101 protein-coding genes, 5 tRNA genes and 1 pseudogene (1 of these 107 running past the window's edge) are annotated in these 113261 nt (G+C 59.3%); 62 read left to right on the top strand and 45 right to left on the bottom strand.

The genetic code is table 11. From position 1 onward, the window contains the following. Positions 1-104 precede the first annotated feature (104 nt). Entirely contained in the window at positions 105-1958 is a 1854-nt protein-coding gene (locus BFQ03_RS25350) for an Lnb N-terminal periplasmic domain-containing protein (RefSeq protein WP_065944250.1), read from the bottom strand. Positions 1959-2049: 91 nt separating this feature from the next. Next, positions 2050-2538, bottom strand: coding sequence for a DUF3015 domain-containing protein (locus BFQ03_RS25345; RefSeq protein WP_032861865.1), 489 nt, complete (start codon positions 2536-2538; stop codon positions 2050-2052). A gap of 265 nt (positions 2539-2803) precedes the next feature. Between BFQ03_RS25345 and BFQ03_RS25340 the strand changes: the two genes are divergently transcribed. Together BFQ03_RS25340 and BFQ03_RS25335 are read left to right on the top strand one after the other, a co-directional pair. Beyond that, a complete protein-coding gene (locus BFQ03_RS25340) occupies positions 2804-5242 on the top strand; it encodes a Lon protease family protein (RefSeq protein ID WP_032861867.1) in 2439 nt (812 codons plus the stop codon). Positions 5243-5530: 288 nt separating this feature from the next. Then, positions 5531-5851 carry a PA4575 family protein gene (locus BFQ03_RS25335; protein WP_032861868.1) on the top strand — a complete coding sequence of 107 codons (321 nt, stop codon included), beginning with the start codon at positions 5531-5533 and terminating at the stop codon, positions 5849-5851. Between the two features lie 9 nt (positions 5852-5860). Here the strand turns inward: BFQ03_RS25335 and BFQ03_RS25330 are convergent, their stop codons facing one another. Continuing rightward, positions 5861-7681, bottom strand: coding sequence for a hypothetical protein (locus tag BFQ03_RS25330; RefSeq protein ID WP_065944249.1), 1821 nt, complete (start codon positions 7679-7681; stop codon positions 5861-5863). Between the two features lie 165 nt (positions 7682-7846). On the opposite strand from BFQ03_RS25330, the gene BFQ03_RS25325 reads away from it, so the two are divergent. Together BFQ03_RS25325 and BFQ03_RS25320 are read left to right on the top strand one after the other, a co-directional pair. Beyond that, positions 7847-8335 carry a TIGR00645 family protein gene (locus BFQ03_RS25325; RefSeq protein WP_029292073.1) on the top strand — a complete coding sequence of 163 codons (489 nt, stop codon included), beginning with the start codon at positions 7847-7849 and terminating at the stop codon, positions 8333-8335. Positions 8336-8481: 146 nt separating this feature from the next. Next, entirely contained in the window at positions 8482-9099 is a 618-nt protein-coding gene (locus tag BFQ03_RS25320; protein WP_032861870.1) for a BamJ family beta-barrel-assembly machinery protein, read from the top strand. 136 nt (positions 9100-9235) lie between these two features. On the opposite strand, the gene BFQ03_RS25315 is transcribed toward BFQ03_RS25320, so the two are convergent. The 3 genes from BFQ03_RS25315 to BFQ03_RS25305 form a co-directional block, all read right to left on the bottom strand. Then, complete coding sequence (locus tag BFQ03_RS25315; RefSeq protein WP_032861871.1) at positions 9236-9493, bottom strand: PA4570 family protein; 258 nt, start codon at positions 9491-9493, stop codon at positions 9236-9238. A 196-nt stretch (positions 9494-9689) separates the two neighbouring features. Further along, positions 9690-10031 carry a zinc ribbon domain-containing protein YjdM gene (locus BFQ03_RS25310; protein WP_032861873.1) on the bottom strand — a complete coding sequence of 114 codons (342 nt, stop codon included), beginning with the start codon at positions 10029-10031 and terminating at the stop codon, positions 9690-9692. A 182-nt stretch (positions 10032-10213) separates the two neighbouring features. Then, positions 10214-11182 carry a polyprenyl synthetase family protein gene (locus BFQ03_RS25305; protein WP_032861875.1) on the bottom strand — a complete coding sequence of 323 codons (969 nt, stop codon included), beginning with the start codon at positions 11180-11182 and terminating at the stop codon, positions 10214-10216. Positions 11183-11559: 377 nt separating this feature from the next. Between BFQ03_RS25305 and rplU the strand changes: the two genes are divergently transcribed. From rplU to BFQ03_RS25280, 5 genes are all read left to right on the top strand, one after another. Continuing rightward, complete coding sequence (gene rplU, locus BFQ03_RS25300; RefSeq protein WP_003176051.1) at positions 11560-11874, top strand: 50S ribosomal protein L21; 315 nt, start codon at positions 11560-11562, stop codon at positions 11872-11874. Positions 11875-11908: 34 nt separating this feature from the next. Beyond that, a complete protein-coding gene (rpmA, locus tag BFQ03_RS25295) occupies positions 11909-12166 on the top strand; it encodes a 50S ribosomal protein L27 (protein ID WP_029292052.1) in 258 nt (85 codons plus the stop codon). A 194-nt stretch (positions 12167-12360) separates the two neighbouring features. Beyond that, the gene (gene cgtA / locus BFQ03_RS25290) at positions 12361-13584 is read left to right on the top strand and encodes an Obg family GTPase CgtA (protein WP_032861876.1); all 1224 of its coding nucleotides are present in this window, start codon (positions 12361-12363) and stop codon (positions 13582-13584) included. 123 nt (positions 13585-13707) lie between these two features. Next, the gene (proB, locus tag BFQ03_RS25285; RefSeq protein ID WP_032861877.1) at positions 13708-14826 is read left to right on the top strand and encodes a glutamate 5-kinase; all 1119 of its coding nucleotides are present in this window, start codon (positions 13708-13710) and stop codon (positions 14824-14826) included. A 13-nt stretch (positions 14827-14839) separates the two neighbouring features. Then, positions 14840-15304 (top strand): CreA family protein, encoded by a 465-nt coding sequence (locus tag BFQ03_RS25280; protein WP_032861878.1) that lies wholly within the window; start codon positions 14840-14842, stop codon positions 15302-15304. Between the two features lie 126 nt (positions 15305-15430). On the opposite strand, the gene rpsT is transcribed toward BFQ03_RS25280, so the two are convergent. After that, positions 15431-15709 (bottom strand): 30S ribosomal protein S20, encoded by a 279-nt coding sequence (gene rpsT / locus BFQ03_RS25275; RefSeq protein WP_032861879.1) that lies wholly within the window; start codon positions 15707-15709, stop codon positions 15431-15433. A gap of 253 nt (positions 15710-15962) precedes the next feature. Here rpsT and murJ point away from each other — a divergent pair, with 253 nt between their 5' ends. The 6 genes from murJ to ispH all read left to right on the top strand — a co-directional run bounded on the left by murJ (position 15963) and on the right by ispH (position 23437). Continuing rightward, a complete protein-coding gene (murJ, locus tag BFQ03_RS25270) occupies positions 15963-17501 on the top strand; it encodes a murein biosynthesis integral membrane protein MurJ (protein WP_065944248.1) in 1539 nt (512 codons plus the stop codon). A gap of 118 nt (positions 17502-17619) precedes the next feature. Continuing rightward, on the top strand, positions 17620-18558 hold the full coding sequence (gene ribF, locus BFQ03_RS25265; protein ID WP_029292040.1) for a bifunctional riboflavin kinase/FAD synthetase: 939 nt from the start codon (positions 17620-17622) through the stop codon (positions 18556-18558). Between the two features lie 13 nt (positions 18559-18571). Continuing rightward, on the top strand, positions 18572-21403 hold the full coding sequence (gene ileS, locus BFQ03_RS25260) for an isoleucine--tRNA ligase (protein ID WP_065944247.1): 2832 nt from the start codon (positions 18572-18574) through the stop codon (positions 21401-21403). Further along, the gene (lspA, locus tag BFQ03_RS25255) at positions 21396-21905 is read left to right on the top strand and encodes a signal peptidase II (protein ID WP_065944246.1); all 510 of its coding nucleotides are present in this window, start codon (positions 21396-21398) and stop codon (positions 21903-21905) included. Before ileS ends, lspA begins: the two co-directional genes overlap by 8 nt. A gap of 7 nt (positions 21906-21912) precedes the next feature. Next, positions 21913-22350: an FKBP-type peptidyl-prolyl cis-trans isomerase gene (gene fkpB, locus BFQ03_RS25250; protein WP_174553312.1), complete on the top strand. Its 438-nt coding sequence runs from the start codon at positions 21913-21915 to the stop codon at positions 22348-22350. A 139-nt stretch (positions 22351-22489) separates the two neighbouring features. Further along, positions 22490-23437 carry a 4-hydroxy-3-methylbut-2-enyl diphosphate reductase gene (gene ispH / locus BFQ03_RS25245; protein WP_065944245.1) on the top strand — a complete coding sequence of 316 codons (948 nt, stop codon included), beginning with the start codon at positions 22490-22492 and terminating at the stop codon, positions 23435-23437. Here the strand turns inward: ispH and BFQ03_RS25240 are convergent. Then, positions 23391-23969, bottom strand: a complete 579-nt coding sequence (locus BFQ03_RS25240) for a GspH/FimT family pseudopilin (RefSeq protein WP_065944244.1) — start codon at positions 23967-23969, stop codon at positions 23391-23393. The genes ispH and BFQ03_RS25240 overlap by 47 nt on opposite strands. Before the next feature lie 203 nt (positions 23970-24172). Between BFQ03_RS25240 and pilV the strand changes: the two genes are divergently transcribed. Genes pilV through thiO form a run of 5 tightly spaced genes read left to right on the top strand, consistent with a single transcriptional unit; the run spans position 24173 to position 27448 of the window. Beyond that, positions 24173-24658 carry a type IV pilus modification protein PilV gene (pilV, locus tag BFQ03_RS25235; RefSeq protein ID WP_032861887.1) on the top strand — a complete coding sequence of 162 codons (486 nt, stop codon included), beginning with the start codon at positions 24173-24175 and terminating at the stop codon, positions 24656-24658. Then, positions 24655-25362: a PilW family protein gene (locus BFQ03_RS25230; protein WP_065944243.1), complete on the top strand. Its 708-nt coding sequence runs from the start codon at positions 24655-24657 to the stop codon at positions 25360-25362. Before pilV ends, BFQ03_RS25230 begins: the two co-directional genes overlap by 4 nt. Before the next feature lie 34 nt (positions 25363-25396). Beyond that, positions 25397-25894 (top strand): pilus assembly PilX family protein, encoded by a 498-nt coding sequence (locus tag BFQ03_RS25225; protein ID WP_050593418.1) that lies wholly within the window; start codon positions 25397-25399, stop codon positions 25892-25894. 12 nt (positions 25895-25906) lie between these two features. Beyond that, positions 25907-26305 carry a type IV pilin protein gene (locus tag BFQ03_RS25220; protein WP_032861892.1) on the top strand — a complete coding sequence of 133 codons (399 nt, stop codon included), beginning with the start codon at positions 25907-25909 and terminating at the stop codon, positions 26303-26305. 42 nt (positions 26306-26347) lie between these two features. Further along, the gene (gene thiO, locus BFQ03_RS25215) at positions 26348-27448 is read left to right on the top strand and encodes a glycine oxidase ThiO (RefSeq protein ID WP_065944242.1); all 1101 of its coding nucleotides are present in this window, start codon (positions 26348-26350) and stop codon (positions 27446-27448) included. 27 nt (positions 27449-27475) lie between these two features. Here the strand turns inward: thiO and BFQ03_RS25210 are convergent, their stop codons facing one another. Beyond that, positions 27476-27709 carry a PP0621 family protein gene (locus tag BFQ03_RS25210; RefSeq protein WP_065944241.1) on the bottom strand — a complete coding sequence of 78 codons (234 nt, stop codon included), beginning with the start codon at positions 27707-27709 and terminating at the stop codon, positions 27476-27478. 126 nt (positions 27710-27835) lie between these two features. Beyond that, on the bottom strand, positions 27836-28861 hold the full coding sequence (locus BFQ03_RS25205; RefSeq protein ID WP_032861895.1) for an outer membrane protein assembly factor BamD: 1026 nt from the start codon (positions 28859-28861) through the stop codon (positions 27836-27838). Positions 28862-29010: 149 nt separating this feature from the next. Here BFQ03_RS25205 and rluD point away from each other — a divergent pair, with 149 nt between their 5' ends. The 7 genes from rluD (at position 29011) to BFQ03_RS25170 (ending at position 34133) form a co-directional block, all read left to right on the top strand. Further along, on the top strand, positions 29011-29973 hold the full coding sequence (rluD, locus tag BFQ03_RS25200; protein WP_032861896.1) for a 23S rRNA pseudouridine(1911/1915/1917) synthase RluD: 963 nt from the start codon (positions 29011-29013) through the stop codon (positions 29971-29973). Continuing rightward, positions 29970-30695 (top strand): peptidoglycan editing factor PgeF, encoded by a 726-nt coding sequence (gene pgeF, locus BFQ03_RS25195; protein WP_065944240.1) that lies wholly within the window; start codon positions 29970-29972, stop codon positions 30693-30695. Before rluD ends, pgeF begins: the two co-directional genes overlap by 4 nt. 154 nt (positions 30696-30849) lie before the next feature. Then, positions 30850-33414 carry an ATP-dependent chaperone ClpB gene (clpB, locus tag BFQ03_RS25190; protein WP_032861899.1) on the top strand — a complete coding sequence of 855 codons (2565 nt, stop codon included), beginning with the start codon at positions 30850-30852 and terminating at the stop codon, positions 33412-33414. A 303-nt stretch (positions 33415-33717) separates the two neighbouring features. Further along, positions 33718-33793, top strand: a tRNA-Asn gene (locus BFQ03_RS25185). 9 nt (positions 33794-33802) lie between these two features. Further along, positions 33803-33879, top strand: a tRNA-Pro gene (locus tag BFQ03_RS25180). 5 nt (positions 33880-33884) lie between these two features. After that, a tRNA-Lys gene (locus BFQ03_RS25175) sits at positions 33885-33960 on the top strand. A 96-nt stretch (positions 33961-34056) separates the two neighbouring features. Beyond that, a tRNA-Pro gene (locus BFQ03_RS25170) sits at positions 34057-34133 on the top strand. Between the two features lie 159 nt (positions 34134-34292). Here BFQ03_RS25170 and BFQ03_RS25165 read toward each other — a convergent pair. From BFQ03_RS25165 to BFQ03_RS25155, 3 genes are read right to left on the bottom strand one after another with little or no spacing between them, the layout of a single operon-like run. Further along, positions 34293-35591: an NAD(P)/FAD-dependent oxidoreductase gene (locus tag BFQ03_RS25165; RefSeq protein ID WP_065944239.1), complete on the bottom strand. Its 1299-nt coding sequence runs from the start codon at positions 35589-35591 to the stop codon at positions 34293-34295. Between the two features lie 60 nt (positions 35592-35651). Then, positions 35652-35825, bottom strand: coding sequence for a DUF3094 family protein (locus tag BFQ03_RS25160; protein ID WP_032861901.1), 174 nt, complete (start codon positions 35823-35825; stop codon positions 35652-35654). A 39-nt stretch (positions 35826-35864) separates the two neighbouring features. After that, a complete protein-coding gene (locus tag BFQ03_RS25155; RefSeq protein ID WP_029292005.1) occupies positions 35865-36494 on the bottom strand; it encodes a DUF1780 domain-containing protein in 630 nt (209 codons plus the stop codon). Between the two features lie 182 nt (positions 36495-36676). Here BFQ03_RS25155 and BFQ03_RS25150 point away from each other — a divergent pair, with 182 nt between their 5' ends. Beyond that, positions 36677-37366 carry an energy-coupling factor ABC transporter permease gene (locus tag BFQ03_RS25150; protein WP_065944238.1) on the top strand — a complete coding sequence of 230 codons (690 nt, stop codon included), beginning with the start codon at positions 36677-36679 and terminating at the stop codon, positions 37364-37366. A gap of 63 nt (positions 37367-37429) precedes the next feature. Continuing rightward, positions 37430-37645, top strand: coding sequence for a hypothetical protein (locus BFQ03_RS25145; protein ID WP_032861905.1), 216 nt, complete (start codon positions 37430-37432; stop codon positions 37643-37645). On the opposite strand, the gene yacG is transcribed toward BFQ03_RS25145, so the two are convergent. The 4 genes from yacG to BFQ03_RS25125 are packed head-to-tail and all read right to left on the bottom strand — an operon-like array spanning position 37642 to position 40557. Then, positions 37642-37845 (bottom strand): DNA gyrase inhibitor YacG, encoded by a 204-nt coding sequence (gene yacG / locus BFQ03_RS25140; RefSeq protein WP_032861907.1) that lies wholly within the window; start codon positions 37843-37845, stop codon positions 37642-37644. The genes BFQ03_RS25145 and yacG overlap by 4 nt on opposite strands. After that, positions 37842-38465, bottom strand: coding sequence for a dephospho-CoA kinase (coaE, locus tag BFQ03_RS25135; RefSeq protein WP_065944237.1), 624 nt, complete (start codon positions 38463-38465; stop codon positions 37842-37844). Before coaE ends, yacG begins: the two co-directional genes overlap by 4 nt. Further along, positions 38462-39328, bottom strand: a complete 867-nt coding sequence (locus tag BFQ03_RS25130) for a prepilin peptidase (protein WP_275656704.1) — start codon at positions 39326-39328, stop codon at positions 38462-38464. The genes coaE and BFQ03_RS25130 overlap by 4 nt, the downstream gene beginning before the upstream one ends. An 8-nt stretch (positions 39329-39336) precedes the next feature. After that, on the bottom strand, positions 39337-40557 hold the full coding sequence (locus BFQ03_RS25125) for a type II secretion system F family protein (protein ID WP_065944236.1): 1221 nt from the start codon (positions 40555-40557) through the stop codon (positions 39337-39339). A gap of 203 nt (positions 40558-40760) precedes the next feature. On the opposite strand from BFQ03_RS25125, the gene BFQ03_RS25120 reads away from it, so the two are divergent. From BFQ03_RS25120 to BFQ03_RS25105, 4 genes are all read left to right on the top strand, one after another. After that, complete coding sequence (locus tag BFQ03_RS25120; RefSeq protein WP_032861913.1) at positions 40761-41171, top strand: pilin; 411 nt, start codon at positions 40761-40763, stop codon at positions 41169-41171. A gap of 82 nt (positions 41172-41253) precedes the next feature. Then, positions 41254-42660, top strand: a complete 1407-nt coding sequence (locus BFQ03_RS25115; protein WP_065944235.1) for an O-antigen ligase family protein — start codon at positions 41254-41256, stop codon at positions 42658-42660. Between the two features lie 39 nt (positions 42661-42699). Next, positions 42700-42772 (top strand) — tRNA-Thr (locus BFQ03_RS25110). Positions 42773-42908: 136 nt separating this feature from the next. Then, positions 42909-43214, top strand: coding sequence for a DUF6388 family protein (locus BFQ03_RS25105; RefSeq protein ID WP_032861916.1), 306 nt, complete (start codon positions 42909-42911; stop codon positions 43212-43214). A gap of 73 nt (positions 43215-43287) precedes the next feature. On the opposite strand, the gene nadC is transcribed toward BFQ03_RS25105, so the two are convergent. After that, positions 43288-44136 carry a carboxylating nicotinate-nucleotide diphosphorylase gene (gene nadC / locus BFQ03_RS25100; protein WP_032861918.1) on the bottom strand — a complete coding sequence of 283 codons (849 nt, stop codon included), beginning with the start codon at positions 44134-44136 and terminating at the stop codon, positions 43288-43290. Positions 44137-44404: 268 nt separating this feature from the next. On the opposite strand from nadC, the gene BFQ03_RS25095 reads away from it, so the two are divergent. The 5 genes from BFQ03_RS25095 (at position 44405) to BFQ03_RS25075 (ending at position 50947) form a co-directional block, all read left to right on the top strand. Beyond that, positions 44405-46555, top strand: a complete 2151-nt coding sequence (locus tag BFQ03_RS25095) for a DUF1631 domain-containing protein (protein ID WP_065944234.1) — start codon at positions 44405-44407, stop codon at positions 46553-46555. Positions 46556-46617: 62 nt separating this feature from the next. Further along, positions 46618-47181, top strand: a complete 564-nt coding sequence (gene ampD, locus BFQ03_RS25090; RefSeq protein WP_065944233.1) for a 1,6-anhydro-N-acetylmuramyl-L-alanine amidase AmpD — start codon at positions 46618-46620, stop codon at positions 47179-47181. Then, positions 47178-48014, top strand: a complete 837-nt coding sequence (ampE, locus tag BFQ03_RS25085; RefSeq protein ID WP_065944232.1) for a regulatory signaling modulator protein AmpE — start codon at positions 47178-47180, stop codon at positions 48012-48014. Before ampD ends, ampE begins: the two co-directional genes overlap by 4 nt. A gap of 332 nt (positions 48015-48346) precedes the next feature. After that, positions 48347-50377: a methyl-accepting chemotaxis protein gene (locus tag BFQ03_RS25080; RefSeq protein WP_065944231.1), complete on the top strand. Its 2031-nt coding sequence runs from the start codon at positions 48347-48349 to the stop codon at positions 50375-50377. A 129-nt stretch (positions 50378-50506) separates the two neighbouring features. Beyond that, positions 50507-50947, top strand: coding sequence for a hypothetical protein (locus BFQ03_RS25075; protein ID WP_032861925.1), 441 nt, complete (start codon positions 50507-50509; stop codon positions 50945-50947). Here BFQ03_RS25075 and BFQ03_RS25070 read toward each other — a convergent pair. Next, positions 50867-51670 (bottom strand): TatD family hydrolase, encoded by an 804-nt coding sequence (locus tag BFQ03_RS25070; RefSeq protein WP_032861927.1) that lies wholly within the window; start codon positions 51668-51670, stop codon positions 50867-50869. The two genes, BFQ03_RS25075 and BFQ03_RS25070, sit on opposite strands and share 81 nt — an antisense overlap. A gap of 2 nt (positions 51671-51672) precedes the next feature. Next, positions 51673-52668, bottom strand: coding sequence for a catabolite repressor/activator (gene cra / locus BFQ03_RS25065; protein WP_065944230.1), 996 nt, complete (start codon positions 52666-52668; stop codon positions 51673-51675). Between the two features lie 283 nt (positions 52669-52951). Between cra and ptsP the strand changes: the two genes are divergently transcribed. From ptsP to BFQ03_RS25045, 4 genes are all read left to right on the top strand, one after another. After that, positions 52952-55810 (top strand): phosphoenolpyruvate--protein phosphotransferase, encoded by a 2859-nt coding sequence (gene ptsP, locus BFQ03_RS25060; RefSeq protein WP_065944229.1) that lies wholly within the window; start codon positions 52952-52954, stop codon positions 55808-55810. Beyond that, positions 55811-56752, top strand: coding sequence for a 1-phosphofructokinase (gene pfkB / locus BFQ03_RS25055; RefSeq protein WP_065944228.1), 942 nt, complete (start codon positions 55811-55813; stop codon positions 56750-56752). An 11-nt stretch (positions 56753-56763) separates the two neighbouring features. Then, a complete protein-coding gene (locus BFQ03_RS25050; RefSeq protein ID WP_065944227.1) occupies positions 56764-58470 on the top strand; it encodes a PTS fructose-like transporter subunit IIB in 1707 nt (568 codons plus the stop codon). Positions 58471-58547: 77 nt separating this feature from the next. Further along, the gene (locus BFQ03_RS25045) at positions 58548-60089 is read left to right on the top strand and encodes an alkaline phosphatase D family protein (protein ID WP_032861935.1); all 1542 of its coding nucleotides are present in this window, start codon (positions 58548-58550) and stop codon (positions 60087-60089) included. 51 nt (positions 60090-60140) lie between these two features. Here BFQ03_RS25045 and BFQ03_RS25040 read toward each other — a convergent pair whose 3' ends face one another. Both BFQ03_RS25040 and BFQ03_RS25035 read right to left on the bottom strand, forming a co-directional pair. Further along, entirely contained in the window at positions 60141-62666 is a 2526-nt protein-coding gene (locus BFQ03_RS25040) for a PepSY domain-containing protein (RefSeq protein WP_083204912.1), read from the bottom strand. Between the two features lie 136 nt (positions 62667-62802). Further along, positions 62803-65091 carry a TonB-dependent receptor gene (locus tag BFQ03_RS25035; protein ID WP_065944225.1) on the bottom strand — a complete coding sequence of 763 codons (2289 nt, stop codon included), beginning with the start codon at positions 65089-65091 and terminating at the stop codon, positions 62803-62805. Positions 65092-65308: 217 nt separating this feature from the next. Between BFQ03_RS25035 and BFQ03_RS25030 the strand changes: the two genes are divergently transcribed. From BFQ03_RS25030 to BFQ03_RS25020, 3 genes are all read left to right on the top strand, one after another. Continuing rightward, positions 65309-65989 carry a Fe2+-dependent dioxygenase gene (locus BFQ03_RS25030; RefSeq protein WP_032861939.1) on the top strand — a complete coding sequence of 227 codons (681 nt, stop codon included), beginning with the start codon at positions 65309-65311 and terminating at the stop codon, positions 65987-65989. Positions 65990-65991: 2 nt separating this feature from the next. Next, positions 65992-66747, top strand: a complete 756-nt coding sequence (locus BFQ03_RS25025; protein ID WP_065944224.1) for a tetratricopeptide repeat protein — start codon at positions 65992-65994, stop codon at positions 66745-66747. Positions 66748-66951: 204 nt separating this feature from the next. After that, positions 66952-68430, top strand: coding sequence for a M10 family metallopeptidase C-terminal domain-containing protein (locus BFQ03_RS25020; RefSeq protein WP_065944223.1), 1479 nt, complete (start codon positions 66952-66954; stop codon positions 68428-68430). 48 nt (positions 68431-68478) lie between these two features. Here the strand turns inward: BFQ03_RS25020 and BFQ03_RS25015 are convergent, their stop codons facing one another. The 5 genes from BFQ03_RS25015 to BFQ03_RS24995 form a co-directional block, all read right to left on the bottom strand. Further along, positions 68479-69642: a type III PLP-dependent enzyme gene (locus BFQ03_RS25015; protein WP_032861941.1), complete on the bottom strand. Its 1164-nt coding sequence runs from the start codon at positions 69640-69642 to the stop codon at positions 68479-68481. Between the two features lie 473 nt (positions 69643-70115). Beyond that, positions 70116-71273: an osmoprotectant ABC transporter ATP-binding protein OsmV gene (locus tag BFQ03_RS25010; protein ID WP_032860144.1), complete on the bottom strand. Its 1158-nt coding sequence runs from the start codon at positions 71271-71273 to the stop codon at positions 70116-70118. Then, positions 71270-71923, bottom strand: coding sequence for an ABC transporter permease (locus tag BFQ03_RS25005; protein WP_027604864.1), 654 nt, complete (start codon positions 71921-71923; stop codon positions 71270-71272). Before BFQ03_RS25005 ends, BFQ03_RS25010 begins: the two co-directional genes overlap by 4 nt. A 12-nt stretch (positions 71924-71935) precedes the next feature. After that, positions 71936-72829, bottom strand: coding sequence for a glycine betaine ABC transporter substrate-binding protein (locus tag BFQ03_RS25000; protein WP_032860143.1), 894 nt, complete (start codon positions 72827-72829; stop codon positions 71936-71938). Positions 72830-72849: 20 nt separating this feature from the next. Continuing rightward, complete coding sequence (locus tag BFQ03_RS24995; protein ID WP_065944222.1) at positions 72850-73566, bottom strand: ABC transporter permease; 717 nt, start codon at positions 73564-73566, stop codon at positions 72850-72852. A 329-nt stretch (positions 73567-73895) separates the two neighbouring features. On the opposite strand from BFQ03_RS24995, the gene BFQ03_RS24990 reads away from it, so the two are divergent. Next, positions 73896-75479 (top strand): peptide chain release factor 3, encoded by a 1584-nt coding sequence (locus tag BFQ03_RS24990; protein WP_032860140.1) that lies wholly within the window; start codon positions 73896-73898, stop codon positions 75477-75479. Positions 75480-75773: 294 nt separating this feature from the next. Beyond that, the gene (locus BFQ03_RS24985; protein WP_065944221.1) at positions 75774-76193 is read left to right on the top strand and encodes a hypothetical protein; all 420 of its coding nucleotides are present in this window, start codon (positions 75774-75776) and stop codon (positions 76191-76193) included. Between the two features lie 245 nt (positions 76194-76438). Here the strand turns inward: BFQ03_RS24985 and BFQ03_RS24980 are convergent, their stop codons facing one another. From BFQ03_RS24980 to BFQ03_RS24920, 13 genes and pseudogenes are all read right to left on the bottom strand, one after another. After that, a complete protein-coding gene (locus BFQ03_RS24980; protein WP_065944220.1) occupies positions 76439-76786 on the bottom strand; it encodes a hypothetical protein in 348 nt (115 codons plus the stop codon). 279 nt (positions 76787-77065) lie between these two features. Beyond that, entirely contained in the window at positions 77066-79324 is a 2259-nt protein-coding gene (locus BFQ03_RS24975; RefSeq protein WP_032860138.1) for a TonB-dependent siderophore receptor, read from the bottom strand. A 354-nt stretch (positions 79325-79678) separates the two neighbouring features. After that, complete coding sequence (locus BFQ03_RS24970; protein ID WP_029291946.1) at positions 79679-80650, bottom strand: peptide ABC transporter ATP-binding protein; 972 nt, start codon at positions 80648-80650, stop codon at positions 79679-79681. Further along, positions 80650-81618: an ABC transporter ATP-binding protein gene (locus tag BFQ03_RS24965; RefSeq protein WP_032860136.1), complete on the bottom strand. Its 969-nt coding sequence runs from the start codon at positions 81616-81618 to the stop codon at positions 80650-80652. The genes BFQ03_RS24970 and BFQ03_RS24965 overlap by 1 nt, the downstream gene beginning before the upstream one ends. A gap of 10 nt (positions 81619-81628) precedes the next feature. Beyond that, the gene (locus BFQ03_RS24960) at positions 81629-82540 is read right to left on the bottom strand and encodes an ABC transporter permease subunit (protein ID WP_029291943.1); all 912 of its coding nucleotides are present in this window, start codon (positions 82538-82540) and stop codon (positions 81629-81631) included. A gap of 10 nt (positions 82541-82550) precedes the next feature. Then, complete coding sequence (locus BFQ03_RS24955) at positions 82551-83561, bottom strand: ABC transporter permease subunit (protein WP_032860135.1); 1011 nt, start codon at positions 83559-83561, stop codon at positions 82551-82553. 73 nt (positions 83562-83634) lie between these two features. Continuing rightward, the gene (locus BFQ03_RS24950) at positions 83635-85230 is read right to left on the bottom strand and encodes an ABC transporter substrate-binding protein (protein WP_065944219.1); all 1596 of its coding nucleotides are present in this window, start codon (positions 85228-85230) and stop codon (positions 83635-83637) included. An 81-nt stretch (positions 85231-85311) separates the two neighbouring features. Next, the gene (locus tag BFQ03_RS24945) at positions 85312-86706 is read right to left on the bottom strand and encodes an OprD family outer membrane porin (protein ID WP_032860133.1); all 1395 of its coding nucleotides are present in this window, start codon (positions 86704-86706) and stop codon (positions 85312-85314) included. 170 nt (positions 86707-86876) lie between these two features. Then, on the bottom strand, positions 86877-88481 hold the full coding sequence (locus BFQ03_RS24940) for an ABC transporter substrate-binding protein (protein ID WP_065944218.1): 1605 nt from the start codon (positions 88479-88481) through the stop codon (positions 86877-86879). 305 nt (positions 88482-88786) lie between these two features. Then, on the bottom strand, positions 88787-90412 hold the full coding sequence (locus tag BFQ03_RS24935) for an ABC transporter substrate-binding protein (RefSeq protein WP_032860131.1): 1626 nt from the start codon (positions 90410-90412) through the stop codon (positions 88787-88789). 258 nt (positions 90413-90670) lie between these two features. Beyond that, positions 90671-91360, bottom strand: a pseudogene (locus BFQ03_RS24930) (ABC transporter substrate-binding protein); the annotation flags it as partial. A 23-nt stretch (positions 91361-91383) separates the two neighbouring features. Then, a complete protein-coding gene (locus BFQ03_RS24925) occupies positions 91384-94320 on the bottom strand; it encodes a hypothetical protein (protein ID WP_032860130.1) in 2937 nt (978 codons plus the stop codon). A 249-nt stretch (positions 94321-94569) separates the two neighbouring features. Next, entirely contained in the window at positions 94570-95283 is a 714-nt protein-coding gene (locus tag BFQ03_RS24920; protein WP_032860129.1) for an SIMPL domain-containing protein, read from the bottom strand. 225 nt (positions 95284-95508) lie between these two features. Here BFQ03_RS24920 and BFQ03_RS24915 point away from each other — a divergent pair, with 225 nt between their 5' ends. Together BFQ03_RS24915 and BFQ03_RS24910 are read left to right on the top strand one after the other, a co-directional pair. Next, a complete protein-coding gene (locus tag BFQ03_RS24915; RefSeq protein ID WP_032860128.1) occupies positions 95509-96771 on the top strand; it encodes an ATP-binding protein in 1263 nt (420 codons plus the stop codon). Further along, a complete protein-coding gene (locus BFQ03_RS24910; RefSeq protein ID WP_029291924.1) occupies positions 96764-97324 on the top strand; it encodes a response regulator transcription factor in 561 nt (186 codons plus the stop codon). The genes BFQ03_RS24915 and BFQ03_RS24910 overlap by 8 nt, the downstream gene beginning before the upstream one ends. 122 nt (positions 97325-97446) lie before the next feature. Here BFQ03_RS24910 and BFQ03_RS24905 read toward each other — a convergent pair whose 3' ends face one another. Next, on the bottom strand, positions 97447-97884 hold the full coding sequence (locus tag BFQ03_RS24905; protein WP_032860127.1) for a Z-ring associated ZapG family protein: 438 nt from the start codon (positions 97882-97884) through the stop codon (positions 97447-97449). Positions 97885-98031: 147 nt separating this feature from the next. Here BFQ03_RS24905 and BFQ03_RS24900 point away from each other — a divergent pair, with 147 nt between their 5' ends. From BFQ03_RS24900 to zapE, 3 genes are all read left to right on the top strand, one after another. Then, positions 98032-98661, top strand: coding sequence for an alpha/beta hydrolase (locus BFQ03_RS24900; RefSeq protein ID WP_032860126.1), 630 nt, complete (start codon positions 98032-98034; stop codon positions 98659-98661). 24 nt (positions 98662-98685) lie between these two features. Further along, positions 98686-100041: a tryptophan--tRNA ligase gene (locus BFQ03_RS24895; protein WP_065944217.1), complete on the top strand. Its 1356-nt coding sequence runs from the start codon at positions 98686-98688 to the stop codon at positions 100039-100041. 79 nt (positions 100042-100120) lie between these two features. Beyond that, positions 100121-101215 (top strand): cell division protein ZapE, encoded by a 1095-nt coding sequence (zapE, locus tag BFQ03_RS24890; protein ID WP_032860124.1) that lies wholly within the window; start codon positions 100121-100123, stop codon positions 101213-101215. Positions 101216-101278: 63 nt separating this feature from the next. Here the strand turns inward: zapE and BFQ03_RS24885 are convergent, their stop codons facing one another. Beyond that, entirely contained in the window at positions 101279-102199 is a 921-nt protein-coding gene (locus tag BFQ03_RS24885; RefSeq protein WP_175403919.1) for a GlxA family transcriptional regulator, read from the bottom strand. 220 nt (positions 102200-102419) lie between these two features. Between BFQ03_RS24885 and BFQ03_RS24880 the strand changes: the two genes are divergently transcribed. Beyond that, positions 102420-103556, top strand: a complete 1137-nt coding sequence (locus tag BFQ03_RS24880) for an acyl-CoA dehydrogenase family protein (RefSeq protein WP_032860122.1) — start codon at positions 102420-102422, stop codon at positions 103554-103556. A 123-nt stretch (positions 103557-103679) separates the two neighbouring features. Here BFQ03_RS24880 and BFQ03_RS24875 read toward each other — a convergent pair whose 3' ends face one another. Beyond that, positions 103680-104720, bottom strand: a complete 1041-nt coding sequence (locus BFQ03_RS24875) for an NADP(H)-dependent aldo-keto reductase (protein ID WP_065944215.1) — start codon at positions 104718-104720, stop codon at positions 103680-103682. A 247-nt stretch (positions 104721-104967) separates the two neighbouring features. Between BFQ03_RS24875 and rplM the strand changes: the two genes are divergently transcribed. From rplM to BFQ03_RS24835, 8 genes are all read left to right on the top strand, one after another. After that, positions 104968-105396 (top strand): 50S ribosomal protein L13, encoded by a 429-nt coding sequence (gene rplM / locus BFQ03_RS24870; protein ID WP_029291908.1) that lies wholly within the window; start codon positions 104968-104970, stop codon positions 105394-105396. A 14-nt stretch (positions 105397-105410) separates the two neighbouring features. After that, positions 105411-105803 (top strand): 30S ribosomal protein S9, encoded by a 393-nt coding sequence (rpsI, locus tag BFQ03_RS24865; protein ID WP_003216038.1) that lies wholly within the window; start codon positions 105411-105413, stop codon positions 105801-105803. A 267-nt stretch (positions 105804-106070) separates the two neighbouring features. Then, positions 106071-106664 carry a ubiquinol-cytochrome c reductase iron-sulfur subunit gene (gene petA, locus BFQ03_RS24860; RefSeq protein WP_032860120.1) on the top strand — a complete coding sequence of 198 codons (594 nt, stop codon included), beginning with the start codon at positions 106071-106073 and terminating at the stop codon, positions 106662-106664. Further along, positions 106664-107875 (top strand): cytochrome b, encoded by a 1212-nt coding sequence (locus BFQ03_RS24855; RefSeq protein ID WP_003188526.1) that lies wholly within the window; start codon positions 106664-106666, stop codon positions 107873-107875. The genes petA and BFQ03_RS24855 overlap by 1 nt, the downstream gene beginning before the upstream one ends. After that, positions 107875-108654, top strand: a complete 780-nt coding sequence (locus tag BFQ03_RS24850) for a cytochrome c1 (RefSeq protein WP_032860119.1) — start codon at positions 107875-107877, stop codon at positions 108652-108654. Before BFQ03_RS24855 ends, BFQ03_RS24850 begins: the two co-directional genes overlap by 1 nt. Positions 108655-108804: 150 nt before the next feature. Beyond that, positions 108805-109422: a glutathione S-transferase N-terminal domain-containing protein gene (locus tag BFQ03_RS24845; RefSeq protein ID WP_027604841.1), complete on the top strand. Its 618-nt coding sequence runs from the start codon at positions 108805-108807 to the stop codon at positions 109420-109422. A 17-nt stretch (positions 109423-109439) separates the two neighbouring features. Continuing rightward, the gene (locus BFQ03_RS24840) at positions 109440-109856 is read left to right on the top strand and encodes a ClpXP protease specificity-enhancing factor (RefSeq protein WP_032860118.1); all 417 of its coding nucleotides are present in this window, start codon (positions 109440-109442) and stop codon (positions 109854-109856) included. 151 nt (positions 109857-110007) lie between these two features. Beyond that, entirely contained in the window at positions 110008-110757 is a 750-nt protein-coding gene (locus BFQ03_RS24835; RefSeq protein ID WP_032860117.1) for a FadR/GntR family transcriptional regulator, read from the top strand. Positions 110758-110782: 25 nt separating this feature from the next. On the opposite strand, the gene BFQ03_RS24830 is transcribed toward BFQ03_RS24835, so the two are convergent. Continuing rightward, positions 110783-110980, bottom strand: coding sequence for a hypothetical protein (locus BFQ03_RS24830; protein WP_065944214.1), 198 nt, complete (start codon positions 110978-110980; stop codon positions 110783-110785). A 188-nt stretch (positions 110981-111168) separates the two neighbouring features. Further along, a complete protein-coding gene (locus tag BFQ03_RS24825; protein WP_065944213.1) occupies positions 111169-112326 on the bottom strand; it encodes a phospholipase in 1158 nt (385 codons plus the stop codon). Positions 112327-112552: 226 nt separating this feature from the next. On the opposite strand from BFQ03_RS24825, the gene kdgD reads away from it, so the two are divergent. After that, positions 112553-113261, top strand: partial view of a 5-dehydro-4-deoxyglucarate dehydratase gene (gene kdgD / locus BFQ03_RS24820; protein ID WP_032860114.1) — the 5' portion only. It continues 203 nt past the right edge of the window; the window shows 709 of its 912 coding nt (coding positions 1-709); its start codon is at positions 112553-112555; its stop codon lies off the right edge, out of view.

Below are 113261 nucleotides of genomic sequence, written 5' to 3'. Positions count from 1 at the left end.
CTCGCGAAGGCGGTATATCAGTCAATATAGGTGCCGACTGACACACCGCCTTCGCGAGCAAGCCCGCTCCCACATTTAGATCTGTGTTGGGCTTTGGAGGCGGGTCAGTAGTGATACCACTTCACTTCCAGCATTACCTCGTTCACCGGCGTCGCCAAGTGGCTGAACTCTCGCTGCGCGCTCAGGCGTACGCCGAGGTTGCGCGATACTTCCCACTGTTGATTGAGGCTGATACTGCGCCGTACTTCGCCATTGGTGAAGAAATCGCCCTTGGCTTCCAGGCTCAGGTTACCCAGTGGGTTTCTCCACAGCAGGCCGGTGTTGAAACCGGCCGCGGGGGAGATGAATTCGCTGAAGTCATTGTTATGTTCCACGCGTACGGTACCGAGGGCGAAGCCAAGCATGTCGTCGCGTAGTTGCCAGGTGCCGCCGGCGCCGCCGTTGACGTGGCTGACCAGGGTTTCGTCGTTGTGTTTGCCCGATACCCGTTCCAGGCCGCCGGTGACTTGCCAGGACAACGGTTGCAGCAAGTCATTGCGTGGTGTCAGTGAACGGATGGTCGCCAGGTCCAGTTGTTGCAACTGCCAGTTATTGCCCTCGTACTGGCGCAGTTTCATCTGCAGGATTTCGATCTGTGCCCCCAGGGGGAACCCTTCGGCGTTGTCGTTGAGGTCGTGGTAAGCCATGCGCAGGCCGTATTCGCCGAAGGCCTTGTCGCCCCGGGTGCCGATGCCGGCCTGCCAGGTGCGTGATTCGTGGCCGTTCTCGGGCAGGCCCGGGCGTTCGATCTGCAGGTCAGGCGCGGGGTTCTGGTTGATTGCCCGCAGCAATTCGAAACTGCGCTGGGAGCGTTCGGCGTCGCGCTCCAGGCCATTGGCGCGGTAGCGGCCAAGGCGGTAGGCCGCGTCGATGATCAGGGCCTGGCGATCTTTGCCGATGGCTTTGAATGCCGGGTCTTGCAGTTGTTTCTGGTCATCGCTGATCTTCAATACCCATTGCTGCTCGTCGCTGTCCAGCGGCTTGGCGCGCTCCAGCAACTCGCGTTCGCGGGACGGGCGATAATCGATTTTCTCCACCAGGCCTGCGTCTTTCACCGCTTTTACGGTGTCGGTGGGAATGGCGGTGAGCGGGAACTGTTCGGTCAGGCGCAGGCCCGGGCGGGCCACTTGCAGCAGTTCCAGCAGGCGGTACGAGCAGTTTTCATCGAAGAAGAAATAGTCGAACTGGATCTGCTTGAGCTCCCACACGTGCTCGACCATGCGCTCGGTCTCGACCTGGGTCAGGTTCAGGCGGTATTCCCACAGGTCGCGGTTTTCCAGGCTACGGTATTCGGAGAGTTTTTCCTGGTAGGGCACCAGGGCGAACAGGCCAGGATAACCGCCCATCAGGCCTTTCCAGGCATAGAGGAGGCTGTTGTCCGAGCCTTCGATATAGGCGCCGAAGTTGATCGCGTAGCTGAGCAGCGCGGTCTTGTTGCTCTGTACGTCAGCCTGGTCGATACGCAGCAAGGTGTGGCCGAACATCGAGGACGGGCTGTTGAGGTAGGCTGCCGGGAAGATCATCACCGCACTGTGGGGCGCGACGTCCTTGAACCATTGCTTGAACTCGACACAGTCCACGGCCGGCAGGTCAGTCAGTTGCAACTGGTCCTTGAGCCAGCGGGTACGGGCCGGGTACACGCATTGGGTGTGTTTTTCACCGAGGCTGGCCGGGGCATACAGCGCCTCTACGGTGGCCTTGAGTTCGGCGTCAGGGTGGTGCGCGCCGTCTTTGGCGAGAAAGAATTTCTGGTCGCTGACATAGCTGCGCCAGCCGCTGATCTTGCCGGCTTCGTAGTGCCCCAGCGAGAGCCAGAACGGATCATTGGCCAGTTGCTGCAAACGTTGATCATCAAGGTGCGGCGCCGCAGATAGCGGGGCGCAGGCGAAGAGTGCCAGGTAGGCAAGGCGTTTGAGCATAGGGGCAACTTAAGTCGGAATAAATAAAGACCCAAAGCGGGCAGGTCCAAAAAATAAAACCCGCGCCGGGTAGGGCGCGGGCAGGTCGAGCTTAAGCCTGGGTGGCGTATTTCGCCAGGCGGGCATCGCCCTTGAGGATGGCGAGGGTGTTGGTGTGCACGTCTTCGGCGGTCACGTCAGCCTTGCTGAAGATCTGCTGGAAGTGTTCGTGGGTCACTGCTGCGAAGTGATCACGATCCTCTGGAGCAACGCCCAGGACCACGGCATAGGTGGTCAGCGCTTCGCCATTGCCTTTGGCCATGTCTTCGGACAGCTCGTTCATCATGCCATTCATGGCAATCCACGATTTGCCGCCGTAAGTCAGCGCGCTGTTGGTGCTGCAACCGTTGGTGCCCGAGGTCATGCCGAAGGTGGCGTTACCGGAGGTGCCGTTGGTGGTGGAAGCCAGGAAGTGAGCGGGAGTACCGCGCTGGCCTTCGAACAGCATGTTGCCCCAACCGCAGTTCGGGCCACCTGGTGCTTCAGCCATTGCATTGAGGGAGACGACGGTGAAGAGAGTACCGAGAAGGATCCGTTTCATAGCTTTGTTCTCTTTGTGTGCAAACCAATGGACAAGGGTTCAGGCGCCTCATGGCGCCCTAGGGGCCAGTTATTAGTCCAACCCGCGCAGTTTGGAGTTTAGGCATGTTCCAAGGGTTCCGTGGGTTTTTGTAAAACAATCAATGCAGACTGGTTTTTTTACGGGCGGCATCCCGTGTCTATGCTTTACCTCAGTCGTGCCTTGCCAGCCGGCTACGCACGGCGCCAGAATGCCGCCATTGCCCCGCCTGATGTAAGGAAGCCCGATGCCTGATCCTGTTGCTGCCAGCTTGCGTCTAGCGCCCGAAGCGCTGACTCGTCCTTTCTCCGCTGAACAGTTCAGCTTCTCGACCACCAATGATCTGGAGCCCTTTCGCGGTGTGCTTGGCCAGGAACGCGCGGTTGAAGCATTGCAGTTCGGTGTGGCGATGCCACGCCCCGGTTACAACGTGTTTGTCATGGGCGAGCCCGGTACCGGTCGCTTTTCGTTCGTCAAACGCTACCTCAAGGCTGAAGGCAAGCGCCTGCAGACCCCGGCAGACTGGGTTTACGTCAATAACTTCGACGAACCCCGCGAGCCCCGCGCCCTGGAATTGCCTGCGGGCGGTGCGGCCCCGTTCATCGCCGATATCAGTGGTTTGGTCGACAATTTGGTCGCCACGTTCCCGGCGGTATTCGAGCACCCGACGTATCAACAGCGCAAAAGTGCCATCGACCGTGCCTTCAACCAGCGCTACGACCGTGCCCTGGACGTGATCGAGCGCCTGGCCTTGGAAAAGGACGTGGCGCTGTACCGTGACAGCAGCAACATCGCCTTTACCCCGATGCTCGATGGCAAGGCCCTGGATGAGGCCGAGTTTTCGCAACTGCCGGAAGTCGACCGCGAGCGTTTCCACACCGATATTTCCGAGCTCGAAGAGCGCCTCAACGAAGAACTCGCCAGCTTGCCGCAGTGGAAGCGCGAGTCCAACAACCAGATGCGCCAGTTCAACGAAGAGACCATCACCCTGGCCTTGCAGCCGTTGCTGGCACCGTTGTCCGAGAAGTACGCCGAGAACGCCGGTGTCTGCGGTTACCTGCAGGCGATGCAGGTCTATCTGCTCAAGACCGTGGTCGAGTTGCTGGTGGACGACGCGAAAACCGACGCCCAGGCGCGCAAGCTGCTCGAAGAGCAGTACTGCCCGAGCCTGGTGGTGGGCCATCCGCTCAATGGTGGCGCGCCGGTGGTGTTCGAACCACACCCGACTTACGACAACCTGTTCGGCCGGATCGAATACAGCACCGACCAGGGCGCGCTCTACACCACCTATCGGCAACTGCGCCCCGGTGCGTTGCATCGCGCCAACGGCGGTTTCCTGATCCTGGAAGCCGAGAAAATGCTCAGCGAGCCGTTTGTCTGGGACGCCCTCAAGCGGGCCCTGCAATCGCGCAAGCTGAAGATGGAATCGCCACTGGGCGAACTGGGCCGCCTGGCCACCGTGACCCTCAATCCGCAAGTGATCCCGTTGCAGGTCAAGGTCATCATCATCGGCGCCCGTTCGTTGTACTACACCTTGCAAGACCTGGATCCGGACTTCCAGGAGATGTTCCGGGTGCTGGTGGATTTCGATGAAGACATCCCGATGGTCGATGAAAGCCTGGAGCAGTTCGCCCAGTTGCTGAAAACCCGGACCTCGGAAGAAGGCATGGCGCCGCTGACATCGGATGCGGTGGCGCGGCTGGCAACCTACAGCGCACGGCTGGCGGAGCATCAGGGGCGTTTGTCGGCGCGTATCGGGGATCTGTTCCAACTGGTCAGCGAGGCGGACTTCATTCGTCACCTGGCGGGCGACGAGCGTACCGACGCCGGGCATATCGAGCGTGCGTTGAAGGCCAAGGCCACGCGTACCGGGCGAGTATCGGCGCGGATTCTTGACGACATGCTCGCCGGGGTCATCCTGATCGACACCGCCGGCGCAGCCGTGGGCAAGTGCAACGGGCTGACGGTGCTGGAGGTCGGTGATTCGGCGTTTGGTGTACCTGCGCGGATTTCCGCCACGGTGTACCCGGGTGGCAGCGGCATCGTCGATATCGAGCGTGAGGTCAACCTAGGGCAGCCGATCCACTCCAAGGGCGTGATGATCCTCACCGGTTACCTGGGTAGCCGTTATGCCCAGGAATTCCCCCTGGCGATCTCCGCGAGCATCGCCCTGGAGCAGTCCTACGGTTATGTCGACGGCGACAGCGCCTCGTTGGGCGAGGCTTGCACGTTGATTTCGGCGCTGTCGAAGACGCCGCTCAAGCAGTGCTTTGCCATCACCGGCTCGATCAACCAGTTTGGCGAAGTGCAGGCAGTGGGCGGGGTCAACGAGAAGATCGAAGGCTTCTTCCGTCTGTGCGAAGCTCGTGGCTTGACCGGCGAGCAGGGCGCGATCATTCCCCAGGCCAACGTCGCGACGTTGATGCTCGATGAGAAGGTCTTGCAGGCGGTGCGGGCAGGGCAGTTCCATGTGTATGCCGTGCGCCAGGCCGACGAGGCGCTGAGCCTGCTGGTGGGCGAGCCGGCCGGTGAGCCGGATGCCGAAGGGCAATTCCCCGAGGGCAGCGTCAACGCCCGTGTGGTTGAGCGTCTGCGAGCCATTGCCGAGATGATCAGCGAAGAAGACCTCAAGGAAGCGGAAAAGGAACTGGCGCAGCAGGCGTTGGCTGAGGCCAAGCCCACCTGATGCGTTCACTCATGTAGGCGCGAGCTTGCTCGCGAAGATCGACAACGATAACGCGTGTCTTCTGGATTAACGCGTTGTGCTTGAGACCTTCGCGAGCAAGCTCGCTCCTACAGAAAGCGTGTCATGATTTTGACTGGATTTTTCGGGGCCAACCGCCGTTGGTCCCTACAACCTTGGTTTGTACCGGTTTTCTTCTATTCTCAGCTCAAGGGACATCTACAGGAGTCATGGGATAGAGACAGCCTTGTATCTGGAGGCTGAACACCGGATCTACCGAGGGTCGCCGCCATGCCGCGCAGCCTTTGCCTCACCCGCCAGTGCCTGGGCCTGGTCACCCGAATTGAATGTTCCATTCGCCCTCTAGCGGGGGATACCGGGATGTGGACTTTGTTGTTTGCCGCTGGAATGACGGGCGAACAGCCCTCGACCATCAAGTCCCAAGGGCCCTTCCATGGGCCGTTCGTCGCGGAAAATATTCTTGAGTCCATCGTGCAAAGCCTGACCCTGCACGGCTACGAGCTGGCCGATGACCCGCAGATCTGGTGCATTCACCTGCAAGCCCACCTGCGACAGCTTAATGGTGGGCGGCCCCAGGCCCTGCACCTGTAGACCTGCGGGCTATTTGGTCTCGGGCTTGTCCAGCTTGATTTCAAAGCCGTACTGCACCGTGTTCAATGCCGTACGCTGGTAGGTTTCAAACTCGGTCGGCTGGCCATAAAAGTAATGCACATCAAACAGTGCGGTGCCGTATTCCTGGGCGCGATGGCTGACGCCGAGGATTTCCTTCAAGTAGTTGCCACTGGCGTCCTTGGCAAAGAACCGCCAGCTATCGGATGGGAAAAGCGCCTGGTCGACAATCAGCGCGTTGTCCTGGACCGACAGGCCCTTGGGCAATTGTGCAGTGCTGACGGTGCTTTTTTCGATGCTGGCCAGGAACAGCGGGATTGATCCCACGGCAAACCCTGGGTTTTCCGGGAATAAATTCAGGTCGTAGGTGATCGTGCCGCGCCATGGGTCGACTTCAAAGGCCTCGGTGGGCAACTCGATGGGCTCGCCGCGCTTGCCTTCATCGTTTGCCGTAAAGAACGTCAGTGGTGCATCGCTGCTGGTGCGGGTCGAGCCGATCAGGTCGTCATTGAACGTGAAAGGATGGTCAAAGGCGATGTGGGCGGCGCTGGCGTCCTCCACTGACTGGCTGATGCTGATGCTGCTTTTCAACTGGTCTTCGGAGAGGCTGGCGCTTTGGAGCCAGTCTGCGGCCTGGTCGTCATACACCGTGACCGGCATGGGCAGGGCCTGCACGGTTTTTTCCAGGCTGTTTTTGTCGAAGCGCCGTATCGGCAGCTCAAGGTCCTTGCGGGTGACGGTCGCTTCGGAAAAGTCCAGCACGTTGACCTGCAGGTTATCGATCTGCCCATTGAAGTAGACCTTGGCGTAGTGGCTGGCCTGCTTTTGTTCAAAGGCTTTCTGCTCGTCTCCCAGCTGCTTCTCAAAGTCGTCGGACCAGGTTTTCTGCTTGCGCATCTGCGAAAGTTGCTGCTCGTAGAACGCCACCTGGGCGGCGCTTTCGTTGATTGAGCCGGAGCGGGAAAGAAACTGCCCCGTAGTGTCCCGGGCCTGGACCAGCAGTGGGTTGGGCGATTCATCCGCCACTTGCGGCGCCAGGGGCGCGGTGTTGGTCAGTTCGATCTCGGCGTAGTTGTTTTCCAGGGCCAGGAGGGTCAGGGTGATGTTTTCCTCGCTGCGTTTCTGGCCCACGTCTTTGCGAGTCAGGTCGAAGGTCAGGACTTTACGCGGTGCGATGACCTCGACCTGGCCCTTGAGCGTGACGGGTTGGGGTTGGCTCTTGTTGTCCGTCTCGATGCCTTCGATGAACGGATAGGTGACGGTCAGGTCGTCCGGGTTGGTCAGGTTGGAACTGCTGGGGCTCAACTGGATACCGGGGTCGGTTTCCGACCATTCCGGCTGGAACGGGATGATCTTGTTGTTGCTCAAGGTTACCGATTGCCATTCCAGGCCGTGGGGGAAAGGGAATTGGTCCGGCATATTGAAACTGAACGGGAACACCGGTTGCAGGTCGGTCAGGTAGTCCGAGTGCGAGTTCTTGCGCAGGACGAATAGCCCGTTGATGTAGGTATCCACCAGTGCTTGTGGCGTCGGGTAGTGCGCAAGCGCGCCCAGGGTGTTTTCACCGTACTCGGTCTCGACAGGCTTGGTGTCGAGCTTGATGCGCGCACGCTCCAGCAACAGCAACGAGCCGCCCAGTTCGGCTACGGCTTCCTTGAGGCGGGGATCCTGGATCGTGTCCAGGGATTGCTCGAACTGGGCGGTTTTTTCTTCGAGACTGGCTTGCTTGTGCTCGTCGCTGGGGGAGCAGCCGCCGGCCGCCAGCAACGCCACACACAGGCCAAGACTGGCCAAGGGAGATCGCACATCCATTATTTGAGATTCCTGTCCGGCAGCATCGAGCCACGTTGATGAGGCCGACACTAGCAGAAAAATTGTCTTACAGAAGCGCTACAGGTCAGTTTTCCGGGTGGTTATGGCGCAATGTGCGTGGCTGATATACTCGCCGCCATTTCTAGCCAAGCTGTGTGAGATTCCATGGAACGCTTTATCGAAAATGCAATGTACGCCTCCCGCTGGCTACTGGCGCCGATCTATTTCGGCTTGTCCCTCGGGCTGCTGGCGTTGGCGCTGAAATTCTTCCAGGAAGTGATCCACCTGCTGCCCAACGTCTTTGCGATGGCCGAGTCGGAGCTGATCCTGGTGCTGCTGTCGTTGATCGACATGGCCCTGGTGGGGGGGCTGCTGGTGATGGTGATGATTTCCGGCTACGAGAACTTCGTCTCGCAACTGGATATTGATGACAACAAGGAAAAGCTCAACTGGCTGGGCACCATGGACTCTTCGTCGCTGAAGATGAAAGTGGCGGCGTCCATCGTGGCGATTTCCTCGATCCACCTGCTGCGCATCTTCATGGATGCCAAGAACGTCGATCCCCAGCACCTGATGTGGTACGTGATCATTCACATGACCTTCGTGATCTCGGCGTTTGCCATGGGTTACCTGGATAAAGTCACCAAGCATTGATCCGTGCCTGGTGCCTTCGGGCCTGGGATTTTGGGCTCATCAAGCGTAGGGCGAGTGTGCTAGTCTGCTCGCCCTTTTAGTTTGGATGACACGCAGAAACTGCGCTTTTGCAGGCCTTTGCGGTTGTCCTACAGCGGAGCCTTTCCATGTCCGAAGTCAATCTGTCCACCGACGAAACCCGCGTCAGCTACGGCATTGGCCGCCAGCTGGGCGACCAACTGCGCGACAACCCGCCACCGGGCGTGAACCTGGACGCGATCCTGACCGGCCTGACCGACGCGTTCGGCGGCAAGCCAAGCCGTGTTGACCAGGAACAAATGGCTGCCAGCTTCAAAGTGATCCGCGACATCATGCAAGCCGAAGCAGCAGCCAAGGCTGAAGCAGCAGCTGGCGCTGGCCTGGCGTTCCTGGCTGAAAACGCCAAGCGTGATGGCATCACCACTCTGGCTTCCGGCCTGCAGTTTGAAGTGCTGACAGCCGGTGACGGCGCCAAGCCGACCCGTGAAGACCAGGTGCGTACCCACTACCATGGCACCCTGATCGACGGCACTGTGTTCGACAGCTCCTACGAGCGTGGCCAGCCGGCAGAATTCCCGGTCGGCGGCGTGATCGCTGGCTGGACCGAAGCCCTGCAACTGATGAATGCCGGCAGCAAATGGCGCCTGTACGTGCCGAGCGAACTGGCCTACGGCGCACAAGGCGTTGGCAGCATTCCGCCGCACAGCGTTCTGGTTTTTGACGTCGAGCTGCTCGACGTTCTGTAAGACCTTCTGCTGAATTACCTGTAGGAGCGAGCTTGCTCGCGAAGGGCGTCAACGATAACGCGTAGTTCCTGGATTAACGCGGTGCCTTTGATACCTTCGCGAGCAAGCTCGCTCCTACAGTGTTTTGCAGGGTGGCTCATGGGTGAAATTTGCCATGCAGCTCCGTCACCGGGCGCAATGCTCGGGCATAGCAGAACAGAAACAGGTTCCTTACCACCTCTTTCAACACCCCAGGCTCACTGGAGCTCAGGCCGTTGACGTCCAGGTCGCCCTGGTCCTGTAGTTCACTCAGCGCTTCTTCTTCCAGCACGGCACACACTTCCCCGGTTTCCCGATGAAGGATCCGCAGGTAAGGGTGCGGACGGTCCAGCCAGGCATCAATCAAATAAGTCATGGGTCGCATCTCCTTGAAAAGGTTTCAATGAGAATAATTCTTATTCAAGGAATAGCAAGTCCCTATTGGTAATTTCCTGGTTTTTCTGTGTGGGCATTGTGCAGGGTCAAAAGGGCTGGCCTTTTGCTATTGGGGAGGGCGATGCGGGGAGGGTGAGGCACCATCCCGCGCGAGGCACGGGATGGAGGCAGGCCGGTCAGACCTTGCGGACGAACTCAGACTTGAGTTTCATCGGGCCGATACCGTCGATCTTGCAGTCGATATCGTGGTCGCCATCGCACAGGCGGATGTTCTTGACCTTGGTACCGACCTTGACCACCAGCGAGGTGCCCTTGACCTTGAGGTCCTTGATCACGGTGATGGTGTCGCCGTCTTGCAGGACGTTACCGACGGAGTCTTTCTTCACGGTTTCATCGCTGGCTGCCTCGGCTTCACCACCGACGGACCACTCATGGGCGCATTCCGGGCAGATCAGCTGGGCGCCGTCTTCGTAGGTGTATTCGGAATTGCATTTTGGGCAGGGTGGCAACGTGCTCACTAAGGCTCCTTGAAAGTCAGGATGGCTAAAAGTCGCACATTATATAGGGTTTTAGCGCAAAGGGATCAACGCTGTAGGAGCGAGCTTGCTCGCGAAGCACTCAAGAACACCGCGTAAAGCCAGAATCAGCGCGTTATCGTTGACGTTTTTCGCGAGCAAGCTCGCTCCTACAGTTGGCGCAATCAGTGAGTACGGGCTACCGCAAACTCACTCAGCTCCACCAGGGCATCCCGGTATTCGCTGGCTGGAAGGGCTTCCAGGCATTTGATGGCGCGAGCGACGTAGTCGCGGGCCAGTTGTGCGGTGTAGTCGAGCGAGCCAGAGGCCTCCACGGCTGCGCGGATGCTTTCCAGGTCTTCGATGCCACCTTTCTGGATCGCCTTGCGCACTAGGGCTGCCTGTTCCGGCGTGCCTTCGCGCATGGTGTAGATCAGCGGCAGGGTCGGCTTGCCTTCGGCCAGGTCGTCACCGACGTTCTTGCCCAGGGTTTCGGCGTCGCCGCGATAATCGAGCAGGTCATCCACCAGTTGGAAGGCCACGCCCAGGTGATCGCCAAAGGTGCGCAAGGCTTCGGCCTGCTCGGCGGTCGCCTCGCACAGAGCGGCTGCGCTGTGGGTCGAGGCTTCGAAGAGCATTGCGGTCTTGCCGCGAATCACTTCCATGTAGGTTTCTTCGGTGGTGCTCGCGTCCCGCACCTTGGACAGCTGCAGCACTTCGCCTTCAGCGATGATGCGCGTGGCCTGGGACAGGATCTTCATCACGGGCATCGAGCCCAGCTCGACCATCATTTCGAACGAGCGCGAATACAGGAAGTCGCCCACCAGCACGCTGGGTGCGTTGCCCCACATGGCGTTGGCGGTCTCGCGACCACGGCGCATACCGGACATGTCGACCACGTCGTCGTGCAGCAGGGTGGCGGTGTGCAGGAACTCGATAGTGGCGGCCAGCAGGCGCAGGTCATCGCCTTCACGACCCAGGGCCTTGCCACACAGCAACACTAATAAAGGACGCAGGCGTTTGCCGCCGGCCGAAGTAATATAGTCGCCAATTTTGGAGACCAGCGGCACTTTAGAAGTCAGCTGCTTCTTGATGATGCCGTCGACGGCGCTAAAATCGTCCGCCACCGCGCGGTAGAAAGCTTGGGGTTGCATCAGCGACAGTCGCTCCAGAAGGGTTGCGCGGCATGCTAGGACCCGCGCCTTCGGGTGTCAAGGCGCGTCCAGTCACCGTGAAAGCTACTGCGCTCGGTAATCCTGCGTCAAAAACAGGCTCGGAATGCTCATTTACAACCAGTAAACTCCGCTTCCTCGCCTGTTTTTTCCTTGTCTTCCCTTCGCTCGCTACGCTTTCACGGCGACTGGCGGCTACTTGCAAGCCTTCCACAGCTTGCGTACAATCGCGCACCCTGAACTTCCTGGGCAGCACCTGCCTTACGCAATTGCATTCGGGACGTCCATCCCATGCAGCCATGCCAGCCAATACCTCTTCTTATAAAGCGCTGGGTGAGCAGGATTATCGGAGAAATACCATGTCGTACGCAGTAATTGTTACTGGTGGCAAGCAATACAAGGTCGCCCCAGGTGAATACCTGAAGATCGAAAAACTGGAAATCGCTACCGGCGAATCCGTTACTTTTGATCGCGTTCTGTTGGTCGCCAATGGCGATGACGTGAACATCGGCGCTCCAGTTGTTGCTGGCGCTACCGTTGTGGCTGAAGTGATCTCCCAAGGTCGTCACGATAAAGTCCGCATCATCAAGTTCCGTCGTCGTAAGCACCACATGAAGCGTATGGGCCACCGCCAGTGGTACACCGAGATCAAAATCACCGGTATTCAGGCTTAATTTCAGCCTAATTCCTCACTAGGAGAATTGACTCATGGCACACAAAAAAGCTGGTGGTAGTACCCGTAACGGTCGCGACTCAGAAGCCAAACGCCTTGGCGTTAAGATGTATGGCGGCCAGAAAATCATTCCGGGCAACATCATCGTGCGTCAGCGCGGCACCCAATTCCACGCCGGTTACGGTGTAGGCATGGGTAAAGATCACACCCTCTTCGCGAAAATCGAAGGCGTGATCAAGTTTGAAGTAAAAGGCGCGTTCAACCGCCGTTACGTGAGCGTTGTCTCGGCTTAATTGCGAGCTCGCTGGAAAAGCCCTGTCTTGCGACGGGGCTTTTTCGTTTGTGGGGTGAGTCTCTTGCAAAGCTGTTTGTGGTGGGCGAAGGCGGCGGGATTTGCAGTCGTCGATTGAGGTCGCTGCGCTCATTTTTGCAAGAGTCTTATGTCTTGGTTTCTTAAGCTCGTCCGTGCGGCGAGAGGCGTTTTGTTATGAAGTTCGTTGATGAAGTTTCTATCCGAGTAAAAGCAGGCGACGGCGGTAACGGTTGCATGAGTTTCCGTCGCGAAAAGTTCATTGAAAACGGTGGCCCGAACGGCGGCGACGGTGGTGATGGCGGTTCCATCTATATGATGGCCGACGAAAACCTCAATACCCTGGTGGACTACCGTTACACCCGGCACTTCGATGCCGAGCGTGGCTCCAACGGCGGCAGCACCGACTGCACCGGTAAAAAAGGTGAGGACATGGTGCTGCGCGTACCGGTCGGCACCACGATCATCGACTCCGCGACCCAGGAAGTGATCGGCGACCTGACCAAGGCCGGCCAGAAGCTGATGGTTGTGCAGGGTGGCTGGCACGGTCTGGGTAACACCCGATTCAAGTCCAGTACCAACCGTGCGCCGCGCCAGACTACGCCGGGCAAACCGGGTGAGCAGCGTGACCTGAAGCTGGAAATGAAAGTGCTGGCGGACGTTGGCCTGCTGGGCCTGCCAAACGCCGGCAAAAGTACCTTCATTCGCTCGGTGTCTGCGGCCAAGCCGAAAGTGGCTGATTATCCGTTCACCACCCTGGTGCCGAACCTGGGTGTGGTCAGTGTCGACCGCTGGAAGAGTTTCGTGGTCGCGGATATTCCGGGCCTGATCGAAGGTGCTTCCGATGGCGCTGGCCTGGGGATTCGCTTCCTCAAGCACTTGTCCCGTACCCGTCTGTTGCTGCACCTCGTCGATATGGCGCCGCTGGATGAAACCAGTGCCCCGGACGCTGCCGAAGTGATCGTCAACGAGCTGGCCAAGTTCAGCCCGTCCCTGGCTGAGCGTGATCGTTGGCTGGTGCTGAACAAGTGCGACCAGATCCTCGAAGAGGAGCACGAAGAGCGGGTCAAGGAAATCGTTGACCGCCTGCAGTGGGAAGGTCCGGTCTACGTGATCTCGGCCATTGCCAAAGAAGGCACGGAGCGTCTGACCCGTGACATCATGCGCTACCTGGAAGATCGTGCAGATCGCCTGGCTGCCGACCCGGTCTACAAGGCCGAACTGGCGGATCTTGACCAGCGCATCGAAGACGAGGCACGCGCGCAATTGCAGGCGCTGGATGACCAGCGTGCCCTGCGTCGCAGTGGCGTCAAGTCGGTCCATGACATCGGTGACGATGATTGGGACGAGGAAGACGTGGATGATGAAGATGGTCCGGAAATCATTTACGTGCGTGACTGATCCGTTGCGATAAACTTAAGCGCCGCTCAATCGAGCGGCGTTTTAGTATCTGGAAATCGGTAGTCACGAATAACGTTATGGGCGGCGCTGGGTCGCGCGGCCCTCAATCTAAGGTTGAAGATGATGCGGAGCAAAGTGACGGGTGCGCAACGCTGGGTCGTGAAGATCGGTAGTGCGTTGCTGACGGCGGATGGCAAGGGGCTGGATCGTGCGGCCATGAGCGTCTGGGTTGAGCAGATGGTGGCCTTGCATGAGGCAGGTGTCGAGTTGGTGCTGGTGTCGTCCGGGGCGGTTGCCGCCGGGATGAGCCGCCTCGGCTGGACCGCGCGACCCAGCGCGATGCATGAATTGCAGGCTGCAGCGGCGATTGGCCAGATGGGGTTGGTGCAGGCTTGGGAATCCAGCTTCGCCGAGCATGGTCGCCATACTGCGCAGATTCTGCTGACCCATGATGACCTGTCTGACCGCAAGCGCTACCTCAACGCCCGCAGCACCTTGCGTGCCCTGGTCGAGCTCAAGGTGATCCCGGTGATCAATGAGAACGACACTGTGGTGACCGACGAAATCCGTTTTGGCGACAACGACACCCTGGCCGCGCTGGTGGCCAACCTGGTGGAAGCGGACCTGCTGGTGATTCTCACGGATCGCGATGGCATGTTCGATGCCGATCCGCGCAACAACCCAGATGCCCAGCTGATTTACGAGGCGCGGGCCGATGATCCGGCGCTCGATGCGGTGGCGGGCAGTGTCGGCGGTGCGCTGGGGCGTGGTGGCATGCAGACCAAGCTGCGCGCGGCGCGCCTGGCGGCCCGTTCCGGTGCGCATACGATCATTGTCGGTGGGCGCATTGAGCGCGTGCTGGATCGCCTCAAGGCGGGCGAGCGCATCGGTACGCTGCTGTCGCCTGAGCGCGGCATGTTGGCGGCGCGCAAACAGTGGCTGGCTGGCCATTTGCAGACGCGCGGCACCTTGGTGCTGGATGCGGGGGCTGTTTCGGCGTTGTCCCAGGGCAACAAGAGCTTACTGCCGGTGGGGGTCAAGCTGGTCCAGGGCAGTTTCCGTCGGGGTGAAATGGTGGTGTGCGTGGCGCCGGATGGGCGTGAGATTGCCCGTGGCCTGGCCAACTACAGCGCCCTGGAGGCGCAGAAAATCATTGGGCAGTCGTCTGAGTCGATTGTCGGTCTGTTGGGATACATGGCTGAGCCAGAACTGGTTCACCGCGATAACCTGATTCTGGTCTAAAGGGAGCATATCGATGCGTGTAATGAAGGGGTTGCTCGGCCTGCTGATGGCGGTGCCGTTGCTGGCTTCGGCTGAAGAGATTGGTCAGGTGTCGACCGTGTTCAAGTTTGTCGGCCCGAATGATCGGATCGTGGTCGAAGCCTTTGATGATCCCAAGGTGGATGGCGTGACCTGCTACCTGTCCCGGGCCAAGACGGGCGGGGTGAAAGGTGGCCTGGGTCTGGCCGAAGACCGCGCCGAGGCATCGATTGCCTGTCGCCAGGTGGGGCCAATCCGCTTCAAGGGTGAGCTCAAGGATGGCGACGAAGTGTTCAAGGAGCGCACATCGCTGGTGTTCAAGACCATGCAAGTGGTGCGTTTCCTCGACAAGAAGCGCAATACCCTGGTGTACCTGGTCTACAGCGACCGCCTGATCGAAGGCAGCCCGCAGAATGCGGTGACGGCAATTCCGATCCTGCCGTGGCCTGGCGCGCAGTAAGCCTGGTGGTGCGGTGTTGCTTTATGTGGGAGCTGGCAAGCCAGCTCCCATATTTTTTGGGGCGTGGCATAAATCGTAGGCAATAAAAAACCGACCCTGGGGTCGGTTTTTTAACAAGCTTATCGCTTAGGCTGCAACAGCAAGGTTCAGAGCCTTGATGTGGCCATTCAGACGACCTTTATGGCGAGCAGCTTTGTTCTTGTGGATGATGCCTTTATCGGCCATGCGGTCGATAACTGGCACGGCCAGAACGTAAGCAGCTTGAGCTTTAGCAGCGTCTTTTGCGTCGATGGCCTTAACTACATTCTTGATGTAGGTACGAACCATGGAACGCAGGCTGGCGTTGTGGCTGCGACGCTTCTCAGCCTGTTTTGCACGTTTTTTGGCGGAAGGTGTGTTGGCCACCGTCGAGCTCCTCGAAAGACTTTTTAGGAAATAGCAAACAAAATAGGCCGCGAATCATGCCGATGAGTTGAAGTCTTGTCAAGGGCGGCTGATGCGAACTGCTGAGTGGTCGATCTGAAGAGGCGGGTGATTTATTTCCGGCGCTTGACCTGTAAACTCGCGAGCTTTGGCTCTGTGCTGTTGCAGGCGCGTAGTATCGCATAAGTAGGCGCTTTGTTCGCCTGCTCTTTATCTATAGGCAAAAACTCTTTCAATGAATCTGCTCAAGTCGTTGGCCGCTGTCAGCTCTATCACGATGATTTCCCGGGTTCTGGGGTTTGTGCGTGACACCCTCATCGCGCGTATTTTTGGTGCGAGCATGGCCACGGATGCCTTCTTTATCGCGTTCAAGCTGCCCAACCTGCTACGGCGGATCTTCGCCGAGGGTGCGTTTTCCCAGGCATTTGTGCCGATTCTGGCGGAGTACAAGACCCAGCAAGGCGAAGAGGCCACCCGCACATTCATTGCCTATGTCTCGGGTCTTTTGACGCTGGTGCTGATGTTGGTGACCATCGCCGGGATGCTCGCCGCGCCCTGGATTATCTGGGCCACGGCACCCGGGTTTGCCAACACCCCGGAAAAGTTCGCCCTGACCAGTGATCTGCTGCGGGTGACCTTTCCTTATATATTGCTGATTTCCCTGTCGTCCCTGGCCGGCGCGATCCTCAATACCTGGAACCGTTTCTCGGTGCCGGCGTTTGTGCCGACCCTGCTTAACGTCAGCATGATCATCTTTGCCCTGTTCCTCACGCCGTATTTCGATCCGCCGGTCATGGCGCTCGGCTGGGCAGTGCTGGCCGGTGGCCTGGCGCAACTGTTGTACCAACTGCCGCACCTGAAAAAGATCGGTATGCTCGTGTTGCCGCGCCTCAATCTCAAGGATACCGGCGTGTGGCGCGTGATGAAAAACATGCTGCCGGCGATTCTCGGGGTGTCGGTCAGCCAGATCTCCCTGATCATCAACACCGCGTTTGCTTCGCTGCTGGTCTCTGGCTCCGTGTCGTGGATGTATTACGCCGACCGCCTGATGGAATTGCCCTCCGGCGTGCTGGGCGTGGCGTTGGGCACCATTTTGCTGCCGACCCTGGCGCGTACCTATGCCAGCAAGGATCGCCATGAATACTCGCGCATTCTCGACTGGGGCCTGCGCCTGTGCTTTGTGTTGGTGCTGCCATGCGCCCTGGCCCTGGGGATCCTGGCCGAGCCGCTGACCGTTTCGTTGTTCCAGTACGGCCAGTTCAGCGCCTTCGACGCCTTGATGACCCAACGTGCGCTGATCGCTTATTCGGTGGGCCTGCTGGGGATTATTGTGATCAAGGTGTTGGCGCCGGGTTTTTACGCCCAGCAAAACATCCGGACTCCAGTGAAAATCGCGATTTTCACCCTGGTGGTCACCCAACTGTTCAACCTGATATTTATCGGGCCGCTGGCTCACGCGGGCCTGGCCTTGGCGATCAGCGCCGGCGCCTGCATCAACGCCGGCCTGCTGTTTTATCAACTGCGCAAACAAAAAATGTACCAGCCGCAACCGGGCTGGGGCGTGTTTGCCCTCAAGTTGCTGTTGGCCGTGGCCGTGATGTCGGCGGTATTGCTGGGGCTGATGCACTGGATGCCCGCGTGGGACGAAGGGCAGATGCTGGAGCGATTCCTGCGCCTGGGCCTGCTGGTCGTGGCCGGGGTGATCGCCTACTTTGGCATGTTATTGCTGCTGGGCTTCCGTCTGCGGGATTTCAATCGCAAGGCGCTGAATTGATCGCAATCAACAATAAGCTGGCTGTTTTTTCGATTCGAATCACTTGGCCTGTGCTGTTGCCTGTCGTCCGGGGCCGGGTGTGGTTATAATCGACCACTTTATGAGCAAGAAGCGCGTTATGCAGCTGGTTCGAGGTCTCCACAACCTGCGCCCCGAGCATCGGGGCTGCGTCGCCACTATTGGCAACTTTGACGGTGTTCACCGTGGCCACCAGGCTATCCTGGCGCGGCTGCGCGAGCGTGCAGTCGAGTTGGGCGTGCCCAGCTGCGTGGTGATTTTCGAGCCGCAGCCCCGTGAGTTCTTCACTCCCGAGACGGCCCCGGCCCGTTTGGCCCGCCTGCGGGACAAACTGCAGTTGCTGGCCGAAGAAGGCGTGGACCGGGTTCTGTGCCTGGCCTTCAACCAGCGTTTGCGCAGTCTCAGCGCCACCGAGTTCGTCGACCGTATCCTTGTCGATGGCTTGGGTGTGCAGCATTTGGAGGTCGGTGACGACTTCCGCTTCGGTTGCGACCGGGTAGGGGATTTCGATTTCCTGCAACAAGCCGGCGTAACCCAGGGTTTTACCGTCGAAGCCGCGCAAACCGTTGAACTGGACGGTCTGCGCGTGAGCAGCACCCAGGTGCGAAATGCCCTGGCTGCTGCCGACTTCGCTTTGGCCGAGCGTTTGCTCGGTCGCCCGTTCCGGATTGCCGGGCGGGTCTTGCACGGCCAGAAGCTGGCGCGCCAACTGGGCACGCCAACCGCCAACGTGCAACTCAAGCGCCGTCGCGTGCCACTGACCGGGGTCTACCTGGTGAGTGTCGAGATCGACGGCCAGCCGTGGCCCGGAGTCGCCAATATAGGTGTCAGGCCTACGGTTGCAGGTGATGGCAAGGCCCACCTGGAAGTTCACCTTTTGGATTTTGCCGGGGATTTGTATGACCGGCGTTTGACGGTGGTTTTCCACCAAAAGCTGCGTGAAGAGCAGCGATTCGCCTCCCTTGAGGCGTTGAAAACGGCGATCAATGCGGATGTCGCCGCCGCCCGTGCACTAGCCGCACCTAGCGCCCATCGCTAATGAAGAGCCTTAAATGACCGACTATAAAGCCACGCTAAACCTTCCGGACACCGCCTTCCCAATGAAGGCCGGCCTGCCACAGCGCGAACCGCAGATCCTGCAGCGCTGGGACAGTATTGGCCTGTACGGAAAGTTGCGCGAGATTGGCAAGGATCGTCCGAAATTCGTCCTGCACGACGGCCCTCCTTATGCCAACGGCACGATTCACATCGGTCATGCGCTGAACAAGATTCTCAAGGACATGATCATCCGCTCGAAAACCCTTTCGGGCTTCGACGCGCCTTATGTCCCGGGTTGGGACTGCCACGGCCTGCCGATCGAACACAAGGTCGAAGTGACCCACGGCAAGAACCTGGGTGCCGACAAGACCCGCGAGCTGTGCCGTGCCTACGCCACCGAGCAGATCGAAGGGCAGAAGTCCGAATTCATCCGCCTGGGTGTGTTGGGCGACTGGGACAACCCGTACAAGACCATGAATTTCAAGAACGAGGCCGGTGAAATCCGTGCCTTGGCCGAAATCGTCAAGGGCGGCTTCGTGTTCAAGGGCCTCAAGCCCGTGAACTGGTGCTTTGACTGCGGCTCGGCCCTGGCCGAAGCGGAAGTCGAGTACGAAGACAAGAAGTCCTCGACCATCGACGTCGCGTTCCCGATCGCCGACGACGCCAAGCTGGCCCAGGCGTTCGGCCTGGCGAGCCTGGCCAAGCCAGCTGCCATCGTGATCTGGACCACCACCCCGTGGACCATTCCGGCCAACCAGGCGCTGAACGTGCACCCGGAATTCACCTACGCCCTGGTGGACGTTGGTGATCGCCTGCTGGTGCTGGCCGAGGAAATGGTCGAGGCCTGTCTGGCCCGTTACGAGCTGCAGGGTTCGGTGATCGCTACCGCCACCGGCTCCGCGCTGGAACTGATCAACTTCCGTCACCCGTTCTATGACCGCCTGTCGCCGGTGTACCTGGCCGACTATGTCGAGCTGGGTTCGGGTACCGGTGTGGTTCACTCCGCGCCGGCCTACGGTGTGGACGACTTCGTGACCTGCAAAGCCTATGGCATGGTCAACGATGACATCCTCAACCCGGTGCAGAGCAATGGCGTGTACGCGCCTTCGCTGGAGTTCTTCGGCGGCCAGTTCATCTTCAAGGCCAACCAGCCGATCATCGACAAATTGACGGAAGTCGGTGCGCTGCTGCACACCGAAGCCATCAAGCACAGCTACATGCACTGCTGGCGCCACAAGACCCCGCTGATCTACCGCGCCACCGCGCAGTGGTTCATCGGCATGGACAAAGAGCCGGTTGCCGGCGAAACCCTGCGCAAGCGTGCGATCAAGGCCATCGAAGACACCCAGTTCGTCCCGGCCTGGGGCCAGGCGCGCCTGCACTCGATGATCGCCAACCGTCCGGACTGGTGCATCTCCCGCCAGCGCAACTGGGGCGTGCCGATCCCGTTCTTCCTGAACAAGGAAAGCGGCGAACTGCACCCACGTACCGTCGAGTTGATGGAAGTGGTGGCCCAGCGTGTTGAACAGGAAGGCATCGAAGCCTGGTTCAAGCTGGATGCCGCTGAGCTGCTGGGCGACGAAGCGCCGCTGTACGACAAGATCAGCGACACCCTCGATGTGTGGTTCGACTCCGGTACCACCCACTGGCACGTACTGCGCGGCTCGCACCCGATGGGTCACGAGACCGGCCCGCGTGCCGACCTGTACCTGGAAGGTTCGGACCAGCACCGTGGCTGGTTCCACTCGTCCCTGCTGACCGGCTGCGCCATCGACGATCACGCCCCGTACCGCGAACTGCTGACCCACGGCTTCACCGTCGACGAGAACGGCCGCAAGATGTCCAAGTCCCTGGGCAACGTGATCGCGCCGCAGAAGGTCAATGACACCCTGGGCGCCGATATCATGCGCCTGTGGGTGGCTTCGACCGACTACTCGGGCGAGATGGCCGTTTCGGAGCAGATCCTGCAGCGTAGCGCCGATGCCTACCGTCGTATCCGCAATACCGCGCGCTTCATGCTGTCGAACCTGACCGGCTTCAACCCGGCCACCGACATCCTGCCGGCCGAGGAAATGCTCGCCCTGGACCGTTGGGCCGTGGACCGTACCCTGTTGCTGCAGCGCGAGTTGCAGGAACACTACGGCGAATACCGTTTCTGGAACGTCTACTCGAAGATCCACAACTTCTGCGTGCAGGAGTTGGGTGGCTTCTACCTCGACATCATCAAGGATCGCCAGTACACCACCGGCGCCGACAGCAAGGCACGCCGTTCGGCGCAGACCGCGCTGTACCACATCACCGAAGCGCTGGTGCGCTGGATCGCCCCGATCCTGGCCTTCACCGCCGACGAACTATGGGAATACCTGCCGGGCGAGCGGAACGAGTCCGTGATGCTCAATACCTGGTACGAAGGCCTGACCGAATTGCCGGCTGACTTCGAACTAGGCCGTGAGTACTGGGAAGGCGTGATGGCCGTCAAGGTCGCGGTGAACAAGGAGCTGGAAGTCCAGCGTGCGGCCAAGGCCGTGGGTGGCAACCTGCAAGCCGAAGTCACCCTGTTTGCCGAGGAAGGCCTGAGCGCCGACCTGGGCAAGTTGAGCAACGAACTGCGCTTCGTGCTGATTACCTCCACAGCCAGCCTGGCGCCATTCGCCCAGGCCCCGGCTGATGCGGTCGCTACCGAAGTACCGGGCCTCAAACTCAAGGTGGTCAAGTCGGCCTTCGCCAAGTGCGCCCGTTGCTGGCACTGCCGTGAAGACGTCGGCGTGAACCCTGAGCATCCGGAAATCTGCGGTCGTTGCGTCGACAACATTTCGGGCGCTGGTGAGGTTCGCCACTATGCCTAACGCCAGCCGTTTCGGACGTCTGGGCTGGCTCGTCCTGAGCTTGCTGGTCCTGGTCATCGACCAGGTCAGCAAAGCTCACTTCGAGGGCACCCTGGAAATGTTCCAGCAGATCGTGGTGATTCCTGACTACTTCAGCTGGACCCTGGCCTACAACACCGGCGCTGCATTCAGCTTCCTGGCTGACAGCGGTGGTTGGCAGCGTTGGCTGTTCGCCCTGATCGCGGTGGTGGTCAGTGCGGTGCTGGTGGTCTGGCTCAAGCGCCTGGGCCGCAATGACACCTGGCTGGCTATCGCCCTGGCGTTGGTGCTGGGCGGTGCCTTGGGCAACCTGTACGACCGCATCGCCCTGGGCCATGTGATCGACTTCATTCTGGTGCATTGGCAGAACCGCTATTATTTCCCTGCGTTCAACTTTGCCGATAGCGCCATCTGTGTTGGCGCTGTCATGCTGGCGCTGGATATGTTCAAGGGCAACAAACCCGGAGAGACCGTAAATGACTGAACAAGTATTGGCCGAACAACGCATTGGCCAGAACACGGAAGTCACCTTGCATTTTGCATTGCGCCTGGAGAACGGCGACACGGTCGACAGCACGTTCGACAAGGCCCCGGCGACCTTCAAGGTCGGCGACGGTAACCTGTTGCCGGGCTTCGAGGCTGCGTTGTTCGGTTTCAAGGCCGGCGACAAGCGCACCCTGCAGATCCTCCCGGAAAACGCCTTTGGCCAGCCCAACCCGCAAAACGTACAGATCATCCCGCGTTCGCAGTTCCAGGATATGGAACTGTCGGAAGGCTTGCTGGTGATCTTCAATGATGCGGCGAATACCGAGCTGCCCGGCGTGGTAAAAACCTTCGATGACACTCAAGTGACCATCGATTTCAACCACCCGCTGGCCGGCAAGACCTTGACCTTTGATGTTGAAATCTTCGACGTTAAAGCGCTCTAACTGACGATTCCGGCCTACTGTAGGAGCGAGCTTGCTCGCGAAGGTCTTCACCGATAATGCTGACATCCTGAATGATCGCGGTGTCTGTGAAATTTTCGCGAGCAAGCTCGCTCCTACATGGCAAGACACGAGGCACAGCATGCAAATCAAACTCGCCAACCCCCGTGGCTTCTGCGCTGGTGTGGACCGGGCGATCGAAATCGTCAATCGCGCCCTGGAAGTCTTCGGGCCGCCGATCTATGTGCGTCATGAAGTGGTCCACAACAAGTTCGTGGTCGAAGACCTGCGAGCTCGCGGCGCGATTTTTGTCGAAGAGCTGGATCAGGTACCAGATGACGTTATCGTCATTTTCAGCGCCCATGGTGTTTCCCAGGCTGTACGCACAGAAGCAGCAGGCCGGGGCCTGAAAGTGTTCGACGCGACTTGCCCGCTGGTGACCAAGGTGCATATCGAGGTGGCGCGCTACAGCCGCGACGGCCGTGAGTGCATCCTGATCGGCCACGCCGGCCACCCGGAAGTCGAAGGCACCATGGGCCAGTACGACGCCAGCAATGGCGGCGCGATCTACTTGGTGGAAGACGAAAAAGACGTCGCCGAGTTGCAAGTGCATAACCCTGAAAAGTTGGCATTCGTGACCCAGACCACCTTGTCTATGGATGACACCAGCCGTGTCATCGACGCCCTGCGTACCCGTTTCCCCGCCATTGGTGGGCCACGCAAGGACGACATCTGCTACGCCACGCAAAACCGCCAGGATGCCGTCAAGCAACTGGCCGACGAATGTGACGTGGTGCTGGTTGTGGGGAGCCCCAACAGCTCCAACTCCAATCGTCTGCGTGAACTGGCTGAACGCATGGCCACCCCGGCGTACCTGATCGATGGTGCCGAAGACTTGCAGCGCAGCTGGTTCGACGGTATCGAGCGTATCGGTATCACGGCAGGCGCCTCGGCGCCGGAAGTCCTGGTGCGGGGCGTGATCCAGCAGTTGCAGGCGTGGGGCGCCACAGGTGCCGACGAGTTGGCAGGGCGTGAAGAAAACATCACTTTTTCCATGCCCAAGGAGCTGCGGGTTCGTTCGCTGCTCTGAGCCCCAGTTCATCGTACCCCCGGCACAAGGCCTGCTCGGTCTTGTCGCTGCGCAGGCTGATACGACCGGTGGGCGCCAGCACCACCTGATGCAGGCTCAACGGCTGGTCCGTTGAGCACACATGCACAGTGCCGGCGCGAAACCCTCCCGCAGCCAGCAGGGGTTCGCCCAACCCGCTGAAGCGAATCTGCGTGCGCACCGGGGTATTGCCGATGATGGGGATCCGTCCATTGTCCTGGCGCTCCAGCAATACCGGGTTGTCGTCGTCCAGATGGCCGCGCCCATTCATGTCCACCACCACCTTCCAGCCTCGGCTCCAGTCATCATCCCGTGCATGGATGATCACCGTTCGATTGCGTGCAATGGCCTGGGTGCGGGCGTAGCGCAGGCCGGACGCCAGGGTCTGCGCCGTGCTCAGTCGTGTTTGTGAGTCCAGCAGGCTCTTGAAACTGGGTACTGCCAGTTGTGCCAGGATGCCGCTGAAGATCAATCCGAACAGCAACTCGATCAATGTGAAACCGCGTTGTTTCATACCTCGTCCCTCCATGGACAGTTCATTGGGCTGTGGCTGTACTAGTTATAGCGGTGGTCTACGTCCGTGCAGTGATGGCCTTCCTGTCCAAAGTATTTCCCTTTATTCCTAGGGGCGGCGCGGCTGCGAGTGTGGCGCTAGTCTTGGGCAACACACGGCTATTTCGGCCGTTTCGATGACCCTCGACAAGGATGACGATGGCTATGCGCGCTTGCCCGGCAACGTCTTGTGCCCCCTCTGGTGCCACCCGGCAGGTCGGCATGAGCCTGATCGAAGTGCTGGTCTCGCTGCTGATTCTCGGCGTTGGCCTGCTTGGGGTCGGGCTGATCCAGTTGAATGTGCTCAAGTACACCGACAGCTCCAGGATGATCAGCCAGGCGAGTTTCATTGCCTATGACATGCTCGACCGGATCCGCGCCAATGCCGGTGCCGACTACGCCTGGGAGAGCGGCGATGTTGCGCTCACCACCACCGTGGCCGCGAGTGTCCGGGATCTGGATTTGCACGACTTCGAGGCCAATATCAGTCACTTTGCCGGCGATACCGCCAAAGGATCGATTGCGATCAATCAGCGTGAAGTCACCATCAGTATCAGTTGGGATGATTCGCGCGCAGCCAATGCTGGTAATACCCGTGAAACATTCACCCTGACCAGTCGTGTCGCGGTTGACCCGAGGCCTGCGCGATGAGGCGCTCCAGTACGGGGTTTGGGCTGGTCGAAGTATTGCTGGCGGCGAGCTTGGGGCTGATCGTGGTCCTGGCGGCCGTCCAGATAACATTGGCGGCGCAAAGCACCGCTGCCAGCCAGCACGCGTCGGCGTTATTGCAGGATGAGGGTCGATTTGTCCTGGGCAAGATGATCCAGGAGATTCGTCTGGCGGGGATGTTCGGTTGCCTGTCCCTGCCTTTGATTGCTCAGGCGCCTGCTGATTTTTCCAGGCCGGTCAGCGTGGTGGTCAATGGTGCCTCAACCAGCTTGACACTGGTTACCAGCGATGTCGGTAGCCCGGGCAGTCGGCCAGACTGGACGGTGCTCAGCAATTGTGTCGACAGCGCCAAGGCCTATTCGGGGCTGCCATCCAAGCCAGGGGCCGGGCAGATCGCTTTTCCCGTACGCAAACTGACCTACAGCTTTGAGTCGGGGCAACTGAAACTAAGCACTCCGGCATCCCCCGCCAAGGCAGTGCTGGTGGATAACGTGGGGGCGTTCGAGTTGAGCTTCGGGGTGGCTAGCCAGCCTGGCTCCAGTGTCGTGACCCGGTATGACAGCGATCCCGATGATGACTCGCTGATCCGCAGTGTGCGTGTGGTGTTGACGCTCCGCGATCCGGCAGGCCGCGTGCGGGACCAGGTCTATAGCGCTGTCGCTGCCGTGCGTAATCGTCTTGAATAGCGCGCTCCGGATATCGGCCCCCAGACAGCGTGGCATGGTGCTGTTGATCAGCCTGGTGTTGCTGCTGTTGTTGATGGTTCTCGGGCTGTCATCGATGCAGGGCGCAACGTCGCAGGAACAGCTCGCTGGCAGCCTCCGGCATCGCAACCAATCGTTTCAGGCTGCCGAAAGCGGACTCAGGCGCGGTGAGTCGGCTGTGCAGGCGCAAGGATTCGGTTTGCCGCCCTGTCAGTCACTTGTCACCTGCGCACCGCCGAAAGAGGCGTATGTCATCAGCCGGCCGGGCGTCGATCCGGTCTCGGCCGTTACCTGGGTCGGCATGAAGGCGGGTATTTATGGCATTCAAAACCTGGGCGTCGGTATCGGATTGGCGCATTTGCCGCCCGACACCCCGGCGACTTTGTATCGGGTCACGGCAGTGGGAATCAGCGGCCAGTCGCGCAGCGTTCTGGAGAGCGTCTATGCACGGGTAGCCTCGGCTGATGACGCCGGTGAGCGATTTCGACGAATTCTATGGCGACAACTTCAGTAGGTGGACATCGCGATGAGCGGCAACTGCAAAGGATTCACCTTGATCGAATTACTGATCGCACTGGCGGTTATTGCCACATTGGCCGCGGTGATTTATCCGGGGTACACCGCCCATGTGAAAAAAGCCTATCGCACGGAAATTGTCGGGCTGCTCACGGAGCAAGCCCAGCATCTGGAGCGCTATTACGTGAGAAATGGCACTTTTATTGATGCAAGCGGCGTCAGCACCGGCAATGATCGCTATAGAATCACGGTGATTCTGAATCCCCAGGATTTCACGCTAACCGCGACGCCCTTTGCCGTCGCGATGCTGGGTGATCCTTGTGGTGAGTTCAGTTTGACCAGCACTGGCGCACGGGCTAATCCCGGCGCTGTGCCCGGCACGACGCGTCAGGAATGCTGGGGGCGCTGAGGCTGGTGGGCACTCCTTTCTTTTTATGGGCTGAATGGAACAATGACCAAGCAACAGCAAGTCGTGGTTGTGGGTGGTGGTGTTATCGGGCTGTTGACGGCGTTCAACCTGGCAACTCAAGGGCGGGCGGTGGTCGTTCTGGACCGTTCGTCGTTTGGGCAGGAGTCCTCCTGGGCCGGTGGCGGGATTGTTTCGCCGTTATATCCATGGCGCTACAGCCCGGCAGTCACGGCGCTGGCGCACTGGTCCCAGGATTTCTACCCACAGTTGGCCCAGCGTCTGTTTGCGGCCACGGGTGTGGACCCTGAGGTTCATACCACGGGCCTGTATTGGCTGGATCTGGACGATGAAGCCGATGCCCTGGCCTGGGCCGTTCAGGAAGGCCGGCCATTGAGCAAGGTGGATGTTTCGGCCGCCCGTGACGCGGTGCCGGTGCTGGGTGCTGGGTTTGCACAGGCTATCTATATGGCGGACGTGGCCAACGTGCGCAATCCGCGCCTGGTCAAATCCCTCAAGGCTGCGTTGTTGGCGTTGCCCGGCGTAACCCTGCATGAGCATTGCGCGGTACAGGGCTTTATCCAGGAGGGCGGCAGCATCGTCGGGGTCAATACGGCGCAGGGTGAGGTGCGGGGCGACGAGGTCGTTCTCGCGGCCGGTGCCTGGAGTGGCGAGTTGCTTGGCAGCCTGGGTCTGACGTTGCCGGTGGAGCCGGTCAAGGGCCAGATGATTTTGTACAAGTGTGCTGCGGACTTTCTGTCCTGCATGGTTCTGGCGAAGGGGCGCTATGCGATCCCGCGTCGGGATGGGCATATCCTGGTTGGCAGTACGCTGGAGCATGAGGGTTTCGACAAGGCGCCGACCGAGCCGGCCCTGGAAAGCCTCAAGGCCTCGGCGGTGGAATTGATTCCAGCGCTGGCGGATGCCGAAGTGGTGGGGCATTGGGCCGGTTTACGGCCTGGGTCGCCAGAGGGCATCCCGTACATTGGCAAGGTGCCAGGGTTTGAAGGTCTGTGGCTCAACTGTGGGCACTACCGCAACGGGCTGGTATTGGCGCCTGCGTCTTGTCAGTTGTTTGCTGACTTGCTGTTGGGGCACGAGCCGGTGATTGACCCCGCCCCCTATGCACCCGCTGGTCGGATATAAGCTTGGGTGCCTGCAGGTCCAGGGTTTTCAGCGTTCGATAGATTTCGGTCCCTGCTCCAGGTGCGCCTGGGTGCAGTACCACTCCTGCTGCTGGTTCAACGCCCGGTCCTGAGGTAAATGTACGCCACAGTGGGCACAGCGAACCATGGGCGCAGCGCCTTGTTCGCGGGGCTGTTGCTGCGTTGAAGCGGGGCGCTTGAACTTGCGCCAGAACCATACCGCAGCAGCAATCAGGGCAATCCAGAACAGTAAACGAACCATGGCAGGCAGCTTCTCGACAGGGAATCCGGCAGTTTAGCCAAGGATGTTAACGGCGCACAGGGTAATAAAGTCGCGCCATGAAAAAAGGAGCCCCGAGGGACTCCTTCTTGTGTGGCCAGACTGGTATCAGTCAAAGACACCGAACGTCATGTAGCTGAACCACGAGCGGTCCTGGTTGTTGCCCAGGGCTTCGGGGGCTTCTTCCTCGATCACGTCGCCGTTCTCGTCATGCGGCTTGAGGTCCGACGGAATGGAGTCCTTGGCGTCCTGGTACTGCTTGAGAATGTCCTGGTTGGCTCGGGTTTCGCCCGGCGGCAACGGCGGACGGGACTCGATCAGACCCAGGGTGTACTTGCTCAACCACGAGCGGTTGTCCGCTTCGGCAACCTGCGGCACAAACTGGCCGTCTTTCAGGCTAGGGTGGTCCGGGTAGTTGAGTTTCAAGGTCTGCAGGCTGGTGTCTGCCAGGGTATCCAGATGCAGGCGCATGTAGGCTTCGGTCATCACAGCCAGGCCATCACCCACCGAAGGGGTTTCCTGGAAGTTTTCCACTACATAGCGACCACGGTTGGCGGCAGCGACATAAGCCTGGCGCGTCAGGTAGTAGTGGGCTACGTGGATCTCGTAGGAAGCCAGCAGGTTGCGCAGGTAGATCATGCGCTGCTTGGCGTCCGGCGCGTAGCGGCTGTTAGGGAAGCGGCTGGTCAGTTGGGCGAACTCGTTATACGAGTCGCGCGCGGCACCTGGGTCACGCTTGGTCATGTCCAGCGGCAGGAAGCGCGCCAGCAGGCCGACATCCTGGTCAAACGAGGTCAGGCCCTTGAGGTAGTAGGCGTAGTCCACGTTCGGGTGCTGCGGGTGCAGGCGGATAAAACGCTCGGCGGCGGACTTGGCAGCTTCCGGCTCGGCGTTCTTGTAGTTCGCATAGATCAGTTCGAGCTGGGCCTGGTCGGCATAGCGGCCAAACGGATAACGCGACTCCAGGGCCTTGAGCTTGGCCGTGGCGCTTGTGTAGCTATTATTGTCCAGGTCGGCCTGAGCCTGCTGGTACAGCTCGACTTCACTGAGGTTTTCGTCGACGACGTCCTTTGTTGACGAGCAAGCAGCAGTCATGGCGAGGATGGCGATCAGCAGCAGGTGTTTCACTTGCATGGCGGCTTGCGTCCCTATGACGGCCGCTGTCTTGGGCGGGGCCGTCCTGTTATGATGAGCGCCCCGATGAAAGCCTCGGGGCAAAAGACGCCGTATTTAACCACAAGCGCGCAGCCGAAACCAAAGGCTGTGCCACGCCTAGTCTGAGCATGTCCGATAAAATTGAACTTCGCGCAGAGGTGCCGTCCGAATTGGGCGGCCAACGCCTCGATCAAGTCGCCGCACAACTATTCGCTGAGCACTCGCGCTCGCGCCTTTCCGCCTGGATCAAAGACGGCCGCCTGACTGTGGATGGAGCGGTTATCCGCCCGCGAGACATAGTCCATGGCGGTTCGATTCTGGAGCTGACTGCCGAGCAGGAAGCCCAGGGAGAATGGATCGCCCAGGACATCGAGCTGGATATCGTCTATGAAGACGACGACATCCTGGTGATCAACAAACCCGCAGGCCTGGTGGTTCACCCGGCAGCCGGGCACGCTGATGGCACCTTGCTCAATGCCTTGTTGCACCATGTGCCGGACATCATCAATGTCCCGCGCTGCGGCATTGTCCACCGCCTGGACAAGGACACCACCGGTCTGATGGTGGTGGCCAAGACCATCCAGGCGCAGACGCAGTTGGTCACACAATTGCAGAGCCGCAGCGTCAGCCGCATCTATGAGTGCATCGTGATTGGTGTAGTCGTGGCGGGTGGCAAGATCAATGCGCCTATCGGTCGCCATGGCCAGCAGCGCCAGCGCATGGCGGTGATGGAGGGCGGCAAGCAGGCCGTCAGCCACTACCGCGTGCTGGAGCGGTTCCGCTCTCATACCCATGTGCGGGTCAAGCTGGAAACCGGCCGTACCCACCAGATCCGGGTGCATATGGCGCATATCAATTTCCCGTTGGTCGGCGATCCGGCCTACGGTGGTCGCTTCCGTATTCCGCCGGCGGCCAGTGTGACCATGGTCGAATCGTTGAAATCGTTCCCGCGCCAGGCGCTGCATGCACGCTTCCTGGAACTGGACCATCCGACGAGCGGTGAGCGGATGAGCTGGGAATCGCCACTGCCTGACGATTTTGTCTGGTTGTTGTCGCTGCTCAAGCAAGACCGCGAGGCCTTTGTCGGATGAGTGACTGGCTGATTCCTGACTGGCCTGCGCCGGCCGGGGTGAAAGCCTGCGTCACTACCCGCGCGGGCGGCGTCAGTCTGGCGCCGTTCGACAGCCTGAATCTTGGCGATCATGTCGAGGACAGCCCTGGGGCTGTGCTTGAGAATCGCCGTCGTCTCACTGCCGCGTTCGATATCCAGCCGGCCTGGCTACGCCAGGTTCATGGCGTCGTCGTGGTCGAGGCCGATCCTGGGCAGATTGCCGAGGCAGACGGCAGTTGGACCGATACGCCCGGCATCGCCTGCACCGCGATGACCGCCGATTGTCTGCCGGCCTTGTTTTGCAACAAGGCCGGGACCCGGGTCGCCGCGGCCCATGCCGGTTGGCGTGGACTGGCCGCGGGTGTGCTGGAAGCTGCTGCGCAAAGCCTGGAAACAGCGCCTGCCGAGGTAATGGTCTGGTTAGGTCCGGCGATTGGCCCAAAGGCCTTTGAAGTCGGCCCTGAAGTACGTGAAGCCTTCATGCAGCAACTTGCGCAAACGGCCGAAGCCTTTGTGCCGAGCCACAACCCTGGCAAGTTCCTGGCCGACATCTACCAACTGGCGCGCCTGCGCCTGGCTGCACGCGGTATCACGGCGGTCTACGGCGGGGGCTTGTGTACGGTGACCGACCCACGCTTCTTTTCTTACCGGCGCAACCCGCGCACCGGTCGATTCGCCTCCCTTATCTGGCTCGAACGCTAGACTCCCCTGATCCATATCAAGCATCGCCGGCTTGAATCTTCCAGAATCCACCCCATCTATAAGGGTATCTGGCAGGTTTCTTCATTCAGGATGCGTTAATCGCGAGCAAGCTCGCTCGCACATAGCTCCGGCCTGCTCAAAAGGAAGGTGACTAATGCGTATTGATCGTTTAACCAGCAAATTACAATTGGCGTTATCGGATTCTCAATCCCTGGCGGTTGGCCTCGACCATCCGGCCATCGAGCCTGCGCACTTGATGCAGGCGCTCCTTGAGCAGCAGGGTGGTTCGATCAAGCCCCTGCTGATGCAGGTGGGCTTTGACGTCAACAGCCTGCGCAAGGAATTGAGCAAAGAGCTCGATCAACTGCCAAAAATCCAGAACCCTACTGGCGACGTGAATATGTCCCAGGATTTGGCGCGCCTGCTCAATCAGGCCGACCGCCTGGCCCAGCAGAAGGGTGACCAGTTCATCTCCAGCGAGCTGGTGCTACTCGCCGCCATGGACGACAACAGCAAGCTCGGCAAGTTGTTGCTGGGCCAGGGCGTGAGCAAAAAGGCCCTGGAAAATGCCATCAACAACCTGCGCGGCGGCGAGGCGGTGAATGACCCCAATCACGAGGAGTCGCGCCAGGCCCTGGACAAATACACCGTCGACCTGACCAAGCGCGCCGAAGACGGCAAGCTGGACCCGGTGATCGGGCGTGATGATGAAATTCGTCGCACCATCCAGGTCTTGCAGCGCCGCACCAAGAACAACCCGGTGCTGATCGGTGAGCCTGGCGTGGGTAAAACCGCCATTGCCGAAGGTCTGGCCCAGCGCATCATTAATGGTGAAGTGCCTGACGGCCTCAAGGGCAAGCGCTTGCTGTCCCTGGACATGGGCGCGTTGATCGCCGGTGCCAAGTTCCGTGGCGAGTTCGAAGAGCGCCTCAAATCCCTGCTTAACGAACTGTCGAAGCAGGAAGGGCAGATCATTCTGTTTATCGACGAACTGCACACCATGGTCGGCGCCGGTAAAGGCGAAGGTTCGATGGACGCGGGCAACATGCTCAAGCCAGCACTGGCTCGGGGCGAGTTGCATTGCGTCGGTGCGACCACGCTCAACGAATACCGCCAGTACATTGAAAAGGACGCGGCCCTTGAGCGTCGTTTCCAGAAAGTACTGGTGGAAGAACCGAGCGAAGAAGACACCATCGCGATCCTGCGTGGCCTGAAAGAGCGTTATGAGGTCCACCACCGGGTAGCCATCACTGACGGCGCGATCATTGCGGCGGCCAAGTTGAGCCATCGCTACATCACTGACCGTCAGTTGCCGGACAAGGCTATCGACCTGATCGACGAAGCGGCTAGCCGTATCCGCATGGAAATCGACTCCAAGCCTGAAGTGCTCGATCGTTTGGAGCGGCGCCTGATTCAGCTGAAAGTCGAATCCCAGGCGCTGAAGAAAGAAGACGATGACGCGGCGAAGAAACGCCTGGAAAAACTCCAGGAAGAAATTGTCCGTCTGGAGCGTGAGTATTCGGACCTGGAAGAAATCTGGACCTCGGAAAAAGCCGAAGTACAGGGTTCTGCGCAGATCCAGCAAAAGATCGAGCAATCGCGCCAGGAGCTGGAAGCTGCACGCCGTAAAGGCGACCTGAACCGCATGGCTGAGTTGCAGTACGGGGTGATCCCGGATCTGGAACGCAGCCTGCAAATGGTCGACCAGCACGGTCACAGTGAAAACCAGCTGCTGCGCAGCAAGGTGACCGAGGAAGAAATTGCCGAGGTGGTCTCCAAGTGGACTGGCATTCCGGTGTCGAAGATGCTGGAAGGCGAGCGTGACAAGCTGTTGCGCATGGAAAGCCTGTTGCACCAGCGCGTCATCGGCCAGGAAGAGGCGGTGGTGGCAGTGTCCAACGCGGTACGGCGTTCGCGCGCCGGGTTGTCCGACCCGAACCGCCCGAGTGGCTCGTTCATGTTCCTCGGCCCGACCGGTGTAGGTAAGACCGAGCTGTGCAAGGCCCTGGCCGAGTTCCTCTTTGATACCGAAGAGGCGATGGTACGTATCGACATGTCCGAGTTCATGGAGAAACATTCCGTGGCGCGCTTGATCGGGGCACCACCAGGCTATGTGGGTTACGAGGAAGGTGGCTACCTGACTGAAGCGGTACGGCGTAAGCCTTACTCGGTGATCCTCCTGGATGAGGTCGAGAAGGCTCACCCGGATGTGTTCAACGTATTGCTGCAAGTGCTGGAAGATGGCCGGCTGACGGACAGTCACGGGCGTACCGTGGATTTCCGTAATACGGTGATCGTGATGACCTCCAACCTGGGCTCGGTACAGATCCAGGAACTGGTAGGGGATCGCGAAGCCCAGCGCGCAGCGGTGATGGATGCACTGACGAGCCACTTCCGCCCGGAATTTATCAACCGGGTCGATGAAGTGGTGATCTTCGAGCCCCTGGCACGGGATCAGATTGCAGGCATCACCGAGATCCAGCTGGGCCGCCTGCGCAGTCGTCTGGCAGAGCGCGAGCTGATGCTGGAGCTGAGCAGCGAGGCCTTGGACAAGTTGATCGCCGTGGGTTACGACCCAGTGTATGGCGCACGGCCATTAAAGCGTGCGATCCAGCGCTGGATCGAGAACCCGTTGGCCCAACTGATCCTGTCGGGCAGCTTTGTGCCGGGGACCAGCGTCAAGGCCACCGTGGAAAACGACGAAATCGTCTTCCACTAAGCGCCGATTGGGTGGTTATAAGCAAAGGCCCCGCATTGCGGGGCCTTTTTTTTCGATAGGGCGTTGAACTGTAAGGCAAAGGCTTGTAAAGTGCGCCCCGCAGCAACGTCAGCCCACGGGTTTCTTCTCCCCAAGAAGAAATCAGAAAGAAGCGCAAATCATTGTCTTAAAAGCAATTTAAAGGGTTGACAGGGGTTTTTAAGATTGTAGAATAGCGCGCCTCAGACACGCTAACGTAGCGATACGGACAGCGTCGAAGAGAAGGTTACATCGCAGTAAAAGTTGTAATTTGAAATATGTAGTTCCGTGATAGCTCAGTCGGTAGAGCAAATGACTGTTAATCATTGGGTCCCAGGTTCGAGTCCTGGTCACGGAGCCAATTTCAAGCCGGGGTATAGCGCAGTCCGGTAGCGCGCCTGCTTTGGGAGCAGGATGTCAGGAGTTCGAATCCCCTTACCCCGACCATTTTTGGGTCGTTAGCTCAGTTGGTAGAGCAGTTGGCTTTTAACCAATTGGTCGTAGGTTCGAATCCCACACGACCCACCATTTTTGAGACCAGTTAACACTGGAATCGAATCTTAAGATCAGAGGCCAAAAGCCCTGATCGAAGAAGGCGACTTGAAAAGGTCGCCTTTTTTTTACCGGGGTATAGCGCAGTCCGGTAGCGCGCCTGCTTTGGGAGCAGGATGTCAGGAGTTCGAATCCCCTTACCCCGACCATATTAAAAATCCTCGTATCGAAAGATACGGGGATTTTTTTTGCCTGTGAAAAACCTGAAAATACCGCCGATCCAATGTGGGAGGGGCTTGCTCCCGATGACGGTGTGTCTGAACCACCGCTATCGGGAGCAAGCCCCCCGCATTGACCTAGTCGTGCTGTTAGTGAAGCTTGAGACGCGGTTCGGTGCCCCGGCCGATCTTGCTGCCCAGCATCAACATCATCGTGCGGAAGAACCCGTACAGCGCCATCTGGTGCATGCGGTACAGCGACACATAGAACATCCGCGCCAGCCAGCCTTCGAGCATCACGCTGCCGGTCAGGTTACCCATCAAGTTACCCACAGCCGAAAAACGCGAGAGCGAGATCAGTGAGCCGTAGTCGGTGTACTTGTAGCTGGGCAGTGTCTTGCCTTCGATGCGCAATTTCAGCGATTTGGCCAGCAGCGACGCTTGTTGGTGCGCCGCTTGTGCCCGTGGTGGAACGTTGCGATCCGTGCCCGGTTGCGGGCAGGCCGCGCAGTCGCCAAAGGCGAAGATGTTCTCGTCACGTGTGGTCTGCAGCGTTGGCAGGACCTGCAATTGGTTGATGCGGTTGGTCTCCAGGCCATCGATGTCCTTGAGGAAGCCTGGCGCACGAATCCCGGCGGCCCACACCTTGAGGCTGGCGGGAATCACCTGGCCATTGCTGGTAATCAGGCTGTCGGCGGTGACTTCGCTCACGGCGGAGTTGGTCATGACCGTCACCCCGAGTTTTTCCAGGGTTTTATGCACAGGCCCGCTGATCCGCTCTGGCAGGGCCGGCAATACCCGTGGCCCGGCTTCGATCAGGGTGATGTGCATGTTTTCCGGCTTGATCCGGTCCAGGCCGTAGGCCGCCAGTTCATGGGCGGCGTTGTGCAGCTCGGCCGCCAGTTCGACGCCGGTAGCGCCAGCACCAACGATCGCCACGCTGATTTGCTCGACCACATCGGTTTGCCCAGCATGGGCGCGCAGATAGTGATTGAGCAGTTGCTGGTGGAAACGTTCGGCCTGCTTGCGGGTATCAAGGAACAGGCAGTGCTGTGCCGCGCCTTCGGTGCCGAAATCATTGGTGGTACTGCCAACGGCGATGACCAGGGTGTCATAGCTCAGCACGCGTGCGGGCACCAGTTCCCGGCCTTCTTCATCAAGGGTCGCGGCCAGCTGGATTTTCTTCTGATCCCGATCGAGCCCGCTCATGCGCCCCAGCTGGAACTCGAAGTGGTTCCATTTGGCCTGGGCAACATAATTGAGTTCGTCTTCAGAGGAGTTCAGCGAGCCGGCGGCAACCTCGTGCAGCAGGGGTTTCCAGATATGGGTGAGGTTGGTGTCCACCAGCGTGATGCTGGCGGTACCGCGCTTGCCCAGAGTCTTACCCAGGCGGGTAGCCAACTCCAGGCCGCCGGCGCCGCCGCCGACGATAATAATACGATGGGTCATGGGGATATCTCGCAAGGCTAAAAGAAATCGGTGCGGTTACCCGAGCGAGCGCCAGGCAGCTCATAGCGTCAGGTAACTCAAAAGGCGGCTCAGCAGGCCCAGGCCAATCACCACAATCAGTACCACCCCAAGGAGCAGCCACGGCCGGAAAGGCTTGCGCTCAACCTGGTGCTGGGACAGTTGCAGGTACTCTTCGACATGTTGCTGGTCGTCAGGGTTCAGGCGGCTGGTCATAAAGGCCTCGTCAGGTAGACGTTGCTAAAGGGCACCACGTTACAGGCTGATACCCACATCGAACACTATGCTGCGCCCCAGGTTGTTGCGCAAGAAATCCGGTGCGTCCGGGTGGGCGAACAACACGCGCGCAAAGGTCGGGCCGACCAATGACAGCGAGCGCCAGCCCTGGCGCAGGTATTCGGTGGGCGGCGGGAAATGGCTGTTGAGGTCCAGCACTTCGCGCTTGAGGCTGGCGAAGGCGATGATATCCAGCTCGCCCAGGTCCATGCCGCGTTCTTTGTAGTTATGGGCTTTCTTGCGCAGGGTCGGCGCCAGGCGCAGCAGGAATTCATGGGCGGGAATACGCCTGGGCTTGGCTTCACGCCGCACCAACTGACTCAGGGAAAAAGCACTGCGCCGACGCAGTAGTTCGTCGCGCCATTCGTCATTCAGGCGCCGGCCTTCGTCGAGGACAAAAAACACTTCGAAACTGGCGTCGCGAAACAGCACATCCGGCGGTTCTTGACCGGCGGCATGAAACTCTTCGGCGCGGTAGGGCACATTCAGGCCTTGCAGCAGGCGCTGGCAGACCCAACGCTCACGCTCCCATTTGCGGGCATTGGACAGGAACGCGTTGGCTTGTTCGGCCGCTATGGTGAGCAGGCGCAAATAATCTGAGTCATCCATGGTTGCAGCTTAGCGTTCAAATGATGAGCGCAGGAAGTCCCGTGTGAAAAGGCTCGGTGTAGACTGGCGGTTCGGTTGACGGTTTTCTACAAGGAGTTCGCGGTGAAGTTTCTGGTTGTGGTGTTACTGAGTCTTTTGCCTCTGTGGGCCCAGGCCGTTGAGCTTGGGGAGCCGTTGCAGCCGTGATCAGCGCCGCTGTGTTGGCGCCACTGACCCTGTGGCTGGGCTGGCTGTTGTATGCGCCCGTGATCCTATGGGCGATCCTGCGCTCGCCCTGGGTCGAGCTGTTTGCCGACCGACGGCGCCAGCATCTGTTGTTTGGCACCGTGTTCGCGCTGTTCATGCTGTGGTTGGTGCGTCGTGACTTCGATACCGGCGTGTCCTACCACTTTATCGGCATGACCGCTGTGACCCTGCTGCTCGACTGGCCGCTGGCAATTGTCGGCGGGCTGGCGGCGCAACTGGGTCTGGTGCTGCTCGGACGCCAGGACTTGGCGGCGCTCGGGATCAACGGCGCGTTGCTGGTCCTCTTGCCGGTATTGGTAACCGAGACATGCGCGTTGCTGGTGGAGCGGGCGCAGCCGCGCAATCCCTTCGTCTATATCTTCTGTTCGGGTTTTTTTGCCGCTGCATTGTCGGCGTTGCTGTGCCTGTTGGCCGGCCTGGGCCTGCTGTGGCTGGACGGCCGCTTCGCCATGCCTGAGTGGATCGAGGATTTTATCGGTTACCTGTGGCTGATCATCTTTCCCGAAGCATTTATCAACGGCGTAGTGATCAGTGCTCTGGTGGTGTTTTGCCCGGAATGGCTTGAGACATTCAACCGTACGCGCTACCTCTCGGCGCCCTGGAAGGACGACAATTCGCAGCCTTGATCCAAATCAAAGGCGAGACGCGCAAGTGGTCGCATGCTCTGCGAAACTTTCTGGAGCACGATCATGAGTGTGTACGAGTGGGCGCGGCAAGAGGTACGCAGGAGTCAGGAAGCGGCACTGGAAATTGGCTTTGACCCTGGTTTGAGCCTGCGTGCCCTGCTGAGTGCCGTGGTGCAGCAGAGCAAGGGCGTGCGCAGTTTTGAAGACCTGGCCGACGAGTTGCAATACCTTGCAGAAAACCTCGACGACCAGCAGGAGTACGCTTTTATGCGGCCTTAGTGGGCGCGCGGTGGCAGATCTTCCGAGAACAGTTCGTCTTCGGCATCCGGGCTGACTGGAATTTTGTGTTCTTCTGCGGCCCAGGCGCCCAGGTCGATCAATTTGCAGCGATCCGAGCAGAATGGCCGGTTGAGGTTGGTCGCTTTCCATTCCACGGGGGCACCGCAGGTTGGGCATTCGACGGTCAAGGGTTGGCTCATGTTCGGCCTCCACGCAAAGTAAGGTAAAAGTGGTGCAGTCGCTCGACCTCAGCCTGCAGCCAGGCCAGGTCCTGGTCATTGACCAGTACATCGTCGGCATGGCGCAGGCGATCTTCCCGTGAGGCCTGGGCCTTGAGAATTGCCTGCACCTGTTCTTCGCTGATGCCATCGCGCAGCAGGGTACGCTGAATCTGTGTTGATTGCGGCACATCGATCACCAGGATGCGCTGGGTCATGGTGTGCTGGCCCGACTCGATCAACAGCGGCGATACCAGGATCGCATAGGGCGAGCGAGCACGGGCCAGATGGCTGCGGATCTCGTCGGCAATCAACGGGTGCAGCAGGGCCTCCAGCCACAGGCGTTCTTGCGGCGCCTCGAAAATGCGCTTGCGCAAGGCGGCGCGATCCAACTGGCCATCAGGCAGCAGGATCGCGTCGCCGAAGTGCTCGGCAATCTTGGCCAGTGCCGGCCGGCCGGGCTCCACCACCCAGCGCGAGGCGTGGTCGGCGTCGATAAGGTCTACGCCAAGGTCGATAAAGTGCTGGGCCGCAGCGCTTTTGCCACTGCCGATGCCGCCCGTCAGGCCAAGAATCCAGGGTGTTGCGACAGAAGTGGTCATCTGAAACCGACAGACTGCAAATAGAAGTCGGTTATTTGACCACCCCAGAGCAATGCAATCCAGCCGGCAATCGCCAGATAGGGACCAAAAGGCAGGGGCACCGATGTCTGCGCGTTACGCATGCGCAACAGAATCACCCCCGATATCGCGCCCACCAGCGATGCCAGCAACAGCGTCAGCGGCAGGATCTGCCAGCCGCCCCAGGCGCCGAGCATGGCCAGTAGTTTGAAATCGCCATAGCCCATGCCGTCCTTGCCGGTGCATAGCTTGAATAGCCAGAACACTGCCCACAGGCTCAGATAGCCAGCAACTGCGCCCAGTAATGCGTCGGGCAGGCTGACGTACAGTTCGAAGTAATTGAGGATCAGCCCCAGCCACAACAGTGGCAACACCAGCGCATCCGGCAGTAGTTGGTGATCGGCATCAATCAGGCTCATGGCCAGCAAGCCCCAGCTCAAAAACAGGACTCCTGCGGCCGGCCAGCCGAAGCCGTAGTGCCAGGCGATAAATGCCGAGAGCAGCCCGCAGGCCAGCTCGGTCAGCGGGTAGCGCGGGCTGATGGAGCCGTGGCACCGCGCACAACGCCCTCTGAGCAGCAGATAGCTGAATACCGGGATATTTTCCCACGGGCGAATCGGCGCCGAGCAATGCGGGCAGCAGGAGTTGGGATGCAACAGGTTGTAGGTCGGGCCGCGGGGCTCCGGAGGCAGGCCAAGTATTTCATGGGCCTGGGCGCGCCAGTCCCGTTCGAGCATTTTTGGCAGGCGCCAGACCAGTACGTTGAGGAAGCTGCCGACGATCAGCCCCAGCACCAGCGAACACCAGACAAACAGCCAGGGGTGGAGGATCAGGAGTTGGTCCAGGGTCATGTTCAAAACGCCGTGCCGAGCTGGAAGATCGGCAGGTACATGGCGATTACCAGCGCCCCGACAATACTGCCGAGAACCACCATGATCAGCGGCTCCATCAGGCTGGTCAGGTTGTCCACCAGGTTGTCGACGTCCGTCTCATAATGATCGGCGACCTTCTCCAGCATGCTGTCCAGTGCGCCCGACTCTTCGCCGATGGCTGTCATCTGTATCGCCATGCCAGGGAACAGGCCGCTGGCGGTCATGGTTCGATTCAATTGCATTCCTATTGCCACGTCCTGGCGCATACGCATGATTGCTCGTTTGAACCGCTCGTTGCCGGTGGCTGCGGCCACTGAATCCAACGCCTGTGCCAGCGGTACGCCGGCGGCAAAGGTGGTGGCGAGTGTACGGGCGTAACGGGCGACCGCAGTTTTTTTCAGCAGTGTGCCTGCCAGCGGCACTTTCAACAAACCAGCGTCCAGCCAGAGGCGAAAACCAAGGTGTCGACGGTAGCTGTGGCGTAACCCCCAGGCAGTCGTGCTCATGGCCAGCAACAGCATCCACCACGCGCCTTGCATGAATTCTGATAGCACGATAACCAGCAGTGTAAAGCGCGGCAGAGGCGTGTCGCTGCCGGCGAACAGGCTCTCGAACTGGGGCACGACGTGGATCAGCAGGATGCTGCTGACCAGCATAGCCACAAGCAGGACCGCCAGCGGGTAGGTCATGGCTTTTTTGATCCGGGTCTTGAGGCGCTGGCTCTTTTCCAGGTGGGTGGCGACCCGTTCCAGCAGGGTTTCCAGGGTGCCGGCCTGTTCGCCTGCCGCAATCAGGCTGCAATACAGGGGGCTGAAACACTGCGGGTGTTTCAATAACGCATCGCTCAAGCTGTTGCCGGCGGCAACCTCTTGCTTCAATCCTTGGGTCAGCGTGCGCATGGCCCGGCTGTCGAGGCCTTCGCCAATCATATCGAAGGCTTGCAGCAGGGGGATTCCCGCTTTCAGCAGGGTCGCCAGTTGGCGAGTGAACAGGGCAATATCGGCAGGCGTGATGGGGTTGCGCAGGCCCGAAAGAAGGCTGGAGCGGAGTTGCACCCGAACCGGGTTGATACCTTGCCGGCGCAATTGGGCCTTGATCACAGCCGGGCTATGGCCACGGGTTTCACCGGACACCTTGCGGCCATTGCGCAGTGTGCCTTCCCAGGCGAAGGTGGCGGTGGAGTTCACGGTGACATCATTCATTGGGAGCGACAGCTCATCGACAGGTGACGATTTACAGCTTAGTCAGGCCTGTGTGTCCGTCAGGCGATTGGGCAGGGGAAAAATGTCAGATTGTGCGTCTTGTGAGCGCCTGGCCCGACGCGGATGAGTACACTGGCGCGGTTGTTGAGGGCAGGGCGCAGGATGTGCCTTGCGATGGGGTTTTATTCTGGAGAGTGAGTGTGATGCGTCAGAACGGCTTTACTTTGATCGAGTTGTTGATCGTCGTGGCGATCATCGGCATCTTGGCCACGATTGGCCTGCCCATGTATACCAAGCACCAGGCCAAGGCCAAGTTCACGGCGGGGTTGGCGGAAATCTCGGCGTTGAAGGCAGGTTTTGAGGACACCTTCAATCAGGGCACCACGCCCACGCTGGCGCTGATCGGCGGTACCAGCCCGACCGCGAACTGCGTGATCAGCGTTGCGGGTGATGTGGCCTCGGGAGCGGGCTCGATTGCCTGTGAAATCCTTGATGCCCCTGCACCCGTCCAGGGCAAGATCATTACCCTGGTACGCAGTGCCACTGACGGTTGGAAGTGCACCACCACTGCTCAAGAGCAGTACGCTGCAAAGGGTTGCACGGCTGGCAACTGAGGCCGGGCAGCGAAAATCAGTGACCGGAGCCTGTTGGATATGACGGGCTCCCAGGCACGCCACAGGGAAGTAAAGGTTGCCCATGACGTTATCCGTGCAACAGCGAGGAAGCGTGTTCTTGGTGGTGACACTGAGCCTTTTGCTGCTGGGCATCACCCTGTCCTTCAGTGGTCATGACTGGCAGCGTGTGATGCAGGTCGGCGTGGGTGTGTGTGCGCTGGTCTATGGGCTGTCGATTCCCGCCGGTCGCCTGGTCGACAAACCCACCGCTATCGGCCTGGTGCTGGTGTTCGGCCTCGGCCTGGTTTCTTCGTTGTTGGCCCACCAGCCCCTCTGGGCGTTGACCGAATGGGCGCTGATGATTATCTGCGGGGTGATTGTCGCGGCTTTTGCCCGGTTGCGGCGCAATGGCGACCAAACCCTGGATCAGGTGCTGATCCTGTTTGTGTTGCTGCTATGCCTGATCAAGACCCTTCAATATGGATATGCGGGCGTGCTGGCGTTTACCAGTGGCGAACCAATATTGGACACCGATCTCCTGCTTTCCGGGTTCTCCAACAAGCGCTTCTACGGCCAGTTCCAGACCTTTACCTTACCCTTGCTGGCGTTGCCGCTGCTGCTCGCGAGCACCTCACGGTTGGCGCGTGGGCTGGTGTTTACCCTGTTGTGTGCCTGGTGGTTGATTGCAATCAGTGGCGGTACCCGTGGCACCTGGCTGGGTATCGGAGTTGTCGCAGTCGTCCTGGCTTTTTTGGGGGCCGCAGGGCGTCGCTGGTTGGTCTGGCAACTGGCTGCGCTGTGTGGCGGGCTGTTTTTGTACTGGCTGTTGTTCTCGGTCCTGGCGCGTTATCTGGGGCTCGAAATCGCCAGTCTTTCCAATGATCGACTCACCACCAGCCTTTCAGGTCGAGAAGTGATCTGGTGGCAAGCCTGGGGCATGCTCAGTGAACGGCCGTGGCTAGGCTTCGGGCCGATGCACTTTGCCGATATCCCGAACCCGATTGCCGCCCATCCGCACCAGGCAATCTTGCAGTGGGCCAGTGAGTGGGGCGTGCCCTCGGCCTTGTGTGTGTCGTTGCTGGCACTGCGCGGCGGCTGGGCCACGTTGATGGTGATTCGCCGGCAAGGGCCTGCTGGATCATCGCAAGACCTGTTGCGCCTGTGTCTATTCGCCGCTTTGATGGGCGCGACGGTGCAGGCCATGGTCGATGGGGTGATTGTGATGCCTTATTCACAACTATGGCTGGCGCTGGTGGTGGGCTGGCTGTTGGCATTGCATCCGTGGCGCACATCCGTTGCCGAGCCGATGCCGCTGTTGCGTCGGGCCTGGCAGGTGTCGGCGGTGCTTTCGGTGGCGTTGCTGGTATTTGTCGTGTACCGCGACCTGCCAGGCGCCACTGAGCGCAGCCAACACTACATCGACGTTACCAAACGCCATCTGCAGCCACGGTTCTGGGTCCAGGGAGTCATTGCGCCGCATGTCCGGTAAGTTGCCGGGCGCCCAATGCAGTGCTAGCTTTAGCCCACCGCCCGTGTAGCTCAGTTGGTAGAGCAGCGCACTCGTAACGCGAAGGTCGCAGGTTCGACTCCTGTCTCGGGCAAAAAGGCACCACAGTTTTCAGATGATCCCAGAATGGTTCTGAAGGCCAGATGAACCGGTATTCGTGCCCGTTCTTTTGTATCTGCGCAACCTTGATGACCCAGATGCATCCCCATTCCTCGATCTAAGAGAACACCATGACCACGACAGCAATGACCCAGGAAGTGCGGCACGCAGAAGCCCTCAAGAAATACCTTGAGGAGTCGCCGCAGCTTAAGGAAGAGATCAAGGACCTGAGTGCTGATGACCAGCGCGACCAGATCCAGTGGGCATTCGAAGACGAGGCCGAGAGCCAGGGCTTCCAGCCTTGGGAACTGACCCTCAAGTACACGTCCACGCCGCAAGAGTTCGAGGCGGCACGCCTGGCCCTGCACAAGGAGGCGGCCGAAGTGTTGGGAGTCGAGTGGGAAGAGTACTGCGAGATGAACAATCTGGTGGTCTAGAAGCAGCGGCAAATTTCAAGCCTTAAGCTGCAAGTGGCGCCAGGCGCTCTTGCAGCTTAAAGTTTGTAGCCACTCAAATACTGAGTCGCATCGATAAATCCACCGCCTTCACATCCTTGGTCATCGCCCCGATGGAGATGTAGTCCACGCCGGTTTCGGCAATGGGCAACAAGGTGCTTTCATTGATCCCGCCGCTGGCTTCGAGCTTGGCCTTGCCGCCGTTCAAGCGTACGGCTTCGCGCATGTCGTCCAGGCTCAGCTCATCGAGCATGATGATATCGGCACCCGCCGCCAGGGCTTCGCGCAACTCTTGCAGGCTTTCCACTTCGACTTCCACCGGCTTGCCCGGGGCAATCTTGTGGGCGGCCGTAATGGCCTGGGCAATGCCACCACAGGCGGCGATATGGTTTTCCTTGATCAGGAACGCGTCATACAGGCCAATACGGTGATTGTGGCAACCGCCGCAAGTTACGGCGTACTTTTGCGCCAGGCGCAGGCCGGGCAGGGTCTTGCGGGTGTCCAGCAGTTTGACCTGGGTGCTGGCGACAAAGTCCGCCAGGTATTGCGCACGCGTGGCCACGCCGGACAACAACTGCAGGAAGTTCAGCGCACTGCGCTCACCGGTCAACAGCGAGCGGGCGGGGCCTTCGAGGTGGAACAGCGCCTGGTTGGGGCTCACGCGTTCACCGTCGCGCACCTGCCAATGCACGGCAACCCGCGGGTCCAACTGGCGGAACACGGCATCGACCCAGGCAGTGCCACTGATGACGGCAGCATCACGGGTGATGATCGTGGCCTTGGCCAGCCGTTCGGCGGGGATCAATTGCGCGGTGATATCGCCGCTGCCGACATCTTCCAGCAGTGCGCGGCGCACGTTGGCTTCGATTTCGGCGGTGAGGTCGGCGAGGCGTAGATTCGGCATAGCGGGCTCCACATACAAAGTGCCTCGATTATAGGGGCATGGCAGCGCCGAACCCAAGGTATGCCGCCATAACCTGCCTGATTACAAAGCGCCTACAGAGTTTGCTGGCGCTACAGGGGCTATTTGCAAGATAATCTCGCGCCTTGCAATTGGCGTCATAGCTTTGACGTCTCGGTGATCTACAGATAATCGCGGTAACTGCCGGTATTCCATCGGCGGTTGCAGTGATCGTTCACTCAACCGAACCCCGTCGTTCCAGGAGGCCAGCATGCACAATGACGCAAAGGTGGTGCCGATCAACAAGATCGCTGCACACGCGATGCCGTCGCCGCTTGCCCGCCTGCCCGTGATCGTGCTCCAGGTTCGTGACAAGGCCACGCAGCAACTCGACCGGGGTTTGCAGGAGTTGTTCGATAACGCCGACGACACCCTGTTCGAAATGGCCGACAAGGCCCGCAACAGCGCCGACCACAATATTTTCTTTGAGGCGATGCGCGACCTGCGCCTCAAGCGCAAGAACTTCGAACGTATGTTCATGGAGCAGCTCTTCGCGGCGTTCGCCAACCTGGGGCAGGCTGGGCAAGGCGAGTTGCTGTTACCGACGGTTTCCTACGACGAGACGCCTGGCGTGTGCGCCGACGACCTGGAAAAAGCCGTGGCCCTGGAGGCCATGCTCGACAAGGTCATGCACCGTGACGGCCTGGCGCTGGGGCAACTGAGCGCCCGCCTGGGTGTATTGTTGGGCAAGCGCCTGGATGATCGGGAAAACCCCCTTGGCCCGGCGATGCTCTGCGAGTACTTCCTGCGGGCCGGGCGCAGCCTGGGGGTGGAGATCCGGGTCAAGCTGATCATTTTGAAGCTGTTTGAAAAGTACGTACTCAGCGATGCCGACCTGCTGTACGGCGAAGCCAATCAGTTGCTGGCCGCCACGGGCGTGCTGCCTGAACTCAAGGCCGTGCCTTCACGGCGTCCTGGCGAGCGTGCCAGCAGGGCCCGCCCGCCCATCGAGGCCGCCCCGGCTGTCGACCCACAAGCCGACGAAGCCGAGCAACAAGTCTTCGCCGCCCTGCAAGAACTGCTACTGACAGTGCGTGGCAGCGTCGCCCCGACCCTGGAGGCCAGTGCCCAGGCCCAGCCTATCTCTACCCGCGACCTGCTGCGCCTGCTGTCCCATTTGCAACAATATGTACCGGAGCCTGCGGTCGAGGACGATTTTGACCTGCGCCGCCAATTGGAAGAACTGCTCACCCGGGTCAGCGTCAAGAGTGGAAAGTCGCGGGTAGTCGAAGATGCCGATGAGGATGTGATCAACCTGATCGCCATGTTGTTCGAGTTCATCCTCGACGACCGCACCCTGCCTGACTCCCTCAAGGCCTTGATTGCGCGCCTGCAGATTCCCATGTTGAAAGTGGCCGTGCTGGACAAGAGCTTTTTCAGCCGCGCCAACCACCCCGCACGACGCCTGCTCAATGAAATCGGGACCGCCGCCATGGGCTGGGGCAAGCGTGATGATTATCAGCGTGACAGCCTGTACCTGCGCATCGAGCAGGTGGTGCAGCGGTTGTTGAACGATTTTGTCGATGACCCGGCAATTTTCTCGGTACTCCTGCACGAGTTCACCGCGTTTACCCAGGACGAGCGCCGTCGCAGTGAGCTGCTCGAACAGCGTACCCGCGATGCCGAGGAAGGGCGCGCGCGCACCGAACAGGCCCGACAGCGGGTTGCGGATGCGCTCAATCAGCGCTTGCTGGGTAAGGTCTTGCCACATTTCGTGGTGCAGTTCCTGCAGCAGGCCTGGAGCCAGGTCTTGTTGCTTGAATGCCTAAAACATGGGCAACACTCGCCACAATGGCAGGCGCGGTTGCGGACCATGGATGAGCTGATCTGGAGTGTCGGCCTGAGTGAGGACACCGAGGCCGGCCGTCGCTTGCTGGAGCAATTACCCGCGTTGCTCAAGGCCCTGCGCGAGGGGTTGAGCGAGGCGGCGTTTGACTCTTTTGTTACCCGGGAGTTTTTTATCCAGTTGCAAGCCCTGCATACCCAGGCGTTCCAGGGGGCAACGCTTGCCAGCGTGACGCTGGTTGAAGTGCGCGAAGACTTGGGGGCAGTGGAGACGGTCAGCCTGGCAGAGGATGATCCCGATTTGCTCAAGGTCCTCCAATTGCGTATCGGCAGTTGGGTCGAGTTCCGCGAAGATGAAGACAATGCCCTGCGCTGTAAGCTGACGGCGATTATCGAGCCGGCCAACAGCTATATCTTTGTCAATCGCACAGGCCTCAAAGTGCTGGAAAAAACCTGCACCGAACTGGCCCTGGAGTTCAAGCGTGGCGGGGTGCGCACCCTGGATGATGCGCTGTTGTTCGACCGCGCACTGGCGTCGGTGATTGGCAATCTGCGGCAACTCAATCGCGCCAAGTGATCGCAACCGCCAGGCGGATCACGGCATACTGAGTGCTCCCAAGTCTTGCGCAAGGAACCTGTATGCAGTTGGACCCCACCAGCGGTTGGTGCCAGGGCGTTGCCCATTGCCCATCGCCCAACTTCAATGAGCGCCCGGGCGGCGAGATTTCCTTGTTGGTGGTGCACAACATCAGCTTGCCACCGGCCCAGTTCGCCACGGGCAAAGTGCAGGAGTTTTTCCAGAATCGCCTGGATGTCACGGAACATCCCTACTTTGCAGGTATTGCTGACTTACGGGTTTCAGCGCACTTTCTGATTGAGCGTGATGGCGCGGTGACGCAATTTGTCTCCTGCCAGGACCGCGCCTGGCATGCCGGTGTTTCCTGTTTCGAGGGGCGTGAGACCTGCAATGATTTTTCCCTGGGGATCGAGCTTGAAGGGACCGACGACCAACCCTTTACCGATGCCCAGTACCAATCCTTGATCGAACTGAGTCGCCAATTGCTGGCCGCCTACCCGGGCATCACGCTCCAGCGCATTTGCGGTCATAGTGACATCGCCCCAGGACGCAAGACCGATCCTGGACCGGCTTTTGATTGGGCGCGTTTTCGCGGCGCCTTGCAGGAAGGAGGACATGCACAATGAGTTTTCTGGTGTTGGTGCTGGCGGTGTGGATCGAGAAGTTCTCGGCCTTGCGTCAGCGGGTACAGCGCGATGGCCGCTGGCTGCGCGAGCTGGCCCGGCTTGAGTCGAGCACGCGGCTGGGCAAGCAACCCTGGCTGATCCTGGCGCTGCTGGTACTGCTGCCGGTGGCGCTGCTGGGGCTGTTGCTGCTGGTCCTGGAACCGGTGGCCTATGGTTTGCTGGCACTGCCGGTGCACCTGCTGGTGGTGATCTACAGCCTGGGGCGCGGTGATCTGTTGGGCCAGCTCGGGCCGTTTCGTGATGCCTGGCGCCGGGGGGACCTGCAAGCGGCTGAGCATGTTGCCGAACGCGACCTGGCCATTGGCGCCGACAGTGGCGAGCAACTGCTGGAGCGGGTCCAGAGCCATTTGCTGTGGCAGGCCTACCAGAGTTTTTTCGCGGTGATTTTCTGGTATTTCCTCCTCGGCCCTGTGGTGGCCCTGGCCTACCGCTTGCTGGCGCTGGCCAGTGAGCGCAGTCAGAACCCATTGGTGGCCGAGCGCGCCGGGCAATTGCGCCATGCTTTCGACTGGTTACCGGTGCGGTTGCTGGCAGCGAGCTTTGCCTTGGTGGGCAATTTTGTCGCGGTCAGCCGGGTCATGCTGCATGAGCTGCTGAACTGGGATATCAGTGCGGCGCAGTTGGTGGAAAAGGTTGGCCTGGTGGCCGGGGAAATTCCGCCGCCGGTAGTGGGTGCAGATGGCATCAACAGCCTGGATCGCTTGTGGGAACTGCTGCTGCGCGCGGCGGTGTTGTGGTACGCCGGGTTTGCGATCTGGACTGTTTTACCCTGAGAAACGCCCTTTGTAGGAGCGAGCTTGCTCGCGAAGAACTTACAGGCGCCGCGTTCATTCAGTAAGTACGCCTTATCGTTGACGTTTTTCGCGAGCAAGCTCGCTCCTACAGAAGGCGATGACCGCTTAACTGACTGGCATTAGAGCAATTTCCCACAGGGAAGATGTGTTGGTATCAAGAAATCGGTCGGCCTATTAAGCGCCGCCGATCGCGTTAACCTTAAGTTACAAAACTCCCCGCCGATTTAAGCTATACAGACAGCGCGCCCAATAGTGGCTTTCTGCCGCTGCCCTGCGCCTTCAATAAAAATAAAAGAAAAGGGAGTTCATCTGTGAAGAGCTTGCTCTATCCCGCCATCGCGCTGATGAATCGCCTGAGCTTCGGCATGAAGTTCAGCCTGATCAGCGTGTTGTTTTTCCTGCCGATGCTGGTGACCAACTATTACCTGGTGCGCGACTCCTGGCGTGAGTTCCAGGGCACGCAGGTTGAGTTACAGAGCCTGGACCTTCTGGGCAGCAGCCTGATCCTGCGCCGCGACCTGGAAACCCTGAACAATCAGGTACAAATCAACGCCACCCTCGGCCAGGCGGGCAAGGCGGGCGATATCGAAAGTCAGATCAGCGCATTGGAACTGCGCGTCCTTGAACGCCTGCAAGGCTTCCAGGCGATGACGGCCGATCCCGAGCAAGTTGCGGTGTTTGAGGGTAAGCGCGACGAGATGATCGCGGCCTTCAAAGTCCAGCAAAGCGAATCTTCGTTGTTGAGCAAAAGTGCGCTGATTGGCAAGTTGCTCAACAAGGCGCAGATGTTCAGCCAGATCATTGCCAGCCAGTCGGGGTTGAGCCGTGATGTGCAGGGTGATGTGCGCCAACTCAGCGAACTGGTGACCAGCGTCACCCCGCAAGTCACCCAGACCTTGGGCGAGGGCCGGGCCATGGGTGCGTACTCCCTGGGCCAGGGCTTTCTCAACTCATCGTCCAGCACGCGTTTTGACGAACTGTTGCAACAGTTGGAAAAGCTCCAGGCTGAATACGGCTTGAAAGTGCAAGACGCCCTGAACTCCAGCAAGGCCGCCCATGACGCGTTGGATACCTTGGCCCAAGCCAGCCAGGCCAGCCTCAAGCAGGGCAGCGAACTGTTCGAGGAACAGGTGGTGATGGCCGAGACCCTGGAGGCGCCGTGGCAGGGTTTTTATGATCAAGTGACAGCCTTGATGGCCAAGACCTATCAACTGGACGATGCGACCCTGTCCTTCCTCGACCAGCAGCTGCAACAGCGCCTGGCCCAGAACCGTACGCATATGGTGGTGCTGGTTGCGGCGCTGGCGGCGGTGTTCCTGTTGATCTTCTATCTGTACGGCGGCTTCTACGCCTCGACCCGCACCACCCTGCGCCGCCTGGGCGCGATGATGGATAAGGTCGCCGCCGGGGACATGACGGTCAGCTTCAAGTCCCAGAGCCGCGATGAGTTGGGTGAGTTGGGTGAGGTGTTCAATGGCACCGTAGCGAAAATCCACGACCTGATTGAACGGGTAGGGCACACCGTCCAGGAAGTCGAGCATCAGGCCGGGCAAGTGGAGTCGGTATCGGCGCGCAGCAATCAGGCGGTGTCGGGCCAGCGCAGCCAGATCGAACAGGTGGCAACGGCCATGAACCAGATGTCGGCGACCGCCCACGAAGTCGCGCGCAGTGCGGCGGCGGCTGTCAGCAGTGCTCACAGCGTCAACGATGAAACCCTCAGCGGGCGTGGCCTGGTGCAATCCCAGCAGGGCAGCATCGCGCAACTGGCGTCCGAGATCGACCAATCAGTGCTGGTGATCAATCAACTGGCTATCGACAGTCAATCGATCAGCAGCGTGCTGGAAGTGATCAAAAGCATTGCCGAACAAACCAACCTGCTGGCCTTGAACGCGGCCATCGAGGCGGCGCGGGCGGGCGAGCAGGGACGTGGGTTTGCCGTGGTGGCCGATGAGGTGCGCACCCTGGCCCGGCGCACCCAGCACTCCACTGAAGAGATCGAGCAGATGATCGCCAAATTGCACCAGGGCGTGGGTGCGGCGGTGAAGGCCATGGGCAGCAGCCATAAAATGGCCAGCGGTACGGTCGGGCAGTCGGAAAAAGTCCAACTTGCCCTGGAAAATATCCTGGGCGCCGTGGGGATGATCGTCGATCAGAACCAGCAAATCGCCGCGGCGGTGGAGCAACAGACGGCGGTGGCCCATGACATCGACCAGAACATCGTCGAGATCAATCGGGCTGGCGAGCACGCGGCCCAAGGTGCGCATCAGACCGAAGAGGCCAGTCGGCAATTGTCTTTGCAGGTGATTGAACTGAAAAAGCTGATCGGTGCATTTCGCGTGTAAGACTTTGATGTAGGTTTTATCTGTTAGCTGTGTGGTGCATGTCCTGTTTTCCCGGGTGAGCTTTTTTCGCAACGAGATTGGGTGAGAATTTGTTTCACACCCCATCCAGCGCTTCCGGGAGGCAGGGCCATGACCGCGACAACCCCAGGCGTGAAAGGGCATTGCGCCCATTGCGATATCACCTTCGTACTCAAGCCCTGGCAGCTCAATGCCATTGCCCTCAACGAGCCTTTTGACTGTCCGTATTGCCACAAAGTCCTGCTGCTCAATTGTCCCAGGCAACTGCGCCAGTTGAAGTCCCTGGACAACCTGGCCTTGCTGCGCCCAAGCATGCTCGTGTTGACCTGCGTGGCCTTGTTGGTGGCCCTGGTGGTGGAGTGGGTCGGCTTGATCAGCAAGGTCGGGCAATTGAACGTATCGCTGGTGGCGATCCTGATTCACTTCCTCACCCTGCGCTACGCCCGCCACCGGCATCGCATGACCCTCACGCTACAGGCGGTCAACCCCATCATCGAGCGGCCAGTTGAACAGTTCGCAGGCGTTGCGGGTGCTCGCCTCGGCCAGCGCTGAAGGGCTGATCCCCATCCGTTCAGCCAGGGCGCTGCAGATTGCCGGCAAGTGCTCTGGGCTGTTGCGTTGACCGGGGTACATGGCGGGCGCCATGTCTGGCGAGTCGGTTTCCAGTACCACCGATTCCAACGGCAGTTGGGCGATGACCTTGTGCATGCGTAATGCCTGGGGCCAGGTCGGCGCGCCGCCCAGGCCGAGCTTGAACCCCAGCTTGATGTATTCACGGGCTTCTTCGCGGCTGCCGGCGAAAGCATGGATGATCCCACCCCGGGGCAGGCGGATGCGTTTTAGGGTAGAGATAACGGCTGCGTGGCTGCGTCGCACATGCAGCAGCGCCGGCAGTTGGAAGTCTGCAGCCAACTGCAACTGGGCTTCAAACAGGGTTTGCTGGCGCTCGCGGTCCAGGTGCTCAAGAAAGTAATCCAGGCCGATTTCACCCACGGCACAGAGCTGGCGGTGGCCCTTGAGGCGCGTCAGCCAGTCACCTAGTTCGATCAGGTCTGCGCAGCGATGTTCATCCAGATACACCGGGTGCAGGCCGAAGGCCACATGCAGGTCCGGGTCTTGTTGCGCCAGGTCCCACAACCGCTGCCAATTGCGCTGGTACACCCCCAGCACCACCATGCGCCGCACGCCGAGCTGGCGGCTATGCTTGAGCACCTCGTCGCGATCAGCGTCGAAATCCTCGAAGTCGAGGTGGGTGTGGCTGTCGATCAGCTCCACGCCTATGCCTCGTGAATCCGCTGCTTGAAGGTCCGGCCAATCGCATGCACGCCCGGCTGGTAGTGCTGCTCTTCAATCGCCGCCAGTGCCAGGCGCAGGGCCGTATCGGCGATCAGCGCGTGTTGCTGGGCCATGGCGTTGACCGGCAGCGGCAGGAAGTCCAGCAACTGGGTGTCACCGAAAGTGCCGAGGCGCAGCGGTCGGGACTTGAGCGGGAAGTCATGCAGCGCGTCAAACACCCCTTGCAGCAGGACGTAGGAAGTGGTCACCAACGCGTCGGGCAAATGCCCCAGGCGTTGCAGGAGTTCTTCCATCAACTGGCGGCCACAGTCGCGACTGAAGGCTTCTCCATGCTCGATCAGAATGTCACCCTTGAAGTCGTGCAGTGCTTGCTGGAAACCTGCTGCGCGCTCCTGGCTGATGCTCAATTCGGGGTGGGCGCCGATCAAGACGATCTGCCGGGGCAGCGGTTGCAGCAGGCTGCTGGTCAATTGCTGGCAGGCCTGGCGGTCATCGCTGACCACCGAGCAGAACTGCTCGGGCGCCATCACCCGGTCGATGGCGATCACCGGCAGGCCCTTGGCTTGCAGCTCGCGATAACAGTCATCGCTGGCGGGCAGGCAACTGGCAACGAACAATGCGTCGCAACGCCGCGCGCGGAACAGTTTCAGCAACTGGCGTTCGCTGTTGGCATCGTCGTCGGAACTGGCGATCAGCAACTGATAGCCACGGGCTCGTGCGCCTTGTTCCAACAGCTTGGCGATCCGTGCGTAACTGGGGTTTTCCAGGTCCGGCAGGATAAACCCCAAGGTGCGGGTATGCCGGCTGCGCAACCCGGCGGCCTGGGGGTTGGGGGTAAAGCCATGCTCCTCGACCACCGCGCGCACCCGTTCGACGGTGGCGCTGCTGATCCGTTGCTGTTCGGCCTTGCCATTGATGACGTAGCTGGCGGTGGTCACGGACACACCGGCTATGCGTGCAATATCACTGAGTTTCAAACCGGGATTTCCTTGTTTTTTAGAGCTTGCCCCGACATTTTGTCCAATCGTAACCGATTCCTGCACACGACCATTGTCGCAACTCAAGTGCCGAGTGGTGCTTCAAGGATGCAGAATTACTCAGTAATCTGCCATAAATTCTAGATTAAACGTTTCAGCAGGCGTATTTTTACGATGATCGCTGCTGAGTGCCTACTGCCAATTGACCACTCAGTCAGTTATTTTTGCACGGTTTAATCAAAACAATACCTAGTGCGCACACCGCACTAACTAGGAGAAAGGCATGCTTGAGCTCACCGTAGAGCAGATATCCATGGGCCAGGTGGCTGTGGATAAGTCTGCTGCCTTGCAACTACTCGCCGAAAAACTGGTGGCCGATGGCTTGGTTGCCGAAGGTTACCTGAGCGGCCTGCAAGCCCGTGAAGCGCAAGGCTCGACCTTCCTCGGCCAAGGTATTGCGATCCCCCATGGCACCCCCGAAACCCGCGATCAGGTGTTCGCCACCGGCGTGCGCCTGTTGCAGTTTCCCCAAGGTGTGGATTGGGGCGATGGCCAGATCGTCTACCTGGCGATTGGCATTGCCGCCAAATCCGACGAGCACCTGCGCCTGCTGCAACTGCTGACCCGTGCCCTTGGCGAAACCGACCTGGGCCAGGCGCTGTGCCGCGCCACCTCGGCCGAGGCCTTGCTCAAGCTGTTGCAAGGTGCGCCGCAGGAACTGGCGCTGGATGCCCAGATGATTGGCCTGGGCGTATCCGCCGACGATTTTGAAGAACTGGTGTGGCGCGGCGCTCGCCTGCTGCGCCAGGCCGACTGTGTGAGCAATGGCTTCGCCGCCGTGCTACAGCAAGTCGATGCCCTGCCCCTGGGCGATGGCCTGTGGTGGTTGCACAGCGAACAAACGGTCAAGCGTCCGGGCCTGGCCTTTGTCACCCCGGACAAACCCATGCGCTACCTGGGCCAACCGTTGAGCGGCCTGTTTTGCCTGGCCAGCCTCGGCGAAGCTCATCAGGCATTGCTTGAGCGCTTGTGCGCCTTGCTGATTGAAGGGCGCGGCCAGGAACTGGGGCGGGCCACCAGCAGCCGAGCGGTCCTCGAAGTGCTGGGTGGCGAACTGCCTGTCGACTGGCCCAGCGCGCGCATCGCCCTGGCCAACGCCCACGGCCTGCATGCGCGGCCGGCCAAGGTCCTGGCGCAACTGGCCAAGCAGTTCGACGGTGAAATCCGCGTGCGGATCGTGGACGGGCAGGGCGGCGCGGTGTCGGTCAAGAGCCTGAGCAAGTTGCTCAGCCTTGGCGCCCGACGCGGTCAGGTGCTGGAATTTGTCGCCGAACCCGGTAGTGCCGACGACGCATTACCCGCGCTATTGGCGGCGGTGCAAGCCGGCCTGGGCGAAGAGGTCGAGCCGCTGCCAGCCGTCAGTGCCCGGCTGGACGTGGTCGAGAGCGAGCCGCCACTGCGCGCGCCAGCTTCCGGCAGCCTGATCCAGGCCATCGCCGCCGCGCCTGGGATCGCCATCGGCCCGGCCCATATCCAAGTGTTGCAGCCGTTTGACTATCCACTGCGCGGCGAGTCGACCAGCGCCGAGCGCGAGCGTTTGTCCGCGGCATTGCGCGATGTGCGCGGCGATATCCAGGGTTTGATCGAACGTAGCAAATCCAAGGCGATCCGCGAGATTTTCATCACCCATCAGGAAATGCTCGACGACCCGGAACTGACCGACGAAGTCGACACCCGGCTCAAGCAAGGCGAAAGCGCGCAAGCGGCGTGGATGAGTGTGATCGAAGCCGCCGCCAGGCAACAGGAGTCCTTGCAGGACGCATTACTCGCCGAACGCGCTGCCGACCTGCGCGACATTGGCCGTCGGGTGCTGGCACAACTGTGTGGTGTGCAAACCCCACAAGAGCCGGACGAACCCTACATTCTGGTCATGGATGAAGTCGGCCCTTCGGACGTTGCCCGGCTGGATCCGGCGCGGGTCGCCGGGATCCTCACCGCACGCGGCGGCGCTACCGCCCACAGCGCTATCGTTGCCCGTGCCTTGGGGATCCCGGCGCTGGTCGGCGCGGGTCCCGCGGTGCTGCTGCTGGCCTCGGGCACGCCGCTGTTGCTCGACGGCCAACGCGGGCGCCTGCATGTGGATGCCGATGCTGCGACCTTGCAGCGCGCCACCCAAGAGCGTGATACCCGCGAACAGCGCCTGCAGGCTGCCGCCGCGCAACGCCATGAACCGGCCTTGACCCGCGACGGGCATGGGGTCGAAGTATTCGCCAATATCGGCGAAAGCGCAGGGGTGGCGGCCGCTGTCGAGCAGGGTGCCGAAGGCATTGGCCTGCTGCGTACCGAACTGATTTTCATGGCCCATTCGCAAGCGCCGGATGAAGCCACCCAGGAAGCCGAATACCGCCATGTGCTCGATGGCCTGGGCGGCCGGCCGCTGGTGGTGCGCACCCTGGATGTCGGCGGGGACAAACCGCTGCCTTACTGGCCGATTGCCAAGGAAGAAAACCCATTCCTCGGCGTGCGCGGCATTCGCCTGACCCTGCAACGCCCGCAGATCATGGAGGCGCAACTGCGCGCGCTGCTGCGCTCGGCGGACAGCCGGCCGTTGCGCATCATGTTCCCCATGGTCGGCAGCGTTGATGAATGGCGTGCGGCCCGCGACATGACCGAGCGCCTGCGCCTGGAAATCCCGGTGGCGGACTTGCAATTGGGCATCATGATCGAGGTGCCCTCCGCCGCGTTGCTGGCGCCGGTGCTGGCCAAGGAAGTGGACTTCTTCAGCATCGGTACCAACGACCTGACCCAGTACACCCTGGCTATCGACCGTGGCCACCCAACCTTGTCGGCCCAGGCTGACGGCCTGCACCCGGCGGTGCTGCAACTGATCGACATCACGGTGCGTGCGGCCCATGCCCATGGCAAATGGGTCGGTGTGTGCGGCGAGTTGGCGGCGGATCCGCTGGCGGTGCCGGTGCTGGTGGGCCTGGGTGTGGATGAGTTGAGTGTGTCGGCCCGCAGTATTCCTGAAGTGAAGGCGCGGGTGCGTGAATTCAGTCTGAGCGAGGCCCGGAGCCTGGCGCAACAAGCACTGGCGCTGGGTTCCCCGGCCCAAGTGCGTGCCCTTGTGGAGGCCGTGTAAATGGCGAAGATTCTGACCCTGACGCTGAACCCGGCGTTGGACCTGACGGTCCGTTTGGCGTGCCTGGAACCGGGCGCGGTCAACCGCAGCGAAACCCTGCTCACCCATGCCGCGGGCAAGGGCGTGAATGTGGCGCAGGTGTTGGCTGATTTGGGCCATAACGTGAGCGTGGGTGGATTTCTCGGCGCGCAAAACCCCCAGGCTTTCGAGGCCCTGATCGCCAGCCGAGGGTTTGGCGATGCATTTATTCGTGTGCCGGGCGAAACCCGCAGCAATATCAAGATTGCCGAGCAGGATGGCCGGGTCACCGACATCAACGCACCGGGGCCGCAGGTGAGTGAGCAGGCACAAGAACAATTGCTCAAGCTGATCGCGGTGATCGGTCCTGAGTTCGATGCAGTGGTGGTCGCCGGCAGTTTGCCGCGGGGCGTCAGCCCGCAGTGGTTTCAGGGTTTGCTGGAGACGCTCAAGGACCTTGGTTTGAAAGTCGCCCTGGACACCAGTGGCCAAGCGTTGCGCGCTGGCTTGAAGGCCGCGCCGTGGTTGATCAAGCCCAACACTGAAGAACTCGCCGATGCGCTCGACTGCCCCACGCAGACCGTCGCCCAACAAGCCCTGGCGGCTGAGCGTTTGCACGCCCAAGGCGTGGAGCATGTGGTGGTGTCCCACGGGGCCGACGGCGTGAACTGGTTCAGCCGGAGCGCAGCGTTGCACGCCACACCACCCAAGGTCAGCGTCGCCAGTACCGTGGGCGCCGGCGACTCCTTGCTGGCGGGCATGCTGCACGGCCTGCTCAGCGGCGAAGCGCCCGAGCAGACCCTGCGCCGCGCCACCGCGATAGCCGCCATGGCGGTCACGCAGATCGGTTTCGGCATCAGCGACGACGCGCAACTGGCGCGCCTTGAAAGCGGCGTCGCTGTGCGCCCGCTGACAGAACAATAAGAGGGTTTGTGATGAAGTTAGCCATTGTTACCGCCTGCCCCAACGGCATGGTCACCAGTGTGCTGTGCGCCCGTTTGCTGGACGCCGCCGCGCAGCGCCAGGGCTGGAGCACCAGTGTCGAAGTGGTGGATGTAAACCACCCCGAACGCGCACTGTCCCAGGCCACTCTCGACGCGGCCGAATGGGTGTTGCTGGTCGCCAGCACGCCGGTGGACATGCAGCGCTTTGTCGGCAAACGCGTGTACCAGAGCACCCCGGCCCAGGCGTTGCAGGACGTTGAAGCGGTGCTGCAACGGGGCGCGCAAGAGGCCCAGTTGTACGTTGCCAGCGCTGCAGTGCCGACGGCAAAAAACGCACCGCGCATCGTTGCTATCACGGCCTGTCCAACGGGCGTGGCCCACACCTTTATGGCCGCCGAAGCGTTGCAGCAGGCCGCCAAGGCCAAGGGTTTTGACTTGCAGGTGGAAACCCAGGGCTCGGTGGGCGCGCGTACGCCTTTGAGCGAACAAGCCATTCGCGACGCCGACGTGGTGCTGCTGGCGGCCGATATCGAAGTCGCCACCGAGCGCTTTGCCGGCAAGAAAATCTATCGTTGTGGCACCGGCATTGCGCTCAAGCAGTCTGCCGCGATCCTCGATAAAGCCCTGGCCGAGGCCCGGCAGGAAAGCGCCGCCAGTGGCGCGACAGCCAAGCCGGAGAAAACCGGGGTCTACAAACACCTGCTGACCGGGGTGTCGTTCATGTTGCCGATGGTGGTGGCGGGCGGGCTGCTAATCGCCCTGTCGTTTGTCTTCGGCATCCACGCTTTCGAAGAGCCAGGCACTCTGGCGGCGGCCCTGAAGACCGTCGGCGACCATGCCTTCACCCTGATGGTGCCGCTACTTGCGGGTTACATCGCCTACTCGATTGCCGACCGTCCGGGGCTCGCGCCGGGGATGATCGGCGGTCTGTTGGCCAGTACCCTGGGCGCAGGTTTTATTGGTGGGATCTTCGCCGGTTTCCTCGCCGGCTACAGCGTCAAGCTGATCACCCGTGCGGTGCCGTTGCCGCAGAGCCTGGAGTCGCTCAAGCCGATCCTGATCATCCCGTTGCTGGCGAGCCTGGTCACTGGCCTGGCGATGATCTACCTGATCGGCCCGCCCGTGGCGCAGATGCTGGTGGGCCTGACGGATTTTCTCAGCACCATGGGCACCACCAATGCGGTGCTGTTGGGCATCCTGTTGGGCGGGATGATGTGCGCCGACCTTGGCGGGCCGATCAACAAGGCGGCCTACGCCTTTTCTGTTGGCCTGCTGGCCTCCCAGAGCGGCGCGCCGATGGCCGCCACCATGGCGGCAGGCATGGTGCCGCCGATTGGCATGGCCATCGCCACGTTCCTGGCCCGGCGCAAGTTTGCCCAGACCGAGCGCGAAGCCGGCAAGGCCGCGCTGATCCTGGGCATGTGCTTTATCTCCGAAGGCGCCATCCCGTTTGCGGCCAAGGACCCGCTGCGCGTGATCCCGGCCAGCATCGCCGGTGGCGCATTGACCGGCGCCTTGTCGATGTACTTCGGCTGCAAGTTGATGGCGCCTCACGGCGGGCTGTTTGTGATGCTGATCCCGAACACGATCAATCATGCGCTGCTGTATCTGTTGGCGATCGTCGCGGGTAGCCTACTCACCGGGTTGGTGTATGCCGTGATCAAGCGTCCGGAGGCGGCAGAACTGGCACTCGCCTGACCCTGTAGGCGCGGCATGTCATCTGCGCTTCATCCGCCCATGCTTTAGTTTCCCTTTTGATGCTTGGAGGGAAGCCCATGAGCCACTTTAACCTCGGCCGTCGCCGTGTGATCCAGGGTGTCGGCGCCGGCCTGTTGCTGCCGGGGCTGGCACCGGCAGTGATAGCTTCGGTCAAGGACCGGCCGCTGTTGACCGATGGCGTGCAGTCCGGCGACTTGCTGGGTGACCGCGCAATGATCTGGAGCCGCTGCGACCGACCGGCGCGCATGGTGGTCGAGTGGGACACCCGCAGTGTATTCAGCAACCCACGCAGGTTCGTCTCGCCCTTGGCCGACAGCCGCAGCGATTTCACCGCCCGCGTCGAGTTGACCGGTTTGCCAGCCGACCAGGCGATCTTCTATCGCGTACAGTTCGAGGACGCCCAGACGGGCGTCGCCAGCGAGCCCTGGTTCGGTCACCTGCGCAGCGTGCCGCAACAACGGCGCGATATCCGCTTTGTGTGGAGCGGCGATACCGTCGGCCAAGGCTTCGGGATCAACCCGGATATTGGCGGGATGCGCATCTACGAAGCCATGCGCCTGCGCCTGCCGGATTTTTTTATCCACAGTGGCGATACCATCTACGCTGACGGCCCGGTGCCGGCCCAAGTGACCACCGAAGGCGGGCGCATCTGGCGCAATCTCACCACCGAGGCCAAGAGCAAAGTGGCCGAAACCCTGGATGAATACCGTGGCAACTATCGCTACAACCTGATGGATGAGAACGTGCGTCGCTTCAATGCGCAGGTGCCGCAGATCTGGCAATGGGACGATCACGAAGTGGTCAACAACTGGTCGCCCGGCAAGCAACTGGACGAGCGTTACCAGACCAAGGACATCACCGCCCTGGTGGGCCGTGCACGCCAGGCCTGGCTGGAATACGCACCGATGCGTTTGCAGAGTGCCGACCAGGGCGGACGTATCTACCGCAAGCTCAGCTACGGGCCGTTGCTGGATGTGTTCGTGCTGGATATGCGCAGCTATCGCGGGGCCAACGATGACAACCTGGGCGGGGCAAAACCGTTTCTTGGGCGAGCGCAACTGGACTGGCTCAAGGGTGAACTCAAGGCGTCGAAGGCGCAGTGGAAGGTGATCGCCGCCGACATGCCCATCGGCCTTGGCGTGCCCGACGGTGAGGTCAGCCCCGGTGTGCCACGCTGGGAAGCGGTGGCCAACGGCGACCCGGGCCCGGCCCAGGGACGCGAGTTGGAAATTGCCGAACTGCTGGGCTTTTTACGTGCGCAACAGGTGCGCAACTATGTGTGGCTGACTGCCGATGTGCATTACTGCGCGGCGCATCACTACCACCCGGATCGGGCGGCGTTCCAGGATTTCGAGCCGTTCTGGGAGTTCGTCGCGGGGCCGTTGAATGCGGGGAGCTTTGGGCCCAACCCGCTGGATAAAACCTTCGGCCCGCAGGTGGTGTTTGAAAAGGCCCCGCCGGCGCAAAACACTTCGCCGTTTGCCGGGTTTCAGTTTTTTGGGGAGGTGCAGATCGATGGGCAGACGACAGAGTTGACGGTCACGTTGCGCGACCTGGATGGCGTCTCGGTATTCGAACAAAAACTCCAACCGAGCTGATAAAACCTGTGGGAGCGGGCTTGCTCGCTCCCACAGGTTGATGGGTGTAGGTCAGTAGACATCCCGGCGATAGCGGCCCTGTTCGATCAGCCGTTCTACGGCCTCACTTCCCAGGATATCAACCAAGGCCTGATCGACCCCAGTCGCCATGCCCTGCAAACTCCCGCAGACATAAATCACCGCGCCATCGGCCAGCCATTTGCGCAGCACATCGGCGGATTCGCGCAGGCGATCCTGGACGTAGATCTTCTCTGCCTGATCCCGCGAAAACGCCAGGTCCAGCAACGCCAGGTCGCCACTGGCCAGCCAGCCTTGCAGCTCGTCCTGGCAGTGGTAGTCATGGGCGATGTTGCGTTCGCCAAACAACAACCAGTTACGCTGTTGGCCGTCGGTAATCCTGGCTTTGAGCAAGCTGCGCAAACCAGCCAGGCCGGTGCCGTTGCCCAGCAAAATCATCGGCACCGGGTCAGTTGGCAGGTGGAAGCCGCTGTTACGCCGTACGCGCAGGCTGATCGCCGAGCCCAGTGGTGCGTGCTCGGTCAGCCAGCCCGATGCCAGGCCCAGGCTGCCGTCGGTATGACGCTCCTGGCGCACGATCAACTGCAGCACACCATCGCTGGCAATCGAGGCGATGGAGTATTCGCGCATGGCCAACGGCACCAGTGCATCCACCAGGGAACGCGCATGCAGGCCGACCAGATGTACGCGATTGTCCGGCAGCTGACGGCCGGCAAGCACCTGCTCCAGGGGGTGCGCCAAGCCATCGATCAGTACTTCGTCGGTGCCGACAATGCCCAGGCCATCGAGGAAATGTTCGACGGCCCACGGGCAATTGCGCGGCATGACTTCCACCAGGTCGCCGGCCAGCCAGTCACGCGGGGCGGGCGGGTTGAGCCCCAGCAGGTAGACACCCGAGCCGCTGCTGTCCGGGTTGAGCAGGGTGCGCTGGCTCAAGGTCCAGTTTTCGTAACTGGCGCTGGCCCAGGCGGCTGCCGGTGCGTGGCCGGTGATCTGGCCCAGTTGTTGTTGCCAGTGCCGCAAGGCGTCCTCGTCGCCGCTGTCGACTTCAACCGGGGCAAACAAGGCGTTGCCGCCCTGGTTGGTCAGCCAGAAGTGCAGGCGCCGGGCAAAGCCGCAGAAGTGTTCATATTGACGATCGCCCAGGGCCAGCACCGAGTAGTTCAGGCCCTTGAGACTGAGGTCGCTGCCCAGCACGCTGCGTTCGAAGCCGCGCGCGCTGTCGGGTGCTTCGCCATCGCCGAAGGTGCTGACTACAAACAGTGCATGGTCTGATTGGCGCAAATCATCTTCGTTGACGCTACCCAGGGATTGCACCTTCACCGGCAACCCGGCGGCCTGCAATTGGCCGGCGGTCTGCCAGGCCAGTTGTTCGGCAAAGCCGCTCTGGCTGGCGAAACCGATCAGCCACGCGGGTGCATCACTGCGGTTGCTGCCCAGGCTTTTGCGGGCATCGCGCACCTGGCGCTTTTTGCGGCGGCGGTCGAGGTACAGCAGCCAGCCGGTAATAAAGAACAACGGCATGCACAGCGAAGTGACGGTGAGGATGATCCGCCCCACCAGGCCGAAATAACTGCCGACATGCAGCGCGTAGATGCTGGTCAGCAATTGCGCCTTGAGGCTTTTGTCGCCATAGCGCTCAACGCTTTTGACTACGCCGGTGGCCGGGTCCAGGTTGATCTGGTTCAGCGCACGGTCATGGGGAGAGCTCTGCAACAGGTAGTAGACCGTGGCCGGTTGCCCAGCCACGGGCGGCATACGAATGTTGTAGGCGCTCAAGTCCGGGCCGGCGGTGCTGTAGATGCTGCTCCAGATGGCGTCGTAGTTGGCGACGGGGGCTGGCCCCGCAGGCGCTGGGCCACGGTTGCGCACCCGCTCGTTTTGCGGGGCATCGGACAATAACCGGGTCAGGCCCTTGCTGTACCACTCATAGGACCAGTACAGGCCGGTGAGCGCGGCCAACAGATAAAACAGCAAGCACCAGGTGCCGAACACCGAGTGCAGGTCCCAGTTGAAACTGCGGCCTTTCTTGCGCCAGTCCAGGGTCAGCCAGGCACGCCAGCTCGCCACCTGGCGCGGCCAGCGCAGGTACAGGCCGGAGAGGCAGAAAAAAATCAGGATCAGCGTACAGGCACCGGTGATTTGCCGGCCGGTGTCACCGATGGCCAGGAAGCGGTGCAGTTGCAGCATCAGGCCGAAAAAATCCTGGCCGACGGCATCGCCCAGGTAGTCACCGGTGTACGGGTCGAAGTAGCGCATCTGGCCCCGGCGCTCGCCCGGTGGCGGGGTGAAGAAGACCCGTGCGGCGTTGCCGCTTTCGCTTTCCACCCACAGCATGGACACGGCCTTGCCTTCGGTGGCTTCGAGCTTGCGCACCAGTTCCGCCGGTGGGAGCACGCCGGCCGGTTGCTTTTGCACGGTCAGCACCGTCGGGTTGAGTGCCCGCAGGATCTCATCCTGGAACGAGTACGCAGCCCCGGTGATCCCCATCAAGGCCAACACCAGCCCGGCGGTAATGCCGAAAAACCAGTGCAACTGAAATAGGGTTTTCTTCAACACGTCGGACGGCCTCGCTGAGCTGGATATGAATTTTACGGCGCGCATTATGCCGTGAGTTGTCGAGAAAGATTCTTTTTTACATACGAAAGCCCCGGGCATCCGATGCACGGGGCTTTTGCATGAAACGTCCAGCCGCTTAGAAGTGGAAGCTGGTGGTCAACAGCGCCGTACGACCGGCTGCCTGGTTGGCGAAGTGCGCGCCGTAGGCCTTGTCGTAGTAGGTTTTGTCGGTCAGGTTCTGCACGTTCAACTGCAGGTCGACGTTCTTGGTCAGCTTGTAACTGGCCATGGCGTCGTAGCGGGTGTAGGACGGCACGTAGACGGTGTTGCCCGCGTCGCCGTAGACGTCGTCGACATAGAACGCGCCGCCGCCGACAGTCAGCTTCGAGGTGATGTCATACGTTGTCCACAGGCTGAAGGCGTTCTTCGGCGTGTTGGGCATTTCGTTGCCTTTGTTGGAACCGGCAGTGACGACGCCCTGACGGTTGCCGTTTTTGCCCGGGTCTACCAGCTCGCTTTTCAGGTAGCTGTAGCCGGCGAACACTTGCCACTGCTCGGTGAGCTTGCCGCTGGCCGACAACTCCAGGCCATCGACGCGGGACTCGCCAGCGTTCTCATAGGTGTTGGAGTTCACCAGGATGCGCGCGTTTTTCTTCTCGGTACGGAACACCGCAGCGGTCAGGGACAGGCGGTCGTGGAACAGGTCCCACTTGGTGCCTAGCTCGTAGTTGACGGTTTCTTCTGGTTTCAGGTCGCTGGTGTTGATGCCGGTTGGGATTGCGTTGGAGTCGACGCCTTCACCCACCAGGCCGCCAGCAGGCGAGGCCGACGTGGCATAGGAGGTGTAGATGCTACCGTTTTCCATTGGCTTCCAGACCAGGCCGGCCTGCCAGTTGAAGAACTGGCTGTCGTCCTTGAGCTTGGTGCGGCCGGTGGCTGCGTTGCTATTGGCCTCGGTGTCGAAGGTGTCGTAGCGCAGGCCGACGTTTAGCAGCCATTGCGGGTCGAGTTCGATGGTGTCGAATACATAGGCGGCGCGGCTGGTGGCCTTGGTGTTGGTACCCAGGTAGTTGCGGGCGACGCTGCCGGTCCAGGCATCGTCCGGGTTCGGGTTGCTCAACGAGGTGCATTGGCCGCCCTTGCCGCCACCGGCCACGGTGCAAACCGGGTTGCTATTGGGGCTGACGGTATAACCGCTGACGCGGGTTTCTTCTCCGGTAAATTCCAGGCCGGTGGAGTAGCTGTGCTTGAAGCCCAGGGCCTGGAAATTGCCAAACAGATCGGTCTGGTTGGTGGTGGTCGTGGTGGTGGACACGCGGCTGTTGGCCCGACGCCACACGGTACCGAACTGGTTGACGTTGTGCTGGCTGTCATCCGGCTGAGTGAGCACGTAGTCCTGGCCGGTGCTGCCGTGGCGCAGGGTGTTCTTGATCGTCATGTTGTCGTTCAGGTCGTGCTCGATGGAGAACGTACTGATGTCGGCGCGGGTCTTGCGGAAGTCACGATCCTTGAGGCCGTAGAAGTTGCTGCTGTCGCCGCCGTCGGTGGGTTTGTCATGCACGTGGGCAGCGTTTGCAGCGCTGCTGCTGTAGCTGTAGGGAATCCCCGAATCCGGCAGGTCGTTGCTTTCCATGTGGTAGTAGCTGAGGTTGACGCGGGTCGGGGTGCCCAGGCCAAAGGTCAGCGACGGTGCCACGCCCCAGCGGTCGTAATTGACCGCGTCGCGACCGGCCACGTTCTGTTCGTGGCTCATCAGGTTCAGGCGGAATGCGGCGGTGTCGAGGAACTGGCGGTTGACGTCGAGGGCATAGCGGCGGGTCTGGTCCGAACCGTAGGTAAAGCCGCCGTTGAGGAAGTCCCGCGCTTGTGGGGTCTTGCTCACCAGGTTGAGGCTGCCACCGGCCGAGCCACGGCCACCGAACGAAGAGTTCGGGCCCTTGCTGACTTCAATGGACTCGATATCGAAAATTTCCCGGCTCTGGCCACCGGTGTCGCGCACGCCGTCCAGGTAGGTGTCGCCCTGGGCATCGAAACCGCGGATAAATGGACGGTCGCCCTGGGGGTTGCCGCCTTCACCGGCACCAAAGGTAATGCCTGGCACTGTGCGTAAGGCGTCTTGCAGCGAGGTCGCGGCGGTGTCCTTGAGTACCTGCGCCGGCACCACGGTGACGGAGCGCGGGGTGTCGACCAGTGGTGCAGTGTATTTCTGCGAAGAGGCTTTTTCGGTCTGGTACGACGTTGCGTCCTGTTCCTGGCCGGTGATGCTGGTGGCACCGAGGGAAATGCTGTTGCGCTCGCCTTTTTGTTCGGTCTCTTCGGCCGCTTGAGCCATATGGGCTACGGAGCTGGCGCTGATGGCCACGCCAATGGCCGAAGCCAGCAGGCGCGGTGAACTGATCGGTGCTTTTGTAATTGTGCGCGACATGAAATTCCTTACCCCAAGGATGTGAAGGTCGCGAAATATATTGTAATCAATTATGTATAGCAATTGAGATGCGTTGCTATTTGCACTGCATTTACAAAATTTACACTTGGGAAATTACGGTTTTTATTGGCTCATGCGTCTGCTCGTCCGATCAGGGTTTTACACAGTCAATAAGAATCAATACCATTGACGTCCCTCTGCTCTCAGGTAACGCCTCATGCTGCTGCATATTCCCGGCCTGTTCTCTCGCGAAGAGGTCCTGCGCATTCGTGAAGCCCTGGAACAGGCGGACTGGGCTGACGGCAAGATCACCGCCGGGCATCAGTCGGCCAAGGCCAAGCACAATCTGCAATTGCCCGAAGGCCATCCACTGGCCAAGGAAATCGGCGCAGCCATGCTCGATCGCCTGTGGCAAAACCCGCAATTCATGTCGGCAGCACTGCCGCACAAAGTTTTCCCGCCGCTGCTCAATTGCTACACCGCCGGTGGCAGCTTCGACTTTCATATCGACAACGCCGTGCGCCAGCCCAAGGGCAGCCCGGAGCGGGTGCGCACCGATCTGTCCTCCACGCTGTTTTTCAGCGATCCGGACGAGTACGACGGCGGTGAACTGGAGATCCAGGACACCTTCGGCCTGCAGCGGGTCAAGTTGCCAGCCGGTGACATGGTGCTGTATCCAGGCTCCAGCCTGCACAAAGTCAACGCCGTGACCCGTGGCACACGCTATGCCTCGTTTTTCTGGACCCAGAGCCTGGTGCGTGAAGACAGCCAGCGCACCTTGCTGTTTGAAATGGACGGTGCGATCCAGCAATTGACCCGTGACGTACCGGATCACCCGGCGCTGATCCAGCTCACCGGCACTTATCACAACCTGTTGCGTCGCTGGGTCGAGGTCTGAGCATGGTTTTTCACCTGCGCCGCGAAGAAACCCTCGACGGTGAACAACTGCGGGCCATGCTCGAAGAGTCCCCGGCCCGTGCGGCTCAGGCGATCCTGATGGCGGCGAAGGAGGGCGTGCTCGACGCCCAGGCGCTGCTGGGGCAAATCCTTTTGGACGGGCGTGGTATCGCGCGCGATGAGGCGCTGGCGTTGCGCTTGTTCCGGATCGCTGCACGGGGCGGCCACCGGATGGCACGCAATATGGTGGGGCGCTGCCTGGAGCATGGCTGGGGTTGCCCCGCCGATGCGGTGGCCGCCGCCGGGGAATACCGCCTGGCCGCAGAAGCCGGGTTGGATTGGGGCTTGTACAACTACGCCAACCTGCTGGCCACTGGGCGCGGCGTGACGTTAGACCAACAGCAGGCATTGGCCTGTTATCGCCAGGCTGCCGAACTGGGGCATGCCAAGTCGATGAACCTGCTGGGGCGTTACCTGGAGCAAGGGCAGTTCTGCGCCCAGGACGTGTCCGCAGCGCTTGATTGGTATCGCCGCTCGGCGGAGGGTGGGGACTTTCGCGGGCAGTTTAGTTATGCGGCGGTGCTGGCAGATCAAGGCCAGGTCGAGGTTGCGCTGGAGTGGTTGCGCAAGGCGCTGGAGGGCGGGAACCTGAAGTTTTTGCGGCTGGCAACCAAGGTGCTAGCGCAAGTGGAACACCCACAGATTCGAGCGTTGTCTGAGGCCTATCGTTTGCGAGCCCTTGAGTTGGTTTGCGAGTAAAGCGTCACGGGTGCTTGTGATGCGTCTTAAGGGAATGGGGTTGTAAAGACTACAGATGGAGCCGATGGTTCTGATGTTTCATGCAGATGCAGCTTATAAGTTCCTGGGTAGATGCGTGGCAAAGTTGTGCCTCTTTTCCACAAATCGTGGGGACGGTGCTTTCTAGAAAAACACGGTTTCTACTGAGCCTCAGGAGTTTTCATTATGCTAATCAATCAGGCACCTGATCGTACGGGATATGAGGAAGTTCAACGGATTCTTGAAAACGATAAGCGTGGAGTTACAAAAAAGTCTGCAGATGATGAGCCGTCACTGACCAGCGCGCAGGTTGCAGACCGGCTTAACCGAAGCGATAAGCGCTGGGTTGATAGCAATCATAATGGCAGGATTGAGCTCACCTATGAGTTTTCCACAGCCGAGCCAAACGAGTTCGAAAAACTTAAGAGTGACACAGCTGCAGCCAAGCTCGAAAAAATCGTACCGATGAGTCTCAGGCAGAAGGAATATGTCAGGGCGGCGCAACAAGAGTATGCCGATGTTGCCAATGTAACGTTCACCGAAAAAACGGGGGGCGGTGGTGAGGGGCATCTGACCCACAGAGGGTATAGCGCTGGCGACCAAGCCACCTCTGTTCGCGGGTTTGCTTACTATCCGGACCCGAAGGATCCAGTGCACCAAGGAAGTCTCTGGATGCGCAATCTGGACCAGACGAGCAAATTCGGGAACTGGGCCGATGATGATAAAAGCACACATGGGGACAATTATTGGCGTTCTACCCTGATTCATGAACTGGGACATAGCCTTGGTCTGGAGCATTCGGGGAGTGATGAGAATGAAAAAACGCAAATTCCAGATTATGCGGAAAATTGGGATAATTACACGGTAATGAGCTACAACACGCCATTGCTGAGTGATGCCGAAGATACTGTGATGCCAGTCAGTCTGATGATGGATGATATGCAGGCAGTTCAATCAAAATATGGTGCCAATTACTCCACACGCAAAGGCGATACAACCTACGGTTTCAACTCCAATACTGACCGTGATCACTACAGCCTGAAAACTGCCGAAGATAAACCGTTGTTCGCCGTGTGGGATGGCGACGGCTGGGATACCCTCGATTTCTCTGGGTTCAGTCAAGCGCAGACGATAAACCTCAACGCGGGTTCTTTTTCTTCGGTCGGTGGATTGAGGAATAACGTCGGAATTGCCAATGGTGTGACGATCGAAGAAGCCAGGGGCGGCAAAGGCAAGAACACGCTGATTGGCAATGATGCCTTCAATGTTCTTCGAGGCGGCCCCGATAGCGATATCCTGTATGGCGGCAGTGGTGGAGCGCAGATGTGGGGGGGGAAGGGCGGGAATACCTTTGTTTTTGATACTACGTCCAGTGGTAAGCCGAACTGGGTAATGGATTTTACCAGCGGCAAGGACAAACTCGACTTTTCAGGATTGCGCCAGCAATTAGGCCCGCTGAAATTTTGCTCCAAGTTGCCTCTTGATCACAGTAAACCGCAAGACCCGCTTAATCCGACGTATATTTCCAAGCCTGGTGATGTGCTCGTGAGCTACGACCGTGAGTTTCAGCGAACGCTTTTTAGGGTCGATACCAAGGGGGATGGCAGGATGGACATGTACATTGATGTCCAGGGGAAAGTTGCTCGCAAAGATATCGTCGTATAAAGATGTAAAAGCCCATGACATGTCATGGGCTTTTTATTTGCAATGCGCTTACACGTAGAAGGATTTCAGCGGTGGGAAGCCGTTGAATTCAACTGCGCTGTAGCTGGTGGTGTACGCACCGGTCGATAGCCAGTACAGGCGATCACCAATGGCCAGGTTCAGCGGCAGGCCATACTTGTAGTTTTCGTACATGATATCGGCGCTGTCGCAGGTAGGACCGGCGATGACCACTTCTTCCATCTCGCCTTTTTTCTCGGTCCAGATCGGGAACTTGATGGCTTCGTCCATGGTTTCGATCAGGCCGGAGAACTTGCCCACATCCGTGTACACCCAACGCTCGACGGCGGTGCGCGATTTACGTGCAACCAGCACCACTTCACTGACCAGGATCCCGGCGTTGGCGATCAACGAACGGCCTGGCTCCAGGATGATTTCCGGCAGTTCATCACCGAAGTCTTCCTTGAGGAAGCGGATGATTTCCTCGGCATAGGTTTCCAGGCTGTTGGTGCGGGTGATGTAGTTGGCCGGGAAGCCGCCGCCCATGTTGATCAGCTTGAGGTGGATGCCGTCTTCTTCTTTCAAACGCTCGAAAATCACCTTGACCTTGGCAATAGCCGCGTCCCACACGCTGATATCACGCTGCTGGGAACCGACGTGGAACGAGATGCCGTAGGGCACCAGGCCCAGGTCGCGCGCGAGGATCAGCAGGTCCATGGCCATGTCGGTCTGGCAGCCGAATTTGCGCGACAAAGGCCAGTCAGCCGTGGTCGAGCCTTCGGTGAGGATGCGCACATAGACTTTCGAACCCGGCGCGGCCTTGGCGATATTGCGCAGGTCGGCTTCGGAGTCAGTGGAGAACAGGCGCACACCCTTCTCGTAGAAGTAGCGGATGTCCTTGGACTTTTTGATGGTGTTGCCGTAGCTGATACGGTCGGCGCTGACACCACGGTCCATGACCTTGTCCAGCTCGTAGATCGAGGCGATGTCGAAGCTCGAACCCTTGTCTTTCAACAGGTCGATGATCTCGACGGCAGGGTTGGCCTTGACGGCGTAGTACACCTTGGCGAATTCGAAACCGGCGCGCAGGTCATCGTAGGCCTGGCTGATCATCGCGGTGTCGATCACCACGAACGGGGTTTCTTGCTTGTCGGCGAACGCCTTCATTTTGTCAAACGTGGCGCGCGCGAAATAGTCTTCGACGTTGATCGACATGCTGGGAACTCCTAAGGGCAAACTAAATTGATCAATGGGTGCAAATGAACGTCCTCCGTATCCCCACTTTGGTTCGCCTACTTCCCAAGGCATGTCGCCGAAAGCAAAAAGGCCATGGGATAAGCTTCCCTTGGCCTTGCTGTCTCGTCGTCAGTACTTGAGCCGGATGGATCGTTTCCAGCATGGACGTTCGGCGCGAACTTTAGGGCGTGAGGAGCTTGAGATCAACTAAAAATGTCGCGTTTGTGCACGCGTTCGTCGCGAGGCGCAGTGCAGCTACTTATGTAACCGACCGGTGTGACGGATTGATGTTCCCCAAAGAAGAGGAATCAGGCTATTTCCTGACACCCAGCAGAACTAAATGTGGGAGCGGGCTTGCTCGCGAAGGCGGTGGTTCAGCACCCTATTCAGTGGCTGACACGCCGTCTTCGCGAGCAAGCCCGCTCCCACAGTTTTGACCGAGTGGTGTCAGGTCAGGCCTGGGCGGTTTCTGCGGGCGACACAATACTGGTCTTGCCCCCACGGGACTTGCCGGAGCTCAGGTACTCGGCAATAGACTCCTGGGTCACTTCCCCCAAAAACACCCGCTCGGCATCCATCACCGGCAGCCACGAACGGTTGAACTCGTACATCCGTGACAGCAGGATGCGCAAGTGCTCGTCAAACGCCGCCGTGGCGTTGAATTCGCGCAGGTACTGGGCGCAGGTGCCGGTCTGACGATGCAGGTCGCGACGTCGCACATACCCCAGCGCCTTGTTCTCGGCGCAAGTGACCACCACATAGCGCCGGTCATGCTCGTCCATCAACTCCAGGGCATCGGCTACCGGGGTTTCCGGGCTGACCGACGGGGCGTTGTCCGCCGCGTCTTCGGCCTTGACCAGCAGCAGGCGCTTGAGGGTGCTGTCCTGGCCGACAAAGTTGCTGACAAATTCGTCGGCAGGATGGGCCAGCAGAGTGTCCGGGTGGTCGATCTGCAACAGCTTGCCGGCGCGGAAGATTGCGATCTTGTCGCCGAGCTTGATCGCCTCGTCGATGTCATGGCTGACCATGATCACGGTCTTGTTCAGCGCACGCTGCATCTCGAAGAACTCGTTCTGGATCATCTCGCGGTTGATCGGGTCGACCGCGCCGAACGGTTCGTCCATCAACAGCAGCGGCGCATCGGCCGCCAGGGCGCGGATCACGCCGATCCGTTGCTGCTGGCCGCCGGACAACTCGCGCGGGTAGCGGTGCAGATACTGCTTGGGTTCGAGCTTGATCATGCTCATCAATTCGCGGGCGCGGTCATGGCATTTCTGCTTGTCCCAGCCCAGCAGCTTGGGCACCACCACGATGTTTTCCTCGATGGTCATGTTGGGGAACAGGCCGATCTGCTGGATCACATAGCCGATGTTGCGGCGCAGGGTCACTTCATCGAGGTCGGTGGTGTCTTCGCCGTTGATCAGGATCTTGCCCGAGGTCGGGCGGATCAGGCGGTTGATCATCTTCAGCGTGGTGCTCTTGCCGCAACCCGATGGGCCGAGGAACACACAAATTTCGCCTTCGTTGACGGTCAGGCTCACATCGTTAACGGCAGTAATGGTCTTGCCGTTGCTTTGGAAGGTCTTGGACAGGTTTTGAAGTTCGATCATTTGAGCAATCCTTTTGGAGTCAGCGAGCGTTGCAGCCATTGCAGAAGCAGGTCGGCGAAGATGGCCAGGAGACTGACCAGCACGGCGCCAACGATCAGCATCGACATGTCGCTGCGGCTGATGGAAGCCAGAATAAGTACACCCAGGCCACCGGCGCCGATGGTGGCGGCAATGGTCATCACACCGATATTCATCACCACGGCAGTGCGCACGCCGGCGAGGATCACCGGCACCGCGATGGGCAACTCGACCATGCGCAGGCGCTGGCCGAAGGTCATGCCGATGCCTTTGGCGGCTTCGCGAATCCCAGGCTCCACGCCGGTCAGGGCCAGGTAGGTGTTACGCATGATCGGCAACAGCGAGTAGAGGAACACAGCGGTGATCGCCGGCATCGGCCCCAGGCCCTGGCCGAACTTGGAGTAGAACGGCAGCAGCAGGCCGAACAGGGCGATGGACGGCACGGTCAGCAACACCGTGGCACTGGCCTGCAACGGGCCAGCGAGGGTCGGGAAACGGGTCATCAGCACGCCCAGGGGCACGCCGACGACAATTGCGAGGATCACGGCGATACCGACCAGGGTGATGTGCTGCCAGGTCAGGTGCAGGACTTGGGCCCAATCAAGATGGGAAAAGGCGTTCAAAAATTCCATGTCTTCTCCTCTTTAGTTGAGTGGGTGCTGGCGCAGGAAATCAGCGGCAACTGCGGACGGGCTTTCATGGTCGACGTCGACCCGCGCGTTCAACTGGCGCATGGTTTCATCGTCGAACAGCGCCGCCAGTGGCTTGAGCTCGGCGGCCAGTTGCGGGTGGGCATCCAGATAAACCTGACGCACCACGGGCGCGGCGGTGTAGTCCGGGAAGTAATGCAGGTCATCTTCCAGCAGCTTCAACTTGAAGGCGTTGAGGCGCCCGTCAGTGGTGTACACCAACCCTGCAAACACCTGGCCGTTACGCAGCGCGGTGTAGACCAGGCCGGCGTCCATCTGGCGCGTGTTTTCGCGGGTCAGGTTCATCTCATACAGCTTGACCATGCCGGCCATGCCGTCGGAACGGTTGGCGAACTCGGTGTCCAGAGCCACCAGGCGGTGCTCCTTGGTGTCCTCTCGCATGGCGTTGTTCAGGTCGCTGATCGTATTGATCTGCGGGTGCTCGGCGGCCACTTTTTCTGGCAGTGCCAGGGCGTAGGTGTTGCTGAACTTCGATGGCGAGAGCCAGACCAGGCCTTTTTTCGCGTCGAGTTCTTTGACCCGTGCGTAGGACTGTTCGCTGTCGAGTTTTTCGTCCACATGGTTGTAGGCCACCAGGGACACGCCGGTGTATTCCCAGATCAGGTCCAGTTGCCCGCTTTCCTGGGCACTGCGCGCCAGGTTGCTGCCCAGGCCACCGGTCACGCGGGTGTCGTAACCCTTGGTGCGCAGATACTGGGAGGTGATTTCCGCGAGCAGGGTCTGCTCGGTGAACACTCGGGCGCCGATGCGGATCACCGGTTTTTCAGCGGCTTGCGCAATGCCTGCAAACAGCAGGACGCAGCCTAATATCAAGCTTATTTTTTTCATGTCGATTCCTTTACCCAGCCTTAAGACGCACGCACTCCGCGTTCCAGCCAGAGGCGGCTGGCCATGGTCACCAGGCCGTCAAGCAGCAAGGCCAGCAGCGCGGTACACGCGGCGCCGAGCAGTAATTGCGGCTGATTGTTCAGGGTGATGCCGGGGAAGATCAGGCTGCCCAGGCTGTTGGCACCAATCAGGAACGCCAGCGGTGCGGTGCCGACGTTGATCGCCAGGGCCACACGCACGCCACCGATGATGATCGGCACGGCGTTGGGCAGTTCGACGCGAAACAACACCTGGCGCGGGGTCATGCCGATGCCGACGGCCGCTTCCTTCAGGGAGCCCTGCACGTTTTTCAGGCCTTCATAGGTGTTGCGCACGATTGGCAGCAAGGAGGCGAGGAACAGGGCGAAGATCGCAGGGCCCATGCCGATGCCGAGGACGCCGAGGGCGATGGCCAGTACGGCCAGGGGAGGGACGGTGTTGCCGATGTTGAAGATCTGCATGAAACGTTCTGCGCGCCCGACCATATTCGGTCGGCTGAGCAGGATACCGGCGGGAATCCCTACAACGAGGGCGGCCAGCATGGAGACTAGAACGAGGATCAGGTGTGCTTGCAGGTAAAACAACAAATCGTCGCGGTACATCTCGATCGTGTTGATGCCGATCCAGTGGATCAGCAGGGCCAGGAGAGCGACGACAACCGCTCCTCCTATCAGCCCTTTGCCATAGCGAATAGCCACAGGCGGACTCCTTTATTTCAGTCGGCGAGCACATTCCCGTGTGGCATTGCCATTCCTGGCTGCCGGTCAATGTGGTCGCGAAAAGCAGCTCGCCAATGCCGGCAATACGGCGTTTGGTCGAACCATGAGCGCAGCCCCGTCAGGCTAACTTGCTGATATTTCAGCCTCTGTTACCAATGCGATAACAGGGGAGTGGACGTCTCCGCCTTTTAAAAGGTTCCATAATTGGCAGCATTTAGCCACCCCCAATCGGGTGAGCGGTGGTCTGGGTGCCTTGATTTACGCTATACTCGCCGCCCTTTTTTGACTCACCTGCCAGGCGATTTCCCATGACCCACCAGGCCGCCGAAGTCGCGAAACGCCGCACTTTCGCCATTATTTCCCACCCCGATGCCGGTAAAACCACCATCACCGAAAAGCTCCTGCTGATGGGCAAGGCGATCGCTGTGGCCGGCACGGTGAAATCCCGCAAGTCTGATCGCCATGCCACTTCCGACTGGATGGAGATGGAGAAGCAACGGGGTATTTCCATTACCACGTCGGTCATGCAGTTCCCTTACCGCGAACACATGATCAACCTGCTCGACACCCCGGGCCACGAAGACTTCTCCGAAGATACCTATCGCACCCTGACCGCAGTGGACTCGGCCTTGATGGTCCTCGACGGTGGTAAGGGCGTTGAGCCACGTACCATCGCGCTGATGGATGTCTGCCGCCTGCGTGACACGCCGATCGTCAGCTTTATCAACAAACTCGACCGTGATATCCGTGATCCGATCGAACTGCTCGATGAAATCGAAGCCGTCCTGAAAATCAAGGCTGCGCCGATTACCTGGCCGATTGGTTGCTACCGCGACTTCAAGGGCGTGTACCACCTGGCCGACGACTACATCATTGTCTACACCGCCGGCCACGGTCATGAACGCACCGACGTGAAAATCATCGAGAAACTCGATTCCGACGAAGCCCGCGCCCACCTGGGTGACGAGTACGACCGGTTTGTCGACCAACTTGAGCTGGTGCAGGGCGCCTGCCACGAATTCAACCAGCAGGAATTCCTCGACGGCCAGTTGACCCCGGTGTTCTTCGGTACGGCATTGGGCAACTTCGGTGTCGATCACGTGCTTGATGCGGTCGTGAACTGGGCGCCCAAGCCTCTGGCGCGGGTTGCCAACGAGCGCACGGTTGAGCCAGTCGAAGAAAAATTCACCGGTTTCGTGTTCAAGATCCAGGCGAACATGGACCCCAAGCACCGCGACCGTATCGCCTTTATGCGTATCTGCTCCGGCAAATACGAAAAGGGCATGAAGATGCGTCACGTGCGTACCGGCAAGGACGTGCGCATCGGCGACGCCCTGACGTTCTTCTCCTCCGAGCGTGAACAACTGGAAGAAGCGTTTGCCGGCGACATCATCGGCCTGCACAACCACGGCACCATCCAGATCGGCGACACCTTCACCGAAGGCGAGGCACTGGGCTTCACCGGTATCCCGCACTTCGCCCCGGAACTGTTCCGCCGCGTACGCCTGCGCGACCCGCTCAAGTCCAAGCAACTGCGCCAGGGTTTGCAGCAATTGGCCGAAGAGGGCGCGACCCAGGTGTTCTTCCCCGAGCGCAGCAACGACATCATCCTCGGCGCCGTCGGTGTGCTGCAGTTCGATGTGGTGGCCAGCCGCTTGAAAGAGGAATACAAGGTCGAGTGCTCCTACGAGCCAATCACCGTGTACTCCGCGCGCTGGATCGATTGCAGTGACAAGAAGAAACTGGAGGAGTTTTCCAACAAGGCGGTGGAAAACCTCGCCATCGACGGCGGCGGTCACCTGACCTACCTGGCCCCGACCCGGGTCAACCTGGCGCTGATGGAAGAGCGCTGGCCGGATGTGAAGTTCCGCGCGACGCGTGAGCATCATTAATTTAGTCATTTCATAGTACGAAACTAAAAAACCCTAAAGATTTTATCTTTAGGGTTTTTTATCGCCTTGAGAATAGCTGGAAAGTCAACTGTGAAGCTTGACAGTAGGTTTTATAGGGCGCGGCTGTTAAATAGACATGAAGACCAATGTAAAAGGTGTTTTGCTTTTTGGGCAAAAAACGAGGTCGTGAGGCCTACTATCAATGTTGACAGTAGACGCTCAACAGCATGTTTTTGGTTTGGAGCTTGAAAGCACAGGTCTTTCTATCAAATTACATAGCATGGAGAGTGAGTCATGGTCAGTCATGAAGAAAGTATGGTAGCGGATGCCATCGGGCACTTTGAATATCGTTTTGAAGACGGAGGGCTTGTAACCCCTCGTTATAAGTACGTATATCTTGAGACGGGGCAGTTTCCTGTCCTGCCGATTTTTCAAGGTCGGGATACAGATAACCCTATACATGAAACGGGCTTTATTTTTAGATTCGATACGTTTGATTTTTGGGGGGTCAATGTTCCTGTTAATCAGGGATATCGTGTGGAACATTTTCTGTCAGGGGGGGTGACTAGACTTACGTCCGGTTTTATTACCGGAATGATTAACCCTTCAGAAAAATCTGGATTTTTTACGTTTAATCTCGATGTGCCTATTGGGGATACGGTTAGACGTGTCGAAGGGTACTTCATATTGAAGCAGGCCGGTGCTGTATTGTAGGTGTTGAGAGGTTCTGGGTTGCCAACTGTTAATGTTAGCAGTTGGCGCTGAACTTTGTGCCTTCTACGTTAGAAGTGGGAGGCATGTGACTTTGATGGGTGAATGTGGAGATCGATATCATGTTAGATAGTCAAGGTGTCGGGCGAAAGATGGCGTGGTATGAAAGTGTTGTGCTTTCATGACGTGAATTGATGAAAGGGCGAAGCCACCATGCCGTCGCCCTTTTCATTGGAGGGTCGTAAAAATTACAGCGTATTCGATCCAACTCTCAGCTGTTTCAAGGAAAGCTCCGCCCCCACCCGCACCGCTTCAACCTGTGCAATCACCGCATCTTTTACAAGCGCTTCGCCAAAGTCGGTCAACTCCTGGTTTTTTATGTGCTCGACACTGAGGTAGAGCAAGTGCAGGGCAACATCCATGGCGCTTTGGAAAGAGATTAGCGTGTTGTTCTTGCCAAGCTCTTCCATGACCGCCTCCCAACGGCGATCCGATTCTTTCTGGAGGGTTTTGAATTCTTCAAAGGTGACGTCGCCATCTTTATAGATGGTGTTTAGTAAGTTTTCGAGTGAACGGGATATGTCGCGATACTTCATAAAGGTCTACCTGTTGATGAGGGTTTGGACGGCAGACTTTAATCGTGGATTTTCTGTGGGGCAATATTAATGGAGGAGATGTTACATGTTTCAGATTTTGCGAGGTAAGGTCGGGGGTTAACGAGTGTTGGTTGTAGTTATTTTCTTTATTAGTTGCCTTTTCTGGGCGGGGATTACAGATAAGTTCGAATCAAACTTGATCAACGATATTTCAACATCGTCGGAAAAAGCACCGCCCGGCAGGCCGGGCGGTGCAGGTGTTTTCGTTGAGGTGTAGCGTCAGAAGGAAGCAGTCACCGACGCAAAGTAAGCACGCCCCGGCTCGTTATAGGTCTGCGCGCCCGCGTCATCCGCATTGCCTTTGCGATACAGGCGCTTGTCCAGCAGGTTTTCGATACCCACGCGTACGCTCAGGTTCTTGGTGAACTCGTAGCCACTGCTCAGGCCCATCAGGCCGTACGGGTCGACATCCTGCTGCGCGCTGCTGTCGTAATTATTGGCACTGCGTGAATTGAGGGTCGGCGCTTCCTGTTTGCCGTAGTAGGTGCCGCTGACCTGGAACGACAGTTTGTCGGTGGCCTGCCAGTCCAGCGTGGTGTTGACCGTGTACTTGGGAATGATGCTCAGTGGCTCGCCAGTGTCCTTGTCCTTGGAGTCGATCATGTAGGTCAGGTTGGTGTTCCAGGCCAGGTCGTCGCGCAGGTCCATGAACAGGTTGCCCTCGATCCCCTGGACCAGTGCCGCGCCGCTGTTTTCCCACTGCAGTACACGGCGGCCGCCGTCCAGGCGGAAAGCGGCCTGGTTGCTGGCATTGATTTTGTTCTTGTAGTCATTACGGAAGTAGGTCGCGCTGGTGCGCCAGGTGCCTTTGTCGAAGGCCAGGCCAATTTCCTTGTTGACGCTGATTTCCGGTTTCAGGTTCGGGTTGCCGATCAGGTAGCAACCGCCCGAGTTGGCTTCGCTGGCGTTGCAACCATTGCCGCGGCTGTACAGCAGGTAGTTGGGATTGGATTGATACAGGTTCGGCGTCTTGTAGGCCCGGGCGATACCACCCTTGAGGCTCAGTTCATCGGTCAACTGGTGCGAGGCGTTAAGGCTCGGGCTCCAGTTGCCGCCGTACTCTTCATGATTGTCGTAGCGCAGGCCGGGGGTGATGATGGTCTTGCTGCCGACTTCGATGTTGTCCTCGGCGAACAACGCATAGCTCGACGCGGTGGTCTTGGTGCTGCTGCGGCTGACGCCTGGGATGCCTGGGACAGCACCGGTGCCTGGGTCGTAGCTTTGTGGGCGCAGCGAGCCTGGATCGTTCATCGATTCGTAGAGGTATTCGCTGCCCAGGGTCAGTACCTGCTCAGTGCCGAAGCTCAGGGGCAGGTTGACTTCGGCAGTCGCTCGGGTATTGCGCAGGCGCGACTCAAAAGCACCCGCAGTGGCAGAAGGTGCACCTTCGCCGGAGCCCGCCAGGCCTTCGTTGAGACGCGCGTTGCGGGTCAGGTCGTGGCTCAGCGACGCCAGGGTCGAACCCCAGTCAAACTCGCCGCGATGGGTGGCGGAGAAACTGCTGCGCTGGATCACGCTGGTTTCCTTGCCCACCAGGCTGTTAACGAAGGTGCCGCCGCCGTTGAGCATGGTGTCGCCGGCAAAGATATTGCCCTGGCGGCTGTAGCTGGCTTCCAGGTCCAGGGTTTGCTCGGGGGTGAACTGCCAGCTGAGCAAGCCGTTGACGTCCTTGTTGCGCACACCTTCGCGGCCGGCTACCAACGAGTCGGCGCTGGCCTGCTCGGCCTGGTTGATGTTGGAGTCATCGGCGTCGGTCTTGTTCAGGCCGCCGTAGACGCGGAACGCCAAGGTATCGCTCAACGGGCCGCTGAGGTTGAAGTTGGTGCGCTTGCTCATGCCTTCGGCATCGTCTTCGGGCAGCGACACGTAGGTGGTCAGCGAGCCGTGCAACTGGTCGGTCGGGCGCTTGGTGATGATGTTGATCACCCCGCCCATGGCGCCGGAGCCATAACGCGCGGCCGCCGGGCCACGGAGGATTTCGATGCGTTCGACTTCCTCGGCCGGTACCCAGTTGGTTTCGCCACGGGTATCACGGTCGCCGCTCCAGCCGTAGCGCACGGCGTTGCGCGAGGTCGACGGCTTGCCATCGATCAGGATCAGGGTATTTTCCGGGCCCATGCCGCGCAGGTCGATCTGGCGATTGTTGCCACGGCTGCCGCTGGAGCTGTTGCCGGTCAGGTTGACGCCTGGCTCACGGCGGATGATGTCCGACAGATCGTTGGTCGGTGGGCGCTTCTTGATGTCTTCGGCGGTGATGATCGACACGCCGGGGGCTTGTTTGAGCTCTTCGGCGGCGGTGCCCAGGATTCGTGTTTCGCTCAGTTCCAAGGCTTGGGAGGTGCCGTCGACGGGCAGGTCGGTCGTCTCTATCGGGACTTTGCCGTGTTCTTTCTCCTGGGTATCTGCCAGCAGTGTGGGAGACGAAAGGGCGGCGATAAGCGCCAGGGAAAAACGGCTGAGCCTGAATCGAGGGGACATGTGAGTAAAATCCTTTAAGGAAGGTGGTAACTGGGCGAGATGCACCAGAACTGCCTTCCAGCAGGATTCGGCGCTCTCTATGCGCCGGAATGCTATTCATTATCAAATGTAAGTAAATGTCATTTACAGCTTTTACACTTTGACCGGGCCTCGATGCGGCCCCAAAAAACAAAAAAGCCCCTCCTGCCAGACTGATGCGCAATCTGGCGGGAGAGGCTGTACAACTCGGTATCACCACGATCCCCTGTGGGAGCGGGCTTGCTCGCGAAGGCGGCGTATCAGTCACTGAATGGGGGGCTGACCCACCGCTTTCGCGAGCAAGCCCGCTCCCACACAAGCCCGTTCCCACAGGCTTTAGGCCACGAACTGCTCCGCGTGATGGCAAGCCACCTGGCGGTTGTCCAGTTCGCGCAACAGCGGCTCTTCACTGCTGCAGCGCTCGGTCGCGTACGGGCAGCGCTTGTGGAAGGCGCAGCCAGGTGGCGGGTTCAACGGGTTGGGCAGTTCGCCGACGATCTTGATTTTCGGTTTGTTCGGGTCCGGGTGAATGGTCGGGGTGGCCGACAACAGCGCCTGGGTGTACGGGTGCAGGGGGCGTGCGTAGATGTCTTCCTTGGGACCCACTTCCACCGGGCGGCCGAGATACATCACCATCACGTCATCCGCCACGTGCTGGACGACCGCCAGGTTGTGGGAGATGAACACATAGGCCGTGTTGTACTGCTGCTGCAAATCCATGAACAGGTTGAGCACCTGGGCCTGGATCGACACGTCCAGCGCCGAGGTCGGTTCGTCCGCCACCAGCACTTTGGGTTGCAGCATCATCGCCCGGGCCAGGGCGATCCGCTGGCGCTGGCCACCGGAGAACATATGCGGGTAGCGCTGGTAATGCTCAGGGCGCAGGCCCACTTGCTTCATCATCGCCTGGACTTTTTCCCGGCGCTCGGCGGCGGACAGGTTGGTGTTGATCAGCAGCGGCTCGCCCAGTTGATCACCGACTTTCTGCCGTGGGTTCAACGACGCGTAAGGGCTCTGGAACACCATCTGCACGTCTTTGCGCAGTTGCTTGCGCTGGGCCTTGTCGGCGCCGGCGACTTCCTGGCCGGCGATTTTCAAGGAGCCGGACGATGGCTCTTCAATCAGCGTCAGCGCGCGGGCCAGGGTGGATTTGCCGCAACCGGACTCACCCACGACAGCCAGGGTCTTGCCGGCTTCCAGTTCGAACGACACGCCATTGAGGGCGCGCACGGTGGCGTGGCCCTTGAACAGGCCACGGGACACTTCGTAGTGACGGGTCAGGTCGCGGGCGGTAAGAACGACGGCCATTACGCCACCTCCTGATTCAAGGGGTAGAAGCAGCGCACAAGGCTGTGGGCTTGCGGGTCCAGGCTCGGACGGGTCTGGCGGCAGCTGTCCTGCACGTAGGGGCAGCGTGGCGACAACAGGCAGCCTTGCGGGCGGTCATAACGGCCGGGGACGATGCCCGGCAAGGTTGCCAGGCGCTCGGCGCCCATGCTGTGTTCCGGGATCGCCGCCAGCAATGCCTCGCTGTAAGGATGCGCGGGTACGTCGAACAAGCCCGGCACCTGGCCGACTTCCACGGCTTGGCCGGCATACATCACGCACACGCGCTGGGCGGTTTCTGCTACCACCGCGAGGTCGTGGGTGATCAGTACCAGGCCCATGTTCTGTTCTTTCTGCAGGGCCAGCAGCAGCTCCATGATCTGCGCCTGGATGGTCACGTCCAACGCCGTGGTCGGCTCATCCGCGATCAGCAGCTTGGGCTCGCCGGCAATGGCCATGGCAATCGCTACACGCTGGCTCATGCCGCCCGACAACTGGTGCGGGTAGGCGTCCATGCGGCTGGCAGCGCCGGGGATTTCGACTTTTTCCAGCAACTCGATGGCACGCTTGCGCGCTTGCTTGCCGGACATTTTCAGGTGCAGGCGCAGCACTTCTTCAATCTGGAACCCCACGGTATAGCTGGGGTTCAGCGCGGTCATCGGGTCCTGGAAGACCATCGCCAGGTCTTTGCCGACGATCTGCCGGCGCTGGCGATTGCTCAGCTTGAGCATGTCCTTGCCGTCGAAGGTCAGCGAGTCGGCGCTGACGATGCCGGGATGCTCGATCAGGCCCATCAGCGCCATCATGGTCACGGATTTACCCGAGCCCGACTCGCCAACGATGGCCAGTACTTCGCCTTTGTCCACGGATAGGTCGAGCCCGTCGACCACTGGCACGGCAGTCTTGTCGCCGAAGCGCACATTGAGATTCTTGATTTCTAGCAGTGACATGGGAATCTCCTCACGCGGCATTCTTGAGTTTCGGATCCAGCGCATCGCGCAGTCCGTCGCCCATCAGGTTGATTGCCAGCACGCTGAGCAAAATGGTCAAGCCAGGCAGGCTCACGACCCACCAGGCACGTTCGATGTAGTCACGGGCCGAGGCCAGCATGGTGCCCCACTCGGGGGTTGGCGGTTGCACGCCAAGGCCGAGGAAACCCAGGGCCGCAGCATCGAGAATCGCCGAGGAAAAGCTCAAGGTCGCCTGCACGATCAGGGGGGCCATGCAGTTGGGCAGCACTGTGACGAACATCAGGCGTGGCAGACCGGCACCGGCCAGGCGCGCGGCCGTCACGTAGTCACGGTTGAGCTCGCCCATCACTGCTGCGCGGGTCAGGCGCACGTAGGATGGCAGCGACACGATCGCAATCGCGATCACGGTGTTGATCAGGCCAGGGCCGAGGATGGCGACAATCGCCACGGCCAGCAGCAGCGACGGCAGGGCCAGCATGATGTCCATCAGACGCATGATGGTCGGGCCGAGCAGGCGCGGGAAGAACCCGGCGAACAGGCCCAGCAGGATCCCCGGGATCAGCGACATCACCACCGACGACAAGCCGATCAGCAACGACAGGCGCGAGCCCTGGATCAGGCGCGACAGCAGGTCGCGGCCCAGTTCGTCGGTGCCCAGCAGGAACTGTATCTGCCCGCCTTCAAGCCACGACGGCGGGGTCAGCAGGAAGTCGCGGTATTGCTCGCTCGGGTTATGGGGGGCAACCCACGGGGCGAAGATCGCACAGAACACGATCAGCAACATGAACAGCAGGCCGGCAACCGCGCCCTTGTTCTTGGAGAAGGCTTGCCAGAATTCTTTGTACGGCGACGGGTACAGCAGGCTTTGATCGACTGCTGACACTTGAGTAGGTGTGGTCATGGTCATGATCTCAGCGCTGGTGACGGATGCGTGGGTTGGCGAAGCCGTAGAGGATATCCACCACGAAGTTCACCAGGATCACCAGGCAGGCGATCAGCAGGATGCCGTTTTGCACCACCGGGTAGTCCCGTGCGCCAATGGCTTCGATCAGCCATTTGCCGATGCCGGGCCAGGAGAAGATGGTTTCGGTCAGGACTGCACCGGCCAGCAACGTGCCGACTTGCAGGCCGACCACGGTCAGCACCGGAATCAGCGCATTACGCAGGCCGTGTACGAATACCACGCGCGCCGGCGACAGGCCTTTGGCCTTGGCGGTGCGGATGTAGTCTTCGCGCAGGACTTCGAGCATCGAGGAGCGGGTCATCCGCGCAATCACCGCCAGCGGGATGGTGCCGAGCACGATGGCTGGCAGGATCAGGTGGTGCAGGGCATCCCAGAACGCGTCCGGCTCGTCGGCCAGCAAGGTGTCGATCAGCATGAAGCCGGTGCGTGGCTCGATGTCGTAGAGCAGGTCGATACGCCCGGAAACCGGGGTCCAGCCCAGGCTCACGGAGAAGAACATGATCAGGATCAGGCCCCACCAGAAGATCGGCATCGAATATCCCGCCAGGGAGATGCCCATCACCCCATGGTCGAACAGGGATCCTCGCTTCAAGGCCGCGATCACCCCGGCCAATAGCCCGAGGATGCCGGCGAACAACAGGGCGGCCATGGACAGTTCCAGGGTCGCGGGGAACAGGGCGCTGAACTCGGTCCAAACGCTGGTGCGGGTCCGCAGGGATTCGCCGAGGTCGCCCTGGGCGAGCTTGCCGACGTAGTCCAGGTATTGCGCATACAAGGGTTTGTTCAAGCCAAGGCGTTCCATTGCCTGGGCGTGCATCTCGGGGTCAACCCGCCTCTCGCCCATCATGACTTCTACGGGGTCGCCAGGGATCATGCGAATCAACGCAAAAGTCAGCAACGTGATGCCGAAAAACGTTGGGATCAATAATCCCAATCGGCGGGCAATAAAACTAAACATCGTGGTATCTACCTCAATCAGCCGGTTAGGCAGGTCCGGCACCGTCAATGTCGACGGCGCCGGGCGTCTCTTATTACTTCACCTGGGTGGTGGCGAAGTTATTGTTGGTCAGGGGGCTTTGGGTATAACCCTCGACGTTTTTACGCATGGCGGTGAACATTTTCGGGTAGGCCATGGGGATCCACGGTTGGTCCTTGTCGAAAACGTCCAGCGCTTGTTCATAGAGTGCGGCGCGCTGTGTGGGTTCAGCGATGGCGCGGGCCTTGTCGATCAAGCCCTGAAACTCCTGGTTACACCAACGGGCGTAGTTTTCGCCGTTTTTCGCTGCATCGCAACTCAGGTTCGGCGTGAGGAAGTTGTCTGGATCGCCGTTATCCCCGGCCCAGCCGGCAGAGACCATGTCGTGCTCGCCAGCCTTGGCGCGCTTGAGCATTTCGCCCCACTCCATGACCCTGATATTGACCTTCAGGCCAATCTGCGCCAGATCCGCCTGCATACGCTGGGCGCCAAGCATCGGGTTGGGGTTGGTCGGGCCGCCGCCGTTGCGGGTGAACAGGGTGAACTCAGTGCCTTCTGGCACGCCGGCTTCCTTGAGCAAGGCGCGGGCCTTGTCCAGGTCGCGGGCCGGGTTTTTCAGTTTGTCGTTGAAGCCTAGCAGGGTCGGCGGGTACGGGCCGGTGGCGTCGACGGCATTGCCTTTGCCGTACAGGGATTCGTTATAGCCTTGTTTGTCGAACGCGATGTTGATCGCGTGGCGCACCCGCGCGTCGCTCATGTACTTGTGGGTGGTGTTCATGGCGGTGTAGGCGGTGGTCATCGCCGCCAGTTCCGCGACCTTCAGGTTTGGATCGGCCTTGATGCTCGGCAGGTCATCGGGCTTGGGGTACAGGGCGATCTGGCACTCATTGGCCTTGAGCTTTTGCAGGCGCACGTTGTTATCCACCGCGATCGCCAGGATCAGCGGGTCGGCGGGCGGCTTGCCACGGAAGTACTCCGGGTTGGCCTTGAAGCGCACCTGGGCGTCTTTCTGGTAGCGGGTGAAAATGAACGGGCCGGTGCCGATTGGCTTGCTGTTGAGCTCGCCGGTCTTGTTGGCGGCCAGCAGCTTGTTGGCGTATTCGGCGGAATGGATGGCGGTGAACGGCATCGCGACATCGGCCAGGAACGGCGCTTCGGGGCGGGTCAGGGTGAAGACCACGGTGTGGTCATCGGTCTTCTCGACGCTTTTGAGCAGTTCCTTGAAACCCATGCTTTCGAAATAGGGGAAGCCGGTGGTGGACTTGTCGTGCCATGGGTGTTTCGGGTCCAGTTGACGCTGGAAGCTCCAGAGCACGTCGTCGGCATTCAGGTTACGCGTGGGCTTGAAGTAGTCGGTGGTATGGAACTTGACGTCATCGCGCAGGTGGAACGTATAGGTCAGGCCGTCTTCACTGATGTCCCAGGACTTGGCGAGCGCGGGCACGATTTGGGTCGTGCCAGGCTTGAAGTCCACCAGGCGGTTGAACATGGTTTCGGCGGCGGCGTCGGCGGTGACGGCCGTGGTGTACAGGACCGGGTCGAAGCCTTCCGGGCTGGCTTCGGTGCAGACCACCAGCGGCTTGGCTGAAATGCCGACGGCCACACTCAACAGCGCAGCAGCGATGGCTGCTTGTAACGGGAGCATTTTCATCTAGGAGTCCTCCACGATTGTTTCAACCAGACAAGCATGCACCGCGAACTCGTCCTGAGCCCGCGGTGCACCTGGCGCTAATTAAAGAATGTTGAATGGAATGGTGGTGACCAGGCGGAATTCCTTGATGCTGCCGTCAGACTGGAACTTGCTGCCACGGTGCTCGACGTAGGTTGCACGGATAGCCGTGGCCTTGAGCGGGCCGCTCTGGATCGCGTAGCCGGCGCCTACACCGTATTCCTGGTGTTTCTCGCCGTCTTGTTTCTGGATGCCGTCGTAGGCGAATTTGGCCCGGCCACCGTTACCGGTGTAGTGGGTGCCGTCGATGTCCCAGCCGCGTGCCGAGTAGGCGTTGAACTTCAGGCCTGGCACGCCGTATTCGGCCATGTTGATGGCGTAGGCGATCTGGAACGATTTCTCGTTCGGGCCGTTAAAGTCCGATGTCAGGGAGTTGGCCAGGTAGATGCCGTTGGTTTCGTGCAGGTAGTCGAAGTATTCGTTACCGTTCACATGCTGATAAGAGAAGGTCAGGCTGTGAGCCTGGTGAGCCAGGCCCAGGGACAGGGAGTAGGTATCGTTGTCGATTTCCCCCATTTCCTTTTTGCCTTCGTCAACGGTCTTGTAGTAGTTGAAACCGGTGGTCAGTGCCAGTTGCTGGCTATCACCCAATTCGTGGGTTGCGCCAAAGTAGTACTGGTTCCAGAAGTCCTTGACGTTGGCGGCGAAGAAGCTGGTCTTCAAGCTCTTGAGTGGCTGGTAGTTCACACCGGCGGTGTAGACCTTGTCGGTCTCGGCACCATTGCCGTACTCGGTACGGAATTTTGACAGGCTTTGCTCGCTACGCGGCGATACGCGGTCAAAAATACCGCCTTGGAACGACAGGTTGCTGAACTCCTGGCTGTCGATGCTCACGCCCTGGAAGCTCGAAGGCAGGGCACGGTTGCCGATGGTGTCGACGATTGCGCTGCTGAAGTTCTGGCGACCGGCGGTCAGGGTGGTGTTCGACACACGGAATTGCACGTTGGCCAGGCCCAGCTTGCTCCACTGATCTACGGCGTCGCCGCTGGAATCAGCCAGGGTACGGTTGGAGCCGCCCTTGATGTCACGCTTGCTGCGGTCCAGGACCAGAGCGTTGTACACCGCAACTTCGGTCTTGACGCCTACGGTACCTTCGGTGAAACCCGAGCTGGCGTTGAGGATGGTGCCCTGTACCCAGTTGGTACGGTTGCGGTCGGTCAGGGTTTTACCGTGCTTTTGGTATTCGAAGGTGCCACCACGGTACTTGCTTTCATGGGAGTACCAGTTACGCGTCTGGCCGCCCAGGCTGAAGTCTTCGACAAAGCCTTTGGCCTCGCTTTGGGCGCTGGTACCGGCCAGTGTGGTTGGAACGAAGTCCTGGCTCACTGATTCCGCGTAGGCGGTGGCGGTGATGCTGCTGATGGCCATGGCCAGTAGCACTTTGCTGCTCAATTTCATGGGTGGAGCTCCTTTGGTTCTCTTTTTTTAATACCGGTCTCATTAGGTGAACCGGTTATTGGGTGTGTAACTCTTCAAGCCTTTGCAAACGTTTGCTGTAGGGCATTTCGCGAATTACAGCTACACGTTTGCCGCAGAGCCAACTTCGCTCTGCGTATCCGGTTATTTTCTTATGGGGTGATACTGACGCCCGAGAACACGTTGCGGCCGAAGGGGCTCACTTTGAAACCTTCGACCTTGGTGCTTAACGGTTGGTTGACCGTCGAGTGGGCGACAGGCGTGATCGGCACCTGCTGCTTGAGCAGTTGCTGCGCCTGTTTGTACAGAACAGTCCGTTGTTCTCGGTCGGTGACGACCTTGGCTTGCTTGATCAGCTTGTCGTACGCCGGGTCACACCACATCGAGTAGTTGTTCCCGCCGATGGCGTCGCAGCTGTAGAGGGTACCCAGCCAGTTGTCCGGGTCACCGTTGTCGCCGGTCCAGCCAATCAGGCTGATGTCGTGTTCGCCGTTCTTGGTGCGCTTGATGTACTCGCCCCACTCATAGCTGACGATCTTGACCTTGAGGCCGATCTTGGCCCAGTCGTTTTGCAGCATTTCGGCCATCAGTTTGGCGTTGGGGTTGTACGGGCGCTGCACCGGCATGGCCCACAAGGTGATTTCGGTGCCTTCCTTGACGCCGGCGGCCTTGAGCAATTCCTTGGCTTTTTCCGGGTTGTAGGCGGCGTCCTTGATGGTGTCGTCGTAGGACCACTGGGTCGGTGGCATGGCGTTGACCGCCAGTTGGCCCGCGCCCTGGTACACGGCATTGAGGATGCTCTGCTTGTTCACCGCCATGTCCAGCGCCTGGCGCACTTCGAGCTGGTCGAAGGGTTTATGCCGCACGTTATAGGCAATGTAGCCGAGGTTGAAGCCAGGCTTGGTCAGCAGTTGCAGGTTCGGGTCGGCCTTGAGGGCGTCGACATCGGCGGGGCGTGGATGCAGGGTGACCTGGCATTCATTGGCCTTGAGCTTCTGTACCCGCACCGAAGCGTCGGTGTTGATGGCGAAAATCAGTTGGTCGAGCTTGACCTTGCTTGGGTCCCAATATTGCTTGTTGCCGGCAAAACGGATCTGCGAGTCCTTCTGGTAACGCTGGAACACGAACGGCCCGGTGCCGATTGGCTTCTGGTTGATATCGCTGGGTTTGCCGGCCTTGAGCAGTTGCTCGGCATATTCGGCCGAGAGGATCGCAGCGAAGCTCATGGCGATGTTCTGGATAAACGCGGCGTCGACCGTGTTCAGGGTCATCACCACGGTGTGCGGGTCGGTTTTCTCGACCTTGGCGATGTTCTTGTTCAGGCTCATCCCGTTGAAGTATGGGAACTCGGTGGGGTAGGCCTTGCGAAACGGGTGGTCGGGGTCAAGCATGCGGTTGAAGGTGAACAGCACGTCATCGGCGTTGAAATCCCGTGTCGGCTTGAACTCCTTGTTGCTGTGGAATTTCACCCCTTCGCGCAGATGGAAGGTGTAGGTCAGGCCATCGGGTGAAATATCCCACTTGGTAGCCAGCCCAGGTACGACGCTGGTTTCACCCTTTTCGAACTCGACCAGGCGGTTGTAGATCGGCTCGGCCGCATCGTTGTCGGTGGCGGTGGTGTATTGCGCGGTGTCGAACCCTGCCGGGCTGCCTTCGGAGCAGAACACCAGGCTTTTCTTCTCGGCCGCCTGGCCCATTGAAGCGACGGCCAACAGGCTGGTGCCCAATATTGCGGATAGAACGGTGGTATGGCGCATGACGGTCCCCAATCCATGTTTATCATTTTCGTCAGTGAACAATCGCCACGCCTTACCTGGCATGGAGAAAGCACTGCTCTCATCCACAGCAAATACCGTATCGGAACTGCGTGTTTGCCTACCTCGACGTTAGGGAACGAGGGTGGGGCAGTAAATGCGCAGAACCGGACAGACCTTGTAGGTATTGGACGGAACATCGGCAGTTAGCTGCTGTAGGACGGCAGCCTCTGTTTATGTAGTCCGATTCCTAGGATCTTGGCGGATGCAATAACGGCGACGTTATGAAACGTCGCCGCCAGAGATCACTACTTGCTGACGCTCACCCCGTAGAAGGAATTCAAGCCAAATGGGCTGATCTTGAAGTCCTGCACGTTGTTGCGCATGGGTTGATACACCGTCGAGTGCGCGATAGGTGTCATAGGGACTGCATCTTTGAGGACGTGTTGCGCCTGTTTGTACAGTTCGGTGCGTTTGGCGACATCCGAGGTGGCCTTGGCTTCTTTCACAATGCCGTCGAATTTCTTGTCACACCATTTGGAGAAGTTGTTGCCGGCCAGGGAATCGCAGCCGAACAGCACGTTCAGCCAGTTGTCCGGGTCACCATTGTCACCGCTCCAGCCGATGATCATGGCCTGGTTCTCGCCGCCCTTGGAACGCTTGATGTACTCGCCCCACTCGTAGCTGACGATGTTGACCTTCAAGCCGATCTGCTTCCAGTCGTTCTGCAGCATTTCGGCCATCAGCTTGGCGTTGGGGTTGTACGGGCGTTGTACTGGCATGGCCCACAAGGTGATCTCGGTGCCTTCCTTGACGCCGGCTTCCTTGAGCAGCTCTTTGGCCTTGGCTACGTCGTGCGGGACGTCCTTGATGGTCTCGTCATAGGACCACTGAGTCGGCGGCATGGCGTTGACTGCCAGCTGGCCTGCGCCCTGGTACACCGAGTCGATGATCTGCTGCTTGTTGACCGACATGTCCAGGGCCTGGCGTACGCGCAGGTCGGCCAGCGGGTTGGCCGCTGTCTGGCCCTTGAGGACCGGCATGACGTTGTAGGCGATATAACCCAGGTTGAAACCGGCCTGGTGCGGCAGTTTCAGGGTCTTGTCCTCGCCCAGGGCCTTGAGGTCGGCCGGACGCGGGAAGAGGGTGACCTGGCATTCGTTCTTCTTGAGTTTCTGCACACGCACCGACGGGTCGGTGGTGATGGCGAAGATCAGGTTGTCGATCTTCACGTCTTCAGGCTTCCAGTAATCCTTGTTGCCGGTGAAGCGGATGTTGGAGTCTTTCTGGTAGCTCTTGAACACGAACGGGCCAGTGCCGACCGGTTTCTGGTTGATGTCCTGGGGCTTGCCGTCCTTCAACAGTTGGGCGGCGTATTCAGCCGACTGTACCGAGGCGAAGCTCATGGCCAGGTTCTGGATAAACGCGGCGTCCACGGTGCCAAGGGTGAACTTGACGGTGTGGTCGTCGATTTTCTCGATGTTCTTGATGTTGGTGTCCATCCCCATGTCCGTGAAGTACGGGAACTCGGTGGGGTAGGCCTTACGGAATGGATCGTCTTTATTGATCATCCGGTTGAAGGTGAAGAGCACGTCGTCAGCGTTGAATTCGCGCGTCGGCTTGAAGTATGGGGTGGTATGGAACTTGACGCCTTCGCGCAGGTGGAAGGTGTAGGTCAGGCCATCTTCGGAAACGTCCCACTTGGTGGCCAGGCCAGGAATCACGGCGGTGCCGCCGCGCTCGAACTGGCTAAGACGGTTGAACATGGTTTCGGCCGAAGCATCGAAGTCTGTTCCGGTGGTGTACTGGCCTGGGTCGAAACCGGCCGGGCTCCCTTCGGAGCAGAACACCAGATTAGTCGCCGCTTGGGCGAAAGGTGCAGCGGCCATTAAACCGGCGCTGACTAAAAACGGAATGACTGCGTGTTTAAGCATGTTGGCCTCATGATTTGTTGTCATTTTTGGAATTGAGGGCGACCTCGTGAGTCGGCCTGCGGATACTTATGCAGGCCCCATACCCAATGCAAGATGTTGAGAGGCTACAAGCGTCAAAGAGTGGTACGAACGTACAGGAATGTCGCATTCATGTAATTTTCGACACAAAACTGCATCTTTGAGGGTTTTTTTCGGTGCGCGACATGCACCGTATCGGCCCAATCAAGGTGTCTGGCGCACTCGGTTGGGGCGTTGTTGTTACTTATTCAGACTTGCGCCGTAGAGCGGTGTCAGCCGAAACGGGCTGATCTTGAAGTCCTGGACTTCCTTGCGCAGTGGCTGAAAAACCGTCGAGTTCGCAGTAGGCGTTATAGGTGCCTGATCCTTAAGTATTTTTTGCGCCTGTTGATACCACTTGATGCGTTCGTCACGGTCACTGCTGAGCTTGGCCTTCGGCACCCGTTGGTCGTACTGCGGGTTACACCATTTTGCATAGTTGCTGCCCTTGACTGCGGCACAATTGTAGAGCACGCCGAGCCAGTTATCCGGGTCACCGTTGTCGCCGGTCCAGCCGTAAATCATCACATCGTGCTCGCCGTTTTTTGCGCGCTTGATGTGTTCGCCCCACTTATAGCTGATGATATTGGCGGTGATCCCGACTTTGGCCCAGTCGTGCTGGAACACCTGCGCCGACATTCGCGCGTTGGGATTGGAGGCACGCTGCACGGTCATAGCCCACAGGTTGATGGTGGTACCTGGTGCAACCCCTGCTTCTTTTAGTAGCGCCCGGGACTTGACCGGATCGTGCGGCGTATCCTTGATGTTGGGGTCATAAGACCACTGGGCCGCAGGCTATGCGTTCTGCGCCAATTGCCCGGCACTTTGATACACCGCCTGGATAATCGCCGGTTTATCGATGGCCATGTCCAGGGCTTGGCGTACCTTGAGCAGGTGAATCCAGTAGAGGGACGTTACCTGGTCACTTCATTCCGGGGGGCGACGGAGACCTCAATATTGGTTGGGGCGTCTTTGTCGATCGGATATGGGCTGCCCAACTCATTGCCCTTGCGTATTGTGAAGGTCCTGCGGATCGTTACCTCCACACCTGGAATATTGCGGATATCTTTGTCCGGGTAGGAGAGATGTCCCTTAGAAGTAATCTGAACCTTGGTCAGGTCCTTGGCTGGGTCGTACACGATATAAAACTGAGTATCGTCAGCGGCGAAGTAATAGCCATCTTGTAGCATCGATCCCGGGCTCAGATCCGTGACGGCAGGAGCCAGAGAGCCTTGATGAGCGACCTCGGAAATACTGGCACGCAGATCAGCGTCAGGAATAAGTTGCTCAAATTGCTGCAATCTTCCTTGTCTGATGCCTTCGGCCGAGCCTGAGCCAGCCCCTGCATTCAGTGGCTTAGACACGGGAAGCCCATTTTCTGTCGTGACAACGGTATAAGTATTACGATTTAAATCCAAAACAAAGTTGGGTGAATATTTGTTCGAACTGTGTTCCGTGAGTTGTGCTTTTTCTCCGGGTGCAACGGCGAAGTTATTGTCTTCGATGCTCCAGTCCACCTGGAATTTTGTTTTGATGACTCCGTTCTCTTCATAGTTGCTACCGGCGAAGTCATATTGGGTTCCCTCTCTGACTTTCAGGAACTCATCAATCCTGTCAGATGAGGGAAGCTTTTTGCCATCGAGATCGAGAAAGTTATTGGCAAAGGTGGTGGGGGACTTCGGATCATCACTTGGCGTGGGCGAGGGGGTGCGCTCCCAAGGCCATTTGATGCCGCCCTTTCCACTGGCCGGTGCCCACTCGCCGTGACCGGATGAGTGGACGGTCATTATCGGTGTTCTGGTTTTGGGGTCAATGATCTGCACATAACCGTTGCTCAGTTTGAAATCGCTTTTGATCTCATACACCCCAGGGATACCCTGCGCATCGGTATAGCGAATGAACCAGCTGTCTGCACCGGTTAGTGGATCCTTTACCTGATAAATACCCTTGGCGTTGCGCACGGCATATTCGATGACTTTCTCGCCGTCTGGCACTGCGTGCTGGCTGATATGCCCCGATTGGCTGGGGCGCAATGGATTGATCGTTTCAGGTTGTTTTGGTCGAATGTCACCCGCCTCGCTACTTGTTTCTGTCCTTCCCTGTCTGGATGTCTCCACTTCATTGGTACCGCTCTCAGCTTCTGACGCTCGCACCAATTCAAAGTCATTATTTTGCGAGTTATATCTCCAACTGTAATCTTCGGCTTTTAGCGCGTTAAAAGAGAGGGGGACTTCACTTAAACTTGCCTCTGCTGCAAACGGCGCAGCATCGTGAGCCAATTGCAGGGCTGATATTACCGCAGCAGCATTGCCACCAACGCGGTCAGAGGCCGTCATGCCATAGATGCCATCGTGGGTGCCAAATACAATATTGCCCTGGTTGCCAAGGCCGGGGATGTAAGCGAACGTGTTACCCCAAAACTCCTTCGCGGCCTTCCAGGTTTGTTGCGAGGAGCCAAACACCTCGGTTTGGTCGGCCCATGCCGCATTTTTTGTGTTTACGGCCTGGTATTTTTCGGCAATGCCGTCATTCAGATTGCCATATTTCAAATTATAATCTGAACCGCGTGAGCTGGTGTAATTGAATGTCTGCGAAACCGGTATGGATTGATCTGACAATTTACTGTAATACCCGGGGTAGTGGGCGTTGGCACCGGAAATCAAATTGTCGAGCACTTCACCTGCCATGGGCCAGTGAGCATCTTTGCCGCCTTGCTTGTCGCGGGCGTTGAAACTCTGCAGTAAGTTGTCACGGTTGTCTTTGGCCCATGTCGCAAACTCTTTGTCGCCATGTATTTCACGGAGGCTGCCGTTCTTCAAATCAATCATTAAACCCTGAGTGGGTCTGCTCTTGTAATCACCATCATATGGCGTATAGGGAATAAAAGCATATCCGGACAATGGGTAGCCATATATGTTGGGGATAATGACTTGCCCATTTTTATCCAGGGTACGAATTATTGTTTCTTTACCTTCGGGGCTTAAGATTTCAAAGCTGTCCTGGTTATTTCGGAAATTCTGCAAGGTTCCCCGTACCAGATAGGCGTCGGCTTTCCCCGAGCGGAGCGCTATTTCTTTCGTGACGCCACTGTCTCCAAGGAGTTGCGAGCCTATTGAGGCTCCTGGGAATCCCAGTTCTCCCAGAAGGTTAAAGCCGCTTTTTATGGGGCTGGTAAAATCATTTTCCCAATGATCCTGGAGTTTCTTGCCGACCGATGTCAGGTCGGCAACCAGGCTTTTGTCCTTCTCCGGGATTTCCATAAAGTTGAAGTTTATCGGGCCTCCCCGTTGAACCTCATCGTGCGCAAGGGCGCCCGCTGCAATTTCCCACGCATAATAGGTACGTTGGAAGGTATTGTTCAGTGTTTCGGGTTTTCCCTTCCCGACGTAGGAGGTGAACGTCGCCGTGATTTTTTCATGCGGGTCGTATCCTGCGGCCAACAAACCGCCACTGAAATAACCCGAAGGTTCGAGGAACTGGCGAACGTTCTGGAACTTGACGTTTCTCTCGTTTTCACTACCGGTTTCCACATTTTTTATCTGATTTTTTACGCGATGAGCATAGCTATCAATATGATTTTTTCGCTCTTCCAGCGTAAAGTTTTTATTTGGTGGAGGTGCCGAATTTTCGCCATAAATAGTTGCACTATAGATGCTGGTTTCGGGGTTGGAAGGAGCGCCCGAAATATGCTTTTGTTTATCGTCAGTTTTTTTGTCTTCTGAATCGGTTATACGGTCCTTGATTTGGTTTTCTGGGGCGGGTGAACTGTCAATGCTTCGAGTATGGCGATGATGTATTGGGGGCTGAGGTATGGCCGTAAGAGGGGGCGCAGAAGGTTGGCTTATATTCATGGTTGACTCGTTTTTAGTAAGTAGATTTATATTGGTCGTTAATGTAATAACAGCGTCCTTGTTGTGGTTTTTTGTATGCTATTTTTGGTGGTGGTATGAGTGTGATAAGTTCCGGTTTTGCGATTTGGTTTGCTTTGTAAGTTGGGTTTAAGCCGATGGCTACAGCTTTCAGGAAAAATCATGCGCTGTTGTACAGGCAAAAAAAACGCCGCCCGAAGGCAGCGTTATTACAACTAAGGTATTGCTCAATCAGGGCATCTGAACTTCGATTACCCCGTCCGCCGACATACTGACCTGGCTGGTACCGGCCTCGACCTCAGGCGTGGGCGCCGAATCCATCGCAGCGGCCTTCATCATCATGCCGCCACGGGCGTAGGGCTGTGGATAACCATTGGTATTGAAGTTCAGGTTGACGATCTTGTAGCCCTTGCCGCCCAGCGCATCGGTGGCCAGTTGGGCACGGGCCTTGAACGCGCTGACCGCTTCCTTGAGCAGCGCATCTTCGCTGGCTTTGCGGGTCGGGTTGGCGATGGCGAAGTCCATGCTGTCCATTTTCAGGTGGGTCAGCATCTCGCCGGTGAGCTTGGACAGCGCCGCGAAGTCCGAGCTTTCCATGCGCAGTTCGGCGCGTTCACGCCAGCCGGTGATCTTCTGGTTCTTGTTGTCGTAGATCGGGTAGCTGTTACGGCTGCCCTGGCGCAGGGTCACGCTTTTGACTTCGCGGGCCTGGGCCAGCGCCTTGTTCATGGTGGTGGTGATTTCTGCGGCCAGCTTGGCCGGGTCGGTGTTCTGGGACTCGGTGTACAGGGTGACGATCATCTGGTCGCGGGCCACTTCCTGGCTGACTTCGGCACGCAGGGAAATCTGGTTGTAGTGCAGTTGATCGGCAGCCAGCACGGGCAGGCTGGCGACGGTGCCAACGCTGAGGGCAATAAGGGCGGCACTGCGAGTGAAACGTGACATGGAAGCTCCTTGAGGGTGATCGTGTTCGATAAGACTGTAGACGGGCGATTTGGGTTCGTCGGGTTACAAATTCTCTACACCTTGGCGCGATGCCGACGAACGGTCAATTTGCGTCCGGCGTTCCTGATTATGTGACCTGCGTCAAAGGGCCACACACACGCTGTCGATACCCTGGCTTCGTTTATACTCCTTGCGATCCGCCTGGAGCGCTCATCAGGAGAGCTCATGCTCGCCCCCGTACAACTGACTTCCGCCACTCGCCAGAACCTCTGGCGCCTGACGTTTATCCGCACCCTGGTCCTGGCCGCACAAGCCGGTTCCGTGGGGCTTGCCTATTGGTTTGACCTGCTGCCGTTGCCCTGGCTGCAACTGTGGGTGACCTTGGCTTTTTCCACGGTGCTGTGTGTGTTCACGGCCATCCGCCTGCGCACCACGTGGCCGGTGACGGAGCTGGAGTATGCCCTGCAACTGGCCTGTGACTTGTTTATCCACAGTGTGTTGCTGTATTTCTCCGGTGGTTCCACCAACCCGTTCGTTTCCTATTACCTGGTGCCACTGACCATTGCTGCCGTGACGTTGCCGTGGCGCTACTCGGTGATCCTGTCGGGTATTGCCCTGGCGCTCTACACCTTGCTGCTGGCGCAGTTCTATCCCCTGGAAACCTTCCCGATCGCCCGGGAAAACCTGCAGATCTACGGGATGTGGCTGAGCTTCGCGCTGTCGGCGGCGGTGATCACCTTTTTTGCCGCGCGCATGGCCGAAGAGCTGCGGCGCCAGGAAGAACTGCGCGCTATTCGCCGCGAAGAGGGCCTGCGCGACCAGCAACTGTTGGCAGTGGCGACCCAGGCCGCCGGCGCAGCCCATGAGCTGGGCACGCCGTTGGCGACCATGAGCGTGCTGATCAAGGAAATGCGCCAGGACCATCACGACCCGGCGCTACAGGACGACCTCAGCGTGCTGCAGGAGCAGGTCAAGCAGTGCAAGCAAACCTTGCAGCAACTGGTGCGCGCCGCCGAAGCCAACCGGCGCCTGGCGGTGGACATGCAAGACGTCACCCAGTGGCTGCACGAAGCACTGAACCGCTGGCACCTGATGCGCCCCGAAGCCAGTTATCGCTTCCATCTGTTGGGGCAGGGCGCGGTACCGCGCATGGCGCCACCGCCGGACTTGACCCAGGCATTGCTGAATCTGTTGAACAATGCCGCCGACGCCTGTCCGGAAGGGCTGGAAGTGCAATTGGACTGGGATTCGGAAACCCTCACCATCAGCATTCGTGACCACGGCGCCGGTGTGCCGCTGGCCATCGCCGAACAAATCGGCAAGCCATTCTTTACCACCAAGGGCAAAGGCTTCGGCCTGGGCCTGTTCTTGAGCAAGGCCAGCGTGACCCGCGCTGGCGGCTCGGTGAAACTTTACCCCCATGAGGAAGGCGGCACGCTCACCGAGCTGCGCCTGCCCCGTGCTGCACGAGGAGACATCGATGAGTGACGAGATCCAAGTCGAAGGCGAAGAACTGCCGCACCTGTTGCTGGTAGATGACGATGCCACCTTTACCCGCGTGATGGCGCGCGCCATGAGCCGGCGCGGTTTTCGCGTCAGCACGGCGGGGTCGGCAGAAGAGGGCCTGACCATCGCCCAGGCCGACCTGCCGGACTACGCGGCACTGGACCTGAAAATGGATGGCGACTCCGGCCTGGTGCTATTGCCCAAGCTGCTGGAGCTGGACCCGGAAATGCGCGTGCTGATCCTCACCGGCTACTCCAGCATTGCCACCGCCGTCGAGGCGATCAAGCGCGGTGCCTGCAACTACCTGTGCAAGCCGGCCGATGCGGATGACGTACTGGCTGCGCTGCTCTCCGAGCACGCCGACCTCGACACCCTGGTGCCGGAAAACCCGATGTCGGTGGACCGCCTGCAGTGGGAGCACATCCAACGTGTGTTGACCGAGCATGAAGGCAATATCTCGGCGACTGCCCGAGCGTTGGGCATGCATCGCCGGACCTTGCAGCGCAAGTTGCAGAAGCGCCCGGTACGCCGCTGAGCGCTGTACTTGGTCAATGTGGGAGCGAGCAAGCCCGCTCCCACATTTGGTTTGTGTAGATTTAACAAAAAGCCCGGCTGATCATCGATCAGCCGGGCTTTTTGTTGTGGCTTGAAAGCGACTTACTTCTTCAGGCCGTAATGCTCATCCAGCATGCCGGGGGCGTTCGGCGTTTTGGGTGCGTAGTCCCGTGGTGGCTCCTGGTTTTCCCGAGGTGGGGTCAGGCGTTCCCGTGGAGCTTGCGCGGCATCGGAGTGCAGTGCTGCCAGCAGACGCTGACGGGTGATGTCGTCCAGGGCCAGGCGGTTGGCGCCATCGGCGAGGTGATCCTGTACTTCCTGGTAGCTCTGGGTGAGCTTCTTGACCAGGGTCGCGGTGCTGTTGAAGTGGGTAACAACCTCGTTCTGATAACTGTCAAAACGTTCCTGGATGTCATCCAGCTGACGCTGCGTGCGGTTAGGCGCGGCATTCGGCAGCAGGCGAGCAATCAGGAATCCAATGGCGACACCGGCAACCAGGGCAAGAGTCGGCAACAACCAAACTAAGAGCGAGTGTTCCACGAGTCCTTCCTCTATAAACGGCTTTGCTTTACGTTAACGGCTCAAACCTGCGCTGTATACCGCGATTAAGCTCGCAATGATGCCATGCACAGACTTTTAGCTAGACGAGTCGACCCCTTGAGAGGTCACGGAGTTCATTCCTTGCTCATGCGTGAAACCCCCGTTTTGATCGATGGCCCGGTAGGCCAATTGGAAGCCCTGTATCTGGATCACCCCGAGCCACGTGGCCTGGCGCTGATCTGCCACCCCAACCCGGTGCAGGGCGGCACCATGCTTAATAAAGTCGTATCGACCTTGCAACGCACCGCTCGCGATGCCGGTTTGATCACATTGCGTTTCAATTACCGTGGCGTGGGTGCCAGTGCCGGTACCCATGACATGAGCACCGGTGAAGTGGACGATGCGCAAGCGGCGGCCGGTTGGCTGCGTGAAAAGCACCCGGACCTGCCCATCACCTTGTTGGGTTTCTCGTTCGGTGGATTTGTTGCCGCAAGCCTCGGCGGACGCCTGGAAGCCAAGGGCGAAAAACTCGCGCACCTGTTCATGGTGGCAGCGGCGGTCATGCGTTTGCGTGATGAGGACGTGCTGCCACAGGACTGCCCGTTGACCCTGATCCAGCCGGAAACCGACGAAGTGGTCGACCCGCAGGCCGTCTACGACTGGTCCGCGGCCCTCAAACGCCCCCATGAACTGCTGAAAGTGGCAGAATGTGGACACTTTTTCCATGGCAAGCTGACTGATCTCAAGGATCTGGTCCTGCCGCGCCTTTCGAATTGATAGCAGTCTGATAAGCGATTACCCATGACGACTCGTACCCGTATCCTCACCGGCATCACCACCACCGGCACACCGCACCTGGGCAACTACGCCGGTGCCATCCGCCCGGCGATCCTCGCCAGCCAGGATGCCAATGCCGATTCGTTCTACTTCCTGGCCGACTACCACGCCCTGATCAAGTGCGATGACCCGCAGCGCATCCAGCGCTCGCGTATGGAAATCGCCGCGACCTGGCTGGCCGGTGGCCTGGATGTGAACCGGGTGACGTTCTATCGTCAGTCCGACATCCCGGAAATTCCCGAGCTGACCTGGCTGCTGACCTGCGTCGCGGCCAAGGGCCTGCTCAACCGCGCCCACGCCTACAAGGCCTCGGTGGACAAGAACCTGGAAAACGGCGAAGACCCGGATGCAGGGATCAGCATGGGCCTGTACAGCTACCCGGTGCTGATGGCGGCGGACATCCTGATGTTCAACGCGCACAAGGTGCCGGTCGGCCGCGACCAGATCCAGCACGTGGAAATGGCCCGTGATATCGGCCAGCGTTTCAACCATCTGTTTGGCAAGGGCCGTGAGTTCTTCACCATGCCCGAGGCGTTGATCGAAGAAAGCGTCGCCACCTTGCCGGGCCTGGATGGACGCAAGATGTCGAAAAGCTACGACAACACCATCCCGTTGTTCACCAGCGCCAAGGACATGAAGGACGCGATCTCGCGGATCGTCACCGACTCCCGCGCGCCGGGTGAGGCCAAGGATCCGGATAACTCGCACCTGTTCACCTTGTACCAGGCGTTTGCCACTGCGGAGCAGGAGCGGCAACTGCGCAGCGAACTGCTCGACGGCCTGGGCTGGGGCGAGGCGAAGAACCGCCTGTTCCAGTTGCTGGACGATCAGTTGGGTGAAGCCCGCGAGCGTTACCATCAATTGATGTCGCGCCCCTCGGACATGGAAGACCTGCTGCTGGTCGGCGCCAAGAAAGCCCGTGCCGTTGCCGGTCCGTTCCTGCAAGAGCTGCGTGAAGCCGTGGGCCTGCGCTCGTTCGTCAACCAGGCCGCCGAGGCAGTCAGCACCAAGAAGAAGGCGGTGAAGGCCGCACGCTTTGTGAGCTTTCGTGAAGACGACGGCAGCTTCCGCTTCCGCCTGCTGGCGGCTGATGGCGAGCAGTTGCTGCTGTCGCGCAACTTCGCCGACGGCAAGGCGGCGGGCGTTGCGACCAAGCAGCTGCAGTCTGGCCAGGCGCTGGATGTGCGCAGTGAAGCCTCAAGCTTCAGTGTGTGGCTCGACGGCGCGTGTGTCGCCGACAGCCCGGCCTTCGCCGACGCCGCTGCGCGGGATGCCGCCATCGAAGCCGTGCGCGTGGCGTTGACGCCCATCGAGGACTGACCCGACCAAGGGTTGATTGCCATTATCCGGGGCCGTCGTTACAGTGACGGCCCGTTTTTGTTGCCTTGCTAACGAAATTATGACGCCCCTAGAACGATATCAAGCTGATCTGAAGCGCCCCGACTTCTTCCATGATGCGGCCCAGGAAACGGCGGTGCGCCATTTGCAGCGCCTGTACGAAGACCTGGTCGCGGCCTCGCAGAGCAAGCCCGGGATGCTCAGCAAGTTGTTTGGCAAGAAAGACCTGGTGCCGGTCAAGGGCCTGTATTTCTGGGGGGGCGTGGGCCGGGGCAAGACATACCTGGTCGATACCTTCTTCGAAGCGCTGCCGTTCAAGGAAAAATCGCGCACGCACTTCCACCGCTTTATGAAGCGTGTGCATGAAGAGATGAAGACCCTGCATGGCGAGAAAAACCCGCTGACCATCATCGCCAAGCGTTTCTCCCAGGAAGCCCGGGTGATCTGCTTCGATGAGTTCTTCGTGTCCGATATTACCGACGCGATGATCCTTGGCACCTTGATGGAAGAGCTGTTCCGCAACGGCGTAACCCTGGTCGCCACCTCGAACATCGTGCCCGACGGCCTCTACAAGGACGGCCTGCAACGCGCGCGCTTCCTGCCGGCCATCGCGCTGATCAAGCAGCACACCGATATCGTCAACGTCGACAGCGGCGTCGACTACCGCCTGCGTCACCTTGAGCAAGCCGAGCTGTTCCACTTCCCCCTCGACGAAGCGGCCCACGAAAGCCTGCGCAAGAGCTTTCGCGCGCTGACGCCGGAATGCACCCAGGCGGTGGAAAACGATAAGTTGATGATCGAAAATCGCCAGATCATTGCCCTGCGTACCTGTGACGACGTGGCCTGGTTCGACTTTCGCGAACTGTGCGACGGCCCGCGCAGCCAGAACGACTACATCGAACTGGGCAAGATCTTCCATGCGGTGATCTTGAGCGGCGTCGAGCAAATGAGCGTGACCACCGACGACATCGCCCGGCGCTTTATCAACATGGTCGATGAGTTCTACGACCGTAACGTCAAGCTGATCATCTCGGCCGAAGTCGAACTCAAGGACCTCTACACTGGCGGTCGCTTGAACTTCGAATTCCAGCGGACCTTGAGCCGCTTGCTGGAAATGCAATCCCACGAGTTCCTGGCGCGGGCGCACAAGCCTTAGGCAAACACCGAACCAAAATGTGGGAGCGGGCTTGCTCCCACATTTGATTGTGCCCGGCTTTAGTTAGGCGGCCTGCTGGAACTGCTGGCGATACTGGTTCGGCGACAACTCCGTGTGCTGCCTGAACAGTCGCGCAAAGAAGCTCGCGTCGTCATAACCCACTTCATAGCTGATGGTCTTGATGCTCTTGCGGCTGCCCGACAACAAGCCCTTGGCCGTCTCGATCCGCAGGCGTTGCAGGTAGTGCAGCGGCTTGTCGCCGGTCGCGGTCTGGAACCGGCGCATGAAGTTGCGGATGCTCATGCCGTGTTCGCGGGCGACGTCTTCAAAGCGGAACTTGTCGGCGAAGTGCTCTTCAAGCCAGTGCTGGATCTGCAGGATGATCACGTCCTGGTGCAGCTTCTGCCCGCCAAAACCGATGCGTCCCGGCGCGTAGCTGCGCTGCACTTCGTAGAGAATGTCGCGGGCCACGGCCTGGGCGATGTTGGCGCCGCAGAAACGCTCGATCAGATAGATGTAGAGGTCGCAGGCCGAGGTGGTGCCGCCGGCGCAGTACAGGTTGTCGGCGTCGGTCAGGTGCTTGTCCTGATTGAGCTGGACCTTGGGGAAACGCTCGCTGAAGGCACTGAAGAAGCGCCAGTAGGTGGTCGCCTCCTTGCCATCGAGCAGGCCGGCTTCGGCGAGCCAGAAGACTCCGGTGGCCTCGCCACAGAGCACTGCACCCCGGGCATGCTGCTCGCGCAGCCATGGCAGGATCTGCGGGTAGCGTTTGCTCAGGGCGTCGAAGTCATCCCAGAAGGCCGGCAACACAATGATGTCGGCGTTTTCCAGGCCGCCGTCCACCGGCATGATCACATCGCTGAAGCTGCGTACCGATTGCCCGTCGGGGCTCACCAGACGGGTTTCAAAGGCTGGGGTGAGGCCCTGGCCTAGTTGTTTGCCGTAACGCAGGCTGGCGAGGTGGAAGAAATCCTTGGCTTGCATGAGGGTTGAAGCAAACACCCGATCAATGGCCAAAATGCTGACGCGCCGCAGGGGCGTGGAGACGAGGCTAGACATAATTTCGATTATTCTTATAGGGGAAAGTGGTCAACTAACGGCTGGATCGTCTTATTTTTTGTCGCATGTGTCCAGTGTCCTGTGACGGCCGTGCAGCTTAGGCTCTGTGATCTTGTTTTTGTCTGACAATCGACGCAGGTGACCCATGATTCCCAGAACCTTGTTCAGCTCGGAGCACGAACTCTTTCGCCAGAGCGTGCGCACCTTCCTCGAAAAAGACGCGGTGCCGTTCCACTCGCAATGGGAGAAGCAGGGGCATATTGATCGCAACCTGTGGAGCAAGGCGGGGGAGGCGGGCATGCTCTGTTCCCATCTGCCGGAAGAGTACGGCGGCCTGGGCGCGGACTTTCTCTACAGCACCGTGGTGATTGAAGAAGTTGGCCGGCTGGGCCTGACCGGGATCGGTTTTTCTCTGCATTCGGACATTGTTGCGCCGTATATCCTGCATTACGGCAGCGAGGTGCTCAAACACAAGTATTTGCCCAAGCTGGTCTCCGGGGAGATGGTCACGGCGATTGCCATGACCGAGCCGGGCGCCGGGTCCGACCTGCAAGGGGTCAAGACCACCGCGGTGCTGGATGGCGACGAATATGTGATCAATGGCTCCAAGACCTTTATTACCAACGGTTTCCTGGCGGACCTGGTGATTGTGGTGGCCAAGACCGACCCCAAGGCGGGCGCCAAGGGCACCAGCCTGTTCCTGGTCGAGGCCAATACGCCGGGCTTCGACAAGGGCAAGCGCCTGGAGAAGGTCGGGATGAAGGCCCAGGACACCTCCGAGCTGTTCTTCCAGGATGTACGCGTACCCAAGGAGAACCTGTTGGGCCAGGCCGGGATGGGCTTTGCCTACCTGATGCAGGAGCTGCCCCAGGAGCGCCTGACCGTGGCCATCGGCGCCCTGGCCTCGGCCGAAGCTGCATTGCAGTGGACGTTGGACTACACCCGCGAGCGCAAGGCGTTTGGCAAGGCGATTGCGGACTTCCAGAACACCCGTTTCAAACTGGCGGAGATTGCCACCGAGGTGCAGATCGGCCGGGTGTTTGTCGACAAGTGTCTGGAGTTGCATCTGCAAGGCAAGCTGGATGTGCCCACGGCGGCGATGGCCAAGTATTGGACCACCGACCTGCAATGCAAGGTGCTCGATGAGTGTGTGCAGTTGCACGGCGGCTACGGCTATATGTGGGAATACCCGATTGCCCGGGCCTGGGCGGATGCGCGGGTGCAGCGCATTTATGCGGGGACCAACGAGATCATGAAGGAGATCATTGCGCGGGCGCTTTGAATCTGTAGTGTTTTTGAGGGCCTCTTCGCGAGCAAGCCCGCTCCCACATTCGACCGAGTTCCATCTTTGGAATGCAGTCGAATGTGGGAGCGGGCTTGCTCGCGAAGGCGGCTTAAAGATCAATCAAGGCGCAGGGTTGGGATGATCCTTCTGAATCGCCTCAATCCCCTCCAACACCTCTTTCGACAGCTTCAGCTCGGCACTCGCGATATTGCTATCCAATTGCGCAAGCGTCGTCGCACCAATGATATTGCTGGTCACAAACGGCTGTTGCGTCACAAACGCCAGGGCCATCTGCGCCGGGTCCAGGCCGTGCTCGCGGGCCAGGGCCACATAACGGCTGCACGCCGCTTCCGACTGCGGGTTGAAGTAGCGACTGAAGCGGCTGTACAGGCTCAAGCGCCCCTTGGCCGGCCGTGCACCGCCTTCGTATTTGCCGCTGAGCATGCCGAAGGCCAACGGCGAATACGCCAGCAAGCCACATTGTTCACGGATGGCAATCTCCGCCAGGCCTACTTCAAAGCTACGGTTGAGCAGGTTGTAAGGGTTCTGGATCGACGCCGCGCGGGTCCAGCCACGGGCCTCGGCCAGGGCCAGGAACTTCATGGTGCCCCACGGCGTTTCGTTGGATAGGCCGATATGCCGGATCTTGCCGGCCTTGACCTGTTCATCGAGCGCTTCAAGGGTTTCTTCCAGCGGCGTCAGGTCGGGCTCATCCTTGTGCTTGTAGCTCAATTGCCCGAAGAAGTTGGTGCTGCGCTCCGGCCAGTGCAGTTGGTACAGGTCGATCCAGTCGGTCTGCAGGCGCTTGAGGCTGGCATCCAGGGCCTCGACGATATGTTTGCGGTTGTGCTTGAGCTGGCCATCGCGGATGTAGTCGATGGTATTGCCGGGGCCGGCGATCTTGCTGGCGAGGATCCAGTCGGCGCGGTCGCCTCGGCTCTTGAAGTAATTGCCAATGTAGCGCTCGGTGGTGGCATAGGTGTCGGCCTTGGGCGGCACCGGGTACATTTCGGCGGTATCGAGGAAGTTGATCCCCGCGCCTTTGGCCCGTTCGATCTGGGCGAAGGCCTCTGCCTCGGTATTCTGCTCACCCCAGGTCATGGTCCCGAGGCAGATCTCGCTCACGTTCAGATCGGTCCGGCCCAGCTGTCGATACTTCATTGGGTGCTCCTTCGGCAAAACAATCATAAAAGCAGGTTGAATTTTTTTTCGCAATCTGCATAATTGCCCACCTCTTTCTGCAGTGGAAGTGATGCGCCGCCTGCCGAAGAATCTTGCCGTTGAACGGACGCGCTGACCCGAGCCCCCGATAGCGTCTGTATCCGGCTGCCTTTGACTTGTCAAAGTACGCACTATTCAGTAAGATCCGCCGTCTAATTTACAGGGCGGCCCCTGAGGCTATTAAAGAATGACAACTTTTACTGCAAAACCGGAAACAGTTCAGCGCGACTGGTTTGTCGTCGACGCCGCTGGTCAGACCCTGGGTCGTCTGGCCACTGAAGTCGCCAGCCGTCTGCGTGGCAAGCACAAGCCTGAGTACACCCCTCACGTTGATACCGGTGACTACATCGTGATCATCAACGCTGAGCAGGTTCGTGTAACCGGCAACAAAGCAAGCGACAAAATGTACTACCGTCACTCCGGTTTCCCAGGCGGTATCAAGTCTTCGAACTTCGAAGGCCTGATTGCCAAGAAGCCTGAAGCCCCGATCGAGATCGCGGTTAAAGGTATGCTGCCGAAGGGCCCACTGGGTCGCGACATGTATCGCAAGCTGAAAGTCTATGCGGGCGCTGCTCACCCTCATGCTGCTCAGCAGCCCCAAGAACTGAAGTTTTAACGGAATAGTTCATTATGTCGGCGACTCAAAATTACGGCACTGGCCGTCGCAAAACCGCAACCGCACGCGTTTTCCTGCGTCCGGGCACTGGTAACATTTCGATCAACAACCGCACTCTGGAAAATTTCTTCGGTCGCGAAACTGCCCGCATGGTAGTTCGTCAGCCGCTGGAACTGACCGAGACCGTTGAAAAGTTCGACATCTACGTCACCGTTATCGGTGGCGGTGTAAGTGGTCAAGCTGGCGCAATCCGCCACGGTATCACTCGCGCTCTGATGCAGTACGACGAAACCCTGCGCGGCGCTCTGCGCAAAGCTGGCTTCGTGACTCGCGATGCCCGTGAAGTTGAACGTAAGAAAGTCGGTCTGCGTAAAGCGCGTAAGCGTCCGCAGTACTCGAAGCGTTAATTCGCTTTACGTTCCACAAAAACGCCCAGCCTCCTCACGGAGCTGGGCGTTTTTTATTGCCCGCGTTTTATGCAGGTTTTTTCTGTGTGACAACTTGCCACATCCGTAGACCCCCTATACTACAAGGCTTGGAGCTTGGGCTTCGGGTAATTACCTTGTCAGAGGTGGGGCTTTTCATTACCATTCGGCAAAATTTTTATAAGTTCAGATTTAATACTTAGTAGACGCCTGATTTAACAGGCCAAAAAGCTGATGGGAGAGGACTGAATGAGCAATGACGGCGTGAATGCAGGCCGGCGTCGCTTCTTGGTAGCAGCCACATCCGTGGTGGGTGCTGCAGGAGCGGTGGGGGCTGCGGTCCCGTTCGTGGGGTCATGGTTTCCCAGTGCCAAGGCGAAAGCCGCAGGTGCACCGGTGAAGGTGAATGTCAGCAAGATCGAGCCAGGCCAGCAGATGATTGCTGAATGGCGCGGCCAGCCAGTATTCATCGTTCGTCGTACCGAGGAAATCCTGGGGAATCTGAAGAAGATCGAGGGCCAGCTGTCTGACCCCGAGTCCAAGAATTCCGAGCAACCCGCCTACGCCCAAAACGAAGCGCGTTCGATCAAGCCAGAAATTCTGCTGCTGGTCGGTCTTTGCACGCACCTGGGTTGCTCGCCGACCTTCCGCCCGGAAGTCGCGCCTGTGGATCTGGGCAAGGACTGGGTTGGCGGTTATTTCTGCCCTTGCCACGGTTCCCACTACGACCTGGCCGGTCGCGTCTACAAGTCCCAGCCTGCCCCGTTGAACCTGCCGGTTCCGCCGCACAACTACGAATCTGACGACGTTATTGTCATTGGTGTCGATAAGGAGAGCGCGTAATGAGCAAGTTCATGGATTGGGTGGATGCGCGCTTCCCCGCCACCAAAATGTGGGAAGACCATCTCAGCAAGTATTACGCGCCGAAGAACTTTAACTTCTTCTACTTCTTTGGCTCCCTGGCACTGCTGGTGCTGGTCAACCAGATCGTTACCGGTGTCTGGCTGACCATGAGCTACACCCCGTCGGCAGAAGAGGCGTTTGCTTCCGTCGAATACATCATGCGTGACGTCGAGTACGGCTCGATCCTGCGTCTGCTGCACTCCACTGGCGCTTCGGCGTTCTTTATCGTGGTCTATCTGCACATGTTCCGTGGCTTGCTCTACGGCTCGTACCAGAAGCCACGTGAGCTGGTGTGGGTGTTCGGCATGCTGATCTACCTGGCGCTGATGGCAGAGGCCTTCATGGGCTACCTGCTGCCTTGGGGCCAGATGTCCTACTGGGGTGCCCAGGTGATCATCTCGCTGTTTGGCGCGATTCCGGTCATCGGCAACGACCTGACCCAGTGGATCCGTGGTGATTACCTGATCTCCGGCATCACCCTGAACCGCTTCTTTGCCTTGCATGTGGTGGCCTTGCCGATCGTGATTCTCGGCCTGGTGGTACTGCACATCCTGGCGCTGCACGAAGTGGGCTCGAACAACCCGGATGGCGTGGACATCAAGAAGCACAAGGACGAGAACGGCATTCCGCTGGACGGCATTCCTTTCCACCCTTACTACACCGTCAAAGATATCGTCGGCGTAGTGGTGTTCCTGTTTGTGTTCTGCTCGATTGTGTTCTTCTTCCCGGAAATGGGCGGCTATTTCCTCGAAAAACCGAACTTCGAACAGGCGAACGCCTTCAAGACCCCGGAACACATTGCCCCGGTCTGGTACTTCACCCCGTTCTACGCCATTTTGCGGGCGATTCCCGACAAGCTCATGGGCGTGATTGCCATGGGTGCAGCCATTGCCGTGCTGTTCGTGTTGCCGTGGCTCGACCGTAGCCCGGTCAAGTCCATGCGCTACAAAGGCTGGCTGAGCAAGATCTGGCTGTGGGTGTTCTGCATCTCGTTCGTGATCCTGGGCGTGCTGGGCGTACTGGCGCCAACCCCTGAGCGTACGTTGCTGTCGCAGGTCTGCACCTTCCTGTACTTCGCCTACTTCATTCTGATGCCGTTCTACACCCGGCTTGAGAAGACAAAACCGGTTCCGGAAAGGGTGACTGGCTGATGAAAAAATTATTCGCTGCATTGATTCTTGCTGCCCTGCCGGCCCTGTCCTTTGCTTCCGGTGCAGGTGTTGAACTGGAAAAAGTCGACATCGACGTTTCTGACAAGGCGGCCATGCAAGACGGCGCCCGTACGTTCGCCAACTACTGCATGGGCTGCCACAGCGCCAAGTTCCAGCGTTACGAGCGCGTTGCCGATGACCTGGGCATCCCGCATGACCTGATGCTCAGCAACCTGGTGTTTACGGGCGCCAAGATTGGCGACCATATGAACATCGGCATGCAACCGGCTGATGCCAAGGCCTGGTTCGGTGCTGCTCCGCCTGACCTGACCCTGGTCGCTCGCGTACGTGGCACAGACTGGCTGTATGGCTACCTGAAGTCGTTCTACGAAGACCCGACACGTCCTTGGGGCGTGAACAACAAGGTCTTTCCGAACGTCGGCATGCCTAACGTGCTGGTCGGCCTGCAAGGTCGCCAGGTGGTAGGATGCAAGCAGGTTCAAGTCGTTGAAAACGGCAAGAAGCAATATGACCCGCTGACCGGCACGCCGTTGACCCATGAAGCCTGTGATCAACTGACCATCGTGCCCAAGAGCGGTGCGCTGAACGAGGAGCAGTTCGACGAGAAGGTCAAGAACCTGGTGACCTTCCTGGCGTACTCCGCCAACCCGGTCAAACTGGAGCATCAACGCATCGGTACCTATGTGTTGCTGTACCTGGCGTTCTTCTTCGTATTCGCTTATTTGCTCAAGCGCGAATACTGGAAGGATGTGCATTGATCCAACCTTAGGCAATTGCTGTTAATCTTGCGCGCCCAGCGACGTCTCTGAACGGGTAACGCTCTGGTTGATCCAGGTGTTACGGGAGATGCTTTCTGGGCGCGCTCGTTTTTGAGCTTTCGATAATTTCAACAAGCGAGGAGGACCGCCATGGGCGTGACCAATCGGTTGGCCTGTTACTCCGACCCCGCCGACCACTATTCCCACCGAGTACGCATCGTGCTCGCAGAGAAGGGTGTCAGCGCCGAGATCATCAGTGTGGAGGTGGGACGTCATCCGCCGAAACTGATCGAAGTGAACCCTTACGGCAGCTTGCCCACCCTGGTCGATCGTGACCTGGCGCTGTGGGAGTCAACCGTGGTGATGGAATATCTGGATGAGCGTTACCCCCATCCACCTTTGCTGCCGGTTTATCCCGTGGCACGTGCCAACAGCCGCCTGCTGATCCATCGGATCCAGCGTGACTGGTGTGGGCTGGTGGATCTGATTCTGGATACACGCAGCAAAGAAGCGGCCCGTGTGCAGGCGCGCAAGGAATTGCGCGAGAGCCTGACCGGCGTTTCACCGTTATTTGCCGACAAACCTTTTTTCCTCAGTGAGGAACAAAGCCTGGTCGATTGCTGCCTATTACCCATACTCTGGCGTTTGCCGATTCTGGGCATTGAATTGCCGCGGCCTGCCAAGCCGCTGCTTGATTACATGGAGCGCCAGTTTGCGCGTGAGGCTTTCCAGGCAAGTCTGTCTGGCGTCGAACGCGATATGCGCTAAGGCTTAAGGAGCCGTTGATGAACTCCAGTCGACCTTATCTGGTCCGCGCGCTCTATGAGTGGATTGTGGATAACGATTGCACCCCGCACATGCTGGTCAATTCCGAGTTTCCTGCGGTGCAGGTGCCACAAGGTTTTGCCAGTGATGGACAGATTGTCCTGAACGTTTCGCCCAGTGCCGTACGTCAACTGCACATGGACAATGAAGCGGTCAGCTTTGAAGGGCGTTTTGGCGGGGTACCGCATACGCTCTATGTGCCTATCGGCGCGATCCTGGGGATTTATGCCCGGGAGAATGGCCAGGGCATGGTGTTTGATCTGGAGTCGTCTCTTGAAGGCGACGAAGCGATCGAAGTTGAAGATGATGACCTGCCGCCACCGGACTCCGAGCCGCCGCGCCCTACTGGCCGGCCGAGCTTGAAAGTGGTGAAGTGACGGAGCATGAGCCTGCGGGCGCGTGCTGAATAAAATGCCCCGGCTTTGGCCGGGGCATTTTTTTGCCCGGTACAAAGTCATGGTGAGCGGTGATCGTACAACTCGCTTGGGCTATGATGCGCCTTTGGATCATCGAGATAATTGGCTACCCATGGAAAACCTCAGCCCCGCCCCGCGTCTTCCCCGCAAGCGCCGCAGCCTTGCCCAGGAATTGGTCACGGTGTTGTCCGAGCAGATCCGCGACGGCCAGCTCAAGCGTGGCGACAAGTTGCCCACCGAGTCGGCGATCATGGATGCCCATGGGGTCAGTCGCACGGTGGTGCGCGAGGCGATCTCGCGCTTGCAGGCGGCCGGGCAGGTGGAGACCCGGCATGGTATCGGCACTTTTGTGTTGGATACGCCGAGCCCCAGCGGCTTTCGCATTGATCCCGCCACGGTGGTGACGTTACGTGATGTGTTGGCGGTCCTGGAGCTGCGCATTAGCCTGGAAGTAGAGTCCGCCGGTCTCGCGGCCCAGCGCCGCAGTGACGAGCAACTGGCGGCGATGCGCGCGGCCCTCGATGCCTTGAATGAAAGTGCGGCGCACGCCAGCGATGCGGTGGCCTCGGATTTCCAGTTCCACCTGCAGATTGCCTTGTCCACCGGCAACCGCTACTTCACCGACATCATGACGCACCTGGGCACCAGCATTATCCCGCGGACCCGCCTGAATTCAGCGCGCCTGGCCCATGATGACCAGCAGCACTACATGAGCCGCCTGAGTCGTGAACACGAGGAGATTTATGAGGCGATTGCCCGCCAGGATTCGGATGCGGCGCGGGCGGCGATGCGCTTGCATTTGACTAACAGTCGGGAGCGGCTGCGCCAGGCTCATGAAGAGGCGCAGGCGCAGCGGGGGTGATTCTGTGTTTGTCGGGGGAGGTGTATCACGCCAGGGTAAAGTCGATTTGGGTAACTTCGCCATTGTCGATATGGAAGTTTTTGGCCAGGATCAATGTAGGCGGATCACCATCAAGTTGAACGGTGTCACCGATATTGGGTAGGTCCGCAGCATCGATATTCTGTGTTCCGGGTTTGGATTTATTGGATTTGGATGTGAACGTGCATTTTTTTTTAGTTGCCATGGTGTGCCTCACTATTCTGGATTAGTAAAGGGCCTCCAAGGTGACTGCACCTCTTGCTGTTGAGGTAGCTTGGTGGTGGCATCCAATCTAGGGGCAGCAAGCATATCGCTGATACTGTCAGAATTCACAGTGACGACGAACGGTCCCCTGTGTGCGAGTCATCCGTACACAGGGGAACTATGGCTACCTCAAGGCAGCGGGTTATTCGGCTTGTAGTCCTTAAGCAACAAATACGTACTCCACCCCCACCAATCATTGGTCCACTGCTTGTCATTCAGGTTGTTGACGTCCTTGCGCCGCAGCACCTTGTCGCCTTCGGCCTTGAACAATGGCGAAAAGTTATTTGCCGGGTTGTTCGCCGCATTCAGGTCCGGCACATGCAGCGGTGCCTTGAACGTGGCTGGGGAGGGCGCGATACCGCTGATGTACGCGTCGAATATCTCGTCGGCCGAAGCCTGCACGGCACGCTTGACCTGGGTGCGGTTGGCGGCATCGTTGCTATCGAAATAGCGCTTGTCACCATAGGCATGCCACTCATCTCCCAGGGCGTTGCGCACGTTAAGCCCGAACTTGCTGTCTTCATCGTGCATAAAACGACTGATCAGCGAACCCAATTCACCTGGTGTGACCACCGCCGCCAGTTGCTTGCGCGGGACGCGCAGGTGGCCCGCAGAAAACAGATCGGTCAAAAAGTGATCGGCAAAGCTGTTCATGGCGTAGGCCAATTCCAATTGCTGATCACTGCCGTTCTGGTGAGCCACTACCGCTTGTTGCAGGGCGGCGGTATGCCCGGCCAGGTAGGCTGACAGCGCCCATTCACCGAAATGGTCGGCATTGTCGGCCGCCAGCTTCAGATAGCGACCCAGTGGCACCATCGCTGATACGACGCTGCCGCCGCCAGTGATACGGTTCCACTCTTCAGACAACGTATCTCCTAATGCATCATAGGCCTCGTGCGGTTGTTTGCCGTCCTTGATGGCCTGCTTGACTGCATTGATCTCTTTTTGCATGACCGCGAGGATTTGGCCCGCTTCGGCCCGCGATGCCGGCAACGTTGCCAGCGAGTTGAAGGCCGCGCTAAAGCGTTGCACGCGGTCGGCTGCCGACGCGCCATCGCTGATGGGTTGACCGGGAATGCCGTAGAAATCCCCCCCCAGGGAGATGATCTGGCCATAGGTCAGGGCCAGGCCGTTGGGCAGGTGCAACTCGACGTTAGCCCCCGGAATAGAGGGTTCTCCCTGCACAAAACGCAGTTGGGTGTCATCGCCAATGGCGGTGTGCTCGCCGCCCTCGAAGCGCAGGGAAGGGATAGGGTTTTTGATGTTGATCGATTTAAGTTCTGACATGTTAGCTCCTTGCTATGTCGTAGGACTCTTCCTTATTAACTGTATGTATATACAGTTGTCACGAGGATAGAGGAATAATTTCCTACGTCAAGGCGCTCTCTATAAACGAACGCAAAATCCTGGCAAGCGACGAAATAATATTGACGAACGATTTTATAGTTGTACGATGACGTACGACATTAACAATAACTGTTCATTGATAGTCTTTACCCAGGGTGTTCGAATAATGAATCCACAAGAACTGAAGTCCATCCTCTCCCACGGTCTGCTGTCTTTCCCAGTGACCGATTTCAACGCCCAGGGTGATTTCAACCAGGCGGGCTATATCAAGCGCCTGGAGTGGCTGGCCCCTTACGGCGCCACCGCTCTGTTTGCAGCCGGCGGTACCGGTGAGTTTTTCTCCCTGGCAGCCAGTGAATATTCCCAAGTGGTGAAAACTGCTGTTGATACCTGCGCCACCAGCGTACCGATTCTCGCCGGTGTTGGCGGCTCCACGCGCCAGGCCATCGAATACGCCCAGGAGGCCGAGCGCCTGGGGGCCAAGGGCCTGTTGCTGCTGCCGCATTATCTGACCGAAGCCAGCCAGGACGGTGTCGCCGCCCACGTCGAGGCGGTGTGCAAATCGGTGAAGATTGGCGTGGTGGTCTACAACCGCAACGTCTGCCGCCTGACCGCTCCACTGCTGGAGCGCCTGGCCGAACGTTGCCCGAACTTGATCGGCTACAAGGATGGCCTGGGTGATATCGAGCTGATGGTGTCGATCCGTCGCCGTCTGGGTGACCGTTTCAGCTACCTGGGCGGCTTGCCGACCGCAGAGGTCTACGCCGCTGCCTACAAGGCCCTCGGCGTGCCGGTGTATTCCTCGGCTGTGTTCAACTTCATTCCGAAAACCGCGATGGACTTCTACCATGCAGTTGCCCGGGAAGATCACGCCA

The sequence above is a fragment of the Pseudomonas sp. 25 R 14 genome (assembly GCF_900004755.1).
In the GTDB taxonomy this organism is placed as follows: domain Bacteria; phylum Pseudomonadota; class Gammaproteobacteria; order Pseudomonadales; family Pseudomonadaceae; genus Aquipseudomonas; species Aquipseudomonas brenneri.
This window is presented reverse-complemented; position numbering and strand designations above follow the sequence as displayed.

Excerpts from the sequence above, each read along its gene's own strand:
- BFQ03_RS24950 (WP_065944219.1), bottom strand. The coding sequence starts at position 85,230 with ATGAAAATGCTCCCGTTACAAGCAGCCATCGCTGCTGCGCTGTTGAGT.
- BFQ03_RS24955 (WP_032860135.1), bottom strand. The coding sequence starts at position 83,561 with ATGTTTAGTTTTATTGCCCGCCGATTGGGATTATTGATCCCAACGTTT.
- ampD (WP_065944233.1), top strand. The coding sequence starts at position 46,618 with ATGCAGTTGGACCCCACCAGCGGTTGGTGCCAGGGCGTTGCCCATTGC.
- BFQ03_RS25280 (WP_032861878.1), top strand. The coding sequence starts at position 14,840 with ATGCGTGTAATGAAGGGGTTGCTCGGCCTGCTGATGGCGGTGCCGTTG.
- BFQ03_RS25320 (WP_032861870.1), top strand. The coding sequence starts at position 8,482 with ATGTCCGAAGTCAATCTGTCCACCGACGAAACCCGCGTCAGCTACGGC.
- BFQ03_RS25335 (WP_032861868.1), top strand. The coding sequence starts at position 5,531 with ATGCCGCGCAGCCTTTGCCTCACCCGCCAGTGCCTGGGCCTGGTCACC.
- rluD (WP_032861896.1), top strand. The coding sequence starts at position 29,011 with ATGTCCGATAAAATTGAACTTCGCGCAGAGGTGCCGTCCGAATTGGGC.
- BFQ03_RS25125 (WP_065944236.1), bottom strand. The coding sequence starts at position 40,557 with ATGAATGATGTCACCGTGAACTCCACCGCCACCTTCGCCTGGGAAGGC.
- BFQ03_RS25160 (WP_032861901.1), bottom strand. The coding sequence starts at position 35,825 with ATGACCAGCCGCCTGAACCCTGACGACCAGCAACATGTCGAAGAGTAC.
- BFQ03_RS24910 (WP_029291924.1), top strand. The coding sequence starts at position 96,764 with ATGAGTGACGAGATCCAAGTCGAAGGCGAAGAACTGCCGCACCTGTTG.
- BFQ03_RS24960 (WP_029291943.1), bottom strand. The coding sequence starts at position 82,540 with ATGACCACACCTACTCAAGTGTCAGCAGTCGATCAAAGCCTGCTGTAC.
- BFQ03_RS24825 (WP_065944213.1), bottom strand. The coding sequence starts at position 112,326 with ATGTCAGAACTTAAATCGATCAACATCAAAAACCCTATCCCTTCCCTG.
- BFQ03_RS24880 (WP_032860122.1), top strand. The coding sequence starts at position 102,420 with ATGATTCCCAGAACCTTGTTCAGCTCGGAGCACGAACTCTTTCGCCAG.
- BFQ03_RS25020 (WP_065944223.1), top strand. The coding sequence starts at position 66,952 with ATGCTAATCAATCAGGCACCTGATCGTACGGGATATGAGGAAGTTCAA.
- ileS (WP_065944247.1), top strand. The coding sequence starts at position 18,572 with ATGACCGACTATAAAGCCACGCTAAACCTTCCGGACACCGCCTTCCCA.
- BFQ03_RS25340 (WP_032861867.1), top strand. The coding sequence starts at position 2,804 with ATGCCTGATCCTGTTGCTGCCAGCTTGCGTCTAGCGCCCGAAGCGCTG.
- thiO (WP_065944242.1), top strand. The coding sequence starts at position 26,348 with ATGACCAAGCAACAGCAAGTCGTGGTTGTGGGTGGTGGTGTTATCGGG.
- BFQ03_RS24855 (WP_003188526.1), top strand. The coding sequence starts at position 106,664 with ATGAGCAAGTTCATGGATTGGGTGGATGCGCGCTTCCCCGCCACCAAA.
- BFQ03_RS25330 (WP_065944249.1), bottom strand. The coding sequence starts at position 7,681 with ATGGATGTGCGATCTCCCTTGGCCAGTCTTGGCCTGTGTGTGGCGTTG.
- rpsI (WP_003216038.1), top strand. The coding sequence starts at position 105,411 with ATGTCGGCGACTCAAAATTACGGCACTGGCCGTCGCAAAACCGCAACC.
- BFQ03_RS24920 (WP_032860129.1), bottom strand. The coding sequence starts at position 95,283 with ATGTCACGTTTCACTCGCAGTGCCGCCCTTATTGCCCTCAGCGTTGGC.
- BFQ03_RS25145 (WP_032861905.1), top strand. The coding sequence starts at position 37,430 with ATGAGTGTGTACGAGTGGGCGCGGCAAGAGGTACGCAGGAGTCAGGAA.
- pilV (WP_032861887.1), top strand. The coding sequence starts at position 24,173 with ATGCGCGCTTGCCCGGCAACGTCTTGTGCCCCCTCTGGTGCCACCCGG.
- zapE (WP_032860124.1), top strand. The coding sequence starts at position 100,121 with ATGACGCCCCTAGAACGATATCAAGCTGATCTGAAGCGCCCCGACTTC.
- BFQ03_RS25210 (WP_065944241.1), bottom strand. The coding sequence starts at position 27,709 with ATGGTTCGTTTACTGTTCTGGATTGCCCTGATTGCTGCTGCGGTATGG.
- BFQ03_RS25035 (WP_065944225.1), bottom strand. The coding sequence starts at position 65,091 with ATGTCGCGCACAATTACAAAAGCACCGATCAGTTCACCGCGCCTGCTG.
- BFQ03_RS25115 (WP_065944235.1), top strand. The coding sequence starts at position 41,254 with ATGACGTTATCCGTGCAACAGCGAGGAAGCGTGTTCTTGGTGGTGACA.
- BFQ03_RS25095 (WP_065944234.1), top strand. The coding sequence starts at position 44,405 with ATGCACAATGACGCAAAGGTGGTGCCGATCAACAAGATCGCTGCACAC.
- BFQ03_RS24840 (WP_032860118.1), top strand. The coding sequence starts at position 109,440 with ATGAACTCCAGTCGACCTTATCTGGTCCGCGCGCTCTATGAGTGGATT.
- BFQ03_RS25325 (WP_029292073.1), top strand. The coding sequence starts at position 7,847 with ATGGAACGCTTTATCGAAAATGCAATGTACGCCTCCCGCTGGCTACTG.
- BFQ03_RS24985 (WP_065944221.1), top strand. The coding sequence starts at position 75,774 with ATGGTCAGTCATGAAGAAAGTATGGTAGCGGATGCCATCGGGCACTTT.
- BFQ03_RS24945 (WP_032860133.1), bottom strand. The coding sequence starts at position 86,706 with ATGAAATTGAGCAGCAAAGTGCTACTGGCCATGGCCATCAGCAGCATC.
- BFQ03_RS25305 (WP_032861875.1), bottom strand. The coding sequence starts at position 11,182 with ATGCAACCCCAAGCTTTCTACCGCGCGGTGGCGGACGATTTTAGCGCC.
- BFQ03_RS25230 (WP_065944243.1), top strand. The coding sequence starts at position 24,655 with ATGAGGCGCTCCAGTACGGGGTTTGGGCTGGTCGAAGTATTGCTGGCG.
- BFQ03_RS24940 (WP_065944218.1), bottom strand. The coding sequence starts at position 88,481 with ATGCGCCATACCACCGTTCTATCCGCAATATTGGGCACCAGCCTGTTG.
- BFQ03_RS25045 (WP_032861935.1), top strand. The coding sequence starts at position 58,548 with ATGAGCCACTTTAACCTCGGCCGTCGCCGTGTGATCCAGGGTGTCGGC.
- ptsP (WP_065944229.1), top strand. The coding sequence starts at position 52,952 with ATGCTTGAGCTCACCGTAGAGCAGATATCCATGGGCCAGGTGGCTGTG.
- BFQ03_RS24885 (WP_175403919.1), bottom strand. The coding sequence starts at position 102,199 with ATGCAAGCCAAGGATTTCTTCCACCTCGCCAGCCTGCGTTACGGCAAA.
- BFQ03_RS25165 (WP_065944239.1), bottom strand. The coding sequence starts at position 35,591 with ATGACCCATCGTATTATTATCGTCGGCGGCGGCGCCGGCGGCCTGGAG.
- BFQ03_RS25120 (WP_032861913.1), top strand. The coding sequence starts at position 40,761 with ATGCGTCAGAACGGCTTTACTTTGATCGAGTTGTTGATCGTCGTGGCG.
- cgtA (WP_032861876.1), top strand. The coding sequence starts at position 12,361 with ATGAAGTTCGTTGATGAAGTTTCTATCCGAGTAAAAGCAGGCGACGGC.
- BFQ03_RS24835 (WP_032860117.1), top strand. The coding sequence starts at position 110,008 with ATGGAAAACCTCAGCCCCGCCCCGCGTCTTCCCCGCAAGCGCCGCAGC.
- BFQ03_RS25015 (WP_032861941.1), bottom strand. The coding sequence starts at position 69,642 with ATGTCGATCAACGTCGAAGACTATTTCGCGCGCGCCACGTTTGACAAA.
- ampE (WP_065944232.1), top strand. The coding sequence starts at position 47,178 with ATGAGTTTTCTGGTGTTGGTGCTGGCGGTGTGGATCGAGAAGTTCTCG.
- BFQ03_RS24990 (WP_032860140.1), top strand. The coding sequence starts at position 73,896 with ATGACCCACCAGGCCGCCGAAGTCGCGAAACGCCGCACTTTCGCCATT.
- BFQ03_RS25030 (WP_032861939.1), top strand. The coding sequence starts at position 65,309 with ATGCTGCTGCATATTCCCGGCCTGTTCTCTCGCGAAGAGGTCCTGCGC.
- BFQ03_RS25205 (WP_032861895.1), bottom strand. The coding sequence starts at position 28,861 with ATGCAAGTGAAACACCTGCTGCTGATCGCCATCCTCGCCATGACTGCT.
- BFQ03_RS25105 (WP_032861916.1), top strand. The coding sequence starts at position 42,909 with ATGACCACGACAGCAATGACCCAGGAAGTGCGGCACGCAGAAGCCCTC.
- nadC (WP_032861918.1), bottom strand. The coding sequence starts at position 44,136 with ATGCCGAATCTACGCCTCGCCGACCTCACCGCCGAAATCGAAGCCAAC.
- BFQ03_RS24965 (WP_032860136.1), bottom strand. The coding sequence starts at position 81,618 with ATGTCACTGCTAGAAATCAAGAATCTCAATGTGCGCTTCGGCGACAAG.
- pgeF (WP_065944240.1), top strand. The coding sequence starts at position 29,970 with ATGAGTGACTGGCTGATTCCTGACTGGCCTGCGCCGGCCGGGGTGAAA.
- BFQ03_RS24895 (WP_065944217.1), top strand. The coding sequence starts at position 98,686 with ATGACGACTCGTACCCGTATCCTCACCGGCATCACCACCACCGGCACA.
- murJ (WP_065944248.1), top strand. The coding sequence starts at position 15,963 with ATGAATCTGCTCAAGTCGTTGGCCGCTGTCAGCTCTATCACGATGATT.
- ribF (WP_029292040.1), top strand. The coding sequence starts at position 17,620 with ATGCAGCTGGTTCGAGGTCTCCACAACCTGCGCCCCGAGCATCGGGGC.
- BFQ03_RS24975 (WP_032860138.1), bottom strand. The coding sequence starts at position 79,324 with ATGTCCCCTCGATTCAGGCTCAGCCGTTTTTCCCTGGCGCTTATCGCC.
- BFQ03_RS24915 (WP_032860128.1), top strand. The coding sequence starts at position 95,509 with ATGCTCGCCCCCGTACAACTGACTTCCGCCACTCGCCAGAACCTCTGG.
- rplM (WP_029291908.1), top strand. The coding sequence starts at position 104,968 with ATGACAACTTTTACTGCAAAACCGGAAACAGTTCAGCGCGACTGGTTT.
- ispH (WP_065944245.1), top strand. The coding sequence starts at position 22,490 with ATGCAAATCAAACTCGCCAACCCCCGTGGCTTCTGCGCTGGTGTGGAC.
- lspA (WP_065944246.1), top strand. The coding sequence starts at position 21,396 with ATGCCTAACGCCAGCCGTTTCGGACGTCTGGGCTGGCTCGTCCTGAGC.
- petA (WP_032860120.1), top strand. The coding sequence starts at position 106,071 with ATGAGCAATGACGGCGTGAATGCAGGCCGGCGTCGCTTCTTGGTAGCA.
- proB (WP_032861877.1), top strand. The coding sequence starts at position 13,708 with ATGCGGAGCAAAGTGACGGGTGCGCAACGCTGGGTCGTGAAGATCGGT.
- rplU (WP_003176051.1), top strand. The coding sequence starts at position 11,560 with ATGTCGTACGCAGTAATTGTTACTGGTGGCAAGCAATACAAGGTCGCC.
- BFQ03_RS25005 (WP_027604864.1), bottom strand. The coding sequence starts at position 71,923 with ATGGAATTTTTGAACGCCTTTTCCCATCTTGATTGGGCCCAAGTCCTG.
- BFQ03_RS24935 (WP_032860131.1), bottom strand. The coding sequence starts at position 90,412 with ATGCTTAAACACGCAGTCATTCCGTTTTTAGTCAGCGCCGGTTTAATG.
- BFQ03_RS25155 (WP_029292005.1), bottom strand. The coding sequence starts at position 36,494 with ATGGATGACTCAGATTATTTGCGCCTGCTCACCATAGCGGCCGAACAA.
- BFQ03_RS25225 (WP_050593418.1), top strand. The coding sequence starts at position 25,397 with ATGGTGCTGTTGATCAGCCTGGTGTTGCTGCTGTTGTTGATGGTTCTC.
- BFQ03_RS25240 (WP_065944244.1), bottom strand. The coding sequence starts at position 23,969 with ATGAAACAACGCGGTTTCACATTGATCGAGTTGCTGTTCGGATTGATC.
- yacG (WP_032861907.1), bottom strand. The coding sequence starts at position 37,845 with ATGAGCCAACCCTTGACCGTCGAATGCCCAACCTGCGGTGCCCCCGTG.
- BFQ03_RS24980 (WP_065944220.1), bottom strand. The coding sequence starts at position 76,786 with ATGAAGTATCGCGACATATCCCGTTCACTCGAAAACTTACTAAACACC.
- BFQ03_RS25000 (WP_032860143.1), bottom strand. The coding sequence starts at position 72,829 with ATGAAAAAAATAAGCTTGATATTAGGCTGCGTCCTGCTGTTTGCAGGC.
- coaE (WP_065944237.1), bottom strand. The coding sequence starts at position 38,465 with ATGACCACTTCTGTCGCAACACCCTGGATTCTTGGCCTGACGGGCGGC.
- BFQ03_RS24900 (WP_032860126.1), top strand. The coding sequence starts at position 98,032 with ATGCGTGAAACCCCCGTTTTGATCGATGGCCCGGTAGGCCAATTGGAA.
- clpB (WP_032861899.1), top strand. The coding sequence starts at position 30,850 with ATGCGTATTGATCGTTTAACCAGCAAATTACAATTGGCGTTATCGGAT.
- BFQ03_RS25010 (WP_032860144.1), bottom strand. The coding sequence starts at position 71,273 with ATGATCGAACTTCAAAACCTGTCCAAGACCTTCCAAAGCAACGGCAAG.
- BFQ03_RS25350 (WP_065944250.1), bottom strand. The coding sequence starts at position 1,958 with ATGCTCAAACGCCTTGCCTACCTGGCACTCTTCGCCTGCGCCCCGCTA.
- BFQ03_RS25345 (WP_032861865.1), bottom strand. The coding sequence starts at position 2,538 with ATGAAACGGATCCTTCTCGGTACTCTCTTCACCGTCGTCTCCCTCAAT.
- BFQ03_RS25050 (WP_065944227.1), top strand. The coding sequence starts at position 56,764 with ATGAAGTTAGCCATTGTTACCGCCTGCCCCAACGGCATGGTCACCAGT.
- BFQ03_RS25025 (WP_065944224.1), top strand. The coding sequence starts at position 65,992 with ATGGTTTTTCACCTGCGCCGCGAAGAAACCCTCGACGGTGAACAACTG.
- BFQ03_RS25220 (WP_032861892.1), top strand. The coding sequence starts at position 25,907 with ATGAGCGGCAACTGCAAAGGATTCACCTTGATCGAATTACTGATCGCA.
- BFQ03_RS24925 (WP_032860130.1), bottom strand. The coding sequence starts at position 94,320 with ATGAATATAAGCCAACCTTCTGCGCCCCCTCTTACGGCCATACCTCAG.
- BFQ03_RS24850 (WP_032860119.1), top strand. The coding sequence starts at position 107,875 with ATGAAAAAATTATTCGCTGCATTGATTCTTGCTGCCCTGCCGGCCCTG.
- BFQ03_RS25075 (WP_032861925.1), top strand. The coding sequence starts at position 50,507 with ATGACCGCGACAACCCCAGGCGTGAAAGGGCATTGCGCCCATTGCGAT.
- rpmA (WP_029292052.1), top strand. The coding sequence starts at position 11,909 with ATGGCACACAAAAAAGCTGGTGGTAGTACCCGTAACGGTCGCGACTCA.
- pfkB (WP_065944228.1), top strand. The coding sequence starts at position 55,811 with ATGGCGAAGATTCTGACCCTGACGCTGAACCCGGCGTTGGACCTGACG.
- BFQ03_RS24845 (WP_027604841.1), top strand. The coding sequence starts at position 108,805 with ATGGGCGTGACCAATCGGTTGGCCTGTTACTCCGACCCCGCCGACCAC.
- BFQ03_RS24830 (WP_065944214.1), bottom strand. The coding sequence starts at position 110,980 with ATGGCAACTAAAAAAAAATGCACGTTCACATCCAAATCCAATAAATCC.
- BFQ03_RS24875 (WP_065944215.1), bottom strand. The coding sequence starts at position 104,720 with ATGAAGTATCGACAGCTGGGCCGGACCGATCTGAACGTGAGCGAGATC.
- BFQ03_RS24970 (WP_029291946.1), bottom strand. The coding sequence starts at position 80,650 with ATGGCCGTCGTTCTTACCGCCCGCGACCTGACCCGTCACTACGAAGTG.
- BFQ03_RS25315 (WP_032861871.1), bottom strand. The coding sequence starts at position 9,493 with ATGACTTATTTGATTGATGCCTGGCTGGACCGTCCGCACCCTTACCTG.